Genomic DNA, 88,466 nt, shown 5'->3' on the forward strand with positions numbered 1-88,466 from the left:
GAGCCTGATGAGTCATCACAACCCAGACAACTCATAGAAACCACTCCATGTCCCCAACCGTGAGCAAGATCATCAATCGTGGGGCGACCCGTTACGGGGCGCACCGGGGCGCGAGAGCCTCAGTAGACGGGCAGCCGACGGGGCCCGAGGTCGGTGGTGGCGGGCGGTCTGGCGAGGCGGACGGAGGCACCCAGGACGGCCAGACCGTGCGGGGCGACGACGACCGGTTCGAGGTCCACGGCGACCACCTCCGGATGGTCGTCGACGAGCCGGGAGACGCGCAGCATCAACTCCTCCAGGGCGGCGGAGTCCACCGGCTGGGAGCCGCGCCAGCCGAACAGCAGCGGGGCGCTGCGGATCGACCGGATCTGCTCGTTGACCTCGCGGTCGGTGGCCGGAATCAGACGGTGGGCTATGTCACCGAGCAGTTGGGAGGGCGCGCCGGCCAGTCCGAAGGAGAGGACCGCGCCGGCGGCGGGGTCGATGGCGGCGCGGACGATGGTGTCGACGCCGCGCGGCACCATCGCCTGGACGACCGGCCGCAGCTCCGCCGGCGAGCCCAGGCGGTCGGTCAATTCGGTGTAGGTGCGGCGGAGTTCGACCTCGTCGGCGATGTCGAGGCGGACGCCGCCGAGGTCGGCGCGGTGTCGTAGGTGGGGGGCGGTGGCCTTGAGGGCGACCGGGTAGCCGAGCCGGGCGGCGGCGCGGACGGCGGTGTCCGGGTCGGGGGCCGGGAGGGTGGGGCGGGGGTGGATGCCGTAGCGGGCCAGCAGCGCCTCGGCGTCGGCCGGGGGCAGCGCGACCGAGCGACCGGGGGCGACGTCCGTGGTCAGGCCGTCGAGCAGCCGCTCGATGTCGGCGCCCGCCGCTGCCTCCTGGATGTCGTCGTACGCGGGCACCCGGCCTGGCTCGGCGGCCGTCCGGCGCCAGGCGGCGTACCGGACGGCCTCGGCGAGGGCGCGGACGGCCCGCTCGGCCGCCGGGTAGGCAGGGATGCGGACGGGACGGAGCCCGGGCTCGGTCTCCGGGGCGAGGGCCCGGTCGCGGGTATACGGGGGCGTCGTCGGGGCGTGCGGTGCCCCGGGGGCGACGACGGGGTGCCCCTGGGAAACGGGGGCGGGAGCCCGGGGCTCGTCATGGACCTGCGGGGCGTAGAGCTCGGGCGGGGCCGCGAGCGTCGCGGCCAGGTCGTCCATCGCGAGGTGGACGACGGCGACCGGCTTGGCGGTATCGGCGGCGACCGCGGCGCGCAGGGCGGCGGCGAGCGCGGCACCCTCGCTGCCACCAGGGGAGGCGCTGCCCTCCTCCCCCACCCACGGGATCGCGGTGACGACAACGGCGTCGCAGCCGTCCCCGGCGAGCTTCTGGGCGAGGGCGGCGCGGAAGTCCTCCGGGCTCGCGGCGGACGGCAGGACGTGAGGGCGCTGCGGGCGCAGGCCCTCGGTGAGGCAGGCATCGTAGGCCAGGAGGGCCAGCGATTCGGAGTTGCCCAGGATGGCGACGCGCGGGCCGACCGGCAGCGGCTGGGCGGCCAACAGGAGCCCGGCGTCGATCAGTTCGGTGACCGTGTCGACGCGGATCACGCCGGCCTGGCGCATCAGGGCGGCGACGGTGCTGTCGGGCACGCGGACGGTGGGGACGGCGTGGCCCATGGGGGCGGTGCCGTGGTGCCGGGCCCCCTTGGCGACGACCACCGGCTTGACGGCGGCGGTGCGGCGGGCGAGGCGGGCGAACTTCCGGGGGTTGCCGATGGACTCCAGGTAGAGGATGGCGACGTCGGTGTGCGGGTCGTCGTACCAGTACTGGAGAAGGTCGTTGCCGGAGACGTCGGCGCGGTTGCCGGCCGACACGAAGGTGGAGATGCCGGCGATCCCGCCGTCGCCGGGGCCGCGCTCGTGCAGGCCGCTGAGGAGCGCGATGCCGATCGCGCCGGACTGGGTGAACAGGCCGATCCGGCCGGCGCCGGGCATCCGGGGGGCGAGCGAGGCGTTCAGCCGGACGTCGGTAGCGGTGTTGATCAGCCCGAAGGCGTTGGGACCGATGAGCCGCATCCCGTAGGAGCGGGCCCGGCGCAACAGGGTGCGCTGCCGCTCCCGCCCGTCGGGGCCGGCCTCGGCGTACCCGGTGGAGAGGACCAGTACGCCCTGGACGCCGTGCTCGCCGCAGTCGCGGATGACGTCGGGGACCGCGGCCGCGGGGACGGCGACGACCGCCAGGTCGACCGGCTCGGGAATGTCGCGCAGCGTACGGGCGGCCGGCACGCCCTCGGGCTCCAGGCGGCGGAGGTCCTCGGGGAAGGCGTGGTTGACGGCGTGCACCCGGCCGGTGAAACCGGCGTCGAGGAGGTTGCGCAGCGCGGTGCGGCCGACGCCGCCGGGGGTGCGGCCGGTGCCGATGACGGCTACCGAGCCGGGGGCGAGCAGTCGTTGGACGGAGCGAGCCTCGGCGCGCTGCTCGCGGCCGCGCATCACGGCCATGGACTGCTCGGTCGGTTCGAGGTCGAGCTCCAGGCGGACGACGCCGTCCTCGAAGGTGCGTTTCTGGGTGTAGCCGGCGTCCGTGAACACCTTGATCATCTTGGTGTTGGCGGGCAGCACCTCGGCGGCGAACCGGCGGATGCCGCGCTCGCGGGCGACGGCGGCGACGTGCTCCAGGAGGGCGGAGGCGACGCCGCGACCCTGGTGGGCGTCCTGGACGAGGAAGGCCACCTCCGCCTGGTCGTCCTCGGGGCTCTTGGCAGGGAGGCCCCGCGCGTCGATCCGGTCGTAGCGGACGGTGGCGATGAACTCGCCGCCCACGGTGGCGGCCAGGCCGACCCGGTCGACGTAGTCGTGGTGGGTGAACCGGTGGACGTCACGATCGGACAGGCGTGGGTACGGCGCGAAGAAGCGGTAGTACTTCGACTCGTCCGACACCTGCTCGTAGAAGGAGACCAGCCGCTCGGCGTCGTCGGGCGTGATGGGCCGGATGCGCGCCGTCCCGCCGTCACGCAGCACCACGTCGGCTTCCCAGTGGGTCGGGTAGGCATGATCCGGCGGCGTCTGCATGCGGACAGCGTACGGCGGGCCACTGACAACCGGCTCGGCGTGCGTACGCTCGAATTCCCCCTGGCCTTCGCGCGGAACCAACGGCCTGGAAGGAGGGTCGGCAGCCCGACGGGAAGCCAGGACGACGGGCTGCCGGACCACCCCCGGCAGCGTGCGAGAATGGTCTAGACAACAGTCACGACTTTGAAGGGCAACACCATGGCTGAGCGCCGCGTCAATGTCGGTTGGGCCGAGGGGCTGCACGCCCGCCCCGCGTCGATCTTCGTCCGGGCGGCCACCGCCTCCGGTGTCCCGATGACGATCTCCAAGGCCGACGGCAACCCGGTGAACGCCGCCTCCATGCTGGCGGTCCTGGGCCTGGGCGCCCAGGGTGGCGAGGAGATCGTGCTCGCCTCCGAGGCCGAGGGTGCCGAGGCCGCGCTCGACCGCCTGGCGAAGCTGGTCGCCGAGGGCCTTGAGGAGCTCCCCGAGACCGTCTGAGCCCCGAGCACCTGCGGGGCCACGCACCCCGCCCAGGACTTCGGACGCCAGCCGACACGGCCCCGCCGCGGCAACCGGTACACACATCCGGCTGCCGCGGCGGGGCCGTTCGCGAATGCGTGGAGGCGGGTGCTCGCCATTCCTCGGGGCGTCGGGCGATGCACTGAACCTCGGGCGGGGAGGCACATCGGGGATTCTGCATCGACTAATCGGAATCCTCGGAAATCCGTACGGCTACCCCGGAACGATTCCGGTCGGCGTTACCTCCCACCGGCATCCGCCCTCATTCTCGACATCCAGTCGACGCTTTTAATCCCGAATTCCCATTCTCCGCATCCGGGGGGAGCGTTTGGGCGAGCGGCATCAGAAACGCACGCCGAGCACCCCCGCCTCGCCTTCACTCCCTGCGCCAGCGTTCCCAGACACCTGCCCCTTTGTATACGGGGCGATTGTTAAGCGCGGGCGCGCGCCGTGTTGACGGGTCGTTTCGCCTCCCTCACAGAGGAAGCGTGGCGCCGCAGTCGGTACACCGGGAGCGACCGCTCGATGTGCGCCGCCATGAGGGTGCGCGCGCGTTCCGCGTCCCCCCGGGCGACGGCGTCAAGAACGGCGCCGTGTTCGTCCCACGCGTCGGTGACTCGGGTGGGCGGCTCGATGACGTAGGTCCACTCGATCTTGCGTCGCAGTTGGGTGAGGAGCGCCGTGAGGCTGGGGCTGCCGGCCGCCTGGGCGAGCGTCTCATGGAACCAACCGTCAAGCTGGCGCAGGTCGGCGAGGTGGCCGTGGCGGGCCCGTTCACGGCCGAGCCGCACCAGGCCGCGCAGCACCTTCAGGTGGGCGGTGGTACGCCGGGCGGCGGCGCGGGCGGCGCCCAGCGGCTCCATGAGGGCTCGCATGTCGAGGAGGTCGGCGGCCTCCTGCTCGGTGAGCTCGGCGACGCAGGCGCCCGCGTGGTGGCGGGAGGTGACGAAACCTTCGGACTGGAGGGTGCGCAGCGCTTCCCTCACCGGCACCCGGGAGACGCCGTACCGCGCGGCGAGAATGTCCTCGATCAGCCGGCTCCCCGGCGCGAGCAGACCGGAGACGATATCGTCCCGAATCGCCGTACACACCGCGTGCGCGGAAATGTGGCTTCGCATCGTCCGTGCCTCCGCCGTAATCCCCGAAAGACGTCGCCGCTCGGCGACATTCCTCGACCCTATTCGACACCGACGGATTCTCCCGCGGAATGTCGTGAATTCATCGGCACTTTTCGGACGATGCGAGCCGGGAACCTGGCAGGTGGGCCGACGGCGGCGGCCCTACGGAAACGGCGGAGCCCCGGCCCGCCAGGTGGCGGGCCGGGGCTCCAGGGGGACGGTGCTGCGGCGGAGAGGTCGGGGAAGGTCAGACGCTGACGCCGTGCGCGCGGAGGTAGGCGACCGGGTCGATGTCCGAGCCGTAGTCGGGGCCGGTCCGGGCCTCGAAGTGGAGGTGCGGGCCGGTGGTGTTTCCGGTGTTGCCCGAGAGGGCTATCTGCTGCCCCGGGGTGACGGACTGCCCGACCGTCACCCCGATCGAGGAGAGGTGGCCGTACTGGGTGTAGGTGCCGTCGTTCATCCGGATCACGATGTTGTTGCCGTACGCGCCGCCCCAGCCGGCCTCGACGACGGTGCCGGCACCCACGGCGTGAACCTGCGTCCCGTAGGCGGCGTGGAAGTCGATGCCGGTGTGGCTGCCCGAGGACCACAGACCGCTGGACGCCTTGTACGCGGTGGAGACGTAGGAATCGGCCACGGGAGCGACGAAGGTGTTGAGGCGCTTGCGCTCGGCCTCGCGGGCGGCGCGCAGCTTGGCCGCACGCTCCTCGTCGGCCTTCTTCTTGGCCATCTCGGCCAGCCGCTTGGCCTCGACCTCGGCCTTCGCCCTGGCCTCGGCGGCCTCGGCGGCCGCCTGCTGCGTGTCCGCCTGGGCCTCGATCCGGACGGCGAGTTCGTCACCGAGCTCGACGGCGTGCTGGAGGCCGGTGTCGTGGGCGGTCGGCTCGCCCGTGGCGGCCAGCGCGGGCGACGCCACGGAAGCGACGACTCCGGAGGCCGCGAGGGTGGCTATGCCGGCGAGGTTGCGGGTCGTGCGAGCGGTGCGGCTCGCACGGCGGTGCTTCCCGGTGGCACGGGTGAACGCCATGTACTGGCTGGTCCTTTCCTTCCCTCTCGCCTACCGGGTTAGCTGACGGGTTCGGAGCAGGAAGGTCTCCTACGGGCTCCTCCGGAGAGGAGACCGATTCACCCCAGGGGACATGTGGGTCCCCGGCTCCCCTGGCTCGCGCCGTACGGGGACTCGGCGATGACTGCTCGGTGCCACTGTTGTGGCGGAGTTGTGACGAACAGCCGGACCGACGCTAAACGGGGCAACTTTCAATCGGCAAACAGAACTGGAGTTTTGTGCGACACGCCACACTCGAATCGGGCAACCGAGGCAACCCGGCAGGCGACGCCACCCGTCCGCGGGCCCGGGCCCGTAGGGGCGGCGGAGCAACGCGCACCAGTTGGGCGGGCGGGAACACGGTGCACACGCACAGCGGCTCCCGTGGCAAGTCGCTGCCACGGGAGCCGCTTTGTCGATAAGTGACGAGACGTCGAGTGACATGCCGTCACGCGGCTGAGGTCAGCCGCTGACGACGGTCACCTCGCCGATGCCCAACGCCTTGACGGGCTCGGCGATCTGCGCCGCGTCGCCCACCAGGACCGTCACCAGCCGGTCCGCCGGGAAGGCGTTGACGACCGCCGCGGTCGCCTCGACCGTGCCGGTCTCCGCGAGCCGGACGTACAACTGCGCCTGGTAGTCGTCCGGGAGCTGCTGCTCCACCTGGTCGGCCAGGGTCCCCGCGACCGCGGCGGCGGTCTCGTACTTGAGCGGGGCCACGCCGACGAGGTTCTGCACGGCGACGTCGCGCTCGGCGTCGGTCAGCCCCTCGGCCGCGAGGGTGCGCAGCACCGTCCACAGGTCCTGGAGGGCCGGACCGGTGGAGGCGGTGTCCACCGACCCGCTGATGGCGAGCAGGGCGGCGCCGGTGGCGCCCTCCGGGGAGGACGGCGCGGAGGAGCGCAGGACCTGGCCGAAGGCGCGCACCCCGTAGGTGTAGCCCTTCTCCTCGCGCAACACCCGGTCCAGACGGGACGTGAGGGTGCCGCCCAGGCAGTACGTGCCGAGCACCTGGGCGGGCCACACCCGGTCGTGGCGGTCGGCGCCGACCCGTCCGATGAGGAGCTGGGTCTGAACGGCACCGGAGCGGTCGACGATCACCACGCGGCCGGTGTCGTCGGCGACGACCGGCGAGGGCTTCGACGGCTGCGCGGTGGAGCCCGTCCAGGCGCCCAGGGTGTCGGCCAGCGCCGCGTCCAGGTCGACGCCGGTGAAGTCGCCGACGATGACGGCGGTGCCGGTGGCGGGCCGGACGTGCGCGTCGTAGAAGGCACGCACGGCGGCCGCGTCGATCCGCGCGATGGACTCCTCGGTGCCCTGACGGGGCCGGGACATCCGGGAGGTGGCCGGGAACAGCTCCTTGGACAGCGCCATCGCCGCGCGCCGGGCCGGGTTGGCCAGCTCGTGCGGGATCTCGTCGAGGCGGTTGCGGACCAGCCGCTCGACCTCGTCGTCCGGGAAGGCGGGGGCGCGCAGCGCGTCGGCGAGCAGGCCGAGGGCGCGCGGCAGACGGGAGGCCGGGACCTCCAGGGAGACCCGCACACCGGGGTGGTCGGCGTGCGCGTCCAACGTGGCGCCGCAGCGCTCCAGTTCGGCGGCGAACTCCTCCGCGGTGTGCTTGTCGGTGCCCTCGGAGAAGGCCCGGGACATGATCGTGGCGACGCCGTCGAGGCCCTCGGGCTCGGCCGCCAACGGGGCGACGAGGTTGACCTCCACGGCGACGACCTGCTGCCCGGGACGGTGACTGGTCAGCAGGGTCAGCCCGTTGGCCAACTGGCTGCGCTCGGGCGCCGGGAAGGCCCACGGCTTGGGCGCGCCGCCCTTGGGCTGCGGGTGGAACTGCATGGCGCTCATGGGGGCGTCTGCGGGGGTGGTGGCGTCGGTCACTTGGCCGCCTCCTCTTCCTCGGTGCCGGCGGCGTCGGGCTGCGCGGTGGGCTCGTAGACGAGCACGGCGCGGTTGTCGGGGCGCAGCCGGGCCTTGGCGGCCGCCTGCACCTCCAACGGGCTGATGTCCAGGACACGCTGGACGGCGGACAGCGCGAGCTGCGGGTCGCCGAACAGGACGGCGTAGCGGCACAGTTCGTCGGCGCGGCCGCTGACCGTGGCGAGCCGGTCCAGCCATTCGCGCTCCAGTTGGGCCTGGGCCCGCTCCATCTCCTCCGGGGTCGGCCCCTCTTCGGCGAAGCGGGCCAACTCCTCGTCGACGGCGGCCTCGATGGCGGGAGCCTCCGCGCCACCGGATGCCTTCACGTCCAGCCAGCCCAGTGAGGGCGCACCGGCCAGCCGCAGCAGGCCGAAGCCGGCGGCGACGGCGCTGCGGTCGCGGCGCACCAGGCGGTTGTACAGGCGCGAGGACTCGCCGCCGCCCAGGATGGTGAGGGCCACGTCAGCGGCGTCGGCCTCGCGGGTGCCGTCGTGCGGGAGGCGGTAGGCGGCCATCAGGGCACGCGCCGGGACGTCCTCCTCGACGACCGTGCGGAGCTGGCCGCCGACGGTCTCGGGCAGGCTGCCGTCGCGCGGCGGCTGCTTGCCGTCGTGCGAGGGGATCGAGCCGAAGTACTTCTCCACCCAGGCCAGCGTCTGCTCGGGGTCGATGTCGCCCACGATGGACAGGACCGCGTTGTTGGGCGCGTAGTAGGTGCGGAAGAAGGCCCGCGCGTCCTCCAGGGAGGCGGCGTCGAGGTCGGCCATCGACCCGATGGGGGTGTGGTGGTACGGGTGGCCCTCCGGGTAGGCCATGGCCGTCAACTTCTCGAAGGCCGTGCCGTAAGGGACGTTGTCGTAACGCTGGCGGCGCTCGTTCTTGACGACGTCGCGCTGGTTCTCCAGGGATTCCTCGTCGAGCGCGGTCAGCAGCGAGCCCATCCGGTCCGCCTCCAGCCAGAGCGCGAGCTCCAGCTCGTGGGCGGGCATGGTCTCGAAGTAGTTGGTGCGCTCGAAACTGGTGGTCCCGTTGAGCGAGCCACCGGCACCCTGGACGAGTTCGAAGTGGCCGTTGCCCTTCACCTGCGCGGACCCCTGGAACATCAGGTGCTCGAAGAGGTGCGCCAGGCCCGTACGACCCTTCACCTCGTGGCGCGAGCCGACGTCGTACCACAGGCAGACGGCCGCCACCGGCGTCAGATGGTCTTCGGAGAGCACCACGCGCAGGCCGTTGGCCAGCCGGTGCTCGGTCGCTGTCAGGCCGCCGGAGCCGGCTTGTTCTGTGGCCGTGTGACCCATGGGCATGTACGTCCCTTCGATCCGCTTGCGAGGAAGTTCTGTCACTGTATGCAACCGCGTCGGCATCTGGCGAAGTTCCCGTCAGGAAGGCCACGAACGTGCGCCGGGGCCGACGGTGAGGCGGTAAGGGGGGAGTCGTGGTGAGCGTTGTCAGTGGGGCGGTCCACAATGGTCGGCGTCAGACTCATCGGACTCGTCGGTCGGTCCGCCGGCCGACCGGTCAACGTTGATCACGGCGTTGGTCGTAGGCGTTGACCCAACAGCGTTGTTTCCACATCGGCAGTAGACGCAGCAGAAGGAGCCGCAGCCGCGATGGCCCGCCGCAGCACGAAGACCCCGCCGCCGGACGACTTCGAGGAGAGGATCCTCGACATCGACGTCGTCGATGAGATGCAGGGTTCCTTCCTTGAGTACGCGTACTCGGTCATCTACTCGCGCGCCCTGCCGGACGCCCGCGACGGCCTCAAGCCCGTACACCGCCGCATCCTCTACCAGATGAACGAGATGAGCCTCCGGCCCGACCGCGGCTACGTGAAGTGCGCCCGGGTCGTCGGCGAAGTGATGGGTAAGCTCCATCCGCACGGTGACGCCTCCATCTACGACGCCCTGGTGCGCATGGCGCAGCCGTTCTCGATGCGGGTGCCCCTGGTGGACGGGCACGGCAACTTCGGTTCCCTGGGCAATGACGACCCGCCCGCCGCGATGCGGTACACCGAGTGCCGGATGGCGTCCGCGACGTCCCTGATGACGGAGTCCATCGACGAGGACACCGTCGACTTCACGCCCAACTACGACGGCCAGGAGCAGGAACCGGTCACCCTCCCCGCCGCGTATCCGAACCTCCTCGTCAACGGGGCGTCCGGCATCGCCGTCGGCATGGCGACGAACATGCCGCCGCACAACCTCGGCGAAGTGATCGCCGCGGCCCGGCACCTGATCAAGCATCCGAACGCGGATCTGGACACCCTGATGCGCTTCGTGCCGGGGCCGGACCTGCCGACGGGCGGCCGGATCGTGGGGCTGGGCGGCGTACGGGACGCGTACGAGAAGGGCCGTGGCACGTTCAAGATCCGCGCGACGGTCACGGTGGAGAACGTCACCGCCCGCCGCAAGGGTCTGATCGTCACCGAACTCCCCTTCACCGTCGGCCCGGAGAAGGTCATCTCCAAGATCAAGGACTTGGTGGGGGCGAAGAAGCTCCAGGGCATCGCGGACGTGAAGGACCTCACCGACCGCGAACACGGCCTGCGGCTGGTGATCGAGGTCAAGAACGGCTTCAACCCGGAGGCCGTCCTAGAGCAGCTCTACAAGCTGACGCCGATGGAGGAGTCCTTCGGCATCAACAACGTCGCCCTGGTCGACGGTCAGCCGCTGACGCTGGGCCTCAAGGAGCTGTTGGAGGTCTACGTCGACCACCGCTTCGACGTGGTGCGCCGGCGCAGCGAGTTCCGGCGCACGAAGCGGCGCGACCGACTCCACCTGGTCGAGGGCCTGTTGACCGCCCTGGTGGACATCGACGAGGTCATCCGCCTGATCCGTTCCAGCGAGAACAGCGCCCAGGCCAAGGAGCGCCTGATGGAGCGCTTCGCGCTGAGCGAGGTGCAGACCCAGTACATCCTCGACACCCCGCTGCGCCGGCTGACCAAGTTCGACCGGATCGAGCTGGAGGCCGAACGCGACCGGCTGGAGGCCGAGATCGCGGAACTGACCCGGATCCTGGAGTCCGACGCCGAACTGCGCAAGCTGGTCTCAGGGGAGCTGGCGTCGGTCGCCAAGAATTACGGCACGCCGCGTCGCACGGTCCTCCAGGAGTCGGCGGGGGCCACCGTCGCCGCGGTGCCGCTGGAAGTCTCCGACGACCCGTGCCGCGTGCTGCTGTCCTCCACGGGGCTGTTGGCGCGCACCACCACGGCGGAGACGTCGTTCGACGCGGACGCCAAGCGCGCAAAGCACGATGCGATCGTCTCGGCGGTGCCGGCGACGGCGCGCGGCGAGGTGGGGGCGGTGACCTCCCAAGGCCGGCTGCTGAGACTGTCGGTGATCGATCTGCCGCAGCTCCCGGACACCGTGGCGCCCAGCCTCGCCGGTGGCGCGGCGGTCGCGGAGTTCCTCAGCCTCCAGGACGACGAGCAGCTGGTCTGCCTGACGACGCTGGACGAGTCGTCACCGGGGCTCGCGCTCGGTACGGAACAGGGCGTCGTGAAGCGCGTGGTGCCCGACTACCCGTCCAACAAGGACGAGTTGGAGGTCATCACCCTCAAGGAGGGCGACCGCATCGTGGGCGCAGCCGAACTGCGCACGGGCGAGGAGGACCTGGTCTTCATCACCGACGAGGCGCAGTTGCTGCGCTACCCGGCGTCGCAGGTGCGGCCGCAGGGCCGGCCGGCGGGCGGTATGGCCGGCATCAAGCTGGGAGAGGGTGCCAAGGTGCTCGCCTTCGCAGCCGTGGATCCGGCCGCGGACGCCATGGTGTTCACGGTCGCCGGGTCGCACGGCACACTGGACGACTCGGTGGCGACGGCCAAGCTCACCCCGTTCGACCAGTACCCGCGCAAGGGCCGGGCCACCGGCGGCGTGCGCTGCCAGCGGTTCTTGAAGGGCGAGGACTGCCTGACGCTGGCATGGGCCGGCCCGGCGCCGGTGCGGGCCGCTGACGCCAAGGGCGCCCCGGTTCCGCTGCCGGAGCCGGACCCCCGCCGGGACGGCTCCGGCGTGGCCTTGACCAAGCCGGTGACGGCCCTGGCCGGCCCCGTGTAACCACGACCGACCCAACACACGACGGACGTCGCCGGGGTGGTGAACAACCGCCCCGGCGGCGTCCGTTGTGTGTGCCGGGAACTGTCTCGCTGGGGTCGCTGGTCCCGTTGGCGACAGGCCACGACCTCAACTCGCCGGCATCAGCGGCCTGTGGCGTCAACGCAACTCATGGCGCGCTTCTTGGCCACTCCTCGTGCCCGCAGCAGACGCCGCGCGGCCCGCCGCGCAGACAGTGACCGGCACACCGCCCGGCTTCCCCGTCATTCCTCCCGCGAGGCCACGTAACGCAACACGCCCCACATGCTGTGTTCGTCGGCCTCTGCCGGCACGTCCTGCCGGCAGTTCGCCAGCTCCTTGCGCAGCGCGGGCGCGTCGATGCCGCTACCGATCATCACGAGCTGCGTGCACCGTTCCTCGCCCTTCGGCCACGGCTCGGGGTAGAAACGCAGGAAGTTGCCGACCGCGTGCAGCGTGAACCTCTGGCGATTCTCCGGCACGTCGAAGTGGACGAACCCCTTGATGCGGTAGAGGCCGGAGGGACGGCTGTCCAGGAACTCCATCAGCCTGCGCGGGTGCATCGGCTCGACGGAGGTGAACTCCACGCTCTCGTACGCGGCGTGGAGGTGCCCGGAGTGTTGGTGGTCGCAACCATGGCAGTCCTGGTGGTCATGCTCGTGGCCATCATCGAGGCCTTGTCCCGGAGGCCCCTGCGCGGAAGCCTCACGCAGCAGGTCTTCGAAGGACAACTGGCGGACCGCCGCGTCACGGTCCTCCCCCGGCCCACGGTCGAAGAACATCTCCGGGGCGATCCGCCCGTAGGCCGTGCAGATCACCGGCCGGCCCGGGGCGAGCTCCGCAAGCGTGTCGACGAGTTCCCGACGCGCCTCCTCCGGGAGCCGGTCGGCCTTGTTGAGCACCACGAGGTCGGCAATTCCGACGTGCCGATTCAGCTCGGGGTGCCGGGCGCGAGTGTCCTCGAACTCCGCCGCGTCGACGACCTCGATCAGCCCGCCGTAGACGATCCGCTCGTTGTCGCTCGCGAGGATCATGCGGATGAGTTCCTGTGGCTCAGCCAGCCCGCTGGCCTCGATGACGATCACGTCGATACGGGCGGCGGGGCGGGCCAGCCGCTCAAGGTAGTCGTCCAACTCACTGGTGTCGACGGCGCAGCACAGGCATCCGTTGCCCAGCGACACCATGGAGTCCACCTGTCCGGCGACCGTCATGGCGTCGATCTCGATGCTGCCGAAGTCATTGACGATCGCACCGATCCGGGTGCCGTCGCCGGCACGCAGCAGGTGGTTCAGGAGGGTGGTCTTGCCCGATCCCAGGAAGCCCGCGAGCACGACGACCGGGATCTGTTGGGTGGCCAAGGGACGCCTCCATGGTGCGGGTGGCGGGCCGCGCGGACCGGCGGCGGACGAGCTGCCGATCGTAACCGACTGCCCGCGGTCAGAGTCCGGCCCACCTACGCCTGCCCCGGCCTCCCTACGGCATCGAGCCACGCTCCTGACCGGCAACCGTGATCGGAGCACACCACCGACGGCCCGACACCCAACGGATCTCCACGGCCTCGACCTAGCTGCGGCCCGCAGGCGACCACACCAGCCGCCCGACGACCAGCCGCGTCAGCGTCAGGCCACCTCGGGGCAGACGGCGCCTAGGCGCCCGCGTCCCGGCCTGGTCCCACCGTCCCCGCGCGCCGCCGCCCCGGCTTCCTGCCGCCCGAAGGCACCCGACCGCCACCCCGCAGCAACCGGCCCCCGCGCCCGACTCCGCTGTACCGCAGGCAGGACACACCACCGCCTCGTGCCGTTGCGCGCCTCGTCACGCTCCCGGCATTCCGGGCATTGCCCTCCGGGTTAGGCTCGCCTGTGTGAGCACATGCGCTATCGCTTCCCTCGAAGCGGCCGAACCCCTCGCCGGAACGGCCGCAACCGCCCGGACCTGGCTGCTGATCGAGCAAACCGGACCGTGGGGAGCCAAGGCGCTGACGGACAGCCACTTCGATCCGCACCTCGGCCGGGCCCTGGAAGCCGCGACAGAAGGGACCGGCGTACGCGTCGCCCTCATCCGCCGCCCGGGCCGCCATGCCGACCTCCACGGCACCACCCGCCGCCGCATGTTCCTCGCACACACTTCGCCGGGCCGTTCCTGGATCCGCACCACCACCGTCACCGACCCCGGAGTCGCGCTCGGACTCGACTTCGCCTCCTTGGGAGACGGAGACCACCTCGACCTCTGGGAGCCGTACACCGGCGAACCTGTGGTGCTTGTGTGCACCAACGGCAAACGGGACCGCTGCTGTGCACTCCTCGGCCGCCCACTGGCCGCTCAGCTTTCCACCGGCGGCTGCGCGACCTGGGAGGTCACGCACATCGGCGGCCACCGCTTCTCCCCCACTCTCTTCGTCCTCCCCTACGGCTACGCCTACGGACGTGCTTCGGCCCAACTGGTCAAGGACGTCGTGGAATCGGCCCGCAGTGGCCGTATCGCGCTCGACCAGTGCCGGGGTCGATCGACGTGGGACCGACCGGCCCAAGCTGCCGATCTCGCGGTCCGGGAGCTCATCCGTGAGTGGCGCGCGGACGCACTCGACGTCGTAGGGACCGACCCGGTGTGGCCCGAACTTGCCGGTGCCCCCAGGCGAGCGTCGGGAGACGGGCCGCTGGCGGATACCGTTCGCAGTCGGGCCGTCGACGTTGCGCACACCGACGGGCGAGCGTGGCGAGTGGTAGTCGAGCAGCGGGCCGACGGTGCTCCGACGCCCGCCAGCTGTGGTGCGCCGCTCGGTCCACCGACGCGTATGGCGGTCACGTCCATCACCGTTCTCAGGGACTGAGTTGCCGCTGAGCGGTGCCCCCAGCCCGCGCTTCCGCGGTTCTGACGTCGGCGGCGGATCGGGCTCCGTCGCTTTCCCGCCGCGTGCGGAGTGCCGCATTCCACCACTCTGTCCCCCGCCCACCCCCACTGCGCACGCCAGCGCGGCCCCCAACGCCAGTCCCAGCGTCGCAACCAACCCCAGGCCGAACGACGGCCCCAGAGCTCGCAGCGCCGCACCACGGCTCCTCTCACCCCTCGGCACCGCCCCCAGCGCCCCCGCACCGGCTCCCACAACCCACAACATCTCTGACTCCCCCTCCGCACGCTCCCCCGCGCGCACCCAGACCGGCTTTTCTCACCTGTCTCAGCGCAGCGCGCTCGGCACCAGCCATCGCCACAAGGAGACGGATCGCCGACCTTCGAACCTGACCCTGCGAGGCTACGCACACACAATCCGCTATCGCAGAGCCTGTGGATAACTCCACGCCGTCCCGCGACAGGCCAACACCGCGGCCTCAATTGCCCATGCCATGAGCCCTCACAACAGAGGGCCTACTCCCCGCCGCGAGACGCGAATTGCCCCAGCACGGAGACCGCCGCACGCCCCGAACTGCCAGCACCAGCCCCACGCTCGAAGCCGGACAGGCCCGAAGCCCACCTCTCCGAACTACGGCTCCGGCATCCCCGGAGGCTCCGCCAGGCCGTGCCGATACGCATAGTGGATGGCCTGCGCCCGATCGCGCAGCCCCGCCTTGGTGAAAAGGTTGTTGATGTGCGTCTTCACCGTCGCCGTGGAGACATGCAGCGTACGGGCGATCTCCGGATTGCTCTGCCCTGTCGCGACGAGGCGCAGCACGTCCACCTCCCGTGCGGTCAGCCCGTCCGGAGGCTCGGCAGGGGGCTCGGGGCGGCTGCGTACGGGCTCGGCGAGACGCTCCAGCAAACGACGTTGGATCTTCGGCGACAGCCCGGCCTCGCCCGACAACACGTCGTCGATGGCACGGACGATCTCGTCGCCGTCCGCGTCCTTGGTGAGGTAGCCCCGGGCGCCGGCCTGCAGAGCGGGGAACAGCGAGTCGTCGTCGGCATACGTGGTGAGCACGACGACCTGCGTGCCAGGGTGTTCCTTACGGATGCGACGGGTCGCCTCGACTCCGTCGCAACGTGGCATCCGTAGGTCCATCAGGACGACGTCCGGGGCCAGTTCGGCGACCATGCAGATCGCCTCGTTGCCATCTGCGGCCGAACCGACGACCTCAATTCCCGGCAGCAGTCCCAGCAGCATCACGATTCCCTCACGCACGACCGTCTGGTCGTCAGCCACGACCACGCGCGCCGTCGTACGCCCCGTCATGCCGGCACCCGCAGCCGCACCACAAAACCCTCCTCATCGGGGCCGGACTCCAGCGTTCCGCCGAGGAGTTCGGCGCGCTCCCGCATCCCGAGGAGACCGTACCCGGAACCGCTCCGCGCAAGTTCACCCGGCTTGCCACGTCCGCCGAAGTCCCGCACCACCAACCCCACTTCACCCTCGAAATACTCCAGCCACACGCTCACATGGGCACCCGGTGCGTGCTTGCGCACGTTGGTGAGTGCCTCCTGGGCGACCCGTCGGACCGCAAGTCCCGCCTCCGCGGGCAGTGCACGTGCGGCACCCGTGACGTCCAGTTGCGCGCCTTCAGCGGCCGTCAGACGGCGCAGGAAGTCCTCGACCGGGACCATCTCCCCGCGCAGGGCGGAAAGGGCCTCACGCGTGCCGTCAAGCCCTTCTCGGGCCATTCCGCGGCACGCCACCACCCGCTCCAGCAACTGTTCGCGGTCGGCCTCCAGGTCGGCACTGCGTTGGATCAACTGCCGAGCCGCCTCAAGGTGCACCAACTGGGCGCTGAGGCTGTGCGCGAGGACATCGTGGATCTCTCGGGCGATCCGGCCGCGTTCGGCGAACGCCGCGGTTTCGGCCTCGGCCTTGCGGGCCGCGCGCTCTTGGGTCAACAACCGCTGGGCGTTGCCTCGGGCCTCCGCGTCCAGGCGTACCACGTAGCCGGCCAGGGCCAAGCCGGTAGCGGTCACGGTGGTGGTCAACCAACTGTCGTTGTTGACCACGGCGAACGCGCCGAGTGCCGCGGCGGAACACGGCACCGCGGCGACGAGGGGCAGCCGCTCAATCGCTGTCATGGCGCAGGCACACCAAAGGACGGTCGCCGGCAAGCGGGCACCGACCAACAGGAAGCCGAGGGCAGCCGCCTCCAGTACGGCGTACAGCGCGAGAGCCGGCAAGAGCCGTCGCTCCAGGGTCATCCGGAACAGGCCCCAGAACGCCAGCATGGTGACGAACAGCACGGCGGCCGCCGCCGCCAGCCCCCAACCGGAGAAGGTCCCGCCCGCGAAGGTGCTCCAGAGCAGACCCGCAACCACCGCGGCACGGGTACCGCGACCAAGCCAGAGACGAGTCTCGCTGAGGCCCGCGCGGGAGAGGGACTCCCGTAGCGGCCAGCTCGTCCAGGCGTTCGGCGGCACGTGGTGTCCTTTCGGTGCGTGGCGCAGGGGCTCAGCCCGCGACAGGGACACGGTACGTCCGCTGCATCCCCTGAGCCCGCCAGGCGGTCACTCCGGACCGGGTGAGCAACATCGCCGCCACGGACATCAGCGTCGCCGGGCTGCCCTGGTGGACACCCCAGGCAGCGGCAATGCCCATGAGGCCCAAGCGCAGCACCATCCCGCAGAGCCACACACCGGCCGCCGCCCAGGTTCCCTTGGTCCACACCGCGCCGCTCTCGTCGGTCCAGATACGCGTGGTCCACGCCCATGCGGCGCCGCTGGCCAGTCCTATCAGGAGCGTTGCGATCAGGAGGGCCACGGAGACGGTGCGGTGGGTGGGGTCCAGGATTCCTGGCTCACGCACCGCCATGAAGAACAGAATGGCCGGCATCAGCCACCACTTCCGGCCTTCCGACGTGATGCGCTGCGCGGTGAACTGCCGCGCGAAGACGAACGCGACAACCGCGATGAGGACAGCGATATTGAGCCAGCCGCTCATGGCCTGGGCCTCCGTGGGACGGTGAATCTCGACGTTCCCGACGCTACGGAGACCCACCTGCCCCCGGATCGGCGCCAGGGTGGGACCCGGGTGGAAAAGACGGCGGGCGCCTCTCCACCCGCGGGTGGAGAGGCGCCCGTACCGAGGCCGCGACCGGCTCAGGTGTCGATGCGCGAACGGTCCAGAGTGGCCGCGGAGTTGGTGATGAACTCCTTACGAGGAGCGACCTCGTTGCCCATCAACAGGTCGAACGCCTTCTCCGCGGCTTCGAGATCGCCGATGTTGATCCGGCGCAGGGTGCGGTGGCGCGGGTCCATCGTCGTCTCGGCGAGCTGGTCGGCGTCCATCTCACCGAGGCCCTTGTAGCGCTGGATGCTGTCCTTGTAGCGGACGTTCTTGCGCTGGAGCTCCAGGAGGGTCTGCCGCAACTCGTTGTCCGAGTACGTGTAGATGTACTTGTCCTGGCCCTTCCTGGGGTTGGTCAGCTCGACGCGGTGCAGCGGCGGGACGGCGGAGAAGACCCGCCCCTGCTCGACCATCGGCCGCATGTAGCGCTGGAAGAGGGTCAGCAGCAGGGTGCGGATGTGCGCGCCGTCGACGTCGGCGTCGGCGAGGAAGATGACCTTGCCGTAGCGAGCCGCGTCGATGTCGAAGGTACGGCCGGATCCAGCTCCTATGACCTGGATGATGGCCCCACACTCGGCGTTCTTGAGCATGTCCGAGACGGACGCCTTCTGGACGTTGAGAATCTTGCCGCGGATCGGCAGCAGCGCCTGGAACTCCGAATTCCGCGCCAACTTGGCGGTACCCAGCGCCGAGTCGCCCTCGACGATGAACAGCTCACTGCGATCGACGTCGTCGCTGCGGCAGTCCGCCAACTTGGCCGGCAGGGAAGACGACTCCAGCGCCGTCTTCCGCCGCTGCGCCTCCTTGTGCTGCCGGGCGGCGATACGCGTGCGGGCCGCGGCGACGATCTTCTCCAGGACGGAGCGCGCCTGCTGCTTGGCGTCCCTCTTGGTGGAGGTCAGGAACGCCTTCAGCTCCTTGCTGACCACCTGGGCGACGATCCGGGAGGCGGCGGAGGTGCCGAGCACCTCCTTGGTCTGCCCCTCGAACTGCGGCTCCGCGAGCCGCACGGTGACGACGGCGGTGAGGCCCTCCATGGCGTCGTCCTTGACGACGTCGTCCTCGGCGACGCGCAACAGCTTGCTGGACCTCAGCACCTCGTTGACGGTCTTGGCCACCGAACGCTCGAAACCGGCGACGTGGGTGCCGCCCTTGGGGGTGGCGATGATGTTGACGAACGACTTGAGCGTGGAGTCGTAGCCGGTGCCCCACCTGAGGGCGATGTCGACGCCCAGTTCGCGGGTGACTTCGGTGGGGGTCATGTGGCCGCGCTCGTCGAGGACGGGCACGGTCTCCTTGAAGGTGCCCTGGCCGCTCAGCCTCAGGACGTCGCAGACGGCCTTGTCCTGGGCGAGGTACTCGCAGAACTCGCTGATGCCGCCGTCGTAGCGGAACGTCTCTTCCGTCTTGCCGGCACCGTCGATGCCGCGCTCGTCGCGCACCACGAGGGTCAGGCCCGGCACCAGGAAGGCCGTCTGGCGGGCGCGGGCGTGCAGCGTCTCCAGGGAGAGCTTGGCGTCCTTGAGGAAGATCTGCCGGTCCGCCCAGTAGCGCACCCGGGTACCGGTCTTGGTCTTGGGGATGCGCTTCCCCTTGTGCAGCCCGTTGGCCGGCTCGAACGTCGCGTCCGGGCCGGACCCGGTGAAGGCACCGGGCACGCCGCGGCGGAAGCTGATCGCGTGCGTCTTGCTGCTGCGGTCGACCTCGACGTCCAGTCGCGCCGAGAGCGCGTTGACCACGGAGGCGCCGACGCCGTGCAGACCGCCGGAGGCGGCGTACGACCCGCCGCCGAACTTTCCACCGGCGTGCAGCTTGGTCATCACGACCTCGACGCCGCTGAGCCCCGTCTTGGGTTCGACGTCGACGGGAATGCCGCGGCCGTTGTCCTGTACTTCCACGGACCCGTCGCCGTGGAGGATCACCTCGATGTGGTCGCAGTAGCCGCCGAGCGCCTCGTCGACGGAATTGTCGATGATTTCCCACAGGCAGTGCATCAGGCCACGACTGTCGGTCGAGCCGATGTACATGCCGGGACGCTTCCGGACGGCTTCCAGGCCCTCAAGGACGAGCAGATGCCGCGCGGTGTAGTTAGAACCGTCCCGGTCTGCCCCGGTCAGCACTGCGGTGGACGGCACGGACATCTCGGCGGTCACGCGGTTCGCTCCTCGCTGAATTTCTGGCAGTCCGCATTCCGCGGACTCGGTTGTGGCGGTGTCGCCGGTGAGAGGGTACCGAGGCCCAGTAGAGCCGATGTGACGCCACCCGTGAGCGTGACCATGGTAGTAGAATTTCGTTCGTACGTTCGATCGCTCGTTGGGGTGACGTCCGAGTGACGTGCACATCACGTTCCCTTCGAGGCATGAACCATTTAGGCTCCGGGCACGTCCTCATCAACGACCGGCAAGCCAGCCGGGAGGGCAGACTTCACCAACCAACGTGAATCAGACCACCACGCAATACGGCTCATTCGCCGCCACCCGGCAGCACCCGGCCCCCTCGAAGAATTTTTTCGAGGAAAAGGCACGAGCGGGAACGTTTTCGGCCTGGTTGGATGTTGACCCTGGTACGACAGCTCGTCGAGCTAGAGAAGAGGCGACGTGACTACTGTTCTGACACCCGCGAGCCCGCTGACGGCCGCTGACCGGTGCGACCGCTGCGGCGCCCAGGCATACCTGCGCGTCGTCCTGATGTCCGGCGGAGAACTGCTCTTCTGCGCCCACCACGGCCGCAAGTTCGAGCCAGAACTCAAGAAGATCGCCGCGGAAATACAGGACGAGACGGAGCGGCTCACCACCACCCCGAAGTCCGCGTCCGACGAGGAACGCTGACACATCGCATCCACGACGAGCGAGTAGCGGCACACCGCCGTGCGACGGGCGGTCTTCCCGGCACCATCGGGAAGGCCGCCCGCACTCGTCCGTTACGGCCCTCGCCGGGGCTCGGCACCACTCAGCCGTCACCGTGCGCCAGCACCGCCGGGAGCAGCGCGGACGCCCGCGTGTAGACACCGGGGCTGCCCGCGCGCCCGCAACCCGTCCCCCACGACACCAGTCCCACCAACCGTCCGTGCACCACTAGCGGCCCGCCGCTGTCCCCCTGGCAGGCGTCCCGCCCGCCCTTGGGCTCCCCGGCGCACAGCATCGAAGCCGCCTTGAACGTGCCGTCGGCGCTGCCCGGGTACGCCCGCGCACACACCGTGTCCCCCAGGACGTTCACCCGCGCCGCCCGCAGCCGTGACGCGTAGCTGCCGTCGCCCGTCATGTCACCCCACCCGTAGACCGTGGCCACGCTCCCCGCGGCGTAGGCACTGTCGTTCCGCTGCGCTATGGATATCGGCTGGTTCGGGACCCGCTTCTCCAGAGTGATGACGGCCATGTCGTCCTCGTTGGTCCAGGTGTTGTAGTTCGGACTGACCCACACCCTCGCGACCTTGACCTCCTGGCCGCCCTTGCCGGAGAGGTTGTTACGCCCGACGACGACCCTGAGGTCCTTCACCTCCCGCCAGGGCAGCCCGAGGACTTCCCGGCCCAGGCAGTGCGCAGCCGTCACGACCGTTGCGTGCCCGACCAGCACGCCGCCGCAGAACTGTCCGGAGCGCTTGTCCCCGAACCGCTGGTGCGACGTCAGGGCCACCGCCCAGGGGCTCTGTGAGGGGCGGACGGGCTTGCCCCCGACCACCGACCCGTCCGCGGCCGCCGAGGCCGGCACGGCAAGTATCAGCGCAAGGCCCCCGAGGGCGGCTCGTACGGTCGGGCGCATACGGACTCCTGACTCTGGGACAGCGGTCGCCCACCCAGAGTGAGCCAAACGGACGCGCCCCGCACCCGGACGGCCGCGAGCCCGGCGCTCCACGAGGTGGAGCGCCGGGCTCGCGACGCGTTCGGAACCGTTGGGGCTAGTCGAGGTAGTCCCGCAGCACCTGAGAGCGCGACGGATGACGCAGCTTCGACATCGTCTTGGACTCGATCTGGCGGATCCGCTCACGGGTGACGCCGTAGACCTTGCCGATCTCGTCGAGCGTCTTGGGCTGGCCGTCCGTGAGACCGAAACGCATGGAGACCACGCCGGCCTCGCGCTCGGAGAGGGTGTCCAGCACCGAGTGAAGCTGCTCCTGGAGGAGCGTGAAGCTGACCGCGTCGGCCGGCACGACCGCCTCGGAGTCCTCGATGAGGTCACCGAACTCGCTGTCGCCGTCCTCGCCCAGCGGGGTGTGCAGGGAGATCGGCTCGCGGCCGTACTTCTGGACCTCGATGACCTTCTCGGGGGTCATGTCCAGTTCCTTGGCCAGCTCCTCCGGGGTGGGCTCGCGGCCCAGGTCCTGGAGCATCTGACGCTGGACGCGGGCCAGCTTGTTGATGACCTCGACCATGTGGACCGGGATACGGATCGTCCGGGCCTGGTCGGCCATGGCGCGGGTGATGGCCTGGCGGATCCACCACGTCGCGTAGGTCGAGAACTTGTAGCCCTTGGTGTAGTCGAACTTCTCGACCGCGCGGATCAGACCAAGGTTGCCCTCCTGGATCAGGTCCAGGAAGAGCATGCCGCGACCGGTGTACCGCTTGGCCAGGGAGACGACCAGACGAAGGTTGGCCTCCAGCAGGTGGTTCTTCGCCCGGCGGCCGTCCTCGGCGATGATCTCCAGCTCGCGCTTGAGCTTCGGCGCGAGCTTGTCGCTGTTGGCGAGCTTGTCCTCGGCGAACAGACCCGCCTCGATGCGCTTGGCGAGCTCCACCTCCTGCTCGGCGTTGAGGAGCGGGACCTTGCCGATCTGCTTGAGGTAGTCCTTGACCGGGTCGGCGGTGGCGCCGGCCGCGGCGACCTGCTGGGCCGGGGCGTCGTCCTCGTCCTCGTCCGACAGCACGAAGCCGGCGTTCTCGGCGCCCTCGGGCTCGGCGGGCTCACCCTTGCCGGGTGCCGGGGTCTCCTCGGTCAGTTCGTCGTCGAGCAGGTCGTCGACGTCCTTCTTGGCCGCGGTCTTCTTCGCGGTGGCCTTCTTAGCCGTGGTCTTCTTCGCGACCGTCTTCTTGGCGGTCACCTTCTTCGCCGCAACCTTCTTCACAGGTGCGGCCTCGGACTCACCGGGGTCCGCGTCCGCCACGGAGGCGGCGGCCGACGCGGTGGTGGTCTTCTTCACCGTGGCGGTCTTGGCCGCGACGGTCTTGGTGGCGGTGCGCTTCGCCGGACTCTTCGCTGCGACGCTCTTGCGGGTGCGCTTGGGCGCCTCTGCGGCACTGACCATCAGCGTCACACCCTCCTCGTCGAGGATCTGGTTGAGGCTGCGCAGAACGTTCTTCCACTGGGTTGGCGGAATCTGGTCAGCCTCGAAGGCCCGACGCACGTCATCGCCGGCGATCTGCCCATCTGCCTTTCCCCGCTCGATGAGCGCCATCACAGACTCGGACTCGGCGATCTCCGGCGGGAGCGTACGGGATGTGCTGGCCGACACGAACAACCTCTCGGAACGATGGAAACGGCTTCCGACCCCGTCCACTGTGGGTCGGAGCCGACGACCGCCGGTGGGGATGGACCGACGGCGCAGGGGCAACCGGGGAGTTGAACAGCGCCACGAACGCCGCTCGTATTCCCTCCTCGGCTATCACCTCTTACGTCATCGCGCTTCCCCGGAGAGCGTTACGGCCAATCTGCGTGGCCCGAGTCACACCCCATAACGACCCCTTCCCCGTCATATGCCATGCAATCCTCCCAAAGCCTTCCGCCGGATCCGGTCGACATCCCGGATCCGGCGATCTTGAGCTCCTTCGGTGCGTATGGCGCGTCCTCGGCGGGTCCGTGGGGGACGCGAGGTCGCGCGGTGCTTACGGTCCGCACGTGCTCGGGGTACGAGCCCTCAGTGCTCGCGGGGCGCGGGGACGACGTGGTCCACGGGCGCCCCGGCACCCTGGCCGGTGGCGTCGCTGTGGGCGGCGAGGAGCTGGCGCATCGCGGATTCGGCGGCGGTGGCGTCACCGGAACCGATGGCGTCGACAACCCTCATGTGCTGCCCCACGGACGTCTCGACCGGCCGCTCGCAACCGCCGGATCCGCCGGAGACGTGCAGAGCGGAGGTGACGATGCCGGCGAGGTGTTCCAACATGCGGTTGCCGGCGAGCTGGAGGAGCAGGGTGTGGAACTCGGCGTCGGCGCGGGCGAACGTCATGGAGTCGCCCTGGGCCGCGGAGTGGCCCATGATCTCGACCATGTCCGCGAGCCGTTGCTGGATGTCCTCGCGACCGTGGCCGGCGGCGAGACGGGCGGCGAGCGGCTCGATCGTCCAGCGCAGCTCACACAGCTCGCGGCGCTGGTCGTCGCGCTGCGGCCCGTAGGCGCGCCACTCGATGATGTCGGGGTCGAGGAGGTTCCAGTCGCTGACCGGACGCACCCGCGTGCCCACGTTGGGGCGCGCGCTCACTAGGCCCTTCGCTTCGAGGACGCGCAGGGACTCGCGGACGACGGTGCGGGAGACCTCGAAGCGCTGGCCGATCTCCTCGGGGACGAGCGGACGGTCGGCACCGAGATCACCGGAGACGATCATCTGGCCGAGCTGCTGGACGAGTTGGCCGTGGAGCCCACGGCCGCGGTTGCCCGCCGCGCGCCGGCCGACCCGGCCGATGTCCGACTCGGAGCCTTCCCAGACCGACGAGACGCGCTCTGCGCGGTCCTGGCCGGTGGCGTTGGCGGCGTTGGCGTAGGGGTAGCGGTCAAGCTCGCCGGGGCCTGCGAGGCCGGTGTCGCCGGGGCGAGCCGCGGTCATCATGGTGTGCGCAAGGGTACTCACGCATCCTTTGTCGGCGTCGCTCCGAACGGCCTTGAGGTCTTTGGTGAAAAGCACACGAAAGGGTGATCGCCCGTTATCTCGCAATTGACGCTTTATCGGAAAGAAATGCGCTTTCGGCGGCGAGTTGTGGACAAGGGGTGCAACAACGGGGCCTGGAACCGGGCGTTTTGGCCGGTCAGAGCCGCTGGCCCGTTAGCACGGTGAACACATAAGCGCAGTCAGCGATAAGTCGACAACATCCCTGTGCGGGGCGGGTGTTGGACACGTCGCCCCACCCGGTGTCGCGTTTCGGTCGCCGGCGGGAGGTGGAGGGGGCGCGTGGAGGGTGGGGCGGACTCGGCGTGGCGAGTGGTGGGACTCGCGGTGGCGGTCTGGAGCCAGCGGGGCGAGCAGGCAAAGGAGTTGGCGGGTAGGACACCGCGCGCCTGGTGTTGCTCAGCGAGCGGGAGTTCATGTCGTTTCGGTGGGTGCTGAAGTGACGGGTGATCACCGGGGCGCCAAGTCGCTGTGCTGGGCAGGCTGCTGAGGTTGGTGCCTGTTGCTGCGCCTCCGGGGTCACCGAGGGCGGTGACCCCGGAGGCAGTTCGTTGACGTCGCGGGGAACTGCGGGCCGGGGCGGGCGTGGTGGCGGCGGTGCGATGCGGCGGTGGCCAGTGGGCGTCTTGCCACGCCGGCAGGCGGCCTGGGGCGCGTTGGCGCGACGGTTGCGGGTGCGCCTCGATGTCGGGCTGGCCTGTGGTTGGTTGCCGTACTGCGGTACCGGGGCAGGCGGGCGCGGGTGGTGGGTCAGACCTCGGGGCGCAGCATCGGCGGGTTGAGGAGGGTCGCGCCGCCGGCGCGGAAGAGTTGGGCGGGGCGGCCGCCTTGGCGGGTGGTGGTACCGCCGGTGGGCACAAGAAAGCCGGGGGTGCCGGTCACCTTGCGGTGGAAGTTGCGGGGGTCCAGGGCGACGCCCCAGACCGCCTCGTAGACGCGGCGCAGCTCGCCGACGGTGAACTCCTGCGGGCAGAAGGCCGTGGCGAGCGAGGAGTACTCGATCTTCGAGCGGGCGCGTTCCACTCCGTCGGAGAGGATGCGCCCGTGGTCGAAGGCGAGGGGTGCGGTCAGTTCGCCTTCGCGGGCGTGGGTGTTGCCCTCCTGGCCCAGGAGGGTTTCGACCGGGGCCCAGCGTGCGCTGTGGGCGTCGCCGCCGGCCCGGGGGGCGGGCAGGTCGGGGGCGAGAACGAGGTGCGCGACGCTGACCACGCGCATGCGGGGGTCGCGCTTGGGGTCGCCGTAGGTGGCGAGTTGTTCGAGGTGCGCGCCGTACGCGGGGGGCGGGGTGCCCTCCGGCGGGCAGGCGTGCAGGCCGGTCTCCTCGGCGAGCTCCCGGGCGGCCGCCTCCGCCAGGTCCTCGTCGGCGCGGACGAATCCGCCGGGCAGGGCCCAGCGGCCCTGGAACGGCGGCTCGCCACGGCGCACGGCCAGCGCGCACAGGGCGTGGCGGCGCACGGTGAGCACGACCAGGTCGACGGTGACAGCGAAGGGCGGGAAGGCCGACGGGTCGTAGGGAGGCATGTCGCGATCATAGTCGTCCGCTTGACGATAAACAGGCGTTGCGTCCCTCATGACCCCAGTTGCAGACCGTCCGCGGCCTCCTCGACCATGCCCATCCCGAGCCGGCTGATCCGGACGGCGAAGGGCTGCTCGGCGAGGGTGAGCCCGGTCAGTTGCATCGCGCCGAGCGGGGCGTTGCCGAGTGGGCGGACGGCAACCGTTCGGGCTGGGACGTCGGGGCGCAGGCCGGCGAGGGCGACGAGTATGTGCACCGCGCCGGCGGCGGCGACGGCTGCGGGGCGACAGGCCGCCGGATGCGGGACGGGGACGGCGTTGGCGGTGCGTTGTTCGCCGGCGAACATCTCGGGGAGGCGATGACCGAAGCTCTCGGCGGCATCGAGGAGGCCCCTGGCGAGGGCACCGGCGGCGGCTTCGTGGCCGGCGACGGCCAGCCCGGCGACGGCGACGGCGGTTTCGTGGACGCGGACCGCTCCGCTGCGGTGGCCGAACGGGTTGTAGCCACCCTCCTTGGCGCCGAGGCCGCGCAGGCCCCATCCGGTGTCCATGGCGGGGCCGCGGAGCAGGCGGGCGAGTCGGTCGGTCTGGGGCGCGTCCAACAGACCGGGGGCGAAGGTTCCGCCGCCGCTCAGGCCGGTGTCGAGGAGGTGGGCGGCGCCGGCGCCGAGGTGCGGCACGGGGCGGCCGTCGCCGGTGAGCAGGGCGACTGGGCGGCCTCCGGTGCGGTCTTCCAACCAGAAGTCGGTGCGGAAGCGGGCGCGGAGGTCCGCGGCCCAGTCGCGGAGTGCCGCGGCACCGGGTGATCCACAGGCGTCGAGGAGGTCGGCGCCGAGCACCGCGGCGCGATGGGCATGGGCCTGGGTCTCGCAGCGGTAGGGGCCGTCGGGCGCGGGGTCGGGGAGGTAGCCGCCGCGGCCGCCGCCCCGTGGGTCGATGGCCGTGCGGAGCCATTGGAGGCAGCGTTCGGCGGCGGGCAGCAGTCGCTCGGTCTCCTGGTCGGGCAGGCCCCAACGGCGGGCCTCGGCAAGGACCGTCGGGAAGAGGAGGGTTGCTTCGATACCGGTGCAGCCGGGCGGAGCGTGCGGGCCGGCGTCTCGGAGGGAGCCGGGAATTCGGCCGAAATCCGCCCCTGGGGTGGCCTGTTGGGTACGGGCGAGGGTGCGCAGCGTGCAGGCGGCGAGCCGGGTGCCGAGCGGGAGCAGCATCCGGGCGGCCCAGAGGGCCTCGGCGGGGGCGAGGCCGCAGCGCCAGGGGAAGCCGCCGGCGACGAAGACGTCCGCGGGCAGGGCCGGGTCGCGCATGAGCAGGCCGTGGAGGTCGTCGAGACTACCGGCCATGAGGGCGTCGGCCCGGTGGTCGTCGCACTCCAGGCGGGCTGCGGACCATGAACGCGGCGGTCGTTCGTTGCGGGCGCGGGGCCCGGTGGACCCGGTGCGCGGGCCGGGGACCATGATGCGGCCGACCCGACCCGCCGGGGGCTGTGGGCCGCCCGCGTCGTATTCCAGGCGGGGTTGGAGTTCGAGCGTGCGTCGGCCGCCGGGCGGTAGGTCCAACTCCCAGCGCAGCAAGCCCGCGGAGGCCAGGGCATCCTGGGGGGCCGGGGTGGCGGTCACCATCGCATGGGCCCCGCGGCCGGACCAGCGCAGGCCGGATCCGTGGACAGCGGCGCGGAGTTCGGGACCGGGCAGACCCACGGCGATGGCACCGAGGTCCGCCAGGTCGGTGCTCAGGTGGATCTCGACCGGCAGGCGAACGGGCCGGGTGGCACTGCTGTGGAAGGTGATCCGTTCGGTGCCGTCGGCGAACCGCAACCGTTCCATCCGGATCTCCGGATCCGGCCCGCGCTCGCCCGTTCTGCGGACCACGCCGGTGAACCGGGCGCGGTCCGTGGCGACCAACTGCCCCTGTACGACGAGCGGTTCACCGCCCGCGGCGCGTACCTCGCAGCGGGCGAGAACCCGACGGCCATCGCGGTAGCAGCCGTCCAGGCCCTGGCCGGTCAACTGCCCCGTATCGGACGACACGGTGAGCGATGGCAGGGCCACGCAGACCAACGCCGCGTGGACGGGCTGGGGTTGGGGAAATCGGGCGGGCGGGACGCGCCGGTCTCCGGTGACTCGTTGGGCCGGTGGGGTAGTGGGGACGATCCCTGGCACGCTCTGCGCTCCCTGGTGAGGTCGGGCTCCGTACGGCCTGCGCCACCAAGCTGAACGGTGCGGCCGGCACCCAGGTCACGCCGGCCGCGCCCCATCTCCCCACGGTTACCGCCGACTTCGGTCACCACCCCGTCCCGCTCGACGACTGCCCGAGGCTCCGGTCGTGCGGGAGCCGGGGCCCGTGCCGCCCCGTGGGCCGCGAGGACGGGTGGTGCCTCCCGGGCGGGACGGTGTCGCTCGCTGCGCCGGCCGTCGCCGGCCCGGTGGGGTCGCCTCGGCGGCACCGGGGTCCTCGGCCTCCTCCTGCTGCTCGCGCAGGCAACGGCGCAACGGCTCAGGATCCAGGCCCTCGTTGATGGCGCGGTGCAGCAACTGGGCGAAGACGCAGTCGGGATCGACGGTCACGGCCCGACTGAGGGCCACTCGCGCGGAAGGACCGTCCGACATGGACCAGCAGACCCAGCCGGCAAGGGTCAGGGGCGCCGCGGCGTGCTCGGAGTAGCCGCCGGCGCAGCGGCGGGCGAGGGCGCGCCAGACCCGGAGGGCCGCCGCGGCCTCGGGGCCGTCCATCCATTCCGCGGCCCGGTCACGGGTGGTGCGGTCCTGGAGGCCGAGGATGAGGGTGGCGGCCTCGGCGTCGGTGATCAGCGCGTCGTCGCAGGCGTCCCGGGCGCGGTTGCTGCCGGCGGGGGTGTCCTGGCGGAACCGGTGGATCATCGCGGCGGCCAGTTCGAGGGTGTCCCGTTGGACGACAAGGGCGCCGTCCGGTCGGAACATCCGCGGCAGGAGTTCGGCGGCCGCGTCGTCCAGCGCCTTCTCTTGGTCGGCGCCGCGCGGTCCGGTGCGGGGCGCCAGGCGGGCCTCCATCTCCTTGAGGGAGCCGCGCACCTGCATGCCGGCATAGGAGGCGGCCGCGGCCATCACGGACGTGCCGGGCAGGAGCAGGGGCGTGCCGTCGGCGGGGCAGCAGCGGTAGTCGGGGCAACAGTAGGACCAGAAGCGGCCGTTGGTGAGGCAGAGGGCTTCGAGGACCGGGACGTCCAGGGCGCCGCAGGCGGTACGCAGTCGCTGGGCCAGGGGCCGAAGGCGCTCCTTGACGTCCCGGCCGCTCTCCCCCGGGGCCGGTTCGTGGCAGAGGAAGACGAGGATGCCGACGAGGCTTCCGGAGCGCTTGCGGGCGCCGGTGATCAGGCAGTCCGCGAGTTGGTCGCTGACATCGGGCCAGTGCGACGGGTCGGTGGGGATACCGAGGCGGAGCCGGCCGCCGAACCGGGCGCGCTCGCCGTGCAGGGCGACCATCACGATGCTGTCGTCCGGATAGAAGCCCAGGAGGTACGGCAGCGCGTCGGCGAGGTCCGCGGGGCCGCGGAGGGTGACCTGCGGCTCGGTGGGCGCGCTCGCGGCCGGGTCTGTGGAGCCGGGCGGGCCGGCGGGCGCCGGGCCGGCGCCGGAGGCGGTCGGGTCGGTGGGCCGGTCGTCGGCGCCGCAGGAGAGGGCGGGGCCGGGCGGGTCGTAGGGGGTGGGCGGGGTGCCGGCGGGACCGGCGTCGTGGCGGTCGGGATCGATGCGGTCGGCGTGGTGGGCGTGGGTCTGGGAGGCGTCGTTGCCGGACTCGTGCGGTTCGCTGTGCGGATTCATGGCTCGAAGATCCCGCGGTCGAGCGGTGTTCCGCGACCCCTGTGGATAACTCGCGGCTTGGCGGTTTTCCACAGCCCGCGGCGAGGGTTCGCGCGATGTCAGTGGCATCGGGTTGCATGGGGGCATGAGCAACGAAGACCTGCGTGCCGCGGCCGATGCCGTCCTTCGCCGACTCGTCGGGGATCCCGACGGGGCGGCCCGGCTGCGTGAAGACCAGTGGCGGGCGATCGAGGCGCTGGTCGCCGAGCACCGGCGGGCCCTGGTCGTGCAGCGCACCGGTTGGGGAAAGTCGGCGGTCTATTTCGTCGCGACGGCGCTACTGCGGGAGCGCGGCAGCGGGCCGACGGTGATCGTCTCGCCGCTGCTCGCGCTGATGCGCAACCAGGTCGAGGCGGCCGCGCGGGCCGGCATCCGGGCGCGCACCATCAACTCCGCCAACACCGAGGAGTGGGACACCGTCCAGGCCGAGGTGGCGGCCGGTGAGGTCGACGTCCTGTTGGTGAGCCCGGAGCGGCTCAACAACCCCGACTTCCGTGACCAGGTGCTGCCCAAGCTGGCGGCGGCCACCGGGCTGCTGGTGGTGGACGAGGCACACTGCATCTCCGATTGGGGTCATGACTTCCGCCCGGACTACCGGCGGCTGCGCACGATGCTGGCCGATCTCCCGCCCGGCGTCCCGGTGCTCGCGACGACCGCGACGGCCAACGCCCGGGTGACGGCCGATGTCGCCGAGCAGTTGGGGACGGGCGAGGGCACCGCGGAGGCCCTGGTGCTGCGCGGTCCGCTGGATCGGGAGAGCCTGAGCCTGGGCGTGCTGCCGTTGCCGGACGCCGCGCACCGGCTCGCCTGGCTCGCGGACCATCTGGACGAACTGCCGGGCTCGGGGATCATCTACACGCTCACCGTCGCGGCCGCCGAGGAGGTCACCGCGTTCCTGCGGCACCGGGGTCATGTGGTCGCGTCGTACACCGGCAAGACGGAGAACGCCGACCGCCAGCAGGCCGAGGACGATCTGCTGGCCAACCGGGTCAAGGCGCTGGTGGCCACGTCCGCCCTGGGGATGGGGTTCGACAAGCCCGACCTGGGGTTCGTGGTGCACCTGGGTTCGCCGTCGTCGCCGATCGCCTACTACCAGCAGGTGGGTCGGGCCGGCCGCGGTGTCGAGCACGCCGAGGTGTTGTTGCTGCCGGGCCGGGAGGACGAGGCGATCTGGAAGTACTTCGCCTCGCTGGCGTTCCCGCCGGAGGAGCAGGTGCGGCGGACGTTGGACGTACTGGCGGCGGCGGGGCGGCCGGTGTCGCTGCCGGCGCTGGAGCCGCAGGTCGAACTCCGGCGCTCCCGCCTGGAGATCATGCTCAAGGTGCTCGATGTGGACGGTGCCGTTCAGCGGGTGAAGGGCGGTTGGACGTCGACCGGCCGGCCGTGGGCGTACGACGCGGAGCGCTACGCCTGGGTGGCGCGGCAGCGGGAGGCCGAGCAGCAGGCGATGCGGGAGTACGCGGCGGCGTCCGGGTGCCGGATGGAGTTCCTGCGGCGGCAGTTGGACGACGAGGCGGCGGCCCCGTGCGGCCGGTGCGACAACTGCGCGGGACCGCGGTTCACGGCCGAGGTGTCCGCCGGATCGCTGGACGCGGCCCGCGGCGAACTGGGCCGCCCCGGTGTGGAGGTGGAGCCGCGGCGGATGTGGCCCACGGGGCTGCCGGCCGTGGGAGTCGACCTCAAGGGCCGAATCCCGGCGGGTGAACTGGCCTCGACAGGGCGGGCGTTGGGGCGGTTGTCGGACATCGGGTGGGGCAATCGCCTGCGGCCGATGCTGGCCCCGCAGGCGCCAGACGGTCCGGTGCCCGACGATGTGGCGGCCGCGGTGGTGACGGTGTTGGCGGATTGGGCGAAGGGGCCCGGGGGTTGGGCTTCGGGCGCGGCGGACGCCCCGGCGCGCCCGGTGGGCGTGGTCTGTCTCGGCTCGCACAGCCGCCCGCAGTTGATCCGCTCGCTCGCCGAACGGATCGCCACGGTGGGCCGGATGCCGTTCCTTGGCACGGTGGCCTCGCTCGACGACGGTCCGGGGCCGAGGGTTCCGCGGAGCAACAGCGCCCAGCGGCTGCGGGCCCTGCACAGCACGCTGTCGCTGTCTCCGGAGCTCGCGGCGGCGCTGGCGTCGGCGAGCGGCCCGGTGCTCCTGGTGGACGACTACGCCGACACGGGCTGGACGTTGGCGGTGGCCGCCCGGCTGTTGCGGAGGGCCGGTGCCGGCGCGGTGTTCCCACTAGTTCTGGCCGTGCAGGGCTAGTTGATACCGAGGGGGTGGTTCTGATGGGGGTGGATGGGAAGGAAGGGGTGCCCGGGCATCAGAGGCGGTTGCGACGGGCAGGGATGCCGGTGACGCGGCAGATATTTCCGGCCGGGCGCGTCGAACTGCTCGTTGCCGCATGCCTGTACGAGCCGCGAGAATGGGAAGTGCTTCCCGGTGTCCGGCCGTTCGCGGTCCGCTTGGGGCGTGCCCTGGTGCGCCGGTGCTACGGGTCGCGGCCCGTAGCGCGGACGCGTAGACGAAGGGAGGACGATGACCTTCGGATTCGCCCGGCCCCCGCAAGAACCGCCGCCCGAGTCGGACGGCTCCAGCGCCCGAGGGGGGCGACTGCTGGAGTTGGCGGAGTGGGCCTCGGCCGGAATTCCACTGCTGCGCGCGCCCCGTGAGGTGGTCACCGATCTGCACGCCCGTCATCTTCCGGGGATCGGCACGGTGGTCGTGGCCGTGTTGGACCCCCAAGAACGAGTCATCGCCAGCGCGTCGTTCGGCGCGCCGGCGACGGTCCCCGACGGCTGGGCGTACCGCAACGCGCTGTTGGCGCAGCTTCGCCGGATCATCCCGCACGATCTGCGGCTGCGCGCTCCCATCCGGACGGCGGTGTTGCTCCACTCCCGGGAGGGCGAGCTCCGTTGGACGGAGGCGGACGGCGCGTGGATGTGGGGCCTGCGGGACGCCTGCACCCTGCACGGGCTCCGCTGCGGGGCGTATATCGCGCTGACCAGGGACCGTTGGCAGGTGTTGGGCGAGGGGCGGGGTGGGCGGCTGCCCAGGGCGCCCACCCCCACGAAGCCCGAGGTCGGGTCAGACGCGGCGCGGAGCGGCCCGGACCACGAGGCGGCCGGCGGAGACGGCGTGTTGGACGTCACGGCTGGGGCGTCCACCCCGGAGGGCGTCGTTCCCTCGGGGGCCGCGCCTCAACAAGTCCCGCGGGCCGAGGAGGGGCAGGCCGTCGCCCAGGGGTGGTCGGCCGGCCCGGACCCGGTGGCCCCGCAGTGCGTCCCGGCGGTCCGGGCGGCGACGCCGGGCGAGCAGCCGCGCAACGTCCGGGGTGCGCCCCGGCGTTCGGGCGGCGGTGCGGCGGAAACGCGCCGGCGCACGGTGGCCCACTGACGCCGCTGCGGTGTCCGGGCGCGCGAACGAGCCCGACCGGCCATGAGGCCGGCGGGCCGTGTCGGGCTGATGGTGGTCAGGCGTTCGCGCCGAGCACGGCGTTGATCCGCTGCGGGTCGCCGCAGACGATCAGCAGCGCTCCGGCACGGGCCATCGCGGCGGGCAACGCCCGCGCGGTGACCTCGTTGTCGCCCTCGTTGACGGCGACGATCACGACGGGCCGCCCGGTGGTGCGTTCGGCGCCGGCGTCCGCGTAGAACACGTCGTCGGCAGCGTCGTGCTGCGCCCAGTAGGACGCCTCACCGAAGGACAGTTCGTGGGCCGCCCACGGGTGGTTCTCGCCGGTGGTCAGCACCAGGATCTCGCCCGGCGTGCGACCGGAGTCCAGGAGCAGGTCGACGGCTTCGTCGGCGGCGTCGACGGCTCCGTCGACAGGTGCCGGGATCAACTGGAGTTGGGCACCCTCGGCGGCGCCGGTCGTGGCGACGGGAGGCTGCGGGGAGCCGGTGCGCTGCGCCGGCGGGGCAGGAACCGACCCGCGGGGCGGGGCGGTGGGTCCGGGCTTGCCCGGACGGGCGCTGGACGCGGGGGCGCCTCGCGGCGGGGCGGGGCGGGGACCGGGGCCAGGGACAGGACGGGGGGTCGACGCGGTGCGGCCGGCGGCCGGAGTTGCGCGGGGACCCGGGACACTCTCGTGAATCTGAGGCTCCTCGGGGATGAGAGGCATAAAGGGATGTCTATCAAACGTAGGTGCGGAACATTGACAGCGGGTACCGAAATTCCCGCCCCGCTCCGCTCAGAAGTCGAAGCCGAGTTGGCCACCGGCCTCCAGAGCGGCTGCTTCGGGGGTGACGCGCACCTTCTTGAGGTGCTGCCACCGGGGCAGGGCGTCCATGTAGGACCACGACACCCGGTGGTACGGCGTGGGACCGTTCTCCTCCAGGGCGGTGCGGTGGGTCGGCGAGGGGTAGCCGGCGTTGGCAGCGAAGTCGAAGTCGGCGTACTCCTGGCCGAGTTCGGCCATCAGGGCGTCCCGCCGCACTTTGGCGATCACGGACGCGGCAGCGACCGCGATGCAGGACTGGTCGCCCTTGATGACCGTCCGGACCCGCCACGGCGCGCCCAGGTAGTCGTGCTTGCCGTCGAGGATGATCGCGTCCGGTTGGACCGGGAGCGCCTCCAGTGCGCGCACGGCGGCGAGCCGCAGTGCCGCGGTCATCCCCAGGGCGTCGATCTCCTCCGGCGAGGAGTGCCCCAGGGCGTACGAGGTGACCCACTTGGCGAGCACGTCGCAGAGTTCGGTGCGGCGCTTGGGGGTCAACAGCTTGGAATCGGTGAGTCCGTCCGGTGGCCGGCGCAGACCGGTGACGGCGGCGCAGACGCTGACCGGACCGGCCCAGGCTCCGCGCCCGACCTCGTCGATCCCTGCGACGATCTTGGCACCCGTGGTGGCGCGCAGTGATCGCTCGACGGTGTGGGTGGGAGGCTCGTACGGCATGGCGCCAGCCAGATTACGCCTATTCGGCGCCGCCGTCCGCACCGGATCCGAACCTGGGCTCCGCTGACGCCGACGGCGGGCCCGATGCGTGGGTCCGACGCGGCCGCCGGCGGGTGAGCCGAGGGGCGCGAACGAGGGCGGGCGGACGGCCGTCGGGGTGCGAACTGACCTACGGGGGCGGCCAGTTGTGCTGCGAGGTCAGAGGGCGGGCGCCCAGGCGGGGAGCGGCTCGGTGCGGTCGAGCCATTCCTGCGGCGGGGCGCCGTCGGGAGCCGCGGCGACGATGCCGCCGACGATGCCACAGGTGGTGTCGACGTCGCCGCCGGCCCGGGCGGTGGTCCAGATCGCCTGCGCGAAGTCGCCGAGGTTGCGGGCGGCGGCCCAGAGGGCGAACGGCACGGTGTCGTGTGCGCTGGTGCGCCGCCCGCAGCCGAGGACCGCGGCGACGGTGCCGGGGTCGGCGTAGTCGAGCATGTCGCGGGCCCGGCGCAGACCGGCCTGTACGGCGCTGCGCGGGACCAGGGCCAGCACGCCGTCGATGAGGGACTCGGGGCGGAGCACGCGGGCGGGGTCGGCGACCAGGGCGGCCGCGGCGGCCACGGCCATGGCGCCGACGACGGCCTCGCGGTGCTGGTGGGTGGGGTAGGCGGAGATCTCCGCCTGGTGGGTGGCCTGCTCGGGGTCGTCGGCGTACCAGGCTCCGAGGGGCGCGATCCGCATGGCGGCGCCGTTGCCCCAGGAGCCGTGGCCGTTGAAGAGCGCGGCGGCCAACTCGTGCCAGTCGCCGCCCGCACGGATCTGGCGGAGGAGGCGGTCGACGACCGGGCCGTAGTCGCGGCCGGCGTCGTGGTGCTCGGCGAACGAGCGGGCCAGGGCGTCCTGGTCGACGCGGTGGTGCGTGGTGAGGACGGCCAGGACGGAGCAGGCCATCTCGGTGTCGTCGGTCCACCGCCAGGGGGCGGGCGGCAGTTCGCGGCGCTTGAGGGAGGGGTGGTGGGCGGGGACGAAGAACTGTGCTCCGAGGGCGTCGCCCACGGAGAGGCCGCGCAGGCTCGCCAGAGCCCGCGCGCAGCGGTCCGCGTCACGGGGATCAGGGGTCGTCATCGCTGTGCACTTTAACCGGTGACCCCGTACGGCTCGGGCTCACACCAGCGGTCGAAGGGGCGGTCGAGGGCGTACCGGCCGTCGGGCCCGAGGACCAGGGTGCGCCATTCGGCGTTGTCCGGGTTGGACAGCGATTCGAAGTCGGCGACCGACCAGTGGAACCACCGCATGCAGAACAGCCGCATGGTGAGACCGTGCGTGACGATCAGGACGTTGGGCGGGTGGCGGGGGTCCTCGAAGCTGCGCCAGAGGCTCTCCAGGAAGGCCCCGACCCGGTCGTAGACGTCGGCGCCGGACTCGCCCTGTGCGAAGCGGTAGAAGAAGTGGCCGTACGCGTCGCGGTAGGCCTTCTGCCGCCGGACGTCGTCGCGGTCCTGCCAGTTGCCCCAGTCCTGTTCGCGCAGTCGCGGCTCCTCGCGGACCCGGACCTTCGCGGGGTCCAGGCCGAGGCACCGGAAGGTCTGGTGGGTGCGGCGGTACGGCGAGACGTAGGCGGAGATCCGCTCGTCGCCGAACAGCCCGCGCAGCCGATGGCCGGCGGCTTCGGCCTGGCTCCGCCCGGTCGCGGTCAGGGCGAGGGCGTGGTCGGGCTCGCGCTCGTAGACGGTGTCGTCGACGTTCCCCACGGACTCGCCGTGGCGGAGCAGGACGATGCGTCGGGGCCGTGCCATGCGGCCAGCGTAAATCGCCTGCCCTGTACATGCCGGGCGTGGCGTTGGGGATGCCGGCCCGGGCGCGCAGGCCCGCGCCGCCGGTTTCGGCAGGCGACGAGGGCGGGGCGGCCGTCGCGTATTTCGTACGGGCGGCCGGCGAAACGGCGGCGGAGCAGGCGGTCGTGGGGGATGACGACCGGGGCTACGGGCCGGGCCACGATCCAGTCGAGGGCGGCGGCGCCGAGCTGGTCGGTCGGCTCGCCGGGGAGCGGGGCCTCGGGTTCGGCCGCGGTCAGGCAGGCGGGGCCGAGGCTGGCCTGTTCGCCGCCTGAGAGGCTGCCGAGGAGCCGGTCACGCGGGGTGCGGGCGGTGCGGACGTCGGCCTCGTATCCGCCGCGGGGCGCGCAGCGGGCGAGCGGGGCGCAGGAGCCGTCGAGCCGGGCCGTGGTGGTGTCTTCGAGGGTGGCCACCAGGGATCTCAAGCGGCGCTCGCTCTCGCGGAGTTCGCTCTGTCGAAGTCCGATCTCGCGGACTTCGGCGAGAGCGCGGGCGGCAGCGTCCTGGACGGTGCGGACCGGGGGCAAGCCTGGAATTCGGCCTGGATCGCCGGGCATCGCCGAACCGTAAACGCAACTCTAATAGCGTTATCATGGGGATGCCACACTCCCCGAACCAACGCAATTGGAGTTGCAGTTGACTGGTGATACCGAGAAGAGGCCGGCCGGGAGCGACGCCCCGGCGAGCGCCTCCACCCCCGGCACCCGGCGCCCCGGCGGCCGCACGGCCCGCACCCGGGCCGCCGTCCGCGACGCCGTGCTGACCGGTCTCACCGAACTCGGCTACCCCGGCCTGACGGTCGAGTACGTCGCCGAGCACTCCGGGGTGCACAAGACCACGCTCTACCGCCGCTGGGGCGACCTGGAGGGGTTGATCGCCGACGCCCTGGACCTGGCGGGCGAGGACAGTTGGCGGCCGCCCGACACCGGGTCCCTGGAGGGCGATCTGCGCGCCCTGGCCCGCGAGGTCGTCGCCTCGTTCACCGACCCCGCGGCGGGCGCCTCCGGTTCCGCGATGATCGCGGCCGGCTTCCAGTCGGAGCGGGCGGCCTCGGCGCTGCGCGCCTACTACGACGAGCGGTTCGCGCGCTGCGAGGCGGTGGTGGAGCGCGCCGTGCGGCGCGGGGAGTTGCCGAGCGGCGAGGGGGCCGTCGTCGACGCCGGGGCGCTGGTCCGAGCCGTGCCCGCCCCGCTGTTCTTCCGGCTCTTCGTCACCCGGGAGGCGGTCGACGAGGCGCTCGCCGACCAGGCCGCCGCGGCGGCGCTGGCCGCGGCGCACGCGGGGGTCTTCACCCGCGACCGGTCGGCCGGCGGCGGACTCAACTCCCCGGAGCGGACGGGCTGATCAGCGGGTTCACACCGTCCAGGAGGGTTCGAGCTGCACCACGTCGCCCGCGATCGCCTGGACGTCGGCGGCTATCTGGGCCCGCAGCGCCAGCCGCTCCACCCGCTCCGGACGGTACTTGCCGCGCTCGGCCGCGGACTGCCACATGGACAGGACGAGGAACTCCTCGCCCGGAGCCCGCCCGACCATCCCCCGGAGCATGCCGGGCGACCCGGCCATCGCCGGGTTCCAGACCTTCTCCTGCATGAGCACGAAGTGGTCGACCCGTTCCGGGCGCACCTGGCAGTGCGCCAGCCGCAGCACGTCCGCGTCCCCGAAGGCCGGCCGGAACCCCACCTTCACGTCGAATTCGTGCTCGAACAGCCGCACTTGGCCATCCTTGTAGGTGCCGGTCTGGGCGGCCGCCAACCGGTCGTGCGAGCGCGCCATGAAGGAGTCGTAGAACGCCCGGCTCTCCCAGAAGCCGACCATGTGGGCGACACCGGGTCGGGACCTGCTCCAACCGCCGGCCTGCCCCCGGAAACCGGGCTCCCCCAGGAGCCCGGCCCATTTCCGCTGCCCCCGTTCGAACCCTCGGCGGTCCACGACGGTAAGGCGAATCCACTTGACCAGCACCGCGCCATGGTAAGGCCCGCGGACCGGCCGATCCGCTGCACACCGGGCCCCGACCGGCCCGAACCCCCTTACGTCCACGGATCGATGGGGATCGGTACCGCCAGGCACCGTTCCGCCTTCTCCACGACGGCGAGACGCGGGGCTTCCAGTCGGCGCGCGGCACGCCGACTCCCCCGTCCCCCTCACACAGCTCGTAGCCGGCAGGTCTCGGAAGGTCCGCGGTGTTCCCGACCGTCGCGCGCACGGCCGGGTGGACACCCCGCCCGCCCGAAGTCGCCACCACGGCCCCCTCTTGAGGGGGCACGGCAATGGCTCACCGTACGGGGCACCGGGACCGCCCTCGGGTCACGCGGACCGGCAGCGCCGTCACCCCCACTGGTGCCGCACGGAGTGACCTCCGGTCGCCAGGGGTTGACGGTGTCCCCGTAGAGGAGGCTGCGGGTGGGCATGTCCGGACGAACTCCGCTCCCTGTTCGCCCGGTTGCTTGGCGAAGCCACCGGGATCGCCGCCCCGGAGCAGGCCGCGCACCCGCCTCGCCCTCGCCGACGGCCTCATCGGCCGCCTCCTCCCCCGTCGGAGCCCTAGACGCCCTCGGCGGCCGCCTCACCCGTCTGCGGAGCGAAGCGGCGGCGTGAGCGGCAGGCACCGGGGTGACGGCGAGCGGCGAGCGGTGAGCGGCGAGCGGTGAGCGGTGAGCGGTGAGCGGTGAGCAACGATTTCCGGGGACAACTCCCCCGGATACCCGGAGACTTGTCGACACGACTCACCCCGGCTCACGGCTCACGGCTCACGGCAATCCGAAACAATCCGCGCCGCGGTGAAGGCAATGCACTCATTGCACCGAGGTGCATTCCGCATTGCACCGACGATCAATGGGCGGATTGCGCCGGCGATGCGAACGCCCCTGGCCGGCCGCGCATTTCACGGGCCGGCGCCCGAGGGAGCGTGGGACCATGGAGGAACACGGGGTAATTCCAAGGCAGTTGTCTGCGGCACTCGCGGGCTTCAGTCACGGGAGCTGACGGAAGGGAGCCCGGTGAACACGTTCAACAAGGGCATCGAGAAGGTCGTGGTGGCGCTCGGCTGGGACCCCAGCCCCATCGGCGAGCCGGACATCGACCTGGACATCATCGCGGCGACGTACTCGACGGATGCACCGCACGGAGAGCCGGCCTACCTGGTGCACTTCGACAGCCGGTCACCGGACGGAACCATCACCCTCAACCGGGACAGCCGCACCGGCCAAGGGTTCGGTGACGACGAGGTGTTGACGCTGGAGTTGAGCCGGGTGTCCGAGCGCTACTCCCGCGTCGTGGTGGGCGTGGTGATCCAACAGGCGCACGGCCGGAAGGTCTTCGGCGAGGTGGAGAACACCCTCGTCGAGGTCCGCGAGGGGTACGACAAGCTGGCGCGGAACGACTTCGCCGGGGTCGAGGACTCGACGGCGGCGGCGGTCGCCGAGTTCGTCCGGGACGCCCACGGCGAATGGCGGTTCCAGCAGGTGCTGCGCGGGTTCGACACCGATCCGGAGACCTTCACCAGAGTGATGGGGAACTGACGGGCGCGGACACGGATAGCGGGGTGGGGAGGCGGCACAGGCCCGCCTCCCCACCCCGCTATCCCGTCGCTCAGCACCCCACACCCCGCCCCGTCACCCGCCTGCCTTCTTGCGGCGGCGGTGGGTCGCGACCCGTTCCCGGGTGGCACAGGGCGATGAACAGTAACGGCGGGCGCTTCCCGGGCCCGCCCCCAGGTAGAGGGTGGCGCAGTCGTGCGCCTCGCCCATAGCCATCCCGGGTTACCGCGCTATCTGGCCGTCGCCCTGTTCGCGCGGCTGGCCGAGGAGGGCATGGCCGTGGCCGCGGTCCTGTTGGCGCTCGCCCGTACCGGGAGTGCCGGCCAGGGGGCGTTCGTCCTCACCGCCTGGATGGCACCGCACGTACTCGCCGCTCCCCTAGTGGGCACCCTCGCCGGGCGGACCCGACGGCCTCGACTGTTCCACCTCGCAGCTCTGGGTGGCTTCGCCGCGGCCATCGCCACGTTGGCGGTGCTCACCGGGCGCGCCCCGGCACCGGTGACGCTGACCGTGGCCCTGCTCGGCGGCTGCTGCGGCCCGGCGGTGTCCGGCGGACTGTCGGGGCGCATAGCCGACTTGGTTCCCGCTGGGCCGGCGCGCGACCGTGCCTACGCGCTGGACGCCGCGGTCTACAACGCGGCCTCGGTCGCCGGCCCGGCCTTCGTCAGCGTGCTTGCCGGACTGTGGTCACCGGGCCCGGCGACGGGGCTCCTCGCCGGGTCGGCGACGGTCGCCGCCGTGCTCTCCCCCGGTCTCTTCCGCGGGCGCGTGCGGCCCGGCACCAGTCAGCAGGATGGCGGGCCCGGCACGGCCGCCGTGCGGTCCGGGACCGTCGCCGGCCTGTCCGCCGTGGTGCGCGTCCGGGAACTACGGGCGATCACCGCCGCCACCTGCCTGGCGTTCGTCGGGATCGGCGGACTGACCACCACCACGGTGCTGCTCGCCGCCCATCGTGGCCATCCGGGCAGCGGCGGCGCCCTGATGACCGCGTTCGCCGCAGGGGCGCTCACCGGGGCACTGGCCATGGCCCGATGGCGGCCCCGTGTGACGGCCCAACTGATGGCCACGGTTGCCCTGTTGGGCACCGGGGCGGCCCTCGCTGCCGCCGCGTTGGCACCTTGGCCCGCGGCCGTCGTGGCGCTGTTCATCGTGGCCGGGCTGTGCGACGGGCCGTTGCTGACCGCGACGTTGCGGATCCGGGCCGACCACGCTCCGACGGCCGTACGGGCCCAGGTGTTCACCCTGGGAGCCGGCCTGAAGATCACGGCGGCGGCCTGCGGCGCGGGCCTCACGGGTCTGGCCACAGGTCTGGCGCTGCCGCCGTCCACCCTGCTCCTGACGATCGCCACCCTCCAGATCATGGCGGCACTGCTCCACACGCTCCTTCTGACGAGCAGCCGGCACCCATCCCCGCCCGAAGACAACCACACCGAGGACAACCACACCGAGGGCAACGCCACTAACGCCAACCCCACTGACGGCAGCCCCACTAACGCCAACCCCACTGACGGCAGCCCCAATCCGGACAACTCCCCCAAGCCCCAACCCACTCAGCGCGGAGCGACACAAGCGCACCCGGGAACAGTCCAATAGCGGCACTCCACCCCCAACAAAACCCACAACCCCCACTCCGAAGCTCCCTGACTCCCCAACTCCCCACCCTCTAATGCAATTTCCCACCCACGGCCACCAGCCACCCCACACCCACCACCCCATAGCCACTTGCCCCACCATTCACCCCCGCCCAGGACTACGGCCATGCCAGTCCTCACCGCGGGCGACGGGGCCGTGCTCGCCCATCACTCCCAGGGAAATGACAGAGGCGAACCCCCGCTCTGCCTCCCTGGCGGCCCCCTGCGCGCCTCCGCCTACCTCGGCGATCTGGCCGGCCTGGCGGAACACCGCCAGTTGATCCGGCTCGATCTGCCCGGCACCGACGCATCCGGCATTTCCGCCGACCCGGCGACCTACCGTCGCGACCGACAGGTCGATGACGTCGAGACGCTCCGCGCACACCTCGGTCTCGAACGCGTCGACGTTCTCGCACACTCCGCCACCGGTGATCTCGCGACTGGGACGCCATCGCCCCGTTCTTCTACGGGCGTTGGGACGGCACGGCCCAAGCGGACGCCGCCACCGAGGTCCCGCAGACCAACGAAGGGGCCACGGAGCGGTACGCGTCCGCCGACCGCTTCCCGTGGTTGGACGACCCGGACCGCTTCGCCCGGACCGTCACCGCATTCCTCCCCTAAGCCCCTCACCGCGCACACCGCACACCGCACACCGCACACCATCAAACCCCAGGCACGCACGTTCACAGGAACCCCACCCACGCCAAAGCGGCGGAGCCCGGTTTCTCACCGGACTCCGCCGCCCTGATAGTGCTCAACTCATGCCCGGCGGCCGCTCATCGGCCGCCGCCCCGTCGGGGCGCGGGGCTCAGCTGCAGCCGCTGGTCGAGCCGCAGCCCTCGCAGAGGTAGCAGCTACCGGCCCGCTGCATCTTGGTGCCGCAGGAGAAGCAGAGCGGGGCGTCCGCGTTGATGCCCAGCTGCATCTCCACCAGTTCGGCGTTGGTGTGCGCCTGCTTGGGGGCCGGCGCCGCGCTCTCCTCGACGACCGGGGCCGACGCGCCGGACTGCTTGGGCGCCTCCACCTTCGGGGCCGACTGGGCCAGGCCCTCGACGTCGACCTCGTCCTCGGGCAGCTCGTACGAACCGGTCTCCAGGTGACGCTGGCGCTCCTCGACGGAGTGGATGCCCAGCGCCGAGCGGGTCTCGAACGGCAGGAAGTCCAGCGCCAGTCGGCGGAAGATGTAGTCGACGATCGACTGCGCCATCCGCACGTCCGGGTCGTCGGTCATGCCGGCCGGCTCGAAGCGCATGTTGACGAACTTCGAGACGTAGGTCTCCAGCGGCACGCCGTACTGGAGGCCGACCGACACCGCGATGGAGAAGGCGTCCATCATGCCCGCGAGGGTCGAACCCTGCTTGGACATCTTCAGGAAGACCTCGCCGAGACCGTCGTCCGGGTAGGAGTTGGCGGTCATGTAGCCCTCGGCGCCGCCGACCGTGAAGGAGGTGGTGATGCCGGGACGGCCCTTGGGCAGGCGCTTGCGGACCGGTCGGTACTCGACGACCTTCTTCTCCGCGGGCTGCTCGGCGACCTCGGTCTTCTTCTCCGCCTCCTTCTTCTTGGCGGAGAGCGGCTGGCCGACCTTGCAGTTGTCGCGGTAGATCGCGAGCGCCTTCAGGCCCAGCTTCCAGCCCTGGTAGTAGACGTCCTCGATCTCCTCGACGGTGGCCGTCTCCGGGACGTTGACCGTCTTGGAGATCGCACCCGACAGGAACGGCTGGGCCGCGGCCATCATCCGGACGTGGCCCATCGGGGAGATGGAGCGCTCGCCCATGGCGCAGTCGAAGACCTCGTAGTGCTCCGGCTTGAGGCCGGGGGCGTCGACGACGTTGCCGTGGTCGGCGATGTGGGCGACGATCGCCTCGACCTGCTCGGGCTGGTAGCCGAGTCGCTTGAGCGCCTTGGGGACCGTGTTGTTCACGATCTGCATGGAGCCGCCGCCGACCAGCTTCTTGAACTTGACCAGCGCCAGGTCCGGCTCGACGCCGGTGGTGTCGCAGTCCATCATCAGGCCGATGGTGCCGGTGGGGGCCAGCACCGACGCCTGGGCGTTGCGGAAGCCGCTCTTCTCGCCGAGGCGCTGCACGTCCTGCCACGCCTCGGTGGCCGCCGCCCAGACCGGGTTGTCCAGGTCGTCCATGCGCTTGGCCGCGGCGTTGGCGTCCGCGTGCTGCTTCATGACGCGCTTGTGGGCGTCGGCGTTGCGGGCGTAGCCGTCGTACGGGCCGACGATGGCGGCCAGTTCGGCGGAGCGCTTGTAGGAGGTGCCGGTCATCAGCGAGGTGATGGCACCGGCCAGGGCGCGGCCGCCGTCGGAGTCGTAGGCGTGACCGGTGGCCATCAGCAGGGCGCCGAGGTTGGCGTAGCCGATGCCGAGCTGGCGGTAGGCGCGGGTGGTCTCGCCGATCTTCTGGGTCGGGAAGTCCGCGAAGCAGATCGAGATGTCCATGGCCGTGATGACCAGCTCGACGACCTTGGCGAACCGCGCGGCGTCGAAGGACTGGTTGCCCTGGTCGTCGTCGCGGAGGAACTTCAGGAGGTTGAGCGAGGCGAGGTTGCACGAGGAGTTGTCCAGGTGCATGTACTCGCTGCACGGGTTGGACGCGGTGATGCGGCCCGACTCCGGCGAGGTGTGCCAGTGGTTGATGGTGTCGTCGTACTGGATGCCGGGGTCGGCGCAGGCCCAGGCGGCCTCGGCCATCTTGCGGAAGAGCGACTTGGCGTCGACCTCCTCGATGACCTCGCCGGTGAGCCGGCCGCGCAGGCCGAAGTTGGCGCCGGACTCGACGGCCTTCATGAACTCGTCGTTCACGCGGACCGAGTTGTTGGCGTTCTGGTACTGGACGGACGTGATGTCGTCGCCGCCCAGGTCCATGTCGAAGCCCGCGTCGCGCAGCGCGCGGATCTTCTCCTCTTCCTTGACCTTGGTCTCGATGAACGCCTCGACGTCGGGGTGGTCGACGTCGAGGACGACCATCTTGGCCGCGCGGCGGGTGGCGCCACCGGACTTGATGGTGCCGGCGGAGGCGTCGGCGCCGCGCATGAAGGAGACCGGGCCGGAGGCGTTGCCACCGGAGGAGAGCAGCTCCTTGGAGGAGCGGATGCGGGAGAGGTTCAGGCCGGCGCCGGAGCCGCCCTTGAAGATCATCCCCTCTTCCTTGTACCAGTCCAGGATCGACTCCATGGAGTCGTCCACGGAGAGGATGAAGCAGGCGCTGACCTGCTGCGGCTGCTTCGTGCCGACGTTGAACCACACCGGGGAGTTGAAGCTGAAGACCTGGTGGAGCAGGGCGTAGGCCAGCTCGTGCTCGAAGATCTCAGCGTCGGCCGGGGAGGCGAAGTAACCGTTCTCCTCACCGCCCTTGCGGTACGTCTTGACCACGCGGTCGATGAGCTGCTTGAGGCTCGACTCGCGGCTGGGGGAACCCACTGCGCCGCGGAAGTACTTGCTCGTGACGATGTTGACCGCGTTCACCGACCAGAACTCGGGGAACTCGACGCCACGCTGCTCGAAGTTGACCGAGCCGTCGCGCCAGTTGGTCATGACGACGTCACGGCGCGCCCACTCAACCTCGTCGTACGGATGCACGCCGGGGGTGGTGTGGATGCGCTCGATGCGCAGACCCTTGCTCGCCTTGCTGCCCTTGGCGCGGGAGCCTCGTGCCGGGCCGCTCGTCGTCTCTGTCATTCCGCCTCCCTGTATACGGGCAAACGCCCATATGTGCACACAAATTCCGTGGCACGGTGTATGTCTTTCCTGAGTCGGGACGCCCTGCTCTCGTCCCGGCTCAGGTCTGGATGCTCGCCGAGCTCTAGTCGGCAGCGTTGGCGGGCACGGGAACGACCGGCTCGCCGGTCTCCTCGTCGGCCCCGCCGTGCGCGGGCGGCCCCTGCTCGCGCTGCTCACGCAGCTCGGCGATGGCCGCCTCGAAGTCTTCAAGTGAGTCGAACGCCCGGTAGACGGACGCGAAGCGCAGGTACGCGACAAGGTCGAGTTCCTGCAGCGGGCCCAGTATGGCGAGCCCGACGTCATGGGTGGTCAGCTCGGCGCTGCCGGTGGCGCGCACCGCCTCCTCGACCCGCTGGCCGAGCTTGGCGAGGGCGTCCTCGGTGACCGGGCGTCCCTGGCACGCCTTGCGCACGCCCGCGATGACCTTGGTGCGACTGAAGGGCTCGGTGACCCCGCTCCGCTTGATCACCATCAACGACGCCGTCTCGACGGTCGTGAAGCGGCGGGAGCAGTCGGGGCACTGGCGCCGGCGGCGGATCGCCGTCCCGTCGTCCGTGGTGCGGCTGTCGACGACCCGACTGTCCGGGTGCCTGCAGAAGGGGCAGTGCATGGCTCCACCCTCCTCAACCCTCGGAAACGGACGTACGCCAAAGAGAACCGGCGTACGACGACGGACACCTCCGGCCGGCCCCTGCGGGCCCTTCGGAGCAGCCACCAGCATAGGCGATCCCTGGGGCCCGACGGACCCGGCACCACAACTTGTAGGCGGCCGACCGCATCTAAGCACTAGATGTGGTGTCGGGCCGCTTATATCTGCCTACCGCGTGTCGCGTTGGCGGTGCGGGCGCGGGCCGTCCAAGAGGGTACGGGAAGCCACCCGGCGCGGGGTCCGGAGGGGCGGGGATGACACAATCGGCGACGCCGCGGCGGGCCGTCGTCGCGGTGCCGTCGGCCGCCTTTCACGGCGGGTTCCGGTCGGCATTCCGGAGCGGAATCCGGGCGGGAATCCGAGGCCGGGCGCCCCGGGGGCCCGAATTGCCATTCGGCTATACACCGCACCGCTTGATCAGGTCAGCCAATCGCGGAATTTTTCACTCGAACGTGTGTTTGGCGCAACCTTTCGAAAGCAACTACCGTTGGCTAACTAGGGAGAACATTTCGAGAGGGGCCGACGTGACCACCACCGCAGACAGCGCGACCATCACCGCACAAAGCCACTCCCAGAGCCGATTCGAGCAACCGCAAAGGGCACCGCGGCCGATGGACGAGACCACGTCGGACTCCGAAGAGCACAAGCCCACCCGCTCGTTGCCGGGTCGCCCTCCGGGTATTCGTGCCGACAGCTCCGGACTCACCGACCGCCAGCGCCGGGTGATCGAGGTGATTCGGGATTCGGTGCAGCGGCGCGGCTATCCGCCGTCGATGCGGGAGATCGGCCAGGCCGTCGGGCTCTCCAGCACCTCCTCCGTCGCGCACCAGCTCATGGCCCTGGAGCGGAAGGGCTTCCTCCGGCGCGACCCGCACCGCCCGCGGGCGTACGAGGTCCGCGCCTCTGACCAGCCGACGAGCGCGGCGACGGAGACCGCCGGCAAGCCCGCCGCGTCCTACGTCCCGCTGGTCGGCCGGATCGCGGCCGGCGGCCCGATCCTGGCCGAGGAGTCCGTCGAGGACGTCTTCCCGCTCCCCCGCCAACTGGTCGGCGACGGCGAGCTGTTCGTGCTGAAGGTCGTGGGTGACTCGATGATCGAGGCGGCCATCTGTGACGGCGACTGGGTCACCGTCCGCCGCCAGCCGGTCGCCGAGAACGGCGACATCGTCGCCGCCATGCTCGACGGGGAGGCGACCGTCAAGCGCTTCAAGCGCGAGGACGGCCATGTGTGGCTGCTGCCGCACAACGCCGCGTACCAGCCCATCCCCGGCGACGAGGCGACCATCCTCGGCAAGGTGGTCGCGGTGCTGCGCCGGGTCTGAGGCCACCCCACGACCGGGCCCCGGGACGGAACCACTGCGCCGGTTCCGTCCCGGGGCTCTGTACTGTCCGGGAGTCGCTCCCGGGACCCGCGGGAGCGACTCCCGGGCCCCACCCGCGCTACTTCTCCGCCGCCTCGGCCTCCTTGGCCACCTGGTCGATCCGGGCCAGCGAGCGGCGGACCTGATTCCGGTCGGTGGTGTACCAGAAGTCCGGCATGGACCTGCGGAGGAAGGAGCCGTAACGGGCCCGCTCCACCCGTGGGTCCAGCACCGCGACCACGCCGCGGTCGCCGGTGGCCCGGACCAGACGGCCCGCGCCCTGGGCCATCAGCAGCGCGGCATGGGTCGCCGCGACCGCCATGAAGCCGTTGCCGCCGGCCTCCTCCACGGCCTTCTGCCGGGCGCTCATCAGCGGGTCGTCCGGCCGCGGGAACGGCACCCGGTCCATCACCACCAACTGGCAGTTGGGGCCCGGCACATCCACGCCCTGCCACAGCGACAGGGTGCCGAACAGGCACGTCCGGGCGTCCGCGGCGAACGTCCGGATCAGCTCACCGAGCGTCTCCTCGCCCTGGAGCAGGACCGGCATGTCCAGCCGGCCGCGCATCGCCTCCGCCGCGGCCTGGGCGCCCCGCATCGAGGAGAACAGCCCCAGCGTCCGGCCGCCGGCCGCCTCGATCAGATCCGCCAGCTCGTCCAGCATGTCGTCGCGGCTGCCCTCCCGGCCGGGCTGGGCGAGGTGCTTGGCGACGTAGAGGATGCCCTGCTTGCCGTAGTCGAAGGGCGAGCCGACGTCCAGGCCCTTCCACACCGGCTCGTCCTCGCGCGCGGTGCCCTCCGGGCCCAGGCCCAACGAGGCGGCCACGCCGTTGAAGTCGCCGCCCAGCTTGAGGGTGGCGGAGGTCAGCACCACGGAGCGGTCGGTGAACAGCTTCTCCCGCAGCAGGCCGGAGACCGACAGCGGTGCCACCCGCAGCGAGGCGCCGAAGCGGTCGTGGCGCTCGTACCAGACCACGTCGTACTCGGAGCCGCCGGCGATCCGCTCGGCGACGTCGTGGACGTTCTCCACCGAGGCCAGGGCCTGCTTGCGGACGGCGTCCTCGTCCTGGACGGACTTGTCTCGGGTGGAGCCGAGCGCGACGATCACCGTACGGGCGGCGTCCCGCAGCGCCATCAGGCAGTACCCCAGCTCCTCGGGGATCTCCTCCAGGCGGCCGGGCAGCGCCAGCTCCATCAGCCGCTCGAAGGTCTCCGCGGCGGTCTGGAGCTGGTCCGCCGCCTTCTCGTTGACCAGCTTGGCGGCGCGGCGGACGGCGCGGTTGACCTGGCCAGGGGTGAGCTCGCCGGTGGCCACGCCGGTGACCCGGGAGACCAGCTCGTGGCCCTCGTCGATGATCAGCACCTCGTGCTGCGGCAGGACCGGGGCGCCCTCGATGGCGTCGATCGCCAGCAGCGCGTGGTTGGTGATCACCACGTCGGCCAGCTTGGCCCGCTCCCGGGCCGCCTCGGCGAAGCACTCCGCGCCGTACGCGCACTTCGACGCGCCCACGCACTCCCGGGACGAGACCGACACCTGGCCCCAGGCCCGGTCGGAGACGCCGGGGGTCAGGTCGTCGCGGTCGCCGGTCTCGGTCTCGTCCGCCCAGTCCCGCAGCCGCAGCAGGTCCTGGCCCAGCTTGCTGGTGGGCGCGGCCTGCTCGAAGACGTCGAAGAGGCCGTCCTCCTCGTCCTGCGGGGCGCCCTCGTGGAGGCGGTGCAGGCAGACGTAGTTGGAGCGGCCCTTGAGCATCGCGAACTGCGGCCGGCGGCGCAGCTGCGGATGGAGCGCCTCCACCGTCCGCGGCAGATCGCGCTCGACGAGCTGGCGCTGAAGGGCGAGGGTGGCCGTGGCGATCACCACCCGCTCGCCATGGGCCAGCGCCGGCACCAGATAGCCGAGTGACTTTCCGGTGCCGGTGCCGGCCTGTACCAACAGGTGGGCGTTGTCGTCCACGGCCTCGGCGACGGCCTCGGCCATGGCCACCTGGCCGGGCCGCTCGGTGCCGCCGACGGCGGTGACGGCGGCATGGAGCAGATCGGGGAGAGAGGGCTTCGTCATAGCGTCTGCAAGCCTACGCGGGACCACCGACAGCAGGGTCGGTCACGGGGCGTGCAGGGGGTTGGGGATGGTGCCGTGGACGGCGGCGTGCGGGCGGTCACGGCGGTCGCGGTAACCGTCCACGTGCAGCCGGTTGCGGTTCAGGCAGAGCCGCTCGATCTCCGGGGTGAGCAGGTCGAAGGTCTCCTGCCGCTCCTTGAGGTGCGGGAAGCGCTCGTGGTGCCGCAGGATCTCCGCCCGGACGAGTGACCAGAACTCCCCCTCGGGAACGCCCAGTTGGTCCTCGCACAGCGGCGCGAGGTACCGGAAGACGCCGACGAACAGGCCGGAGTGGATGAACTGGGTGAGAAATGCCGGGGGTTCGGTCAGCAGCACCGCCCGGACGTCGTCCGGCATGCCGTCGTGCTCCGGCAGCGGGTGGGCACTGGTGTTGACGTCGTCGACGAAGTCCTTCATGGCGAGGCGGGTGGGGATGTCGTTCTCGTCGAAGACGACGATGGCGTTCTCGCCGTGCGGGGAGAAGACCGTCCCGTACTGGTAGAGGAAGTGCAGCAGCGGCGGCAGGAGGGCGGCGAAGAGCCGCGCCAGCCAGCCTTGCGGGGTCAGGCCGGAGCGGGCCACCAGTTCCGTGGTCAGCGCGCGGCCCGCGGGGTCGGTCTGGAGCAGCGAGGCCAACGTGCGGGCGCGCTCGCCCGGTACGAGGTAGTGGGTGAGCGGCTCCCGCCAGATACAGCCGAGCAACTCCTTGTACTGGTACGGGACTCCGGGCAGCCGGTCGTAGAGGGGGTGCTCGACGGTGACGGAGGCGGTCTCGCCGAGCAGGATCACCCGCGTCTCGTCGCGCAGATACGTATCGCCGTCGCGTAGCGAGTGCATCCAGCCGGTGACGGCGGGGGCGGCGAGGGTCCGTTCGGTGGGCAGGCCGCGCCAGACGAGGGTGTTGAGGATGGACAGCGGGAGTTTGACGGTGCGTGCCTGGGGGCGGGTGAGGTTGAGGAAGGTGCGGATCGACTGCTGCGGGAGGCGGAGGTCGTTGTCAGTGGGCAGCGCGATGATGGATCCGTCGGCGAGTTGCGGAGCGAAGAGCGGGGCGATGGTCTCGTCCCACTGCCAGGGGTGGACGGGGAGGTAGAGGTAGTCGGCCGGGTCGCGGCCGGCGTCGGCGAGGGTGGCGGCGAAGGCGCGTGCGGTGGCGGGGTCGAGTTCCCCGTCGTAGAGGCGATCGGGGGTGGCGAGCGCGGGGACGCCGCGGTAGTGGGCGATGCGGCGGTGGGCGGCGAGCCAGGGCAGCCGCTGCGGCGTGCGGGCCTCGGGGGCCCAGGTTTCCGCGTCGGCGGCGGAGAAGCCGAGTCGGCCCTTGTTGGCGACCAGCCAGGGGTGGCCGGTCTGGTGGCCTTCGAGCGTGGCGTAGTCGAGGTCGGCGAGCTCCGCGGCGCTGAGCGCGGTGGCGTCCAGGCGGGTGTCGGCGGCGAGGGTGGCGGTGAGTTCGCGGATGAGATGGCCGGTGGTGTCGCCGGACAGGCCCAGGACGGTGTCGTGGGCCCGGGTCAGGAAGAGGAGGGGATCGGCGTGCGGGGTGATCGAGTCGGCGTCGACCCGCCAGTGCCCGTAGGCGCCTCTGCGGGCGGTGAAACGGTAGGTGAGGTCCTCGGCGACGGGCAGGCGGTAGCGGGTGCGGCCATCGGGGGCTGGGCCCTCGGGTGCGGGGGTGAGGATCTCCTCGTAGGCGAATTCCCCGAGGGTCTTGGCGAACAGCCTGCGGGCGGCGCGCTGCCAGGCATCCTGCGACGGGCCGGGCCCGGACGACGTGGACGGGCCGGGCCGGCCGGCGGGAGCGGAGGGACGGGACACAGGAGGCAAGGTGGGACTCCTCGGTGCGGGACCGGCCGGGCACGTGCGGGGGACAACCGGGCCGGCGGGGTGGATGACGGAGCGGACCAGGGCCGTCGACGGACGGCCCCGGGGTCAGAACTGGTGGCGGTGGGCGCGGTCGCGGACCATCAACGCCGCGCGTTTCTCGGGCAGTTGGATCTCCTCCTCGTAGCGGAAGCCGGCGCCCAGGAAGGCCGCGACGGAGGGAGTGTTGCGCAGGTCGGGTTCGGCGATGACGCGTCCGCACCGCGGGCGGCGGTCCAGGACGAGGTCGGCGGTGGCGCGCAGCAGCGCGGTGCCCAGGCCGCGCCCGCGGTCGCGGCCGGCGCCCAGCAGCAGGTGGATGCCGGTGTCGTGGGGCCGCGCCGGGTAGTAGCGGGCGACGCGGTCCAGGTCGGCGCGGTAGATCTCCCAGTAGCTCATCGGGACACCGGCCAGCACGCCCAGGCAGGGCACGCTGCGACCGTCGCCGGCCAGTTGGGCGCGCAGGTGGGCGGCGGTGGTCTCCGGGGGGCCGGCCAGCTCCCAAAAGGCGTTCACGACCGGCTCGTTCATCCAGGAGACGATCCGGTCCAGGTCGCGCCCGAGGTCCACGGGGACGAGGGCGAACGGCCCGGCGGGAGTGTCCGCCGGCGGCCAGGCGGCCAGGTCGTCCAGCAGCGGGCCCGCGGCCGGGGTGGGGGCTGCGGGCGGCACCGCGCCGGGGTGGGGCGCGGGCGGGTCGCCGTGGGTGGCGTCCGGCGGGGAGGTGAGGCCGGATTCGGTCGGGGGCACGTGGCGCCCTCCTGTGGGGGCTGGGGACAACAGGGCCTAGGGCACGAGCGGGTTGGGGACGGTGACGTAGACGGACTGGGTGTCCACCGGGCCGACCAACTCGTCCAGGCCGTGCAGCCGGGTGGCGAGGTTGGCCTTGCAGCGCAGGGTGCGGGCGGTCAGCAGCAGCTCGGGCAGGGTGGAGCGGTGCGCGGCCGGGGCCGCCGCGGCGTCGGTGAGGAACCGCCGGAAGGCGGCGAGCAGGAGCTCCTCGCGGATCAGCCGGGCCGCGCCGAACGCCCCGATGAGGCCGAGGACGTTGTTGATGCCGAGGTAGTAGGCAAAGCGCTCGTCGGTGACGTCGTCGGCGACGAAGGTGTCGCTGGCGATGCCGATGCCCGGCAGTCGCCGGTCCAGTTCCGCGCGGCGGGAGGTGCGGAAGTAGTAGCCCTGGTTGTCGCGGTAGCGCCCGCCTACGGGCCAGCCGTCGGCGTCCAGGAGGACGAGGGTGTTCTGCTGGTGGGCCTCCAGGGCGACGCCGGCCGTCCCGTCGAGCCAGAGCACGGGCCGGACGACGGCTTCGAGGTAGCGCAGGAACCATTCCGTGGCCACCGCGCCGGCCGGCCGCCCGGTGCGGGCGCTGAGCGCGCCGATGACGCTCTCCAGACGGGAGCGCATCGCGCCGTGGTCAGGCCAGGGGCGCGGCGCGGTGAGCCCGGCGATGCAGACGGCGTCGTCGGCGGCGTCGAAGGGCTGGTGGCGGATGACCACGTCCAGGCCCTGGACGGGGGTGCCGTCCGGCCCGTCGACGGCGAGGTAGGCGGGGTCGCGGACGATGTCGAAGCCGGGGGCGGTGGGGAAGGCGGCCTGCCACTGCGCGGCGAGTCCGGTGCGCAGCAGCCGGTGGACCTCGACGCCGCGCAGCAGTTCCTTGCGGAGGTTCTCCCGGCGGGAGTTGGTGATGCGCACGCCCAGGGAGAGCTTGAGCATCGCGGGCGCCCCGGGGCGGCAGACCGTGCGGACGGAGGAGGTGGGGTGCCAGTGGGGGCCGTGCGGGCCGAGGTCATGCAGCAGCCCGGCGTCGCGCAGCGCGGCGACCTCCGGGCGGCTGGCGAGGTCCAGGGCCTGCCAGGGGTGGAGCGGCAGCGGCACGGTGCCCTCGGGCAACTGCATGCCGTCGCCGGCCAGTTGGGCGGCGAGCCGCCCGGCGGGCACGGTGCGGCCGCGCTCGGTCCAGGCGGAGTCGGCGGCGACGGCGGAGGGGGCGACGGCCATCCAGTGGAGCGGGAAGGAGCCGCGGAGTTCGGGCGAATAGGCGCGGACCTCGGCGTCGGTGAGACCCTCGCGGCTCTTGGGCGTGGGGTGCAGGGGGTGGCCTAGGAGGAGCGACTGCTCGGCGTCGAGGAAACGGGAGCCCGGGTCCTGCGCGGGGTGGGCGCGCCGGTCGGCGATGAACAGGGCGGTGATGCGCACGGAGTTGGCGACCCGGCCGACCAGTTCGGCGCCGTCGCCGTCCGGGGCCTGCGGGGCGTCCGCGGTGGGCGGTTCGTCGCCGTCGGCGACCCGGTGTTCGCCGCCGTCCGAGGCCCGCCGGTCGCCGCCGTGCGCGGCCTCCCGGCGCAGCAGCGCGGCGAGGGTGACGGCGTCCAACGGGGCGGAGCCGGCCGGGGTGCCTTCGAGGGTGGGGGCGCCCAGGCGGTGCCAGCCGGTGGGTGACCAGTGCCGGACGGGGACGTGCAGGGCGGTGGCGCTGGCGTGCAGGGCCAGCCGCAGCCGACCGCCGGCGGGGCGGGGGGTGTCGTGCTCGCGGATCCAGCAGCGCAGGAGGTTCTCGATGCCGGCGGCGTCGGCGGCGACGGCCGGGTCCGGGTGGTCGAGAGGGTCGGCGTCGGGGTGGCGCACGGGGTCGTGGGCGCCGCGGTGGCCGGCGGCCGGGGTCTGTTGGTGGCAGGTGTCGTCGCCGGGGCGGCGCTGTTGGCGGGGGACGGCCGGTTCGATGAGGCCGGCGCCCGGTGGGTGGGCGGGGAACCGTTCGGCGGCCTGGGTGCCGTCGTGGCCGGGGCGTTCGTTCATGCGGGGGTGCCTCGCAGGGTGGTGGGGGGTGAGCCCGGGGGCCCGGGGGTGGCGCGGACGGCCGCCGCGATGGCGTCGGCGAGCCGGTCGAGGACCGCGTCCGCCTGTTCGTCGGTGAGGGTCAGGGGCGGCAGCAGTCGGACGACGGCGGAATGCCGGCCGCCGAGTTCGACGATCAGGCCGCGGTCCAGGCACGCCCGTTGGACGGCGGCGGCGAGCGCCGGGGCGGCGGGGCGGGCGCCGAGCGGATCGGCGTCGGCGTCCCGGTCGACGAGTTCGACGCCGAGCATCAGCCCGCTGCCGCGGACGTCGCCGACGCAGTCGTGGGCGGCGGCGACGTCGCGGAGCCGGGCGAGCATCGTGGCGCCGAGCGCGGCGGCGCGGGCGGCCAGGCCGTTGCGGCGGACGTAGCCGAGGGTGGCGGTGCCGGCTGCCATGGCGAGTTGGTTGCCACGGAAGGTGCCGGCGTGCGCGCCGGGGCGCCAGGCGTCCAGTTCCTCGCGGTAGACGATGACCGCGAGCGGCAGGCTGCCGCCGATCGCCTTGGACAGCACCAGCACGTCGGGCACGATGCCGCTCTGTTCGACGGCCCAGAAGGTGCCGGTGCGGCCGACGCCGGTCTGGACCTCGTCGACGATCAGCGGGATGTCGCGGGCGGCGGTGATCTCCCGCATCCGGCGCAGCCAGCCGGCCGGGGCGGGGATCACGCCGCCCTCGCCCTGGACCGGTTCGAGGATCATCCCGGCGGGCCGGGGCACCCCACCCTTGGGGTCGTCGAGGAGGTTCTCGGTCCAGCGGGCGGAGAGTTCGGCGCCGCGCTCGCCGCCGACCCCGAACGGGCAGCGGTAGGCGTAGGGGTAGGGAAGCCGGGTCACGCCGGGGTGCCGGGCCCCGCCGGAGGCGGTCAGGGCGCCGGCGGTCATGCCGTGGTAGGCGCCGGAGAAGGCCGCGAGCCCCTGGCGGCCGGTGGCGGTCCGGACGAGGGTGAGGGCGGCCTCGACGGCGTCGGTGCCGGCCGGGCCGCAGAACTGGATCCGCCCCTTTTCGGCCAACTCCCCGGGCAGAGTGGCGAACAGCTCCGTGGTGAAGGCGTCCTTGACCGGGGTCGCCAGGTCCAGGACGTGCAGCGGCGCGCCGGAGTCGAGGACGGCACGGATCGCCTCCAGGACCACGGGGTGGTTGTGGCCGAGCGCCAACGTGCCGGCCCCGGAAAGGCAGTCGAGGTAGCGCCGGCCGTCGGCGCCCTCGATGGTCAGCCCGCGAGCACGCACCGGGACGATCGGCAGCGAGCGCGCATACGTGCGGGCGGCGGACTCACGCAGGGCCTGGCGGCGCAGGATCCCCTCGTGGGCCGACGGTGCGCCCGCCGGCACGATTTCGGTCAACGCCACGGCAGTTGTGTCCTCCCGGCTGGTGAACTGCTGGATACCGCGCGGCCAACGGGCAGCCCGGCCGTCCCCCGTACGTACCAACGACCGCACCGGCGCGGGAACACGGGGCGGCGTCAAGATCCTTGACGGCGGGAACCGGGGCCCCGGGTACCGTCGTCCCCCCGGTCACCGGCATAGTGGGGGGCTGCACCCGGTCTTGCGGTTCATGACAAGGCCCGCGACGGGGGCTCCACTCCTGAGCCGGACCGGCTCAATCCGTTTGACACAGGGGGAGATTCCGCCCATGCGATCGATACGCCCGCCCGCCGCCCCTCAGCGCCCCGGGAGGAAGGCGCCGCGCGCCCGCCGGTCCGCCGCCGTGGCCGCCGCCGCCCTCACCGCCGTCGTGGCGCTGACCGCGACCGGCTGCGGGCCGTCGAGCGACAACGCGGACGCCAAGCCCAGCGAGTCCGCCCAGGACACCTCGGGCGGGGGCGCGATCAAGATCCCCAAGGATCTCCAGGACAAGCTCAAGCAGCACGGCGTCGACCTGGACAAGTGGAAGAACGGGGAGTGGAAGAACTGGGACAAGGACAAGTGGCTCCGGGAGGCCGGGGAGTTCATCAACCCGATCATCAAGAACTTCTGGAACCCGGACAAGATCGACAAGGTCAAGCCGCCCCAGGACCCCAGCAAGCCCTCTGACATCACCGAGGACCAGGGCAAGACCGACCCGGAGCCGGCGGCGGTCGCCGCGCAGGCGGTGAAGACGCCCTACACCTCCACCGCGCCGGGCGTCGGCCTGCTGCTGTTCAGCACGCCGCAGGGCGAGTCCCGTTGCTCCGCCACCGTGGTCAAGGACCCGGCGCACCCGGGCAAGTCCAACCTCGTGTGGACCGCGGCGCACTGCGTGCACGCCGGCAAGAACGGCGGCTGGTACCGGAACATGATGTTCGTCCCGAACTTCAACCGGAACGGGGCGCCGGCCACCCAGATGAAGACCACCCCGTTCGAGGACCGGGTCCCGGCGGGCAAGTGGTGGGCGGACGACATGTCGACGTCCAAGGAGTGGATCAAGGACGGCGGCGCCGTGCCGGGCGTCCCGATGGCCCCGTACGACTTCGCGCTGATGCACGTGAAGCCGGAGGAGAACACCGGCGGCAAGTCGCTGGAGGAGATGGCCGGTGGCGCCTACGCCGTCGACTTCAACGCCCCGGCGATGTCGAAGATCCCGAGCCTGACGGCGCAGGGTTACCCGGCCGAGCCGCCGTTCGACGGTGCGGTGCAGCAGTCCTGCACCGACAAGCCGACCCGGCTGTCGCTGGACGCCAAGAAGCCGACCATGTACCGCATCGGCTGCACCATGACCGGCGGTTCGTCCGGTGGTCCCTGGTTCATCAAGGGCTCGGACGGCAAGCCGGTGCTGGTCTCCAACATGTCGATGGGGCCGCGCCCGGCCCGCTGGTCGGCCGGCCCGCACCTGGGCGCCGAGGCCAAGTCCCTCTTCGACGCGATGAGCAAGAAGTGGGCCAACCAGCAGTAGCGGTGTGAGCGGGCGGCGTCGACGGCGCCGCCCGCCCGTGGCACACAAGGGCGAGGGCCCGCCCCCGGTCTCCCGGGGGCGGGCCCTCGTCTCGTGCGTACGCCGCGCGCGGCCGCCCGGGCCGTCAGGCGGCCGGGACGAACGGCTGGAACTCGGCGGCCAGTTCCTCGTGGACCCGGGCCTTGAGCACGGTGCCGTCGGCGGTGTGCTCCTCGGAGATGACCTCGCCCTCGGCGTGCGCCCGCGAGACCAGGGCGCCCTGGGTGTAGGGCACCAGTACCTCGATCTCGACCCGCGGACGCGGGAGTTCCGCGTCGAGCAGGTCGCGCAGCTCGGCGATGCCCTTGCCCGTACGGGCGGAGACCACCAGGGCGCGCTTCTCCTGGCGCAGCAGCCGCTGGAGCGTCAACGGGTCGGCCGCGTCGGCCTTGTTGACGATGACGATCTCGGGCACGTCGGTGGCGCCGACGTCGCGGATCACCTCGCGGACCGCCGCCAGTTGCTCCTCCGGCACCGGGTGCGAGCCGTCGACGACGTGCAGGATCAGGTCGGCGTCGGCGACCTCCTCCATCGTGGAGCGGAACGCCTCGACGAGGTGGTGCGGCAGGTGACGGACGAAGCCGACGGTGTCGGCGAGGGTGTAGAGCCGCCCGCTGGGGGTCTCGGCCCGCCGGACGGTCGGGTCCAGGGTGGCGAACAGGGCGTTCTCCACCAGGACGCCGGCGCCGGTGAGGCGGTTCAGCAGCGAGGACTTGCCGGCGTTGGTGTAGCCGGCGATGGCGACCGAGGGGACCTTGTTGCGCCGGCGCTCCTGGCGCTTGACGTCCCGGCCGGTCTTCATCTCCGCGATCTCCCGGCGCATCTTCGCCATCTTCTCGCGGATCCGCCGCCGGTCCGTCTCGATCTTGGTCTCACCGGGACCACGGGTGGCCATGCCGCCGCCGGCCGAGCCGGAGCCACCGCCACCCATCTGACGGGACAGCGACTGACCCCAACCGCGGAGCCTGGGGAGCATGTACTGCATCTGTGCCAGCGAGACCTGCGCCTTGCCCTCCCGGGACTTGGCGTGCTGGGCGAAGATGTCGAGGATCAGGGCGGTCCGGTCGACCACCTTGACCTTGACGACGTCCTCAAGGTGGATCAACTGGCCCGGCGAGAGCTCACCGTCGCAGACCACGGTGTCCGCCCCGGACTCCAGCACGATGTCGCGCAGTTCCAGGGCCTTGCCGGAACCGATGTAGGTGGCCGGGTCGGGCTTGTCGCGGCGCTGGACGACGCCGTCGAGCACCAGGGCGCCGGCGGTCTCGGCCAGCGCGGCCAGCTCGGCGAGGGAGTTCTCCGCGTCCTGCACCGTCCCGGACGTCCAGACCCCGACCAGCACCACGCGCTCCAGGCGGAGCTGCCGGTACTCGACCTCGGTGACGTCCTCAAGCTCGGTGGAGAGCCCGGCGACGCGGCGGAGTGCCGCGCGCTCGGAGCGGTCGTACTGGTCGCCGTCGCGCTCCCCGTCGATCTCGTGGCTCCAGGCGACGTCCTCTTCCATCAGGGCGTCGGCCCGAAGGCTCTCGGGGAGGCGCTGCCGGTCCTGCGGAAGGGAAGAAGAGGAGGTCATTTGATCCTTCGCGTCGTAGGGCGCCCCGGGGACCGGTCGGTCCCGCCGGGGCTGGCGGTGGCTGTGCCGTTCACTCTGGTCAACGTCCGGGCCGTCCCGGAGATTCCCGGGGCCGGCCGTCGTCGACCCGTTGATGGTCGCACGGCCGGGAGACGGGCGTCACGCGGGTTTCCGGGTGGTTCGCACGCGAACGGAACCACGGATTCCGGTCGCGGGCCGCCCGCTCCCGGCCGACGGTCACCGCTTGTGGAGGTGCGCTGCACCGGGTGTGCCCGACGCTCGCCACCCCCGGGCGTGCGTGGCCTTCCCGTTCGCCGGCGTCCGCCCCTGCGCCGCCGCCCTCCCGTTCACCGGGGTCCTCCCGGTCGCCGCCTGGGGCTTCCAGTCGGGGTGGCCGGGCATCGGCGGGGTCTTGGCGCCGTAGAGCCAGTCCCAGAAGAAGCCGGAGAGGTTGTGGCCGTAGACCTCGGAGGCGAGGTTGATGAAGTCGGCGGTGCCGGCCACCCCGTCGCGGTGCTTGGCCACCCACTCCCGTTCCAGGCGGTCGAAGCCGGCCTGGCCCATCTTGTCCCGCAGGGCGTACAGCACCAGGGCGCTGCCGTCGTAGATCATCGGGCGGAAGATGCCGATCTTGCGGCCCTGGTCGGGGACCTTGGGCAGGGCCGGCGGGCCGGCCTCCGCCCGCCAGCCGTCGGACATCTGGTAGGCGTGGCGCATCCTGGCCTCCATGGAGGCGCGGGTGCCGCCCTTCTCCTGGGCGTACAGGGCCTCGTACCAGGTGGCGTGGGCCTCGTTGAGCCAGACGTCGGACCAGCGGCGGGGGCTGACGCTGTCGCCGAACCACTGGTGGGACAGCTCGTGCACCATCACCGACTCCACGTACCAGTCGGGCAGTTGGGCGATGCCGAACAGTCGCTTCTCGAAGAGCGAGAGGGTCTGGGTCTCCAACTCGAAGCCGGTGCTGGCGTTGGCGATCAGCACCCCGTACGTCTCGAACGGGAACGGCCCGACCTTCCGCTCCATCCAGGCCATCTGCTCCGGCGTCTTGGCGAGCCAACGGGCCAGCCGGCCCCGGTCGGTGGAGGCGACGACGTCGCGCAGCGGCAGCCCGTGCGGCCCCCGGTGCGACAACACGACGGACCGCCCGATGGAGACCTGGGCGAGCTCGGTGGCCATGGGGTGGGAGGTGCGGTACGACCAGGTGCGACGCGCGCCGCGGGTGCCCTCCCCGACGGGCAGCCCGTTGGCGACCGCCGTCAGGCCGTGCGGCACGGTGATGTGGAAGGTGAAGTACGCCTTGTCGGAGGGGTGGTCGTTGCAGGGGAACACCCGGTGCGCGGCGTCGGCCTGATTGGCCATCGCCAGCCCGTCCTTGGTGCGGATCCAGCCCCCGTTGCCCTTGCTCCGCGGGTCGCTGGTGTGGTGCACGACGACCCGCAACTGCTGGCCGGGGGATACGTGTGCGGTCGGGGTGAGCACCAGGTGCTCGCCGGCCTGCTCGTACCGGGCGGGCAGCCCGTTGACGAGGACGGAGCTCACCGAGCCGGCGGCGAAGTCGAGGCTGACGCGGTCGAGGGTGGCGGCGGCCCGCGCGTTGATGACGGTGACCGCTTTCAGGGGCCGGTCGTTGTGGCCCGAGTAGTCCATGGAGATGTCGTACGAGGTGACGTGGTAGCCGGGGTTGCCGAGCGTCGGGAAGAGGCGGTCGCCGATGCCCTCCGGCTCGGGGGGCGGCGGGGCCGCGGCGAGCGTGGCGGCGATCGCGAGGCCGAGGGCGGCTGCCCGGCGGGGGATCCGGCCGCGGTGCGGGCGCGCCCGGCCGGATACCGAACGGCCGGCGGCGGTGCGGTGGGGGGCGGACCCGTCGGGCTCGCGGGAGGGACGGCGCAAGGGAACGGACATGGGCTACCGCTATCAGCGCGGCCCGCCCGCGGGTGGACGGCACGGCAGGACGGCACCCGAACGAGCGGCACCTGTGCCATCCGGCTTGCGCCCGTGCGCCCGATCTGTCCCCGGTTGCGCGGCGCCCTTCGGGCGGCCCTAGGAGCGCACGGTCGTGGCGGCCCGGACCACGTCGAACACTCCGGGCACCTGGCGCATCGCGCGCATCAGGGAGGGCAGCCCGTCGGCGTGCGGCAGGTGAAGGGTGTAGGTGTGCCGGACCAGTTGCTCGTGCGGGGGTTCCACGGCGGCGGAGACCACGGCGACGCCCTGCGCGGCGATCGCCTCGGTGAGGTCGGGCAGCAGGTGCGGCCGGCTGAACGCCTCGGCCAGCAGCGTCACCCGACAACCGGAGCCGCCCTTGCCGGCACCGCGCCAGCGCACCCCGACCGGCTGCCGCCCCATCGCCGCCATCCGGGCCACCGCCGGACACAGGGCGCGGTGCACGGTGACCGTGCCGCCGCGGACGGCGAAGCCGGTGACGGTGTCCGGTGGCACCGGGGTGCAGCAGCCGGCCAACCGGACGGTGGCGCCGGGCAGATCGGCCACCGCGAGGCCCGAGGCGGCCGGTGCGCGCTCCGGGCCGGCGGGACGGTGGCCGGGAGCGCGGCGGCGTTCGCTGCGCCGGCCGGCGGGCGCGGCGGCCGGCTCGCCGGCGCCCTCGGGCCGGGCCAGCCACCGGGAGATGGCGAGCCGGGCGGCCGGCGTGCGGGCGTGGTCGAGCCACTCCGGCGAGGGGCCGGCGGAGTCCTGGGCCATCAGCAGGTGGAGGCCGTCACCGTCGTGCAGGACCGTGCCGAGGGTGGCGAGGCGGCCGTTGACCCGGGCGCCGATGCAGCCGTGCGCGGCCTCGCCGTACCGGGCGTAGGCGGCGTCCACGCAACTCGCCCCGGCGGGCAGCCCGATGGGGGTGCCGGGGCCGTCCGCGGCGGCGTCGGTGCAGAAGACGGCGATCTCGCCTTCCTGGGCGAGATCGTCGCGGAGCGAGGTCCAGAAGGTGTCCGGGTCGGGGGTGGTGCGCTGCCAGTCCAGGAGCCGGTCGAGCCAGCCGGGGCGGGTCGGGTCGGCCCGCTCGCCCTCGGGGGCGTCCGCGCCGTCGGTGGGGGCGTACGGGTTGCCCAGGGCGATCACGCCGGCCTCGGCGACCCGGTGCATCCGGTGGGTGCGGATCAACGTCTCGGCGACATCGCCGCCCGTGCCCGTGATGGCGGTGTGCAGCGACTGGTAGAGGTTGAACTTGGGGGTGGCGATGAAGTCCTTGAACTCCGAGACCACCGGGGTGAAGCAGGTGTGCAACTCCCCCAGGACGGCATAGCAGTCGGCGTCCTCGGTCACCAGGACCAGCAGCCGACCGAGGTCCGCGCCGGTGAGCCGGCCGCGCGCCAGCAGGACCCGGTGCACGGAGACGAAGTGCCGCGGCCGGACGAGGACTTGGGCGTCGATGCCGGCGTCGGCGAGCACCGCCCGGGCCCGGCCGGCGATCACGGCGAGCGGGTCGGGGCGGCCGGTGTAGGACGCCACCAACTGCTGGGTCTCGGCGTACTCCTCGGGGTGCAGCACCGCGAAGACCAGGTCCTCCAGCTCGGTCTTGAGCGCCTGGACGCCCAGCCGTTCGGCGAGCGGGATGAGCACGTCGCGGGTGACGTAGGCGATCCGGGCCTGCTTCTCCGGGCGCATCACGCCGAGGGTGCGCATGTTGTGCAGCCGGTCGGCCAGTTTGATGGACATCACCCGCACGTCGCTGCCGGTGGCGACGAGCATCTTGCGGAAGGTCTCGGGCTCGGCGGCCGCACCGTAGTCGACCTTCTCCAGTTTGGTGACACCGTCGACCAGGTAGCAGACCTCGGCGCCGAACTCCGCCCGCACCTGATCGAGCGTCATCTCGGTGTCCTCGACGGTGTCGTGGAGCAGCGAGGCGGTCAACGTCGTGGTCTCCGCGCCCAGTTCGGCGAGGATCAGGGTGACCGCGAGCGGGTGGGTGATGTACGGCTCGCCGCTCTTGCGCAACTGGCCGCGGTGCGAGGTCTCGGCGCGTTGGTACGCCCTGCTGAGGGTGTCCAAGTCGGCGTCGGGATGGTGGTGGCGGTGCACCTTGGCCACGTGTTCCAGGGCGTTGGGGAGTCCGTCGCGGGGGGGCGGGCCGAGCAGTGCGGCGCGACCGATGCGGCGCAGCCCCCGGAGCGCCGGCCGGGGGCCGCCGCGCCAACGGCCGGCTGTTTCCGGGTTACCAGGGTTCGTGGCCTCTGCGCTCATGGGCACCTCCGGCGGCGTCGACCGGCGGTGGGGCGTCGTCAGTTCGGGCGCCTGGGCCGGTGCTTGATGCTACCGAGCCCATCACGCAGCGCTGTCCGCCTCTCGCTCAGCGTGAATCGGACCACCCATTCGAGGGAAGTTTCTGGCCGGAATCGTTTCTTCTCGCCGAAACCGCTTCCCCTGGCCGAGGGGCGTGCTCCGGCGCCCCCGGCCGACCCCGTCAGCCGGCGAGCGCGCCGGTCAGCCACTCCGGCGCGAAGGTGCCCTCGGCGACGATCACCGCCGGGCCGGTCATCTCGACCGTGCCGTCCGGCAGCTCGGTGATGGTCAGCGCGCCGCCCAGCACGTCGACGGTGTACGTCACCGGGGTGCCGGTCGCGGTCGGGTCCAGGCCGTCCCGGCGGGCGGTGGCGACGGCCACCGCGCAGGCGCCGGTACCGCAGGACCGGGTCTCGCCGGAGCCGCGCTCGTGCACCCGCATCGCCACGTGGCGCGGGCCGCGGTCCACGACGAACTCGATGTTGACGCCCTCCGGATACACCCCGGCCGGGCCGAACTGCGGCTGCTCGCGCAGCTTCCCGGCGTGCGCGAGGTCCTCGACGAACGCGACGGCGTGCGGGTTGCCCATGTTGACGTTGCGGGCCGGCCAGCTGCGGCCGTCGACCTCGACCACCACGCCCTCCTCGGGCAGCGCGGCGCGCCCCATGGAGACCGTGACGTCACCGGACTTGGCGAGGTGGACCCGGCGCACGCCGGCGCGGGTGGCGATCGCCAGATCGCCGGCCTCGACCAGGCCGGCGTGCAGGAGGTACCGGGCGAAGACCCGGACGCCGTTGCCGCACATCTCGGCGATCGAGCCGTCGCCGTTGCGGTAGTCCATGAACCACTCGGCCTCGTCGGCCATCGCCCGGGCCTCGGGGTGCGCGGCCGATCGCACGACGCGCAGCAGGCCGTCGCCGCCCACTCCGGCGCGACGGTCGCAGATCCTCGCGACGGCGGCCGCGGGGACGTCGAGCCGGCCGTCCGGATCCGGGACGATCACGAAGTCGTTCTCGGTGCCGTGGCCCTTGAGGAAGGCGATGCGCTGGGTGCTGGTCACTCCTGAATCCTACGGGGAGGACGCGGCACCGGCCGGACGGGGCGGGGGCCTGTGGACAACGGGCCTCAGCGGAGGCGGGCCACCCGCCAGATGGCCAACGCGGCGAGCACGGCAACCACGGTGGCGTAGAGCAGCACCACCCGCCAGTTGGCGCGGCGCCCGGAGCCGCGAACCGGGAGGCCGGGCCAGGTGTGACCGACCCGGCGGGCGGCCATCATGCCGGTGCCGGCGGCGCAGCAGCACAGCAGCAGGCCGAGCATCGCGATCACCGCGCCGCCGTCGCCGCCGAGCTCGAAGGCCAGCGGGAAGGCGAACATCAGCGAGCCGAGGGCGGCCAGCGCCACGATCGGGGCGAGCTGCCACCAGCGCAGCCGCCGGGGCGGGCGCAGATCGCGGAAGGACTCCCCGCCCTCGGGGGCCGGGGCCGGCTCCGCATCGGGGCCGTCGGAGGCGTCGAGGGTGGCCGGGTGGGCGTCCGCGATGCCGTCGTCGGAGGCGTGAGGGCTGTCGTGCGGCGGCTGGTGGGTGGCGTGGACCGCCCGGTCGCCCTCGGGCGACGGTGCCACGCCGGGGCCGTCCCGGTCCGGCTGTTGGGCTCTGTTGCGAGGGCTGGCCTCCATTGCCACGCGCCCTCCCCACTGCCAGATTGCACGCCTCGATCGATGGTCGATGATGACACGGCCTCAGGGGCCCGGATGGCGGCCGGAGCGTCCCGATGCCATGACGTGATCAGGCTGTGACCGGTCGTTCGAGCAACGCCAGTGCCAGGGCGGGGAGCTCGGCTCGGCGGTCCGCCGCGCCGCTGAGCCAGTGGACCCGCGGGTCCCGGCGGAACCAGGAGTCCTGGCGGCGCGCGAAGCGCTTGGTGGCGCGCACCGTCTCGTCCCGCGCCTGCTGTTCCGTGCACTCCCCGGCCAGGTGGGCGAGCACCTGCTGGTAGCCCAGCGCCCGGGAGGCGGTGCGGCCCTCGCGCAGCCCCTCGCCCTCCAGCCGGCGCACCTCGTCGACCAGGCCGGCCTCCCACATCCGGTCGACCCGGGTCGCGATCCGCTCGTCGAGCTCGGGGCGCTCGACGTCCACGCCGATCTGGAGGGTGTCGTAAACGGCTTCGTGGCCAGGGAGGTTGGCGGTGAACGGGCGGCCGGTGATCTCGATGACCTCCAGGGCGCGCACGATCCGGCGCCCGTTGCTGGCCAGGATGGCGCGCGCGGCCTCCGGGTCGGCGACGGTGAGCCGGGCGTGCAGCGCGCCGCTGCCCAGCTCGGCGAGTTCGGCCTCCAGGCGGGCGCGGATGGCGGGGTCGGTGCCGGGGAACTCCAGGGCGTCCAGGGCGCCGCGGACGTAGAGGCCGGAGCCGCCGACCAGGACCGGGGTGCGGCCCTCGGCCAGCAGCCGGTCGATCTCGGCGCGGGCCAGCCGCTGGTACTCGGCGACGTTGGCCGCGCGGGTGACGTCCCAGATGTCCAGGAGGTGGTGCGGGATGCCCTGCCGCTCCTCAAGGGTGAGCTTGGCGGTGCCGATGTCCATGCCCCGGTAGAGCTGCATCGAGTCGGCGTTGATGACCTCGCCGCCCAGGTGTTGGGCGAGCGCGACGCCCAGGTCGGACTTTCCGGCCGCGGTGGGGCCGACGACGGCGATGACCCGCGGTGCGGGGGCGACGGTGTTCACCCCGTCAGTCTCGCAAACCTCACGGGGTCATCTCGAACGAGCGACGTGACGGCGCTCCTGCGGCGTCGTTGCCAGATGACGAGATCCCGAACGCCGGTGCGCTGCCGGGGCCCGTCGGGCGGCGCAAGCGGACGCTCCGGGCGACGAGGGATTTCCCCCACACGAGGAGCGTAGGAGCAGTTATGGGCGTGTTTTCGCGGTTCCGCCGGCGCAAGGACGACGCGGTGCAGGAGAGCGCCGCGGAGGAGGCGGCACCGGGGACGGACGACGCGGTCGCCCCCGAGGCGTCCGAGCCGGCGGTGCCGACCCCGTCGGAGCCGGGAGCGCAGGCGGCGGAGGGCGGCACACCGGACGACGCCCGGGACGGCGCGCAGGAGCGGGCCGCGGAACCGGCGACCGGCTCGGACGCGGGCGCGAAGCCGGATGCGCCGGCGGATGCGCCATCGGGCGAGGCGACGGACTCCGCGGCGGGGGCGACCGAGGCCGGGGAGGAGGCCCAGCCCGAGGCCCCGGTGGACGAGGAGCCGGTGCAGGCCGCGGCGCCGGACGAGGCCGCGGAGGCCGCTGCCGATGCGGCGGCGGACGAGGCGGTGCCGGAGCCCGTCGGAGCGGCCGTCGCGGAGGGTGGGGCCGGGATCCCGCGGCAGCAGTCGGGGCCGGCCAGTGCGGACCGCCCGGCCGGCGAGGGCGCGCGGCAGTAGCCGCCCGCGGCCGGGTGCGGCCGGGACGCGTGCCCGGCCGCGCCGCCGGCTACGACCAGGCGACCACGGCGTACCCGACGCCGTACGGGGCCTCCTCGCGCAGCAGTTGGCCGCGCAGCCCGGCGCCCTCGGCGGCGCCCGCGAGGACCTGCCAGCAGGACCGCCCGGAGACCAGGAGGTCGGCCGCGAGATCGGCGTCCAGGGCGGCCAGCGCCCCGGTGTCGGCGGCGCCCAGGGCGCGGACCGCGGCGGCGTCGAACGGTTCGGCCCGCTCGTCGTGGTAGCCGGGCGCCTTGACCGAGCGGCGCGCGCTGCCGTCGCCGAGCACCAGCAGCGCCACCCGGGACGCGGAGTCGGCGAGCTCCCGGCCCCGCGGCAGGCACCGGTCGAGCGGCCACCGCTCGGCCACCCCCAGCCCCTCCAGGGGCGCATCGGCCCATGCCGTACGGGACAGCAGCCAGGCCCCGACGGCCAGTGAGGGCGGCAACTGCGGCCCGTCGGCCGGTAGTTGCGCCCCGGCGGCCCCCAGCGTCACGTCGAGGTCCACCCCGAAACCGCGGAACGAACCGGGGGCGCCCTGCGGATACCGTCCCGCGTCGGCCTCGTCGGTGACCGGGCCGAGCACGACCAGCCGGTCCGGGCGGGCCGCGGCGAGCACCCCGACGGCGTCCACGCAGGCGGCCCGCAACGGGTCGAGCTCCGGTGCGGCGCCCGCGGCGACCTCGGGGACGAGCAGCGGCGGACAGGGGCAGAGAGCGGCGGCTACGAGCATGCACGCAGCGTAACGCCAGGCTCCCGCACCGCGTCCACGAGCCGGTGGGGGCGGTCGGGATCAGTCGCAGCCGCAGCCCGGCGCGGCGGCCGGCAGCGGCTCGGGGGCACCGATCTTCGGCAGACCGAGCATCACTCCGGCCGGCTTGGCGGCCGGAGCCGCGTTGCGCTTCTCCCAGGCGTCGCCGGCGCGGGTGCGGCGGACGTCCAGGACGGGGCCCTCGGCCAGGAGGTGGTGCGGGGCGGCGTAGGTGACCTTGACGGTGACCACGTCACCGGGGCGCACCAGCTGGTCCGGCTTGCTGAAGTGGACCAGGCGGCTGTCGGGCGCGCGGCCGGAGAGCCGCTGGGTGGCGCCGTCCTTGCGGCCCTCGCCCTCCGCGACCATCAGCTCCAGGGTGCGGCCGACCTGCTTCTTGTTCTCCTCCCAGGAGATCTCCTCCTGGAGGGCGACCAGGCGCTCGTAGCGGGCCTGCACGACCTCCTTGGGGATCTGGCCGTCCATCTCGGCGGCCGGGGTGCCGGGCCGCTTGGAGTACTGGAAGGTGAACGCCTGGGAGAACCGGGCCTCGCGGACGACGTGCATGGTCTGCTCGAAGTCCTCCTCGGTCTCGCCGGGGAAGCCCACGATGATGTCGGTGGTGATGGCCGCGTGCGGGATGGCGGCGCGCACCTTGTCGATGATGCCGAGGTAGCGCTCCTGACGGTACGAGCGGCGCATCGCCTTCAGGACGGTGTCCGACCCCGACTGCAGCGGCATGTGGAGCTGCGGCATCACGTTGGGCGTCTCGGCCATCGCCGCGATCACGTCGTCGGTGAAGTCGCGCGGGTGCGGGGAGGTGAAGCGGACCCGCTCCAGCCCCTCGATCGAGCCGCAGGCGCGCAGCAGCTTGCTGAACGCCTCGCGGTCGCCGATGTCGGAGCCGTAGGCGTTGACGTTCTGACCGAGCAGGGTGATCTCGGAGACGCCCTCGGCGACCAGCGCCTCGACCTCGGCGAGGATGTCGCCGGGCCGGCGGTCCTTCTCCTTGCCGCGCAGGGCCGGGACGATGCAGAAGGTGCAGGTGTTGTTGCAGCCGACCGAGATGGAGACCCAGGCCGCGTAGGCGCTCTCCCGGCGGGTCGGCAGCGTGGACGGGAACGCCTCCAGCGAGTCGGCGATCTCGACCTGCGCCTCCTCCTGGACGCGGGCGCGCTCCAGGAGGACGGGCAGCTTGCCGATGTTGTGCGTGCCGAAGACTACGTCCACCCAGGGCGCCTTCTTCACGATGGTGTCGCGGTCCTTCTGGGCCAGACAGCCGCCGACCGCGATCTGCATGCCGGGGCGACGGGCCTTGACCGGCGCGAGCCGGCCGAGGTTGCCGTACAGCCGGTTGTCGGCGTTCTCGCGCACCGCGCAGGTGTTGAAGACGACGACGTCGGCCTCACCCTCGCCGGTGCCCTCAGGGGCCCGTACGTAGCCCGCGTCCTCCAACAACCCCGAGAGTCGCTCGGAGTCATGGACGTTCATCTGGCACCCGTAGGTGCGCACCTCGTACGTTTTCACTTCCGCCACTGCTCCGCCGGCCAGGTCGTTACCGCTCACCCGTCCAGGGTACGGGCTCCCGGCGGGGCCTTCGGCGGCCGTGCGCGCGAGGCGGTGCCGCGGGGCCGGCGTCAGGCGGCGGCGAAGCGGTCCTGCGGCGCGCCGCGGAGCCGGCCGGGCGGGAGCTTCCGTCCGAACGCGACCAGCAGCAGGTCCTGGGCGCTGCCGCGGAGCGGGTCTCCGGTGCCGTAGGACCAGTCGAGGTCGTCGGCGCGCAGCGCCACCCCGTCGAGGTCGACGCCGAAGAACTTCATGCCGCGCGGGGTGAGGCCGTCCAGGAGGACCCGCAGCCGGTCCTCGGGGACCCGGCGGTCCAGGCCGAGCGGCACGGCGATGTCCAGGCCGTGCACGACGTCGTGGCCCAGGGCCGCCGCGAAGCCGCCGACCGGCGGGGTCCAGGGATGGTGCGCATGGTCCCGGAGGGCGGCGGCGAGGGCGGCCGGCGGGAGGGCCGCGGCGTCCCTACGCGCGAGCCGGTCGGTCATCCGGTGCAGGCCCCGGGCCTTGACCACCTCGGCGACGACCCGGGGGAACGCGTAGCGGAAGCCCATCGACATGTGGGCGGCGACCTCCCGCACCCGCCAGCCCGTGCACAGCGTGGGCGCGTCCCACTGCTCGGGCGTGAGGGCGTCCAACAGGTCGGCCAGTTCGCGTCGTTCGGCGGCGATCGCGGCGCGGATGTCCATGGTTCCTCCCCGTCTCCGGTCCGGCCCGATGGGCGGGTGGGCCGGCAGGTCTCCAGGATCTTGCCGGGCACCGCCATAAGTCCAAGAGCCTGTTCTTCTCCTCACTAGAACTCGTGGTTATGGAGCTTCAGAATGGGTGGTCATGGAGCTTCGACAGTTGCAGTACTTCGTCGCGGTGGCGGAGGAGGCCAACTTCACCCGGGCCGCGGCCCGTCTTCACCTGGCGCAGCCGGGGATCAGCGCGCAGGTCCGGCAGCTCGAACGGGAGCTGGGGGAGCCCCTGTTGGACCGCTCGGGACGGTCGGTGACGCTGACCGAGGTGGGCGCGGCCGTGCTCCCGTATGCCCACGCCGCGCTGGCCGCCGTCGAGGGGGCGCGGCAGACGGTGGCGGAGTTCACCGGGCTGCTGCGCGGCCAGGTCACTCTCGGGCTGGTGTCGGGGGCCGCCCCGGCGCGGGAGGCGGAGGCGGTCTCCCTGTTGGCGGACTTCCACGACGCGCACCCCCGGGTGAACGTCGCGCTCGCCGCGGACAACTCGGAGCGGATGCTCGCGGCGCTCCAACGGGGCGAGTTGGACGTGGCGTTGCTGGGGACCCCCGACGCGGAACCACCGGCGGGGCTGTCGTTCCAGATCGTGGCCGACGAGCCGCTGGTGGCGGCGGTCGCCCCGGACAGCCCCCTGCTGGCGGTCGCGGACGGCGGGCGGATCCCGCTGACCGCGCTGCGCGACCACCCCCTGATCAGCCTGCCGCGCGGCACCGGGATCCGCGGGGTGCTGGAGCGCGCCTGCGCCGACGCCGGGTTCCGGCCGCGGATCGCCTTCGAGGCGGCCGGGCCGCAACTACTGGCCGGGCTCGCGACCCGGGGGCTGGGCGTGGCGGTGGTCCCGGAGTCCGCCGCGGCGGGGGACCCCGGGCTGCGGACGCTGTCCTTCCGCGGGGCGCGGCCGCGTGGCCGGATCGTGCTGGCCTGGCGGGCGGACGGACCGCCGGGACCGGCGGCCCGGGCGCTACTGGAGCGACTGCGGACGGCCTTGGGAACAACGGGCGGGAGGGGTGTCTGGACGGAGGCGAAGACGTAACGTTTCACCCCCTCCCGCCGGCGCGCCGTGGCTGGCAGGATCTCGCCCATGGCAACGCTCCCCCGACCCGGCCGCCGCCGGGCGCTGACCGCTGCGACCGCGGCGCTGGCCCTCCTGGGGCTGGTGCTGTGGTTCGTGCAGCCGGGCCGGCCGCCCGCGCCCCGGGGGCGGGTCACGATCGCCACCGGCCTCCCGACGGGGGTGTACGCACGGTACGGGGAACTCCTCAAGGACGACCTCGCGCACGATCTGCCGGGGGTCGACGTGCGGCTGCAACGCAGCGAGGGATCGCTCGACAACCTGCGCCAACTGGCCAACGGGCGGGCCTCGTTCACCATAGCCACGGCGGATGCGGTGGCCGCCTACCAGGACCGGCACGAGCCCGGCGCGGACCGGCTGCGGGCCTGCGCCCGGCTCTACGACGACTACATGCAGCTGGTGGTGCCCCAGGGCTCGGCGGTGCGCTCGGCCGCCGATCTGCGGGGGTTGCGGGTGGGCGTCGGCGCCGACGGGTCGGGCGTCCAACTGATCACCCGGCGGTTGATGTTGGCGGCCGGCCTGGACTTCGACCGGGACATCGTCCCGGTGCGGGTGGGCATCGACCGGATGCCGGAGATGCTGGAGCACCACGAACTGGACGCGTTCTTCTGGTCGGGCGGGCTGCCGACGACGGCGGTGCAGCGGCTGGCGCGGCGGTTCCCGATGCAGCTGGTGCAGCTCGGCGACCTGATCCCGGCGCTGCACCGGCAGGGCGCGCCGACCCGTTACTACCGGGCGGCGGTGATGCCCGCCGACGCCTATCCGCTGGTCCAGAACGGGCAGACGGTGAAGACCATCGCGGTGGCCAATCTGCTGGTGACCACGGACCGGGAGGACGCGGCGCTGACGTTCGGGATCACCAGGACCGTCATCGACAGCCGGGACGCGATCGGGCACGTGGTGCACGCGGCGCAGAACGTGGACCTGCGGACCGCGGTGTTCACCGATCCGCTGCCGCTGCACCGGGGCGCCCGGGACTACTACGTCTCCGTGAAGCAATGAGGGCCGCGTCCGCCGCGCGGTGGGTCGTCCGGCGAGTGCCCCGATGAGTCACCCCGTGAGTGACGCGCTGCCCGGCGCAACGCGGGGTGCAGGTCGACGCAATGACTCGGTGCAATGACTCGGTGCAATGCGAGCAAGGTCAAGGCATTGCAGTGGGAGAGCGCCGCATTGCGCCAGCAGATTGCGCCCGCGTGGCGACGCAATGCCTCGGCACAATCGCGGCACAATCGCGGCGCAATCGCAGAACAGTCGCGGCACAATCGCGGTCCACTGCGGCGCACTGCGGGGCAGCTTCGCTGCACCAACCCAGCGCAATGCCCCGTCCCCTCAAGCCCCCGTGCGCGGTACCGCGACCGTGACCTCCAGGCCGTGCGGTGGGTGCGGCGCATAGGCGAGGGTGGCGCCGCCGGGTGCGAGCAGGGCGCGGGTGATGGACAGGCCGAGGCCGGAGCCGGAGACGTTCTGGTGACGGTTGCTGCGCCAGAACCGGTCGCCGATCCGGGCCAGTTCGTCCTCGGTCAGACCGGGGCCGCGGTCGGCGACGGTGATGGTGACGCGTTCGCCGTCGGGGGCCACCGCCACCGTGACCGGCTCCCCGGCCGGCGTGAACTTCAGGGCGTTGTCGACGACCGCGTCCAACGCGCTGGAGAGGGCGACCGGATCGCCCCAACCGGTGACCGCGGGCTGCCCCTCGTAGGTGAGGCGCACGCCCTTGTCCTCGGCCAACGGGCGCCAGGCGTCGACCCGTTCGGCGGCCAGCGCCGCGACGTCCAGCAGCTTCAGGTCGGCGGCGGAGTGCTCGGCGAGCGCCAGGTCCAGGAGGTCGTCCAGGACCCGGGCCAGCCGCTTGCCCTCGGTGCGCACCGAGGCGATCTCCTCGTTGCCCTCGGGCAGTTCGAGGGCCAGCAGCTCGATCCGGAGCAGCAGCGCCGAGAGCGGGTTGCGCAGTTGGTGGGAGGCGTCGGCGACAAAGGCGCGCTGCTGTTCCAGGACGTCCTCGACGTGGTCGGCCATCTCGTTGAACGACCGGGCCAGCCGGCGGAGTTCGGGCGGCCCCGCGGTGCCCGCCACCCGGGCGTTCATCCGGCCGGTGGCGATGTCGTGGCTGGCCGCGTCGAGCACCCGCACCGGCCGCAGCACCCAGCCGGTGAGCCGGACCGCCGCGCCGACCGCGACCAGCATCGCCGCGGCCTCCCCCGCCGCGATCAGCAGCCACTCGTGCAGGATGCGGGCCCGCATCCGGCCGGTGGGCGAGTCGGTGACGACCACCGCGACCACGTCGCCGTCCCGGATGACGGGCGAGGCGACCGGGATCCAGCCGGCGTCGCCCCAGGGCCAGACCTGGTGCGGATCGTGGCTGCGGCGGCCGGCCAGCGCCTCACTGAACGCCTGCGCGCTCTCGCCGCCCGTGGGCACCGTCAGATCGTGCGGGGCGGCGGCCATCGGGGTGCGGTCCCGGTAGAAGACGCCGGCGCGGATGCCGTAGAGGGCGTGGTAGCGGGTGAGTTCGGCCCGGAGGGCGGCCAACCGCTCGTCCTCCTCGGGGGTCTTGTTGCCGGCGGAGGCGTCGGGGCGGGCGGTGACGAACTGGGCGAGCGAGGCGAACCGGGCCGCGTCGTCGATCCGGTCGACCACCACCTTCTGCTGCTCCACGCCGGCGGTGATCACCCCCAGCGGCACGCCGAGCGCCAGCAGCACGCCGGCCATCAGGACGATGAGGAGCGGGAGGAGTCGGGTGCGCACGGCCCGGTGCAGCCCTCAGGAGGCCGACGGCCGGGTGCCGGCGGCGCCGGCGGCCGGCACGACCAGTCGGTAGCCGACGCCGCGCACCGTCTCGATCAGCGCCGGCATCCGCAGCTTGGCGCGGAGCGAGGCGATGTGCACCTCCAGCGTGCGGCCGGTGCCCTCCCAACTCGTCCGCCACACCTCGCTGATGATCTGCTCCCGACGGAAGACCACACCGGGCCGCTGCGCGAGCAGCGCCAGCAGGTCGAACTCCTTGCGGGTGAGCGGGACGACGGCACCGTCCACGACCACCTGGCGGGTGGGGAGTTCGACGGTGAGCGGCCCGAGGCGCAGCGGCTCGCCGGGGCCACCCTCCTCGACCGCCGCCTCGCCGGGCACGCCCGCGGCGCCGGTGCGCCGGCTCACCGCGTGGATACGGGCCAGCAGTTCGCCGGTGTCGTAGGGCTTGACGACGTAGTCGTCGGCGCCGAGGTTCAGGCCGTGGATCCGGGAGCGGACGTCGGAGCGCGCGGTGACCATGATGACCGGCGTCGCGGTGAGCCGGCGGATCCGGCCGCACACCTCGAAGCCGTCCTGGTCGGGCAGCCCGAGGTCGAGCAGCACCACCGCGAACGGCTCGGCGTCGTCCGGCAACAGGGCCTGGAGCGCCTCCTCGCCGCTGCGGGCGTGCACGACGGTCAGGCCGTGCCGGGCCAGCACCGCGGACAGGGCCGCGGCGACATGGTCGTCGTCCTCGACGAGCAGCAGTCTCATCCGGCCCTCCTTCCGGTGCGCGTACGGGCCACAGGGCATCTACGGCGATCGGTGGGCCGCCCGTCAAGAGGTGGTCGCCTCCGGGGCACCATCCGTTACCCAGCCGGTACCCCCGACGCCCTACCGTCGGTACGGGCGCCCGTCGCCGGCCGCCCCGCCCCTCACGCTCCGCTTCCGTTGGCGGCCGGATCGTTATGCTCAATTCTCCCTCAGATGTAATGACGCTGGTCTCGGGCCGTTATTAGGGTCCTCCCAACCGAGGAGGACGGAGCTGTACGCCGATGAGCGAAGTACCGGTGACCCAGACCGCCGGGGGACTTGCGCCCACGGGAGAACCGTTGGTCGTGCTGGATGACGTCAACAAGCACTTCGGCGCATTGCACGTGCTCCAGGACATCAACCTGACGATCCGGCGCGGCGAGGTGGTCGTGGTGATCGGGCCCTCCGGGTCCGGCAAGTCCACGCTCTGCCGCACCATCAACCGGCTGGAGACGGTCGACAGCGGCAGCATCAGCATCGACGGCAAGCCGCTGCCCCAGGAGGGCCGTGAACTGGCCCGGCTGCGCGCCGACGTGGGCATGGTGTTCCAGTCCTTCAACCTCTTCGCGCACAAGACGGTGCTGGAGAACGTGGTGTTGGGCCAGACCAAGGTCCGCAAGACCGACAAGGCGACCGCGGAGCAGAAGGCCCGGGCGCTGCTCGACCGGGTCGGCGTCGGCGCCCAGGCGGAGAAGTACCCCGCGCAGCTCTCCGGCGGCCAGCAACAGCGGGTGGCGATCGCCCGCGCCCTGGCGATGGACCCGAAGGTGATGCTCTTCGACGAGCCGACCTCGGCGCTCGACCCGGAGATGATCAACGAGGTGCTGGAGGTCATGCAGCAACTCGCCCGGGACGGCATGACGATGGTCGTGGTCACCCACGAGATGGGGTTCGCGCGCTCCGCGGCGAACCGGGTGGTCTTCATGGCGGACGGCAGGGTCATCGAAGAGGCCGAGCCGAACCAGTTCTTCAACAACCCGCGCAGCGACCGGGCGAAGGACTTCCTCTCGAAGATTCTCCACCACTGATTTCCCCCCTGATTTCCCCCCCTGAATTCACCCTGAATTCCCCCCACTACGGGCCGCGGTTGGGCCTTCGTGATTTCCAACACCTCCTGAACAAAGGAATGTTCACCATGAGGATGCGTAAGACGGCCGCCGCGGGTGCGGTGGTGCTCGCACTGGCGGCGACGGCGACCGCGTGTGGGGGCCAGTCGGGCACGGCCGGCGACAAGCAGGCCGGCTCCGACGTCTACAGCGGCACCTACAAGGTCGCCCAGGGCGTCAACGTCGACTCGCCGACGTTCAAGAAGGCCAAGAAGGCCGGCCAGATCGCCGTCGGCGTCAAGGCCGACCAGCCGTTCCTCGGCTTCAAGGACCCGGCGACCAACAAGTACTCCGGCTTCGACATCGAGATCGCCAAGATGATCGCCGCCGACCTGGGCTTCTCCGAGAAGCAGATCAAGTTCAACACCATCGACTCCAACGTCCGCGAGACCACCATCTCCAAGGGCCAGGTCGACTACTACGTCGGCACGTACACCATCAACGACGAGCGCAAGAAGCAGGTCAGCTTCGCGGGCCCGTACTACACCGCCGGCGCGGACCTGTTGGTGCGCAAGGACGACAAGGACATCACCGGGCCCGACTCCCTCAAGGGCAAGAAGGTCTGCTCGATCGTCGGCTCCACTCCGCTCCAGGAGATCAAGAAGCCCAAGTACGGCGCGGTGACCACCGAGATGTCCAAGTACTCGGACTGCGTGAAGAACCTGCTGGACGGCTCGGTCGACGCGGTCACCACCGACGACGCGATCCTCAAGGGCTACGCCGCCCAACGCCCCGACAAGCTGCGGGTGGTGGGCAAGCCGTTCACCAAGGAGCCCTACGGCGTCGGTCTGAACAAGGACGACAAGGCGCTGCGCGACGCCATCACCACCGCGCTGGAGAACCACATCAAGAACGGCGACTACAAGAAGGCGTACGAGGGCACGCTCGGCAGGTCCGGCTCCCCCTACGTCGCCCCGGACATGCCGCTGCCGCGCTACTGACGGCCCGCACCCGCACCGCACCGCGCCGCCCCGTACGCCCGCCGCGACGGGTGTACGGGGCGCGCTGCCCTCGCGCGCCCCGCCCTCCCCGCGAGGCGGTGCCCCGCCGTCGCCCGCCGCCGACCCGACCGCTACCGCGGAGACCCCATGAACGTACTCCTCGACTATCTGCCCGAGTTCCGGGACGGGTTCCTGGGAACCCTGGCGATCACCGCATCCGCCGCGCTGCTCGCGCTGGTGCTCGGCGTGCTCATCGCCGGCTTCCGGGTCTCTCCGGTCCCACCGCTGCGCGCCTTCGGCACGGCCTGGGTGACGGTGCTGCGCAACACGCCGCTGACGCTGCTCTTCCTGGTCGCCTTCTTCGTCGTCCCGCAGATCCTCTTCCAGGGCGCCAGCCCCTACGTCCTGGGCACGTTGGCGCTCGGCTTCTACACCTCCTCGTTCGTGTGCGAGGCGGTGCGGTCCGGCATCGGCACCGTGCCGCTGGGCCAGGCGGAGGCGGCCCGCAGCCTCGGCATGACCTTCGCCCAGACGCTGCGCATGGTCGTGCTCCCGCAGGCGACCCGCACCGTGATCGCGCCGCTGAGCAGCATCATCATCGCGCTCACCAAGAACTCCGCGATCGCCGGCGCGTTCGGCTACGGCGAACTGTTCAACGTCTCCAAGCTGCTCAACGACAAGGGCTACGCGATCGCCTGGATCTTCCTGTGGACGGCGCTCGCCTACCTCGTCATCACCTTCGCGGTCAGCGGCCTGTTCCGGCTGCTGGAGCGCCGGTTGGAGGTCGCCCGATGAGCTCCGGCGGCCGCGACACCAGGAACGACACCCACGGACGGGCGCCGTCGCCGCGCACCGGCGGGACGGGACGAAGCGAGGTAAGGGCATGAGTGGCGCCAGCGTTCTCTACGACGTGCCGGGGCCGAGGGCGCGGGCCCGCAACCGCGTCTACAGCGTCATCGGCGCGCTGGCGGTGGTGGGGCTGCTGGTCTTCGCGGTCCTGCGGCTGAACTCCAAGGGTCAACTCGATCCGGCCGTCTGGCAGATCTTCAACTACGCCGGGGTGCGCACCAGCATCCGCGACGGCATCCTGACGACCCTTCAGGTCTTCGCGGTGGCGGCGGTGCTCTCGCTCCTGCTGGGCGTGCTGCTGGCGGTGGCCCGGCTCTCCGACCACAAGCCGGTCAGCTGGCTGGCCACCGGCTTCGTCGAACTGTTCCGCGCCGTCCCGCTGCTGATCACGATCTACGCGCTGTGGGTCGTGCTGCTCACCAACCGTGACGCGCTGGGCCTCACCGGCAGCCAACCGCAGTTCTGGGCGCTGGTGGCGGGGCTGACGGTCTACAACGGTTCGGTGCAGGCCGAGGTGTTGCGGGCCGGCATCAACTCCGTGCCCACGGGCCAACGGGAGGCCGCGTACGCGCTCGGCATGAGCAAGACGCAGGTGATGACGACCGTACTGCTCCCGCAGGCGATCCGGGCGATGCTGCCGACGATCATCAGCCAGCTCGTGGTGACCCTCAAGGACACCTCGCTCGGCTACATCATCACCTTCGAGGAACTCCTCTACACCGCACGGCTGATGAGCACCAACATCATCGTCAACGGGAACGACACCTACATCCCGGTGATCATCGTCATCGGCAGCATCTACGTGGCGATGTGCCTGGCGCTGTCCGCCCTCGCCCACTGGATCGAGCGGCGCGGGCGCCGGGCCCGCACCGGCATCACGGTGGCCGCGGCCGCCGAGCCGGTGACGGCCGCGGACGCCACGGAGACCGCCGCCGCGGCCCCGGAGGCGCCGGCGGACACCAAGGGCTGACGGGCCGCCCGGTCGCACGCCGGCCGACAGCGGACCGTCCGGAGGCGGTGGCAACGGCGCCACCGCCTCCGTCACTTGACGGCGGCGGCCGCAATGGGTTGCATACGCTGTGTGATCACGCACCGGCCTCCCTCTGCCAGTTCCCGCACGTCCCGTACGTACCGCCGGATCCAGGGAGCCGCCCCGTGGAGCCGGTGATCGTCGTCGGGGCCGGCCCGGTCGGTCTCGCCCTCGCCGTCGCGCTGACCCGGCACGCGGTGCCCGTCGTCGTCCTCGACGAGACCGACGGCCGGGAGGAGTCCCGGCCCGCCCGCACCGTCGTGCTCCGCCCGGACACCGCGGCGTTCGCCGCCCGGCTCGGCTGCGCGGACACCCTGGCCGGCGCCGGTGCCCGCTGGTCGGCGTGGCGCACCATGCGCCGCCGCCGGCTGCTGGAACGCGTCGTCTTCGCCGCCGACGGCCCCGGGGGCGCGAACGGCACGGCCGGCGCGGACCGGGACGGGGGCGCCACCGGTGCGCCCCCGATGCACCTCCCCCAACACGCGCTGGCCCGCGCGCTGCGCGCCGCGCTGACCACCGAACCGCTCGCCCAGGTCGTCACCGGCAGCCGGCTGGCCGCCGTCGAGCAGGACGCCAAGGGCGTCAGCGCGCAGACCCGCGGCGCCAACGGTACGTGGTGGCGCGGGAGTTACCTGGTCGGCTGCGACGGCCCGCGGTCCACCGTCCGCAAGCTGCTGGACATCCGCTTCCCGGGCCGCACCGCCGTGGAACGCCACGCGGTGGCCTCGCTGCGCACCGAACTCCCCTGGCCCGGCGAGGCGTTGCTGCACCGCTCACCGGCGCGGCACGGCGGCGGGCGGGTCAGCGAGGTCTCCGCCCGCCCGCTGCCCGGCGGGGTCTGGCGGCTGGACTGGCTGCTGCCCCCGGGGCGCGAACTGGTGACCCCGGACGCGCTGGTGGCCCGGATCCGCGACTCGTTGGCCGGCTGGGCGGCGGACGCGGACGCGCCCGGCGACGAGACCGCGGCGGACGGGCGCGGGCACGGCGGCCTCGTCCCGCCCTACGAACTCCTCGACACCGGCGTGCACACCGTCCACCACCGGCTGGCCCGCACCTGGCGGCAGGACCGCACCTTCCTCGCCGGCGACGCCGCCCATCTGCTGGGCGCGTTGGGCACCCAGGGCCTGGACGAGGGCCTGCGGGACGCCGAGAACCTCGCCTGGAAGCTGGGCCTGGCCTGGCACCACGGCGCCACCGAAGCCCTGTTGGACAGTTACCAGGTCGAGCGCCGGGGCGCGGTCGCCGCCCGGCTGCGGTCCGCGGACTCGGCGCTGCCGCTGCTGCGGGACGGCGGCGCGGTGCGCTGGCGGACGGTGCTGCCGGGCGCGGCGCGCGGCCGCAGCACCCTGCTGACCGACGGCCACCTGGGCCGCGGCCCGCTCGGCGCGGCCCCGAGCTATCCGCGCACGCCGTTGGCGGCGCCGACGGGACTGCCCGGCGAGACGACGGTCGGCACCGCCCCGGGAGCCCCGGTGACGAACGTGCCGGTGACCGCCTCCGACGGCTCCCCGGTGCGGCTCCGCGACCGGCTCGGGCGGGGGTTGTTGGTGGTGCTGGTGGCGCCCGGCACCGGCGTCTGGGACCGCCGGCACTGGCAGTCGGCCGGGCTGATGCCCCGTCTGACGGACGCGGTCGCCGCCCTGCCGATGCGCGCCGAGATCCTGGTCACCGAGGGGTACCCGGGCGCCGCCGCGCACACCGTGCTGGTGGTGCGGCCGGACGGCCATCTGGTCGCGGCCCTGTCCGGCGTCCGCCCGGACGCGCTGGCCACCTGCGCGGACGCGGTCCGCGGGGGGCCGTCGGGCTCGGCGCAACGCGGCACGGGCACGGACGGGCCGGCGCGACAGCCAGACGGCGAGAGCGGCGCACGGCACCTTGCCGAGGGGGGCGACGGGCGTGTCGCGCATGCCGGGGGCATCCCGAAGACCGGGGACGTGCCGACGCCCGAGGACGTCCCGCCGCCCCGGGGTGGCGCCGATGGTCGCGAGGATTCCGGTGATCGCGTCGGCGCCGAGGACTCCGAGGGTGGGGACAGCTCCGACAAGGACGGCGACTCCGACGGGGGCGGGCGCGGAAGCGGAGACGGGCGCGGTGGCGGGGACGAGAGCTCCGACGGTTCCGGTGACTCTGGTGGCTCTGGAGGCCCTGCTGACTTCGGTGGCTCCGGTGGCTCCGCGACCGAAGCGGTAGCGGCTCCCGTTCCACACCCGTTGACCGGGCCGACGCCGAGCCCGATGGCAGCCCCCTCGGACCCCACCCCGCCGGTTGACCCTCCGGGAAGCTCCGTGCTTCACTCCGAAGATGACTGATCACGGCTCGCGGTTCTGGCGGAGGGTCCATCTGGACCTGGTCCGCTACGCGGGCTGCATGTGTCGTCCGTCCTGCTGATCCCGCCCGCCGCGGCCGTCGTCGCGGCGGCGTTCCCCGCGCGGCCGCGCCCGAGTCCCGGCGCCCGCGCCCCTCACGATCACTCAGGACGGTTTCCGTGCCCGACGTACAGATCCCCGCGCGCCCGCCCGCCCGCGCCCAGGACGGCGGCCCCAGCGCCGCCCAACTCCTCGACTTCGCCCGCCGTACCGCAGCCGACCGCGCACTGGTCGCCTCGCTCCCGCTCGATCCGGAGGGCCGCACCTGGATCCGGCTCGACGGGCCAAGCAGCAGCGAAGCCTGGCTGATCGGCTGGCCGCCCGGCACCGGCACCGGGTGGCACGACCACGGTGGCTCGAGCGGCGCCTTCGCCGCGGCCGCCGGGGAGTTGACCGAGCAGTCCCTCGCCGCCGCGCTCCCCACCGAGGGGTGGAAGACCCTGGAACTCGCCGACGGCGTCGACCGCGAGCGCCGGCTCAGCGACGGTCGCGGCCGGGCGTTCGGCCCGCACCACGTCCACCAGGTCCTCAATCTCTCCCCCGACACCCACGCCGTCTCCGTCCACGCCTACTACCCCCCGCTGCCGCTGATGCGGCGGTACAGCCGCAACGGACCGGTGCTGCGGCTGGAGGAGATCGAACGCCCCGAGGAGTGGTGATGAGCGCCGTCGACGAACTGCTGGCCCGGGCCCGACGAAAGCTGACCCGGGTGGACCCCGCGCAGGCCGCGGCGCTCCAGGAGGCCGGCGGATTGCTCGTGGACATCCGCTACGCCGAGCTGCGCGAACGTGACGGCGCCATCCCGGGGGCGCTGATCGTCGAGCGCAACGAGCTGGAGTGGCGGCTCGACCCGACGGGTGCGCACCGCGCCCCCGAGGCGACCGGCCATGACCTGCCCGTCGTGGTGATCTGCAACGAGGGCTACGCCTCCAGCCTCGCCGCGGTCTCCCTCCACGACCTGGGCCTCCACCGCGCAACGGACCTGGTCGGCGGCTTCCAGTCCTGGCGCCGCTCCGGCCTACCGGTCGAACCCCCGCCCATCGGCAAGGAGTTGAACGACTGAGCAGTCGACGGGCCGGGTGGGACGGGGAGTTGGCGGACCGCTGAGTGGTCGATGAGCTGAAGAGCCAGCAGGTCGGGGACAGTTGACGGACTGAGGAGTCGTGTCGCCCGACTCGCCGCGCAAACTGGCGCACCCCCTCGGCCGCCCTCTCGTCCCGCCGCCCGGTCCAACTCGGTTGATTGTGGCGCGGCACGCTGCCGTAGCATGCCGCGCTGCGCCGTTCACGGCGGTGCCGCCTGTTCACGCTCCGCCGCCGAACTGGGTGTTTCCGTCCCGGCGTTCCGACCCCGCACGGCAGACGCGGGCGAGACAAGCGAGCGCCCGTGACCGCCGCCACCCGACGCGCCACGGGAAACCACGCCCGCCCGACTGACCGCAGCCCGGGCCGAAGCAGCCCCCGAATCACGGCAGTTCAGCGGTAGCCGACACCACCGGCTACCGGTATCCCCAGTCCAGCGGAGCAGGCATCCGCCGACGCCCAACCGCTCGTCTCCCCCGCCCCCACCGACTCCCCACCGACCCTCTCGGCTTCCGGCCATTCCGTCTCCCGTCCCTCAACCCCGTTCAGGCGTCCGGGAGATGGTGGTCCAGGAGGTCCGGATCCTCGCCCTCTTCCTCCAAGGCCTGGCGGACGACGCGGAGGGCGAGGCCCTCCGGGTAGCCCTTGCGGGCCAGCATCCCGGCCAGCCGACGGAGCCGCTTGTCGCGGTCCAGGCCACGGGTCGCGCGCAGCTTGCGGTCGACCAACTCGCGGGCGGTGACCTCCTCCTGCTCCGCGTCGAGGCGACCGACGGCCTGGTCGATCAGGGCGGAGTCGACGCCCTTGGTGCGGAGCTCCCGGGCCAGGGCGCGGCGGGCCAGGCCCCGGCCGTGGTGCCGGGACTCCACCCAGGCGTCGGCGAACGCCGCGTCGTCGATCAGCCCGACACCCTCGAAGCGGGCCAGCACCTCCTCCGCGGCCTCGTCGGGGATGCCCCGCTCCCGCAGGGCGTCAGCCAACTGCCTGCGGGTGCGCGGATTCCCAGTGAGCAGGCGCAGGCAGATCGCCCGCGCCTGCTCCTCGGGCGTACGCGGTGGTCCCGACCCGGCCCTCGACGGGAGGGAACCACCGCCGTCCCCGGTTGCGGCGCCGTCCTCATGGCCGGCGCCGCGCCTCCGACGGCCGCTACGGTTCTCGGCGTCGCCGGCAGCGCTACCGAAGCCGGCGCTGTCCGGCCATTCCGTTCGCCGTGTCATGGCGCGTCAGCTCTTGGCCGCCGCGGCCTTGGAGCCCTTGGTGCTCTTGGCCGCCGCAGGTGCGGCCTTGGCCGGCGCCTCCGCCGGGCCGGCGGCGTCCGCGCCGGGCTCCGCCGGGATCTCCTCCGGCTTCACACCGACGCCCAGCTTCTCCTTGATCTTCTTCTCGACCTCGTTGGCGAGATCGGGGTTGTCCTTCAGGAAGTTGCGGGCGTTCTCCTTGCCCTGGCCGAGCTGGTCGCCCTCGTAGGTGTACCAGGCACCGGACTTGCGGATGAAGCCGTGCTCGACGCCCATGTCGATCAGGCCGCCCTCGCGGCTGATGCCCTGGCCGTAGAGGATGTCGAACTCGGCCTGCTTGAAGGGCGGCGCGACCTTGTTCTTGACGACCTTGCAGCGGGTGCGGTTGCCGACCGCCTCGGTGCCGTCCTTGAGGGTCTCGATCCGGCGGATGTCGATCCGGACGGAGGCGTAGAACTTCAGCGCGCGGCCACCGGTCGTGGTCTCCGGGGAGCCGAACATCACGCCGATCTTCTCGCGGAGCTGGTTGATGAAGATCGCGGTGGTCTTGGACTGGTTGAGCGCGCTGGTGATCTTCCGCAGGGCCTGGCTCATCAGGCGGGCCTGGAGGCCGACGTGCGAGTCGCCCATCTCACCCTCGATCTCGGCCCGCGGCACCAGGGCGGCCACGGAGTCGATCACGATGAGGTCCAGCGCCCCGGAGCGGACCAGCATGTCCACGATCTCCAGGGCCTGCTCGCCGTTGTCCGGCTGGGACAGGATGAGGTTGTCGATGTCGACGCCGAGCTTCTGCGCGTACTCGGGGTCGAGGGCGTGCTCGGCGTCCACGAACGCGACCTGGCCGCCGGCCTTCTGGGCGTTCGCCACCGCGTGCAGGGTCAGCGTGGTCTTACCGGAGGACTCCGGTCCGTAGATCTCCACGACCCGGCCGCGCGGCAGGCCGCCGACGCCGAGCGCGACGTCGAGGGCGGTCGAGCCGGTTGGGATGATCTCGATGGGCTCCCTCGACCGCTCGCCCATGCGCATGACCGCGCCCTTGCCGAATTGCCGTTCAATCTGTGCGAGTGCGGCGTCCAGCGCCTTCTCGCGGTCGGTGCCTGCCATGGGTTCCACCCGGTTTGCTTGAGTCGATCGCTTCACGTCCATGACGCTAACCCCTGCCACTGACAATGCGCCCGGACCCGGCTCCGACCTGTGGATAACTCCGCGGACGGCCCGGGATTTCCGCGGGCCGGAGCCGCGTCAGGCGGCCGGCCCCCTCATGAGAATGGATGTTCGATTTTGGTGTCAAGCGCGCCGCCCACCGCGTCAGCGGGCCCCGGCAGTCACGCCGCGCCGCCCCGCACCCCGCTCGGCACGCCGTCCCGTTCGCCGCCCCGTCCATCGTCACGCTCGCCGGCCGGCGCACCGCCCTCCGACTCCCGGCCCGCGGCCGGCTCGGCACCCTCGGCAGCGCCCCCGTCGACGTCCCCGTCCGACGCCCCACCCCGGCCCCGCGCCCGCAGGCGGGCCCGTGGGTCGGCCGTGACCTCGTACCGCTTGATGTACGCGCCCAGGAACGCCTGCAGTGTCGCGGTCGCCGGTATCGCGATCAGCGCACCGACCGCACCCATCAACGCCGTGCCGGCGATCACCGAGCCGAAGGCGACGGCGGGATGGATGTCCACGGTCTTGGCGGTGATCCGGGGCTGGAGGAGGTAGTTCTCGAACTGCTGGTAGACCACGACGAAGCCGAAGACCCAGAGCGCGTACCAGGGGTCGACGGTGAACGCGATCAGGATGGGCAGCGCCCCGGCGAGGTAGGTGCCGATCGTCGGGACGAACTGCGAGATCAGGCCGACCCACATGCCGAGCGCCGGCGCGTAGGGCACGCCCAGGATCTCCAGCAGGACGTAGTGCCCCACCCCGGATATCAGCGCCATCAGGCCGCGGGAGTAGAGGTACCCGCCGGTCTTGGCGACCGCGATCTCCCAGGCGCGCAGCACCTCCGCCTGCCGCCGGGGCGGCAGCACCGAGCACAGCGCCCGCCGCAGCCGGGGGCCGTCGGCGGCGAAGTAGAAGGAGAACAGCGCGACCGTGAGGAGGTTGAACAGCCCGCCCAACACCTGTGCGGAGATGGCCAGGACGTTGTTGGCGCTGTCCTGGACGTACTTCTGCAACCAGTCCGAATTCAGCAGGTTGTTCTGCACCTGCACCCGGGACAGGTGAGTGTGGAAGGTGTTGTTGATCCAGCTGATGACGGAGTCCAGGTACTGCGGGAACTCCTCGACCATGGTGGCTATCTGGCCGGCCAGCATGGATCCCAGCAGTGTGACGAAGCCGACCGAGGCGACGACGATCACGAGGAAGACCAGGCCGGTGGCGAGCCCGCGCCGCATGCCGCGGCCGGCCATCCAGTCGACGGCCGGCTCGATGGCCAGCGCCAGGAAGAACGCGATGAGCACGTTCAGCAACAGACCGATCAACTGGTGGAAGCCCCAGGTGGCGAGCTGGAAGCAGGCCACCAGGGCGAGCGCGAGCACCATGGCGCGCGGCAGCCACCGCGGCATCCGCGCCTCACGCCGGTCGTCGGACCGGTCCCGCGGCGGATCGTCGGGGCGGGGGCCGTCGTGGCCGTTGATCTCGTCTGTCACGCACACGCTGCCAAGTGTCGCGCACCGCACCGACAACCGGCCCCGACCAGCTCACCGCTTGTTCTGCGGCACCTCCATGACCGCGCAGACCACCCGCCACACCTCTTTGGCGCTCCAGCCGGCCGCCAGTGCCTCGTGCACGGTGCGGCCGCCGAGCTCCGTCATCACGTGATCACGGGCGAACGAGTCGGCGTAGGCCGACCCGAAGTGGTCCGCCATCCGCTCCCAGAACACCGTCAACCGCATGATTCCCGCCTCGCACCCACGTTGGCCTGTACACTTCCCGGCTTCCGCCACCCCGTACGAGCAGCCGGGAGGCTTCTGAGCCCAGCCCCCTTCATACCGCCGGCGCCACGCGGAAGGCCAGTGACGACCGGTACAGGACGGCACTCCAGGGGCCCGCGACCCGTGCTCGACGGCGCCTCCGGATCGGGCCGTCCCCCTCCTCGGAACCCGCGGCACACCCCCCGAGGCCGGTCCAAACCACCTCGTCACACTTGCTAGATTGCGCAATCAAGCAGTCAAATGTGAAACCGGCTCGGCGTATCCGTCGTCTTCCTGGCCGGAACCACCCTCTCCTGCCGCGCGCAGGATGCCCCGAGACCGCCACGCCGGTCCGGCTGTCCGAAGGATGCGAATGACAGGTCAGCGCACCGATGCCCATAACGGGTACGACGACCTGGCGCGGGATGCGGCACCGGCCTCACGCCGGGTGCCGGGCCCCCGACGCCGAGGAGACCATCGGCCGGGAATCGACACCGGGCCGGCTCCCGGCCGGGCCGGGTCGCGCTCCCGGGCGGGCGACGGACACCGGGCGGTCCGGGTCGCCCTGGTAGCGCTGGTGGTGGCGGCCGTGGGCGCCGCGCTGGAGACGGCACTCGCGGGCCGACCGGGCTGGGGGTTCGCGGTGGCCGCGGCGCTCGGTGCGGCGCTGGCGGCGAAGTCCTGCACCCGGGCCGGCGCCTGGTGGCTGATATCCGCGCCCCCGTTGGCCGCGGCGGTGATCACCGTGGTGTGCGAGCAGGTGGCGGGCGCCACCACCGTCGGGAGCAAGGGCCTGACGACGGCCGCGGTGCGGTGGGCCGTGGACGGCTTTCCGGCCATGGCGGCGGCCGAGGCGGTGCTGATCGTGGTGCTGGCAATACGGGGCGTACGGGCCGGCCAGCACGGCGGCCGGAAGCGGAGCAGGAGGAACAGCGGTGCATGACGAGCGGAGCCCCTACGGGCGGAGTCCGTACGGAGCGGACCCCTACGGGCCGGACGACCCGAAGCCCGGGGGCTCGGGCGGTCGGGCCGCGCGCCGCCGCCCGGCGAACGGGCGCGGCGGTCGGCGGCGCTCCCCGTTGGTCGTCGCCGGACGGACCGCGCTGGCCCTCTCCTCGGCACTGGTCCTCCTGGCCAGTGGGGTCTCCTGGGCGGCCTACAACTGGGTGAGCAGCGGGCTGAACACCTCCGACGCGCTCAACGCGATCGGCGGCAAGAACGCGCCCAAGCACCTGGACAACTCCGTCAACCTGCTGCTGATCGGCCTGGATTCGCGCAAGGACATGGACGGCAACGACCTGCCGCGGGAGTTCGTCAAGGACCAACTGCACGCCGGCTCCAGCGACATCGGGTACTACAACACCAACACCCTGATCCTGATGCACATTCCGGCGGACGGCGGGAAGGTCACCGCGTTCTCCATCCCGCGCGACGACTATGTGCAGACGTTCAACGGGGACGGCAGCTCCCAGGGGCACTTCAAGGTCAAGGAGGCGTACGCCAACGCCTACACGACCGCCCACAACAAGTTCTCCGCCCAAGGGGTCAAGGGTGCCGACCTGGAGAGCCGGAGCCGGGAGGCCGGCCGCGAGGCGACGCTGGCCACCGTGCAGAACTTCCTCCAGGTGCCGATCGACCACTTCGCCGAGGTCAACCTGCTGGGCTTCTACGACATCGCCAAGGTGCTCCAGCCCATCGAGGTCTGTCTCAAGCACCCGGTCAAGGACCGCTATTCGGGAGCGGACTTCCCGGCGGGCCACCAGCAGCTCGACCCCAAGCAGGCGCTCGCCTTCGTCCGGCAGCGGCACGGCCTGGAGGGCGGTGACCTGGACCGGACCCACCGCCAGCAGGCGTTCATCTCCTCGGTGACCCACAAGCTCAAGAGCCAGGGCGTCTTCACGGACCTCGGCAAGCTCCAGGGGCTGTTCGACGTGGTGAAGAAGGACCTGGTCATCGACAGCAAGTTCGACGTCCTGGACTTCGCGCAGCAGGCCACCAACCTGACCGGCGGGAACGTGGTGTTCCACACCTTGCCGATCGCCGGCTTCGCCACCCGTAACCGGGAGTCCGTCAACCTCGTGGACGAGGAGAAGATCCGGTCCATCGTGCAGTCGATGATCGGTGAGAAGTCCGGTTCCGGGGACGGCTCGGACAGCGGGGCACCATCGCCGTCCACGAAGGCCGCCCCGGCCACCGTGGACGTGCTCAACGGGTCGGGCGGGACGAAGAAGGGGGCGGCGGCCGAGGAGCTCAAGGCGCTGGCCGGCCTCGGCTACACCGCGGGCACCACGGGCAACGCCGCGCCCCGACAGCGGACCACGGTCCTCTACGGGTCCGGCGCCCAGGAGGCCGCCCAGCAGATCGCCGACCGCCTGCACACCGCGACGCCGGTCTCCTCGGCCTCGGTGCCCGCCGGGCGCGTCCAGGTCATCCTCGGCGCCGACTTCACGGCCCCGCCCGCCGCCGGGGCGAACCCCCCGGCGAAGTCCGCGGACGAGCCCGCATCGGGTAGCTCTCCCTCGTCCGCCCCGTCCGACAACGCCTTCGCCGGCGACTCCGTCAAGGAGGGTGGCATCCCCTGCGTCAACTGATGCCCGCGGGGCCGCCGGTGGAGCCGGCAGCCCCGCACACCCCGGTCGTATCCGGGGTCCCACCCGCACCGGCGGCCGTACGGGCCGGGGGCTCGCCGCCTAAACTGAGCCGTCCGGGGCCAGCAACGGGGAGTGCCGCAGTGGTGAAGAGCGTCGAGGGCGCGGGCAAGGGGACGGGTGGGATGGCCGACCCGTCCGCCGAGGTGCTGGCCGAGGCGGCCGGGGTGTTCGGCCTGCTGGCCTCACCCCCCAGACTGCACATCGTCTGGGCACTGG

The 88,466-nt window shown here is 72.2% G+C and carries 68 protein-coding genes, 4 pseudogenes and 1 riboswitch; of the genes and pseudogenes, 26 read left to right on the forward strand and 46 right to left on the reverse strand.

The genetic code is table 11. The features are described 5' to 3' along the window. Positions 1–119: 119 nt before the first annotated feature. Entirely contained in the window at positions 120–3,047 is a 2,928-nt protein-coding gene (locus ACIQU6_RS26235) for a GNAT family N-acetyltransferase (RefSeq protein ID WP_403484127.1), read from the reverse strand. A gap of 198 nt (positions 3,048–3,245) precedes the next feature. Between ACIQU6_RS26235 and ACIQU6_RS26240 the strand changes: the two genes are divergently transcribed. After that, on the forward strand, positions 3,246–3,527 hold the full coding sequence (locus ACIQU6_RS26240) for an HPr family phosphocarrier protein (protein ID WP_274912821.1): 282 nt from the start codon (positions 3,246–3,248) through the stop codon (positions 3,525–3,527). A gap of 452 nt (positions 3,528–3,979) precedes the next feature. Here ACIQU6_RS26240 and ACIQU6_RS26245 read toward each other — a convergent pair whose 3' ends face one another. The 4 genes from ACIQU6_RS26245 to ACIQU6_RS26260 all read right to left on the reverse strand — a co-directional run bounded on the left by ACIQU6_RS26245 (position 3,980) and on the right by ACIQU6_RS26260 (position 8,935). Further along, positions 3,980–4,666 carry a GntR family transcriptional regulator gene (locus tag ACIQU6_RS26245; RefSeq protein ID WP_403484128.1) on the reverse strand — a complete coding sequence of 229 codons (687 nt, stop codon included), beginning with the start codon at positions 4,664–4,666 and terminating at the stop codon, positions 3,980–3,982. 247 nt (positions 4,667–4,913) lie between these two features. Then, complete coding sequence (locus ACIQU6_RS26250; protein WP_403484129.1) at positions 4,914–5,693, reverse strand: M23 family metallopeptidase; 780 nt, start codon at positions 5,691–5,693, stop codon at positions 4,914–4,916. Between the two features lie 12 nt (positions 5,694–5,705). Beyond that, positions 5,706–5,862: riboswitch (cyclic di-AMP (ydaO/yuaA leader) on the reverse strand. A 311-nt stretch (positions 5,863–6,173) separates the two neighbouring features. Continuing rightward, a complete protein-coding gene (locus tag ACIQU6_RS26255; RefSeq protein ID WP_403484186.1) occupies positions 6,174–7,565 on the reverse strand; it encodes a M16 family metallopeptidase in 1,392 nt (463 codons plus the stop codon). A 29-nt stretch (positions 7,566–7,594) separates the two neighbouring features. After that, positions 7,595–8,935, reverse strand: coding sequence for a M16 family metallopeptidase (locus ACIQU6_RS26260; protein ID WP_403484187.1), 1,341 nt, complete (start codon positions 8,933–8,935; stop codon positions 7,595–7,597). Between the two features lie 312 nt (positions 8,936–9,247). Between ACIQU6_RS26260 and ACIQU6_RS26265 the strand changes: the two genes are divergently transcribed. Continuing rightward, a complete protein-coding gene (locus tag ACIQU6_RS26265) occupies positions 9,248–11,692 on the forward strand; it encodes a DNA topoisomerase (ATP-hydrolyzing) subunit A (protein ID WP_403484130.1) in 2,445 nt (814 codons plus the stop codon). Between the two features lie 260 nt (positions 11,693–11,952). Here ACIQU6_RS26265 and ACIQU6_RS26270 read toward each other — a convergent pair whose 3' ends face one another. After that, positions 11,953–13,065, reverse strand: coding sequence for a CobW family GTP-binding protein (locus tag ACIQU6_RS26270; RefSeq protein WP_403484131.1), 1,113 nt, complete (start codon positions 13,063–13,065; stop codon positions 11,953–11,955). 503 nt (positions 13,066–13,568) lie between these two features. Between ACIQU6_RS26270 and ACIQU6_RS26275 the strand changes: the two genes are divergently transcribed. Continuing rightward, entirely contained in the window at positions 13,569–14,534 is a 966-nt protein-coding gene (locus ACIQU6_RS26275) for a sucrase ferredoxin (protein ID WP_403484132.1), read from the forward strand. A gap of 648 nt (positions 14,535–15,182) precedes the next feature. Here ACIQU6_RS26275 and ACIQU6_RS26280 read toward each other — a convergent pair. The 4 genes from ACIQU6_RS26280 to ACIQU6_RS26295 all read right to left on the reverse strand — a co-directional run bounded on the left by ACIQU6_RS26280 (position 15,183) and on the right by ACIQU6_RS26295 (position 19,831). After that, positions 15,183–15,869, reverse strand: a complete 687-nt coding sequence (locus ACIQU6_RS26280; RefSeq protein WP_403484133.1) for a response regulator — start codon at positions 15,867–15,869, stop codon at positions 15,183–15,185. After that, on the reverse strand, positions 15,866–17,032 hold the full coding sequence (locus ACIQU6_RS26285) for a sensor histidine kinase (protein WP_403484134.1): 1,167 nt from the start codon (positions 17,030–17,032) through the stop codon (positions 15,866–15,868). Before ACIQU6_RS26285 ends, ACIQU6_RS26280 begins: the two co-directional genes overlap by 4 nt. A gap of 31 nt (positions 17,033–17,063) precedes the next feature. Further along, positions 17,064–17,552, reverse strand: a complete 489-nt coding sequence (locus ACIQU6_RS26290) for a DUF1453 domain-containing protein (RefSeq protein WP_403484135.1) — start codon at positions 17,550–17,552, stop codon at positions 17,064–17,066. A gap of 158 nt (positions 17,553–17,710) precedes the next feature. Beyond that, positions 17,711–19,831 (reverse strand): type IIA DNA topoisomerase subunit B, encoded by a 2,121-nt coding sequence (locus tag ACIQU6_RS26295; RefSeq protein ID WP_403484136.1) that lies wholly within the window; start codon positions 19,829–19,831, stop codon positions 17,711–17,713. Positions 19,832–20,275: 444 nt separating this feature from the next. Here ACIQU6_RS26295 and ACIQU6_RS26300 point away from each other — a divergent pair, with 444 nt between their 5' ends. Continuing rightward, the gene (locus ACIQU6_RS26300; protein WP_221911142.1) at positions 20,276–20,506 is read left to right on the forward strand and encodes a hypothetical protein; all 231 of its coding nucleotides are present in this window, start codon (positions 20,276–20,278) and stop codon (positions 20,504–20,506) included. 121 nt (positions 20,507–20,627) lie between these two features. On the opposite strand, the gene ACIQU6_RS26305 is transcribed toward ACIQU6_RS26300, so the two are convergent. From ACIQU6_RS26305 to ACIQU6_RS26330, 6 genes are all read right to left on the reverse strand, one after another. Then, positions 20,628–21,437, reverse strand: coding sequence for a serine protease (locus ACIQU6_RS26305; protein WP_403484137.1), 810 nt, complete (start codon positions 21,435–21,437; stop codon positions 20,628–20,630). A 136-nt stretch (positions 21,438–21,573) separates the two neighbouring features. Continuing rightward, complete coding sequence (locus tag ACIQU6_RS26310) at positions 21,574–23,130, reverse strand: RNA polymerase sigma factor (RefSeq protein WP_403484138.1); 1,557 nt, start codon at positions 23,128–23,130, stop codon at positions 21,574–21,576. A 396-nt stretch (positions 23,131–23,526) separates the two neighbouring features. Beyond that, positions 23,527–24,507 carry a FadR/GntR family transcriptional regulator gene (locus ACIQU6_RS26315; RefSeq protein ID WP_403484139.1) on the reverse strand — a complete coding sequence of 327 codons (981 nt, stop codon included), beginning with the start codon at positions 24,505–24,507 and terminating at the stop codon, positions 23,527–23,529. Between the two features lie 732 nt (positions 24,508–25,239). Continuing rightward, on the reverse strand, positions 25,240–26,010 hold the full coding sequence (locus tag ACIQU6_RS26320; RefSeq protein WP_403484140.1) for an NUDIX domain-containing protein: 771 nt from the start codon (positions 26,008–26,010) through the stop codon (positions 25,240–25,242). A gap of 47 nt (positions 26,011–26,057) precedes the next feature. Beyond that, positions 26,058–28,052, reverse strand: a complete 1,995-nt coding sequence (locus ACIQU6_RS26325; RefSeq protein WP_403484188.1) for a glycogen debranching N-terminal domain-containing protein — start codon at positions 28,050–28,052, stop codon at positions 26,058–26,060. A 216-nt stretch (positions 28,053–28,268) separates the two neighbouring features. Further along, complete coding sequence (locus ACIQU6_RS26330) at positions 28,269–29,801, reverse strand: DUF4192 domain-containing protein (RefSeq protein WP_403484141.1); 1,533 nt, start codon at positions 29,799–29,801, stop codon at positions 28,269–28,271. 124 nt (positions 29,802–29,925) lie between these two features. Between ACIQU6_RS26330 and ACIQU6_RS26335 the strand changes: the two genes are divergently transcribed. Together ACIQU6_RS26335 and ACIQU6_RS26340 are read left to right on the forward strand one after the other, a co-directional pair. Then, positions 29,926–32,091, forward strand: coding sequence for a RecQ family ATP-dependent DNA helicase (locus ACIQU6_RS26335; RefSeq protein ID WP_403484142.1), 2,166 nt, complete (start codon positions 29,926–29,928; stop codon positions 32,089–32,091). 273 nt (positions 32,092–32,364) lie between these two features. After that, positions 32,365–32,904, forward strand: a pseudogene (locus ACIQU6_RS26340) (hypothetical protein); the annotation flags it as partial. Positions 32,905–33,298: 394 nt separating this feature from the next. Here ACIQU6_RS26340 and ACIQU6_RS26345 read toward each other — a convergent pair. The 5 genes from ACIQU6_RS26345 to ACIQU6_RS26365 form a co-directional block, all read right to left on the reverse strand. Continuing rightward, on the reverse strand, positions 33,299–33,949 hold the full coding sequence (locus ACIQU6_RS26345; RefSeq protein WP_403484143.1) for a hypothetical protein: 651 nt from the start codon (positions 33,947–33,949) through the stop codon (positions 33,299–33,301). Positions 33,950–34,018: 69 nt separating this feature from the next. Further along, complete coding sequence (locus ACIQU6_RS26350) at positions 34,019–34,720, reverse strand: ribonuclease HII (protein WP_403484144.1); 702 nt, start codon at positions 34,718–34,720, stop codon at positions 34,019–34,021. 198 nt (positions 34,721–34,918) lie between these two features. Further along, entirely contained in the window at positions 34,919–35,824 is a 906-nt protein-coding gene (locus ACIQU6_RS26355; RefSeq protein ID WP_403484145.1) for an ADP-ribosylglycohydrolase family protein, read from the reverse strand. An 11-nt stretch (positions 35,825–35,835) separates the two neighbouring features. After that, positions 35,836–36,495: a histidine phosphatase family protein gene (locus ACIQU6_RS26360; protein ID WP_403484146.1), complete on the reverse strand. Its 660-nt coding sequence runs from the start codon at positions 36,493–36,495 to the stop codon at positions 35,836–35,838. After that, positions 36,393–36,959 carry a hypothetical protein gene (locus ACIQU6_RS26365; protein WP_403484147.1) on the reverse strand — a complete coding sequence of 189 codons (567 nt, stop codon included), beginning with the start codon at positions 36,957–36,959 and terminating at the stop codon, positions 36,393–36,395. The genes ACIQU6_RS26360 and ACIQU6_RS26365 overlap by 103 nt, the downstream gene beginning before the upstream one ends. A gap of 211 nt (positions 36,960–37,170) precedes the next feature. On the opposite strand from ACIQU6_RS26365, the gene ACIQU6_RS26370 reads away from it, so the two are divergent. After that, complete coding sequence (locus tag ACIQU6_RS26370) at positions 37,171–37,878, forward strand: TetR-like C-terminal domain-containing protein (RefSeq protein ID WP_403484148.1); 708 nt, start codon at positions 37,171–37,173, stop codon at positions 37,876–37,878. Between the two features lie 9 nt (positions 37,879–37,887). Here ACIQU6_RS26370 and ACIQU6_RS26375 read toward each other — a convergent pair whose 3' ends face one another. Continuing rightward, a complete protein-coding gene (locus ACIQU6_RS26375; protein WP_274912843.1) occupies positions 37,888–38,493 on the reverse strand; it encodes a YdbC family protein in 606 nt (201 codons plus the stop codon). Between the two features lie 148 nt (positions 38,494–38,641). Then, positions 38,642–38,942 (reverse strand): annotated as a pseudogene (locus ACIQU6_RS26380) (hypothetical protein); the annotation flags it as partial. A 588-nt stretch (positions 38,943–39,530) separates the two neighbouring features. Here ACIQU6_RS26380 and ACIQU6_RS26385 point away from each other — a divergent pair. Beyond that, positions 39,531–40,052, forward strand: a complete 522-nt coding sequence (locus ACIQU6_RS26385; protein WP_403484149.1) for a TerD family protein — start codon at positions 39,531–39,533, stop codon at positions 40,050–40,052. A gap of 93 nt (positions 40,053–40,145) precedes the next feature. Here the strand turns inward: ACIQU6_RS26385 and ACIQU6_RS26390 are convergent, their stop codons facing one another. After that, positions 40,146–40,286 carry a CGNR zinc finger domain-containing protein gene (locus ACIQU6_RS26390; protein WP_403484150.1) on the reverse strand — a complete coding sequence of 47 codons (141 nt, stop codon included), beginning with the start codon at positions 40,284–40,286 and terminating at the stop codon, positions 40,146–40,148. Between ACIQU6_RS26390 and ACIQU6_RS26395 the strand changes: the two genes are divergently transcribed. Both ACIQU6_RS26395 and ACIQU6_RS26400 read left to right on the forward strand, forming a co-directional pair. Beyond that, positions 40,266–41,663: an MFS transporter gene (locus tag ACIQU6_RS26395; RefSeq protein WP_403484151.1), complete on the forward strand. Its 1,398-nt coding sequence runs from the start codon at positions 40,266–40,268 to the stop codon at positions 41,661–41,663. The two genes, ACIQU6_RS26390 and ACIQU6_RS26395, sit on opposite strands and share 21 nt — an antisense overlap. A 165-nt stretch (positions 41,664–41,828) precedes the next feature. After that, entirely contained in the window at positions 41,829–42,449 is a 621-nt protein-coding gene (locus ACIQU6_RS26400) for an alpha/beta fold hydrolase (RefSeq protein ID WP_403484152.1), read from the forward strand. Positions 42,450–42,509: 60 nt separating this feature from the next. Here ACIQU6_RS26400 and ACIQU6_RS26405 read toward each other — a convergent pair whose 3' ends face one another. Beyond that, positions 42,510–45,392: a vitamin B12-dependent ribonucleotide reductase gene (locus tag ACIQU6_RS26405; protein WP_403484153.1), complete on the reverse strand. Its 2,883-nt coding sequence runs from the start codon at positions 45,390–45,392 to the stop codon at positions 42,510–42,512. Positions 45,393–45,516: 124 nt separating this feature from the next. Continuing rightward, positions 45,517–46,044, reverse strand: a complete 528-nt coding sequence (gene nrdR, locus ACIQU6_RS26410; protein ID WP_403484154.1) for a transcriptional regulator NrdR — start codon at positions 46,042–46,044, stop codon at positions 45,517–45,519. A gap of 563 nt (positions 46,045–46,607) precedes the next feature. Here nrdR and lexA point away from each other — a divergent pair. After that, entirely contained in the window at positions 46,608–47,405 is a 798-nt protein-coding gene (lexA, locus tag ACIQU6_RS26415; protein ID WP_403484155.1) for a transcriptional repressor LexA, read from the forward strand. Between the two features lie 118 nt (positions 47,406–47,523). On the opposite strand, the gene ACIQU6_RS26420 is transcribed toward lexA, so the two are convergent. The 5 genes from ACIQU6_RS26420 to ACIQU6_RS26440 form a co-directional block, all read right to left on the reverse strand. Continuing rightward, entirely contained in the window at positions 47,524–49,503 is a 1,980-nt protein-coding gene (locus ACIQU6_RS26420; protein ID WP_403484156.1) for an ATP-dependent DNA helicase, read from the reverse strand. A gap of 42 nt (positions 49,504–49,545) precedes the next feature. Further along, on the reverse strand, positions 49,546–51,354 hold the full coding sequence (locus ACIQU6_RS26425; RefSeq protein ID WP_403484189.1) for an IucA/IucC family protein: 1,809 nt from the start codon (positions 51,352–51,354) through the stop codon (positions 49,546–49,548). A 114-nt stretch (positions 51,355–51,468) separates the two neighbouring features. Continuing rightward, the gene (locus ACIQU6_RS26430; protein WP_403484157.1) at positions 51,469–52,149 is read right to left on the reverse strand and encodes a GNAT family N-acetyltransferase; all 681 of its coding nucleotides are present in this window, start codon (positions 52,147–52,149) and stop codon (positions 51,469–51,471) included. Between the two features lie 36 nt (positions 52,150–52,185). Next, the gene (locus ACIQU6_RS26435; RefSeq protein ID WP_403484158.1) at positions 52,186–54,201 is read right to left on the reverse strand and encodes an IucA/IucC family protein; all 2,016 of its coding nucleotides are present in this window, start codon (positions 54,199–54,201) and stop codon (positions 52,186–52,188) included. Next, the gene (locus tag ACIQU6_RS26440; protein WP_403484159.1) at positions 54,198–55,592 is read right to left on the reverse strand and encodes a diaminobutyrate--2-oxoglutarate transaminase family protein; all 1,395 of its coding nucleotides are present in this window, start codon (positions 55,590–55,592) and stop codon (positions 54,198–54,200) included. Before ACIQU6_RS26440 ends, ACIQU6_RS26435 begins: the two co-directional genes overlap by 4 nt. A 283-nt stretch (positions 55,593–55,875) precedes the next feature. Here ACIQU6_RS26440 and ACIQU6_RS26445 point away from each other — a divergent pair, with 283 nt between their 5' ends. Further along, positions 55,876–57,114, forward strand: coding sequence for a trypsin-like serine peptidase (locus tag ACIQU6_RS26445; protein WP_403484160.1), 1,239 nt, complete (start codon positions 55,876–55,878; stop codon positions 57,112–57,114). Positions 57,115–57,238: 124 nt separating this feature from the next. On the opposite strand, the gene hflX is transcribed toward ACIQU6_RS26445, so the two are convergent. The 6 genes from hflX to miaA form a co-directional block, all read right to left on the reverse strand. Continuing rightward, on the reverse strand, positions 57,239–58,726 hold the full coding sequence (gene hflX / locus ACIQU6_RS26450) for a GTPase HflX (RefSeq protein WP_403484161.1): 1,488 nt from the start codon (positions 58,724–58,726) through the stop codon (positions 57,239–57,241). 237 nt (positions 58,727–58,963) lie between these two features. Beyond that, complete coding sequence (locus ACIQU6_RS26455) at positions 58,964–60,628, reverse strand: M1 family metallopeptidase (protein ID WP_403484162.1); 1,665 nt, start codon at positions 60,626–60,628, stop codon at positions 58,964–58,966. Between the two features lie 138 nt (positions 60,629–60,766). Further along, entirely contained in the window at positions 60,767–62,920 is a 2,154-nt protein-coding gene (locus tag ACIQU6_RS26460; RefSeq protein WP_403484163.1) for a RelA/SpoT family protein, read from the reverse strand. Positions 62,921–63,140: 220 nt separating this feature from the next. Continuing rightward, entirely contained in the window at positions 63,141–64,019 is an 879-nt protein-coding gene (gene dapF / locus ACIQU6_RS26465; RefSeq protein ID WP_403484164.1) for a diaminopimelate epimerase, read from the reverse strand. 65 nt (positions 64,020–64,084) lie between these two features. Next, positions 64,085–64,639, reverse strand: coding sequence for a hypothetical protein (locus tag ACIQU6_RS26470; RefSeq protein WP_403484165.1), 555 nt, complete (start codon positions 64,637–64,639; stop codon positions 64,085–64,087). A 109-nt stretch (positions 64,640–64,748) separates the two neighbouring features. Further along, complete coding sequence (gene miaA / locus ACIQU6_RS26475) at positions 64,749–65,687, reverse strand: tRNA (adenosine(37)-N6)-dimethylallyltransferase MiaA (protein ID WP_403484166.1); 939 nt, start codon at positions 65,685–65,687, stop codon at positions 64,749–64,751. 182 nt (positions 65,688–65,869) lie between these two features. On the opposite strand from miaA, the gene ACIQU6_RS26480 reads away from it, so the two are divergent. Continuing rightward, positions 65,870–66,388: a hypothetical protein gene (locus tag ACIQU6_RS26480; RefSeq protein ID WP_403484167.1), complete on the forward strand. Its 519-nt coding sequence runs from the start codon at positions 65,870–65,872 to the stop codon at positions 66,386–66,388. 49 nt (positions 66,389–66,437) lie between these two features. Here the strand turns inward: ACIQU6_RS26480 and ACIQU6_RS26485 are convergent, their stop codons facing one another. From ACIQU6_RS26485 to ACIQU6_RS26495, 3 genes are all read right to left on the reverse strand, one after another. Further along, the gene (locus ACIQU6_RS26485; RefSeq protein ID WP_403484168.1) at positions 66,438–67,160 is read right to left on the reverse strand and encodes a class III extradiol dioxygenase subunit B-like domain-containing protein; all 723 of its coding nucleotides are present in this window, start codon (positions 67,158–67,160) and stop codon (positions 66,438–66,440) included. A 60-nt stretch (positions 67,161–67,220) separates the two neighbouring features. Then, positions 67,221–68,744 carry a tRNA (N6-isopentenyl adenosine(37)-C2)-methylthiotransferase MiaB gene (miaB, locus tag ACIQU6_RS26490; protein WP_403484169.1) on the reverse strand — a complete coding sequence of 508 codons (1,524 nt, stop codon included), beginning with the start codon at positions 68,742–68,744 and terminating at the stop codon, positions 67,221–67,223. Positions 68,745–68,815: 71 nt separating this feature from the next. Beyond that, positions 68,816–69,430 carry a maleylpyruvate isomerase family mycothiol-dependent enzyme gene (locus tag ACIQU6_RS26495; protein WP_403484170.1) on the reverse strand — a complete coding sequence of 205 codons (615 nt, stop codon included), beginning with the start codon at positions 69,428–69,430 and terminating at the stop codon, positions 68,816–68,818. Between the two features lie 142 nt (positions 69,431–69,572). Between ACIQU6_RS26495 and ACIQU6_RS26500 the strand changes: the two genes are divergently transcribed. Beyond that, complete coding sequence (locus ACIQU6_RS26500) at positions 69,573–70,511, forward strand: LysR family transcriptional regulator (RefSeq protein ID WP_403484171.1); 939 nt, start codon at positions 69,573–69,575, stop codon at positions 70,509–70,511. A gap of 48 nt (positions 70,512–70,559) precedes the next feature. After that, on the forward strand, positions 70,560–71,552 hold the full coding sequence (locus tag ACIQU6_RS26505; protein ID WP_403484172.1) for a TAXI family TRAP transporter solute-binding subunit: 993 nt from the start codon (positions 70,560–70,562) through the stop codon (positions 71,550–71,552). A 327-nt stretch (positions 71,553–71,879) separates the two neighbouring features. Here ACIQU6_RS26505 and ACIQU6_RS26510 read toward each other — a convergent pair whose 3' ends face one another. After that, positions 71,880–73,295, reverse strand: a complete 1,416-nt coding sequence (locus ACIQU6_RS26510; RefSeq protein WP_403484173.1) for an ATP-binding protein — start codon at positions 73,293–73,295, stop codon at positions 71,880–71,882. 15 nt (positions 73,296–73,310) lie between these two features. Beyond that, the gene (locus ACIQU6_RS26515; protein ID WP_403484174.1) at positions 73,311–74,051 is read right to left on the reverse strand and encodes a response regulator transcription factor; all 741 of its coding nucleotides are present in this window, start codon (positions 74,049–74,051) and stop codon (positions 73,311–73,313) included. A gap of 281 nt (positions 74,052–74,332) precedes the next feature. Here ACIQU6_RS26515 and ACIQU6_RS26520 point away from each other — a divergent pair, with 281 nt between their 5' ends. The 8 genes and pseudogenes from ACIQU6_RS26520 to ACIQU6_RS26555 all read left to right on the forward strand — a co-directional run bounded on the left by ACIQU6_RS26520 (position 74,333) and on the right by ACIQU6_RS26555 (position 81,445). Continuing rightward, a complete protein-coding gene (locus ACIQU6_RS26520; protein WP_403484175.1) occupies positions 74,333–75,118 on the forward strand; it encodes an amino acid ABC transporter ATP-binding protein in 786 nt (261 codons plus the stop codon). A 107-nt stretch (positions 75,119–75,225) separates the two neighbouring features. Continuing rightward, a complete protein-coding gene (locus tag ACIQU6_RS26525; protein ID WP_403484176.1) occupies positions 75,226–76,137 on the forward strand; it encodes a glutamate ABC transporter substrate-binding protein in 912 nt (303 codons plus the stop codon). A gap of 147 nt (positions 76,138–76,284) precedes the next feature. Continuing rightward, a complete protein-coding gene (locus ACIQU6_RS26530) occupies positions 76,285–76,932 on the forward strand; it encodes an amino acid ABC transporter permease (protein ID WP_403484177.1) in 648 nt (215 codons plus the stop codon). Between the two features lie 88 nt (positions 76,933–77,020). After that, the gene (locus tag ACIQU6_RS26535; protein ID WP_403484178.1) at positions 77,021–77,956 is read left to right on the forward strand and encodes an amino acid ABC transporter permease; all 936 of its coding nucleotides are present in this window, start codon (positions 77,021–77,023) and stop codon (positions 77,954–77,956) included. A gap of 185 nt (positions 77,957–78,141) precedes the next feature. Further along, positions 78,142–79,827, forward strand: a pseudogene (locus ACIQU6_RS26540) (FAD-dependent monooxygenase); the annotation flags it as partial. Positions 79,828–80,317: 490 nt separating this feature from the next. Continuing rightward, complete coding sequence (locus ACIQU6_RS26545; protein WP_342456959.1) at positions 80,318–80,404, forward strand: putative leader peptide; 87 nt, start codon at positions 80,318–80,320, stop codon at positions 80,402–80,404. Positions 80,405–80,501: 97 nt separating this feature from the next. After that, the gene (locus tag ACIQU6_RS26550; RefSeq protein WP_403484179.1) at positions 80,502–81,041 is read left to right on the forward strand and encodes a cysteine dioxygenase; all 540 of its coding nucleotides are present in this window, start codon (positions 80,502–80,504) and stop codon (positions 81,039–81,041) included. Then, the gene (locus ACIQU6_RS26555) at positions 81,041–81,445 is read left to right on the forward strand and encodes a rhodanese-like domain-containing protein (RefSeq protein WP_403484180.1); all 405 of its coding nucleotides are present in this window, start codon (positions 81,041–81,043) and stop codon (positions 81,443–81,445) included. Before ACIQU6_RS26550 ends, ACIQU6_RS26555 begins: the two co-directional genes overlap by 1 nt. Before the next feature lie 564 nt (positions 81,446–82,009). Here ACIQU6_RS26555 and recX read toward each other — a convergent pair. From recX to ACIQU6_RS26575, 4 genes are all read right to left on the reverse strand, one after another. Next, a complete protein-coding gene (gene recX / locus ACIQU6_RS26560; RefSeq protein WP_403484181.1) occupies positions 82,010–82,681 on the reverse strand; it encodes a recombination regulator RecX in 672 nt (223 codons plus the stop codon). 6 nt (positions 82,682–82,687) lie between these two features. Continuing rightward, entirely contained in the window at positions 82,688–83,806 is a 1,119-nt protein-coding gene (recA, locus tag ACIQU6_RS26565; RefSeq protein ID WP_403484182.1) for a recombinase RecA, read from the reverse strand. Positions 83,807–84,027: 221 nt separating this feature from the next. Continuing rightward, positions 84,028–85,251, reverse strand: a complete 1,224-nt coding sequence (locus ACIQU6_RS26570) for an AI-2E family transporter (RefSeq protein ID WP_403484190.1) — start codon at positions 85,249–85,251, stop codon at positions 84,028–84,030. A 135-nt stretch (positions 85,252–85,386) separates the two neighbouring features. Next, positions 85,387–85,581 (reverse strand): DUF3046 domain-containing protein, encoded by a 195-nt coding sequence (locus ACIQU6_RS26575; protein ID WP_403484183.1) that lies wholly within the window; start codon positions 85,579–85,581, stop codon positions 85,387–85,389. Positions 85,582–85,972: 391 nt separating this feature from the next. On the opposite strand from ACIQU6_RS26575, the gene ACIQU6_RS26580 reads away from it, so the two are divergent. The 3 genes and pseudogenes from ACIQU6_RS26580 to ACIQU6_RS26590 all read left to right on the forward strand — a co-directional run. Then, positions 85,973–86,542, forward strand: a complete 570-nt coding sequence (locus tag ACIQU6_RS26580) for a DUF6542 domain-containing protein (RefSeq protein WP_403484184.1) — start codon at positions 85,973–85,975, stop codon at positions 86,540–86,542. Next, entirely contained in the window at positions 86,535–88,190 is a 1,656-nt protein-coding gene (locus ACIQU6_RS26585; protein ID WP_403484185.1) for an LCP family protein, read from the forward strand. The genes ACIQU6_RS26580 and ACIQU6_RS26585 overlap by 8 nt, the downstream gene beginning before the upstream one ends. 182 nt (positions 88,191–88,372) lie before the next feature. Next, positions 88,373–88,466, forward strand: a pseudogene (locus ACIQU6_RS26590) (transcriptional regulator); the annotation flags it as partial.

The sequence above is a fragment of the Streptomyces sp. NPDC090442 genome (assembly GCF_044769405.1).
GTDB lineage: Bacteria > Actinomycetota > Actinomycetes > Streptomycetales > Streptomycetaceae > Streptomyces.

Bases quoted from the DNA above. Each gene is read 5' to 3' on its own strand.
- ACIQU6_RS26235 (WP_403484127.1), bottom strand. From the start codon at position 3,047: ATGCAGACGCCGCCGGATCATGCCTACCCGACCCACTGGGAAGCCGAC.
- ACIQU6_RS26240 (WP_274912821.1), top strand. From the start codon at position 3,246: ATGGCTGAGCGCCGCGTCAATGTCGGTTGGGCCGAGGGGCTGCACGCC.
- ACIQU6_RS26245 (WP_403484128.1), bottom strand. From the start codon at position 4,666: ATGCGAAGCCACATTTCCGCGCACGCGGTGTGTACGGCGATTCGGGAC.
- ACIQU6_RS26250 (WP_403484129.1), bottom strand. From the start codon at position 5,693: ATGGCGTTCACCCGTGCCACCGGGAAGCACCGCCGTGCGAGCCGCACC.
- ACIQU6_RS26255 (WP_403484186.1), bottom strand. From the start codon at position 7,565: ATGAGCGCCATGCAGTTCCACCCGCAGCCCAAGGGCGGCGCGCCCAAG.
- ACIQU6_RS26260 (WP_403484187.1), bottom strand. From the start codon at position 8,935: ATGGGTCACACGGCCACAGAACAAGCCGGCTCCGGCGGCCTGACAGCG.
- ACIQU6_RS26265 (WP_403484130.1), top strand. From the start codon at position 9,248: ATGGCCCGCCGCAGCACGAAGACCCCGCCGCCGGACGACTTCGAGGAG.
- ACIQU6_RS26280 (WP_403484133.1), bottom strand. From the start codon at position 15,869: ATGACGGGGCGTACGACGGCGCGCGTGGTCGTGGCTGACGACCAGACG.
- ACIQU6_RS26290 (WP_403484135.1), bottom strand. From the start codon at position 17,552: ATGAGCGGCTGGCTCAATATCGCTGTCCTCATCGCGGTTGTCGCGTTC.
- ACIQU6_RS26305 (WP_403484137.1), bottom strand. From the start codon at position 21,437: ATGCGCCCGACCGTACGAGCCGCCCTCGGGGGCCTTGCGCTGATACTT.
- ACIQU6_RS26320 (WP_403484140.1), bottom strand. From the start codon at position 26,010: ATGCCTCCCTACGACCCGTCGGCCTTCCCGCCCTTCGCTGTCACCGTC.
- ACIQU6_RS26330 (WP_403484141.1), bottom strand. From the start codon at position 29,801: ATGAATCCGCACAGCGAACCGCACGAGTCCGGCAACGACGCCTCCCAG.
- ACIQU6_RS26335 (WP_403484142.1), top strand. From the start codon at position 29,926: ATGAGCAACGAAGACCTGCGTGCCGCGGCCGATGCCGTCCTTCGCCGA.
- ACIQU6_RS26345 (WP_403484143.1), bottom strand. From the start codon at position 33,949: ATGCCTCTCATCCCCGAGGAGCCTCAGATTCACGAGAGTGTCCCGGGT.
- ACIQU6_RS26350 (WP_403484144.1), bottom strand. From the start codon at position 34,720: ATGCCGTACGAGCCTCCCACCCACACCGTCGAGCGATCACTGCGCGCC.
- ACIQU6_RS26355 (WP_403484145.1), bottom strand. From the start codon at position 35,824: ATGACGACCCCTGATCCCCGTGACGCGGACCGCTGCGCGCGGGCTCTG.
- ACIQU6_RS26360 (WP_403484146.1), bottom strand. From the start codon at position 36,495: ATGGCACGGCCCCGACGCATCGTCCTGCTCCGCCACGGCGAGTCCGTG.
- ACIQU6_RS26390 (WP_403484150.1), bottom strand. From the start codon at position 40,286: ATGGCTATGGGCGAGGCGCACGACTGCGCCACCCTCTACCTGGGGGCG.
- ACIQU6_RS26400 (WP_403484152.1), top strand. From the start codon at position 41,829: ATGCCAGTCCTCACCGCGGGCGACGGGGCCGTGCTCGCCCATCACTCC.
- ACIQU6_RS26405 (WP_403484153.1), bottom strand. From the start codon at position 45,392: ATGACAGAGACGACGAGCGGCCCGGCACGAGGCTCCCGCGCCAAGGGC.
- nrdR (WP_403484154.1), bottom strand. From the start codon at position 46,044: ATGCACTGCCCCTTCTGCAGGCACCCGGACAGTCGGGTCGTCGACAGC.
- ACIQU6_RS26420 (WP_403484156.1), bottom strand. From the start codon at position 49,503: ATGACGAAGCCCTCTCTCCCCGATCTGCTCCATGCCGCCGTCACCGCC.
- ACIQU6_RS26435 (WP_403484158.1), bottom strand. From the start codon at position 54,201: ATGAACGAACGCCCCGGCCACGACGGCACCCAGGCCGCCGAACGGTTC.
- ACIQU6_RS26445 (WP_403484160.1), top strand. From the start codon at position 55,876: ATGCGATCGATACGCCCGCCCGCCGCCCCTCAGCGCCCCGGGAGGAAG.
- hflX (WP_403484161.1), bottom strand. From the start codon at position 58,726: ATGACCTCCTCTTCTTCCCTTCCGCAGGACCGGCAGCGCCTCCCCGAG.
- ACIQU6_RS26455 (WP_403484162.1), bottom strand. From the start codon at position 60,628: ATGTCCGTTCCCTTGCGCCGTCCCTCCCGCGAGCCCGACGGGTCCGCC.
- ACIQU6_RS26460 (WP_403484163.1), bottom strand. From the start codon at position 62,920: ATGAGCGCAGAGGCCACGAACCCTGGTAACCCGGAAACAGCCGGCCGT.
- ACIQU6_RS26470 (WP_403484165.1), bottom strand. From the start codon at position 64,639: ATGGAGGCCAGCCCTCGCAACAGAGCCCAACAGCCGGACCGGGACGGC.
- ACIQU6_RS26480 (WP_403484167.1), top strand. From the start codon at position 65,870: ATGGGCGTGTTTTCGCGGTTCCGCCGGCGCAAGGACGACGCGGTGCAG.
- ACIQU6_RS26485 (WP_403484168.1), bottom strand. From the start codon at position 67,160: ATGCTCGTAGCCGCCGCTCTCTGCCCCTGTCCGCCGCTGCTCGTCCCC.
- ACIQU6_RS26495 (WP_403484170.1), bottom strand. From the start codon at position 69,430: ATGGACATCCGCGCCGCGATCGCCGCCGAACGACGCGAACTGGCCGAC.
- ACIQU6_RS26500 (WP_403484171.1), top strand. From the start codon at position 69,573: ATGGAGCTTCGACAGTTGCAGTACTTCGTCGCGGTGGCGGAGGAGGCC.
- ACIQU6_RS26505 (WP_403484172.1), top strand. From the start codon at position 70,560: ATGGCAACGCTCCCCCGACCCGGCCGCCGCCGGGCGCTGACCGCTGCG.
- ACIQU6_RS26515 (WP_403484174.1), bottom strand. From the start codon at position 74,051: ATGAGACTGCTGCTCGTCGAGGACGACGACCATGTCGCCGCGGCCCTG.
- ACIQU6_RS26520 (WP_403484175.1), top strand. From the start codon at position 74,333: ATGAGCGAAGTACCGGTGACCCAGACCGCCGGGGGACTTGCGCCCACG.
- ACIQU6_RS26525 (WP_403484176.1), top strand. From the start codon at position 75,226: ATGAGGATGCGTAAGACGGCCGCCGCGGGTGCGGTGGTGCTCGCACTG.
- ACIQU6_RS26530 (WP_403484177.1), top strand. From the start codon at position 76,285: ATGAACGTACTCCTCGACTATCTGCCCGAGTTCCGGGACGGGTTCCTG.
- ACIQU6_RS26535 (WP_403484178.1), top strand. From the start codon at position 77,021: ATGAGTGGCGCCAGCGTTCTCTACGACGTGCCGGGGCCGAGGGCGCGG.
- ACIQU6_RS26545 (WP_342456959.1), top strand. From the start codon at position 80,318: ATGACTGATCACGGCTCGCGGTTCTGGCGGAGGGTCCATCTGGACCTG.
- ACIQU6_RS26555 (WP_403484180.1), top strand. From the start codon at position 81,041: ATGAGCGCCGTCGACGAACTGCTGGCCCGGGCCCGACGAAAGCTGACC.
- recX (WP_403484181.1), bottom strand. From the start codon at position 82,681: ATGACACGGCGAACGGAATGGCCGGACAGCGCCGGCTTCGGTAGCGCT.
- recA (WP_403484182.1), bottom strand. From the start codon at position 83,806: ATGGCAGGCACCGACCGCGAGAAGGCGCTGGACGCCGCACTCGCACAG.
- ACIQU6_RS26570 (WP_403484190.1), bottom strand. From the start codon at position 85,251: ATGCCGCGGTGGCTGCCGCGCGCCATGGTGCTCGCGCTCGCCCTGGTG.
- ACIQU6_RS26575 (WP_403484183.1), bottom strand. From the start codon at position 85,581: ATGCGGTTGACGGTGTTCTGGGAGCGGATGGCGGACCACTTCGGGTCG.
- ACIQU6_RS26580 (WP_403484184.1), top strand. From the start codon at position 85,973: ATGACAGGTCAGCGCACCGATGCCCATAACGGGTACGACGACCTGGCG.